The organism is Planktothrix serta PCC 8927 (genome assembly GCF_900010725.2).
Taxonomy (GTDB): Bacteria; Cyanobacteriota; Cyanobacteriia; order Cyanobacteriales; family Microcoleaceae; genus Planktothrix; species Planktothrix serta.
On record NZ_LR734869.1, the window covers coordinates 230,687 to 346,029 of the forward strand.

Annotated in this window: 113 protein-coding genes and 1 tRNA gene (2 of these 114 running past the window's edge); 44 read left to right on the forward strand and 70 right to left on the reverse strand. The window is 40.1% G+C overall.

Annotation, left to right across the window (positions count from 1 at the left end; translation table 11 throughout):
* Positions 1-853 carry the 3' portion of an RNA polymerase sigma factor, RpoD/SigA family gene (locus tag PL8927_RS11870; RefSeq protein WP_083621573.1) on the forward strand. It extends 146 nt beyond the left edge of the window, so 853 of the gene's 999 nt are visible here — the last part of the coding sequence; its start codon lies beyond the left edge, outside the window; it ends in the stop codon at positions 851-853.
* Between the two features lie 294 nt (positions 854-1,147).
* Here PL8927_RS11870 and cobO read toward each other — a convergent pair whose 3' ends face one another.
* Both cobO and PL8927_RS11880 read right to left on the reverse strand, forming a co-directional pair.
* Entirely contained in the window at positions 1,148-1,774 is a 627-nt protein-coding gene (gene cobO / locus PL8927_RS11875; protein WP_083621575.1) for a cob(I)yrinic acid a,c-diamide adenosyltransferase, read from the reverse strand.
* Between the two features lie 158 nt (positions 1,775-1,932).
* Positions 1,933-3,378: a RecQ family ATP-dependent DNA helicase gene (locus PL8927_RS11880; RefSeq protein WP_083621578.1), complete on the reverse strand. Its 1,446-nt coding sequence runs from the start codon at positions 3,376-3,378 to the stop codon at positions 1,933-1,935.
* A 179-nt stretch (positions 3,379-3,557) separates the two neighbouring features.
* Here PL8927_RS11880 and PL8927_RS11885 point away from each other — a divergent pair, with 179 nt between their 5' ends.
* A complete protein-coding gene (locus PL8927_RS11885; RefSeq protein WP_083621581.1) occupies positions 3,558-4,424 on the forward strand; it encodes an alpha/beta fold hydrolase in 867 nt (288 codons plus the stop codon).
* 23 nt (positions 4,425-4,447) lie between these two features.
* Positions 4,448-5,176, forward strand: coding sequence for a glycerophosphodiester phosphodiesterase (locus PL8927_RS11890; RefSeq protein WP_083621583.1), 729 nt, complete (start codon positions 4,448-4,450; stop codon positions 5,174-5,176).
* A gap of 10 nt (positions 5,177-5,186) precedes the next feature.
* On the opposite strand, the gene PL8927_RS11895 is transcribed toward PL8927_RS11890, so the two are convergent.
* From PL8927_RS11895 to petJ, 4 genes are all read right to left on the reverse strand, one after another.
* Entirely contained in the window at positions 5,187-5,969 is a 783-nt protein-coding gene (locus PL8927_RS11895) for a hypothetical protein (protein ID WP_083621585.1), read from the reverse strand.
* 24 nt (positions 5,970-5,993) lie between these two features.
* Positions 5,994-6,359 carry a DUF1622 domain-containing protein gene (locus PL8927_RS11900; protein WP_083621587.1) on the reverse strand — a complete coding sequence of 122 codons (366 nt, stop codon included), beginning with the start codon at positions 6,357-6,359 and terminating at the stop codon, positions 5,994-5,996.
* Positions 6,360-6,380: 21 nt separating this feature from the next.
* Positions 6,381-7,478: a heat-inducible transcriptional repressor HrcA gene (hrcA, locus tag PL8927_RS11905; protein WP_083621590.1), complete on the reverse strand. Its 1,098-nt coding sequence runs from the start codon at positions 7,476-7,478 to the stop codon at positions 6,381-6,383.
* Positions 7,479-7,901: 423 nt separating this feature from the next.
* The gene (gene petJ / locus PL8927_RS11910) at positions 7,902-8,252 is read right to left on the reverse strand and encodes a cytochrome c6 PetJ (protein ID WP_083621593.1); all 351 of its coding nucleotides are present in this window, start codon (positions 8,250-8,252) and stop codon (positions 7,902-7,904) included.
* 428 nt (positions 8,253-8,680) lie between these two features.
* On the opposite strand from petJ, the gene PL8927_RS11915 reads away from it, so the two are divergent.
* The gene (locus tag PL8927_RS11915; protein ID WP_083621595.1) at positions 8,681-8,878 is read left to right on the forward strand and encodes a hypothetical protein; all 198 of its coding nucleotides are present in this window, start codon (positions 8,681-8,683) and stop codon (positions 8,876-8,878) included.
* 70 nt (positions 8,879-8,948) lie between these two features.
* Here PL8927_RS11915 and queC read toward each other — a convergent pair whose 3' ends face one another.
* Entirely contained in the window at positions 8,949-9,629 is a 681-nt protein-coding gene (gene queC / locus PL8927_RS11920) for a 7-cyano-7-deazaguanine synthase QueC (protein ID WP_083621598.1), read from the reverse strand.
* A gap of 33 nt (positions 9,630-9,662) precedes the next feature.
* Here queC and PL8927_RS11925 point away from each other — a divergent pair, with 33 nt between their 5' ends.
* The 3 genes from PL8927_RS11925 to PL8927_RS11935 all read left to right on the forward strand — a co-directional run bounded on the left by PL8927_RS11925 (position 9,663) and on the right by PL8927_RS11935 (position 11,243).
* A complete protein-coding gene (locus PL8927_RS11925) occupies positions 9,663-9,842 on the forward strand; it encodes a hypothetical protein (protein WP_156093172.1) in 180 nt (59 codons plus the stop codon).
* A gap of 102 nt (positions 9,843-9,944) precedes the next feature.
* Positions 9,945-10,466 (forward strand): DUF4149 domain-containing protein, encoded by a 522-nt coding sequence (locus PL8927_RS11930; RefSeq protein ID WP_083621604.1) that lies wholly within the window; start codon positions 9,945-9,947, stop codon positions 10,464-10,466.
* A gap of 309 nt (positions 10,467-10,775) precedes the next feature.
* Positions 10,776-11,243, forward strand: a complete 468-nt coding sequence (locus PL8927_RS11935) for a DUF29 domain-containing protein (RefSeq protein WP_083621608.1) — start codon at positions 10,776-10,778, stop codon at positions 11,241-11,243.
* On the opposite strand, the gene PL8927_RS11940 is transcribed toward PL8927_RS11935, so the two are convergent.
* The 4 genes from PL8927_RS11940 to PL8927_RS11955 form a co-directional block, all read right to left on the reverse strand.
* A complete protein-coding gene (locus PL8927_RS11940) occupies positions 11,232-12,365 on the reverse strand; it encodes a DNA cytosine methyltransferase (protein ID WP_083621611.1) in 1,134 nt (377 codons plus the stop codon). The genes PL8927_RS11935 and PL8927_RS11940 overlap by 12 nt on opposite strands.
* 303 nt (positions 12,366-12,668) lie before the next feature.
* Entirely contained in the window at positions 12,669-13,802 is a 1,134-nt protein-coding gene (locus PL8927_RS11945; protein ID WP_083621613.1) for a beta-ketoacyl-ACP synthase, read from the reverse strand.
* Positions 13,803-13,946: 144 nt separating this feature from the next.
* The gene (locus PL8927_RS11950) at positions 13,947-14,543 is read right to left on the reverse strand and encodes a peptidylprolyl isomerase (RefSeq protein WP_407947405.1); all 597 of its coding nucleotides are present in this window, start codon (positions 14,541-14,543) and stop codon (positions 13,947-13,949) included.
* 199 nt (positions 14,544-14,742) lie between these two features.
* Positions 14,743-15,309, reverse strand: coding sequence for a photosystem I assembly protein Ycf4 (locus PL8927_RS11955; RefSeq protein WP_083621617.1), 567 nt, complete (start codon positions 15,307-15,309; stop codon positions 14,743-14,745).
* 342 nt (positions 15,310-15,651) lie between these two features.
* On the opposite strand from PL8927_RS11955, the gene psbD reads away from it, so the two are divergent.
* Positions 15,652-16,710: a photosystem II D2 protein (photosystem q(a) protein) gene (gene psbD / locus PL8927_RS11960; RefSeq protein ID WP_083621619.1), complete on the forward strand. Its 1,059-nt coding sequence runs from the start codon at positions 15,652-15,654 to the stop codon at positions 16,708-16,710.
* Positions 16,694-18,076 (forward strand): photosystem II reaction center protein CP43, encoded by a 1,383-nt coding sequence (gene psbC / locus PL8927_RS11965; RefSeq protein WP_083621621.1) that lies wholly within the window; start codon positions 16,694-16,696, stop codon positions 18,074-18,076. The genes psbD and psbC overlap by 17 nt, the downstream gene beginning before the upstream one ends.
* A gap of 98 nt (positions 18,077-18,174) precedes the next feature.
* Here the strand turns inward: psbC and PL8927_RS11970 are convergent, their stop codons facing one another.
* From PL8927_RS11970 to PL8927_RS11980, 3 genes are read right to left on the reverse strand one after another with little or no spacing between them, the layout of a single operon-like run.
* Positions 18,175-18,402, reverse strand: coding sequence for a hypothetical protein (locus tag PL8927_RS11970; RefSeq protein WP_083621623.1), 228 nt, complete (start codon positions 18,400-18,402; stop codon positions 18,175-18,177).
* A 9-nt stretch (positions 18,403-18,411) separates the two neighbouring features.
* Positions 18,412-18,819, reverse strand: a complete 408-nt coding sequence (locus PL8927_RS11975; protein ID WP_083621626.1) for a PIN domain-containing protein — start codon at positions 18,817-18,819, stop codon at positions 18,412-18,414.
* Positions 18,806-19,048, reverse strand: coding sequence for an antitoxin family protein (locus PL8927_RS11980; RefSeq protein ID WP_083621629.1), 243 nt, complete (start codon positions 19,046-19,048; stop codon positions 18,806-18,808). Before PL8927_RS11980 ends, PL8927_RS11975 begins: the two co-directional genes overlap by 14 nt.
* Positions 19,049-19,538: 490 nt before the next feature.
* Here PL8927_RS11980 and PL8927_RS28980 point away from each other — a divergent pair, with 490 nt between their 5' ends.
* Positions 19,539-19,799, forward strand: a complete 261-nt coding sequence (locus PL8927_RS28980) for a hypothetical protein (RefSeq protein WP_083621632.1) — start codon at positions 19,539-19,541, stop codon at positions 19,797-19,799.
* A 134-nt stretch (positions 19,800-19,933) separates the two neighbouring features.
* Here PL8927_RS28980 and PL8927_RS11990 read toward each other — a convergent pair whose 3' ends face one another.
* The 5 genes from PL8927_RS11990 to mnmA form a co-directional block, all read right to left on the reverse strand.
* Positions 19,934-20,269, reverse strand: a complete 336-nt coding sequence (locus tag PL8927_RS11990; protein WP_083621635.1) for a putative toxin-antitoxin system toxin component, PIN family — start codon at positions 20,267-20,269, stop codon at positions 19,934-19,936.
* Positions 20,266-20,625 (reverse strand): hypothetical protein, encoded by a 360-nt coding sequence (locus tag PL8927_RS11995; protein ID WP_083621638.1) that lies wholly within the window; start codon positions 20,623-20,625, stop codon positions 20,266-20,268. The genes PL8927_RS11990 and PL8927_RS11995 overlap by 4 nt, the downstream gene beginning before the upstream one ends.
* 93 nt (positions 20,626-20,718) lie before the next feature.
* Positions 20,719-21,387 carry a peptidoglycan-binding domain-containing protein gene (locus tag PL8927_RS12000; protein WP_083621641.1) on the reverse strand — a complete coding sequence of 223 codons (669 nt, stop codon included), beginning with the start codon at positions 21,385-21,387 and terminating at the stop codon, positions 20,719-20,721.
* A gap of 88 nt (positions 21,388-21,475) precedes the next feature.
* A complete protein-coding gene (locus tag PL8927_RS12005) occupies positions 21,476-22,756 on the reverse strand; it encodes a M16 family metallopeptidase (RefSeq protein WP_083621643.1) in 1,281 nt (426 codons plus the stop codon).
* 222 nt (positions 22,757-22,978) lie between these two features.
* On the reverse strand, positions 22,979-24,064 hold the full coding sequence (gene mnmA / locus PL8927_RS12010; protein WP_083621982.1) for a tRNA 2-thiouridine(34) synthase MnmA: 1,086 nt from the start codon (positions 24,062-24,064) through the stop codon (positions 22,979-22,981).
* 281 nt (positions 24,065-24,345) lie between these two features.
* Between mnmA and PL8927_RS12015 the strand changes: the two genes are divergently transcribed.
* The 3 genes from PL8927_RS12015 to PL8927_RS12025 are packed head-to-tail and all read left to right on the forward strand — an operon-like array spanning position 24,346 to position 27,680.
* Positions 24,346-25,314: an SPOR domain-containing protein gene (locus tag PL8927_RS12015; RefSeq protein ID WP_083621647.1), complete on the forward strand. Its 969-nt coding sequence runs from the start codon at positions 24,346-24,348 to the stop codon at positions 25,312-25,314.
* A 58-nt stretch (positions 25,315-25,372) separates the two neighbouring features.
* Positions 25,373-26,944 (forward strand): NAD(P)H-hydrate dehydratase, encoded by a 1,572-nt coding sequence (locus tag PL8927_RS12020; RefSeq protein ID WP_083621649.1) that lies wholly within the window; start codon positions 25,373-25,375, stop codon positions 26,942-26,944.
* 13 nt (positions 26,945-26,957) lie between these two features.
* A complete protein-coding gene (locus PL8927_RS12025; protein ID WP_083621652.1) occupies positions 26,958-27,680 on the forward strand; it encodes a M23 family metallopeptidase in 723 nt (240 codons plus the stop codon).
* Here the strand turns inward: PL8927_RS12025 and PL8927_RS12030 are convergent.
* Together PL8927_RS12030 and PL8927_RS12035 are read right to left on the reverse strand one after the other, a co-directional pair.
* Positions 27,677-28,099, reverse strand: a complete 423-nt coding sequence (locus PL8927_RS12030) for an NUDIX hydrolase (RefSeq protein WP_083621654.1) — start codon at positions 28,097-28,099, stop codon at positions 27,677-27,679. The genes PL8927_RS12025 and PL8927_RS12030 overlap by 4 nt on opposite strands.
* Before the next feature lie 24 nt (positions 28,100-28,123).
* Positions 28,124-28,540, reverse strand: coding sequence for a hypothetical protein (locus PL8927_RS12035; RefSeq protein WP_083621657.1), 417 nt, complete (start codon positions 28,538-28,540; stop codon positions 28,124-28,126).
* A gap of 174 nt (positions 28,541-28,714) precedes the next feature.
* On the opposite strand from PL8927_RS12035, the gene PL8927_RS12040 reads away from it, so the two are divergent.
* Together PL8927_RS12040 and folD are read left to right on the forward strand one after the other, a co-directional pair.
* Positions 28,715-29,905 carry an RNA-guided endonuclease InsQ/TnpB family protein gene (locus PL8927_RS12040; RefSeq protein WP_156093185.1) on the forward strand — a complete coding sequence of 397 codons (1,191 nt, stop codon included), beginning with the start codon at positions 28,715-28,717 and terminating at the stop codon, positions 29,903-29,905.
* 134 nt (positions 29,906-30,039) lie between these two features.
* On the forward strand, positions 30,040-30,906 hold the full coding sequence (gene folD, locus PL8927_RS12045) for a bifunctional methylenetetrahydrofolate dehydrogenase/methenyltetrahydrofolate cyclohydrolase FolD (protein ID WP_083621663.1): 867 nt from the start codon (positions 30,040-30,042) through the stop codon (positions 30,904-30,906).
* Positions 30,907-31,127: 221 nt separating this feature from the next.
* Here folD and PL8927_RS12050 read toward each other — a convergent pair whose 3' ends face one another.
* The 8 genes from PL8927_RS12050 to PL8927_RS12085 form a co-directional block, all read right to left on the reverse strand.
* Complete coding sequence (locus PL8927_RS12050; RefSeq protein WP_083621666.1) at positions 31,128-33,275, reverse strand: peptidase domain-containing ABC transporter; 2,148 nt, start codon at positions 33,273-33,275, stop codon at positions 31,128-31,130.
* Positions 33,276-33,278: 3 nt separating this feature from the next.
* On the reverse strand, positions 33,279-33,530 hold the full coding sequence (locus tag PL8927_RS12055) for a UPF0175 family protein (protein WP_083621669.1): 252 nt from the start codon (positions 33,528-33,530) through the stop codon (positions 33,279-33,281).
* A gap of 28 nt (positions 33,531-33,558) precedes the next feature.
* Positions 33,559-33,828, reverse strand: a complete 270-nt coding sequence (locus tag PL8927_RS12060) for a BrnA antitoxin family protein (protein WP_083621672.1) — start codon at positions 33,826-33,828, stop codon at positions 33,559-33,561.
* Positions 33,812-34,084 (reverse strand): BrnT family toxin, encoded by a 273-nt coding sequence (locus PL8927_RS12065; protein WP_083621674.1) that lies wholly within the window; start codon positions 34,082-34,084, stop codon positions 33,812-33,814. Before PL8927_RS12065 ends, PL8927_RS12060 begins: the two co-directional genes overlap by 17 nt.
* Before the next feature lie 252 nt (positions 34,085-34,336).
* A complete protein-coding gene (locus PL8927_RS12070; protein WP_156093173.1) occupies positions 34,337-34,486 on the reverse strand; it encodes a hypothetical protein in 150 nt (49 codons plus the stop codon).
* Between the two features lie 35 nt (positions 34,487-34,521).
* Complete coding sequence (locus tag PL8927_RS12075) at positions 34,522-34,674, reverse strand: hypothetical protein (protein ID WP_156093174.1); 153 nt, start codon at positions 34,672-34,674, stop codon at positions 34,522-34,524.
* A gap of 53 nt (positions 34,675-34,727) precedes the next feature.
* Positions 34,728-34,910 carry a hypothetical protein gene (locus PL8927_RS12080; RefSeq protein ID WP_083621677.1) on the reverse strand — a complete coding sequence of 61 codons (183 nt, stop codon included), beginning with the start codon at positions 34,908-34,910 and terminating at the stop codon, positions 34,728-34,730.
* A gap of 72 nt (positions 34,911-34,982) precedes the next feature.
* On the reverse strand, positions 34,983-35,153 hold the full coding sequence (locus PL8927_RS12085) for a hypothetical protein (RefSeq protein WP_156093175.1): 171 nt from the start codon (positions 35,151-35,153) through the stop codon (positions 34,983-34,985).
* 201 nt (positions 35,154-35,354) lie between these two features.
* Between PL8927_RS12085 and PL8927_RS12090 the strand changes: the two genes are divergently transcribed.
* The 3 genes from PL8927_RS12090 (at position 35,355) to PL8927_RS12100 (ending at position 38,557) form a co-directional block, all read left to right on the forward strand.
* On the forward strand, positions 35,355-36,821 hold the full coding sequence (locus PL8927_RS12090) for an HlyD family efflux transporter periplasmic adaptor subunit (RefSeq protein WP_083621680.1): 1,467 nt from the start codon (positions 35,355-35,357) through the stop codon (positions 36,819-36,821).
* Positions 36,822-37,128: 307 nt separating this feature from the next.
* Entirely contained in the window at positions 37,129-38,055 is a 927-nt protein-coding gene (crtE, locus tag PL8927_RS12095; RefSeq protein WP_083621683.1) for a geranylgeranyl diphosphate synthase CrtE, read from the forward strand.
* 19 nt (positions 38,056-38,074) lie between these two features.
* Complete coding sequence (locus PL8927_RS12100) at positions 38,075-38,557, forward strand: divergent PAP2 family protein (protein WP_083621686.1); 483 nt, start codon at positions 38,075-38,077, stop codon at positions 38,555-38,557.
* Positions 38,558-38,642: 85 nt separating this feature from the next.
* Here PL8927_RS12100 and PL8927_RS12105 read toward each other — a convergent pair whose 3' ends face one another.
* From PL8927_RS12105 to PL8927_RS12115, 3 genes are all read right to left on the reverse strand, one after another.
* On the reverse strand, positions 38,643-39,332 hold the full coding sequence (locus PL8927_RS12105) for a hypothetical protein (protein ID WP_083621689.1): 690 nt from the start codon (positions 39,330-39,332) through the stop codon (positions 38,643-38,645).
* A 75-nt stretch (positions 39,333-39,407) separates the two neighbouring features.
* A complete protein-coding gene (locus tag PL8927_RS12110) occupies positions 39,408-39,737 on the reverse strand; it encodes an MgPME-cyclase complex family protein (RefSeq protein WP_083621692.1) in 330 nt (109 codons plus the stop codon).
* Positions 39,738-39,777: 40 nt separating this feature from the next.
* The gene (locus PL8927_RS12115) at positions 39,778-40,497 is read right to left on the reverse strand and encodes a pyridoxine 5'-phosphate synthase (protein ID WP_083621695.1); all 720 of its coding nucleotides are present in this window, start codon (positions 40,495-40,497) and stop codon (positions 39,778-39,780) included.
* A 350-nt stretch (positions 40,498-40,847) separates the two neighbouring features.
* Here PL8927_RS12115 and PL8927_RS28025 point away from each other — a divergent pair, with 350 nt between their 5' ends.
* From PL8927_RS28025 to PL8927_RS12125, 3 genes are all read left to right on the forward strand, one after another.
* On the forward strand, positions 40,848-40,997 hold the full coding sequence (locus PL8927_RS28025) for a hypothetical protein (RefSeq protein WP_197047397.1): 150 nt from the start codon (positions 40,848-40,850) through the stop codon (positions 40,995-40,997).
* 294 nt (positions 40,998-41,291) lie between these two features.
* Positions 41,292-42,623: a ribulose bisphosphate carboxylase small subunit gene (locus PL8927_RS12120; RefSeq protein ID WP_083621697.1), complete on the forward strand. Its 1,332-nt coding sequence runs from the start codon at positions 41,292-41,294 to the stop codon at positions 42,621-42,623.
* A 244-nt stretch (positions 42,624-42,867) separates the two neighbouring features.
* Positions 42,868-44,736, forward strand: coding sequence for an alpha-amylase family glycosyl hydrolase (locus PL8927_RS12125; protein ID WP_083621699.1), 1,869 nt, complete (start codon positions 42,868-42,870; stop codon positions 44,734-44,736).
* 98 nt (positions 44,737-44,834) lie between these two features.
* Here PL8927_RS12125 and PL8927_RS12130 read toward each other — a convergent pair whose 3' ends face one another.
* Positions 44,835-46,745, reverse strand: coding sequence for an iron uptake porin (locus PL8927_RS12130; RefSeq protein WP_083621701.1), 1,911 nt, complete (start codon positions 46,743-46,745; stop codon positions 44,835-44,837).
* A gap of 915 nt (positions 46,746-47,660) precedes the next feature.
* On the reverse strand, positions 47,661-48,125 hold the full coding sequence (locus tag PL8927_RS12135; RefSeq protein WP_083621703.1) for a DUF2141 domain-containing protein: 465 nt from the start codon (positions 48,123-48,125) through the stop codon (positions 47,661-47,663).
* 60 nt (positions 48,126-48,185) lie between these two features.
* Between PL8927_RS12135 and PL8927_RS12140 the strand changes: the two genes are divergently transcribed.
* A complete protein-coding gene (locus PL8927_RS12140; RefSeq protein ID WP_156093176.1) occupies positions 48,186-48,359 on the forward strand; it encodes a hypothetical protein in 174 nt (57 codons plus the stop codon).
* Between the two features lie 75 nt (positions 48,360-48,434).
* On the opposite strand, the gene tsaE is transcribed toward PL8927_RS12140, so the two are convergent.
* Positions 48,435-48,902 carry a tRNA (adenosine(37)-N6)-threonylcarbamoyltransferase complex ATPase subunit type 1 TsaE gene (gene tsaE / locus PL8927_RS12145; protein ID WP_083621705.1) on the reverse strand — a complete coding sequence of 156 codons (468 nt, stop codon included), beginning with the start codon at positions 48,900-48,902 and terminating at the stop codon, positions 48,435-48,437.
* Positions 48,903-49,001: 99 nt separating this feature from the next.
* Entirely contained in the window at positions 49,002-50,339 is a 1,338-nt protein-coding gene (locus tag PL8927_RS12150) for a gluconeogenesis factor YvcK family protein (protein ID WP_407947402.1), read from the reverse strand.
* Between the two features lie 265 nt (positions 50,340-50,604).
* On the opposite strand from PL8927_RS12150, the gene PL8927_RS12155 reads away from it, so the two are divergent.
* Positions 50,605-51,477, forward strand: coding sequence for an ABC transporter ATP-binding protein (locus PL8927_RS12155; RefSeq protein WP_083621709.1), 873 nt, complete (start codon positions 50,605-50,607; stop codon positions 51,475-51,477).
* Positions 51,478-51,666: 189 nt separating this feature from the next.
* Here the strand turns inward: PL8927_RS12155 and PL8927_RS12160 are convergent, their stop codons facing one another.
* From PL8927_RS12160 to PL8927_RS12170, 3 genes are read right to left on the reverse strand one after another with little or no spacing between them, the layout of a single operon-like run.
* Positions 51,667-51,870, reverse strand: coding sequence for a hypothetical protein (locus PL8927_RS12160; RefSeq protein ID WP_083621711.1), 204 nt, complete (start codon positions 51,868-51,870; stop codon positions 51,667-51,669).
* Between the two features lie 50 nt (positions 51,871-51,920).
* A complete protein-coding gene (locus tag PL8927_RS12165; RefSeq protein ID WP_083621713.1) occupies positions 51,921-52,241 on the reverse strand; it encodes a DUF433 domain-containing protein in 321 nt (106 codons plus the stop codon).
* Positions 52,242-52,300: 59 nt separating this feature from the next.
* Positions 52,301-52,570 carry a DUF2281 domain-containing protein gene (locus PL8927_RS12170; protein ID WP_231505993.1) on the reverse strand — a complete coding sequence of 90 codons (270 nt, stop codon included), beginning with the start codon at positions 52,568-52,570 and terminating at the stop codon, positions 52,301-52,303.
* A 166-nt stretch (positions 52,571-52,736) separates the two neighbouring features.
* Between PL8927_RS12170 and PL8927_RS12175 the strand changes: the two genes are divergently transcribed.
* Positions 52,737-52,904 carry a hypothetical protein gene (locus PL8927_RS12175; protein ID WP_156093177.1) on the forward strand — a complete coding sequence of 56 codons (168 nt, stop codon included), beginning with the start codon at positions 52,737-52,739 and terminating at the stop codon, positions 52,902-52,904.
* 269 nt (positions 52,905-53,173) lie between these two features.
* Positions 53,174-54,649 carry a glycogen synthase GlgA gene (gene glgA / locus PL8927_RS12180; protein WP_083621715.1) on the forward strand — a complete coding sequence of 492 codons (1,476 nt, stop codon included), beginning with the start codon at positions 53,174-53,176 and terminating at the stop codon, positions 54,647-54,649.
* Positions 54,650-54,872: 223 nt separating this feature from the next.
* On the opposite strand, the gene cbiE is transcribed toward glgA, so the two are convergent.
* Positions 54,873-56,168, reverse strand: a complete 1,296-nt coding sequence (cbiE, locus tag PL8927_RS12185; RefSeq protein ID WP_331281818.1) for a precorrin-6y C5,15-methyltransferase (decarboxylating) subunit CbiE — start codon at positions 56,166-56,168, stop codon at positions 54,873-54,875.
* Positions 56,169-56,384: 216 nt separating this feature from the next.
* The gene (locus PL8927_RS12190; RefSeq protein WP_083621719.1) at positions 56,385-57,164 is read right to left on the reverse strand and encodes a DUF1868 domain-containing protein; all 780 of its coding nucleotides are present in this window, start codon (positions 57,162-57,164) and stop codon (positions 56,385-56,387) included.
* A gap of 34 nt (positions 57,165-57,198) precedes the next feature.
* Between PL8927_RS12190 and holA the strand changes: the two genes are divergently transcribed.
* The 4 genes from holA (at position 57,199) to PL8927_RS12210 (ending at position 64,594) form a co-directional block, all read left to right on the forward strand.
* Positions 57,199-58,197, forward strand: coding sequence for a DNA polymerase III subunit delta (gene holA / locus PL8927_RS12195; RefSeq protein ID WP_083621722.1), 999 nt, complete (start codon positions 57,199-57,201; stop codon positions 58,195-58,197).
* A 110-nt stretch (positions 58,198-58,307) separates the two neighbouring features.
* Positions 58,308-59,324 (forward strand): hypothetical protein, encoded by a 1,017-nt coding sequence (locus PL8927_RS12200; RefSeq protein WP_083621724.1) that lies wholly within the window; start codon positions 58,308-58,310, stop codon positions 59,322-59,324.
* Between the two features lie 341 nt (positions 59,325-59,665).
* A complete protein-coding gene (locus PL8927_RS12205; protein WP_083621727.1) occupies positions 59,666-63,727 on the forward strand; it encodes a diguanylate cyclase domain-containing protein in 4,062 nt (1,353 codons plus the stop codon).
* Positions 63,728-63,841: 114 nt separating this feature from the next.
* Positions 63,842-64,594, forward strand: a complete 753-nt coding sequence (locus PL8927_RS12210) for an HAD family hydrolase (protein WP_083621730.1) — start codon at positions 63,842-63,844, stop codon at positions 64,592-64,594.
* 25 nt (positions 64,595-64,619) lie between these two features.
* Here PL8927_RS12210 and PL8927_RS12215 read toward each other — a convergent pair whose 3' ends face one another.
* From PL8927_RS12215 to bchD, 4 genes are all read right to left on the reverse strand, one after another.
* Positions 64,620-66,383, reverse strand: coding sequence for a mechanosensitive ion channel family protein (locus tag PL8927_RS12215; RefSeq protein WP_083621733.1), 1,764 nt, complete (start codon positions 66,381-66,383; stop codon positions 64,620-64,622).
* A 306-nt stretch (positions 66,384-66,689) separates the two neighbouring features.
* A complete protein-coding gene (locus PL8927_RS12220) occupies positions 66,690-67,385 on the reverse strand; it encodes a DUF4276 family protein (RefSeq protein ID WP_083621735.1) in 696 nt (231 codons plus the stop codon).
* Positions 67,385-68,485, reverse strand: a complete 1,101-nt coding sequence (locus PL8927_RS12225) for an AAA family ATPase (RefSeq protein WP_083621737.1) — start codon at positions 68,483-68,485, stop codon at positions 67,385-67,387. The genes PL8927_RS12220 and PL8927_RS12225 overlap by 1 nt, the downstream gene beginning before the upstream one ends.
* A gap of 25 nt (positions 68,486-68,510) precedes the next feature.
* Positions 68,511-70,487, reverse strand: a complete 1,977-nt coding sequence (gene bchD, locus PL8927_RS12230; RefSeq protein WP_083621739.1) for a magnesium chelatase ATPase subunit D — start codon at positions 70,485-70,487, stop codon at positions 68,511-68,513.
* Between the two features lie 76 nt (positions 70,488-70,563).
* Between bchD and PL8927_RS12235 the strand changes: the two genes are divergently transcribed.
* Positions 70,564-71,112 (forward strand): pentapeptide repeat-containing protein, encoded by a 549-nt coding sequence (locus PL8927_RS12235; protein WP_083621740.1) that lies wholly within the window; start codon positions 70,564-70,566, stop codon positions 71,110-71,112.
* On the opposite strand, the gene PL8927_RS12240 is transcribed toward PL8927_RS12235, so the two are convergent.
* Entirely contained in the window at positions 71,113-71,331 is a 219-nt protein-coding gene (locus tag PL8927_RS12240; protein WP_083621743.1) for a hypothetical protein, read from the reverse strand.
* A gap of 891 nt (positions 71,332-72,222) precedes the next feature.
* On the opposite strand from PL8927_RS12240, the gene PL8927_RS12245 reads away from it, so the two are divergent.
* Positions 72,223-74,178 (forward strand): alpha-amylase family glycosyl hydrolase, encoded by a 1,956-nt coding sequence (locus PL8927_RS12245; RefSeq protein WP_083621746.1) that lies wholly within the window; start codon positions 72,223-72,225, stop codon positions 74,176-74,178.
* A 48-nt stretch (positions 74,179-74,226) separates the two neighbouring features.
* On the opposite strand, the gene PL8927_RS12250 is transcribed toward PL8927_RS12245, so the two are convergent.
* Positions 74,227-74,643, reverse strand: a complete 417-nt coding sequence (locus PL8927_RS12250; protein ID WP_083621748.1) for a hypothetical protein — start codon at positions 74,641-74,643, stop codon at positions 74,227-74,229.
* A gap of 277 nt (positions 74,644-74,920) precedes the next feature.
* Between PL8927_RS12250 and purS the strand changes: the two genes are divergently transcribed.
* Both purS and purQ read left to right on the forward strand, forming a co-directional pair.
* On the forward strand, positions 74,921-75,196 hold the full coding sequence (gene purS / locus PL8927_RS12255) for a phosphoribosylformylglycinamidine synthase subunit PurS (protein ID WP_083621986.1): 276 nt from the start codon (positions 74,921-74,923) through the stop codon (positions 75,194-75,196).
* An 83-nt stretch (positions 75,197-75,279) separates the two neighbouring features.
* Positions 75,280-75,957, forward strand: coding sequence for a phosphoribosylformylglycinamidine synthase subunit PurQ (gene purQ, locus PL8927_RS12260; protein ID WP_083621751.1), 678 nt, complete (start codon positions 75,280-75,282; stop codon positions 75,955-75,957).
* A 129-nt stretch (positions 75,958-76,086) separates the two neighbouring features.
* On the opposite strand, the gene PL8927_RS12265 is transcribed toward purQ, so the two are convergent.
* The 4 genes from PL8927_RS12265 to moaC all read right to left on the reverse strand — a co-directional run bounded on the left by PL8927_RS12265 (position 76,087) and on the right by moaC (position 78,051).
* Positions 76,087-76,791: a glutathione binding-like protein gene (locus PL8927_RS12265; protein WP_083621754.1), complete on the reverse strand. Its 705-nt coding sequence runs from the start codon at positions 76,789-76,791 to the stop codon at positions 76,087-76,089.
* An 83-nt stretch (positions 76,792-76,874) separates the two neighbouring features.
* A complete protein-coding gene (locus PL8927_RS12270; RefSeq protein WP_083621757.1) occupies positions 76,875-77,180 on the reverse strand; it encodes a DUF3181 family protein in 306 nt (101 codons plus the stop codon).
* Between the two features lie 51 nt (positions 77,181-77,231).
* Positions 77,232-77,486, reverse strand: coding sequence for a 2TM domain-containing protein (locus PL8927_RS12275; protein ID WP_083621760.1), 255 nt, complete (start codon positions 77,484-77,486; stop codon positions 77,232-77,234).
* Positions 77,487-77,520: 34 nt separating this feature from the next.
* Positions 77,521-78,051: a cyclic pyranopterin monophosphate synthase MoaC gene (moaC, locus tag PL8927_RS12280; protein WP_083621762.1), complete on the reverse strand. Its 531-nt coding sequence runs from the start codon at positions 78,049-78,051 to the stop codon at positions 77,521-77,523.
* 94 nt (positions 78,052-78,145) lie between these two features.
* Here moaC and PL8927_RS12285 point away from each other — a divergent pair.
* Positions 78,146-78,219, forward strand: a tRNA-Arg gene (locus PL8927_RS12285).
* A 238-nt stretch (positions 78,220-78,457) separates the two neighbouring features.
* Here PL8927_RS12285 and PL8927_RS12290 read toward each other — a convergent pair.
* The 6 genes from PL8927_RS12290 to PL8927_RS12315 form a co-directional block, all read right to left on the reverse strand.
* On the reverse strand, positions 78,458-79,942 hold the full coding sequence (locus PL8927_RS12290) for a hypothetical protein (protein WP_083621764.1): 1,485 nt from the start codon (positions 79,940-79,942) through the stop codon (positions 78,458-78,460).
* Complete coding sequence (locus tag PL8927_RS12295; protein WP_083621766.1) at positions 79,939-80,460, reverse strand: hypothetical protein; 522 nt, start codon at positions 80,458-80,460, stop codon at positions 79,939-79,941. The genes PL8927_RS12290 and PL8927_RS12295 overlap by 4 nt, the downstream gene beginning before the upstream one ends.
* Positions 80,461-80,535: 75 nt before the next feature.
* Positions 80,536-80,889: a hypothetical protein gene (locus tag PL8927_RS12300; RefSeq protein ID WP_083621768.1), complete on the reverse strand. Its 354-nt coding sequence runs from the start codon at positions 80,887-80,889 to the stop codon at positions 80,536-80,538.
* A 17-nt stretch (positions 80,890-80,906) separates the two neighbouring features.
* Positions 80,907-81,482: a hypothetical protein gene (locus tag PL8927_RS12305; RefSeq protein WP_083621771.1), complete on the reverse strand. Its 576-nt coding sequence runs from the start codon at positions 81,480-81,482 to the stop codon at positions 80,907-80,909.
* 1 nt (position 81,483) lies between these two features.
* Entirely contained in the window at positions 81,484-81,846 is a 363-nt protein-coding gene (locus PL8927_RS12310; protein WP_083621774.1) for a hypothetical protein, read from the reverse strand.
* A gap of 301 nt (positions 81,847-82,147) precedes the next feature.
* A complete protein-coding gene (locus PL8927_RS12315; RefSeq protein ID WP_083621776.1) occupies positions 82,148-84,634 on the reverse strand; it encodes an nSTAND1 domain-containing NTPase in 2,487 nt (828 codons plus the stop codon).
* Positions 84,635-84,946: 312 nt separating this feature from the next.
* On the opposite strand from PL8927_RS12315, the gene PL8927_RS12320 reads away from it, so the two are divergent.
* The gene (locus PL8927_RS12320; protein ID WP_083621777.1) at positions 84,947-85,156 is read left to right on the forward strand and encodes a 2-oxoisovalerate dehydrogenase E1 subunit beta; all 210 of its coding nucleotides are present in this window, start codon (positions 84,947-84,949) and stop codon (positions 85,154-85,156) included.
* Positions 85,157-85,346: 190 nt separating this feature from the next.
* Here PL8927_RS12320 and PL8927_RS12325 read toward each other — a convergent pair whose 3' ends face one another.
* The 3 genes from PL8927_RS12325 to PL8927_RS12335 all read right to left on the reverse strand — a co-directional run bounded on the left by PL8927_RS12325 (position 85,347) and on the right by PL8927_RS12335 (position 87,715).
* Entirely contained in the window at positions 85,347-85,583 is a 237-nt protein-coding gene (locus PL8927_RS12325; RefSeq protein ID WP_083621780.1) for a DUF433 domain-containing protein, read from the reverse strand.
* 194 nt (positions 85,584-85,777) lie between these two features.
* Positions 85,778-87,022, reverse strand: coding sequence for an MFS transporter (locus tag PL8927_RS12330; protein WP_083621783.1), 1,245 nt, complete (start codon positions 87,020-87,022; stop codon positions 85,778-85,780).
* Positions 87,023-87,034: 12 nt separating this feature from the next.
* Positions 87,035-87,715 (reverse strand): Uma2 family endonuclease, encoded by a 681-nt coding sequence (locus PL8927_RS12335; RefSeq protein WP_083621786.1) that lies wholly within the window; start codon positions 87,713-87,715, stop codon positions 87,035-87,037.
* Positions 87,716-88,039: 324 nt separating this feature from the next.
* Between PL8927_RS12335 and PL8927_RS12340 the strand changes: the two genes are divergently transcribed.
* Positions 88,040-88,822 carry an SDR family oxidoreductase gene (locus PL8927_RS12340; protein ID WP_083621789.1) on the forward strand — a complete coding sequence of 261 codons (783 nt, stop codon included), beginning with the start codon at positions 88,040-88,042 and terminating at the stop codon, positions 88,820-88,822.
* Between the two features lie 58 nt (positions 88,823-88,880).
* Positions 88,881-91,220: a glycoside hydrolase family 31 protein gene (locus tag PL8927_RS12345; RefSeq protein ID WP_083621791.1), complete on the forward strand. Its 2,340-nt coding sequence runs from the start codon at positions 88,881-88,883 to the stop codon at positions 91,218-91,220.
* Positions 91,221-91,242: 22 nt separating this feature from the next.
* On the opposite strand, the gene PL8927_RS12350 is transcribed toward PL8927_RS12345, so the two are convergent.
* Complete coding sequence (locus PL8927_RS12350) at positions 91,243-93,996, reverse strand: CBS domain-containing protein (protein WP_083621793.1); 2,754 nt, start codon at positions 93,994-93,996, stop codon at positions 91,243-91,245.
* Between the two features lie 40 nt (positions 93,997-94,036).
* On the reverse strand, positions 94,037-95,413 hold the full coding sequence (locus PL8927_RS12355) for a 16S rRNA (cytosine(967)-C(5))-methyltransferase (protein ID WP_083621795.1): 1,377 nt from the start codon (positions 95,411-95,413) through the stop codon (positions 94,037-94,039).
* Positions 95,414-95,502: 89 nt separating this feature from the next.
* On the opposite strand from PL8927_RS12355, the gene PL8927_RS12360 reads away from it, so the two are divergent.
* Together PL8927_RS12360 and PL8927_RS12365 are read left to right on the forward strand one after the other, a co-directional pair.
* The gene (locus PL8927_RS12360) at positions 95,503-96,855 is read left to right on the forward strand and encodes an adenylate/guanylate cyclase domain-containing protein (protein ID WP_083621797.1); all 1,353 of its coding nucleotides are present in this window, start codon (positions 95,503-95,505) and stop codon (positions 96,853-96,855) included.
* A gap of 146 nt (positions 96,856-97,001) precedes the next feature.
* A complete protein-coding gene (locus PL8927_RS12365; protein WP_083621799.1) occupies positions 97,002-97,520 on the forward strand; it encodes an ARC6/PARC6 family protein in 519 nt (172 codons plus the stop codon).
* Between the two features lie 334 nt (positions 97,521-97,854).
* Here PL8927_RS12365 and pdhA read toward each other — a convergent pair whose 3' ends face one another.
* A complete protein-coding gene (gene pdhA, locus PL8927_RS12370) occupies positions 97,855-98,886 on the reverse strand; it encodes a pyruvate dehydrogenase (acetyl-transferring) E1 component subunit alpha (protein ID WP_083621801.1) in 1,032 nt (343 codons plus the stop codon).
* Between the two features lie 250 nt (positions 98,887-99,136).
* Here pdhA and PL8927_RS12375 point away from each other — a divergent pair, with 250 nt between their 5' ends.
* Both PL8927_RS12375 and PL8927_RS28985 read left to right on the forward strand, forming a co-directional pair.
* Entirely contained in the window at positions 99,137-101,464 is a 2,328-nt protein-coding gene (locus tag PL8927_RS12375; RefSeq protein WP_083621803.1) for an IMS domain-containing protein, read from the forward strand.
* 371 nt (positions 101,465-101,835) lie between these two features.
* Positions 101,836-103,881: a DUF4912 domain-containing protein gene (locus PL8927_RS28985; RefSeq protein ID WP_083621805.1), complete on the forward strand. Its 2,046-nt coding sequence runs from the start codon at positions 101,836-101,838 to the stop codon at positions 103,879-103,881.
* Positions 103,882-103,960: 79 nt separating this feature from the next.
* Here PL8927_RS28985 and PL8927_RS12385 read toward each other — a convergent pair whose 3' ends face one another.
* From PL8927_RS12385 to tmk, 3 genes are read right to left on the reverse strand one after another with little or no spacing between them, the layout of a single operon-like run.
* Positions 103,961-106,204: an FUSC family protein gene (locus PL8927_RS12385; RefSeq protein WP_083621807.1), complete on the reverse strand. Its 2,244-nt coding sequence runs from the start codon at positions 106,202-106,204 to the stop codon at positions 103,961-103,963.
* A gap of 10 nt (positions 106,205-106,214) precedes the next feature.
* Positions 106,215-107,180 carry a DNA polymerase III subunit delta' gene (gene holB, locus PL8927_RS12390; protein ID WP_083621809.1) on the reverse strand — a complete coding sequence of 322 codons (966 nt, stop codon included), beginning with the start codon at positions 107,178-107,180 and terminating at the stop codon, positions 106,215-106,217.
* A 15-nt stretch (positions 107,181-107,195) separates the two neighbouring features.
* On the reverse strand, positions 107,196-107,840 hold the full coding sequence (gene tmk / locus PL8927_RS12395; protein WP_083621989.1) for a dTMP kinase: 645 nt from the start codon (positions 107,838-107,840) through the stop codon (positions 107,196-107,198).
* Between the two features lie 174 nt (positions 107,841-108,014).
* Between tmk and PL8927_RS12400 the strand changes: the two genes are divergently transcribed.
* The gene (locus PL8927_RS12400; protein WP_083621812.1) at positions 108,015-108,362 is read left to right on the forward strand and encodes a hypothetical protein; all 348 of its coding nucleotides are present in this window, start codon (positions 108,015-108,017) and stop codon (positions 108,360-108,362) included.
* A 719-nt stretch (positions 108,363-109,081) separates the two neighbouring features.
* Here the strand turns inward: PL8927_RS12400 and PL8927_RS12410 are convergent.
* The 4 genes from PL8927_RS12410 to PL8927_RS12425 form a co-directional block, all read right to left on the reverse strand.
* On the reverse strand, positions 109,082-109,660 hold the full coding sequence (locus tag PL8927_RS12410) for a PPC domain-containing protein (protein WP_156093178.1): 579 nt from the start codon (positions 109,658-109,660) through the stop codon (positions 109,082-109,084).
* A 32-nt stretch (positions 109,661-109,692) separates the two neighbouring features.
* Positions 109,693-111,183 carry a DVUA0089 family protein gene (locus PL8927_RS12415; protein ID WP_083621814.1) on the reverse strand — a complete coding sequence of 497 codons (1,491 nt, stop codon included), beginning with the start codon at positions 111,181-111,183 and terminating at the stop codon, positions 109,693-109,695.
* Positions 111,184-111,432: 249 nt separating this feature from the next.
* Positions 111,433-112,035 (reverse strand): DUF2059 domain-containing protein, encoded by a 603-nt coding sequence (locus PL8927_RS12420; protein WP_083621816.1) that lies wholly within the window; start codon positions 112,033-112,035, stop codon positions 111,433-111,435.
* 155 nt (positions 112,036-112,190) lie between these two features.
* Complete coding sequence (locus tag PL8927_RS12425; protein WP_083621818.1) at positions 112,191-112,412, reverse strand: hypothetical protein; 222 nt, start codon at positions 112,410-112,412, stop codon at positions 112,191-112,193.
* A 282-nt stretch (positions 112,413-112,694) separates the two neighbouring features.
* Between PL8927_RS12425 and rimO the strand changes: the two genes are divergently transcribed.
* Together rimO and PL8927_RS12435 are read left to right on the forward strand one after the other, a co-directional pair.
* The gene (gene rimO, locus PL8927_RS12430; RefSeq protein WP_083621820.1) at positions 112,695-114,011 is read left to right on the forward strand and encodes a 30S ribosomal protein S12 methylthiotransferase RimO; all 1,317 of its coding nucleotides are present in this window, start codon (positions 112,695-112,697) and stop codon (positions 114,009-114,011) included.
* A gap of 383 nt (positions 114,012-114,394) precedes the next feature.
* Positions 114,395-115,343: the 5' portion of a DEAD/DEAH box helicase gene (locus tag PL8927_RS12435; protein ID WP_083621823.1), read on the forward strand. It continues 470 nt past the right edge of the window; 949 of the gene's 1,419 nt are visible here — the first part of the coding sequence; it begins with the start codon at positions 114,395-114,397; the stop codon falls past the right edge of the window.

Sequence of the window (115,343 nt, forward strand, 5' to 3'; positions counted from 1 at the left end):
GGTGCAGCAAATGATGCAACAGTTGGAAGCGAAAGAAACTCTAGCCGAACAACTGGGCCGCGAACCCAGTCAGCAAGAGTTGTCTGAAGCGGTGGGAATCAGCGAAGAAGCACTTCAGGCCACCGTGACGCAAGGACGCCGCGCCAAGCAAAAAATGATTGAAGCTAACTTGCGTTTAGTGGTGTCTATTGCTAAAAAATATCAAAAACGCAATATGGAATTCTTGGATTTAATCCAAGAAGGAACCCTCGGTTTAGAACGGGGTGTAGAAAAATTTGATCCCTTGCGGGGATATAAGTTCTCAACTTATGCTTACTGGTGGATTCGTCAAGCGATTACGCGGGCGATCGCCCAAAATTCTCGCACCATTCGTCTACCGATCCATATTACCGAAAAACTCAACAAAATCAAAAAAGTTCAACGGGACTTAGTGCAGAAATTCGGACGCAACCCCACTCCAGGGGAAATTGGGGAAGCATTAGAATTAGAGCCGAGTCAAATTCGGGATTATCTGTTGGCGTCTCGTCATCCGGTGTCTTTGGATTTGCGCGTCGGGGATAATCAAGATACCGAACTCCAAGATCTCTTGGAAGATGAAAGTACCTCCGCCGATACGTTTGTGACTCAAGAGTTACTGCGTCAGGACTTGAAAGATTTACTCGCGGACTTGACCCCGCAGCAACGAGAAGTGATTACCCTGCGTTATGGCTTGGAAGATGGTCGAGAGATGTCCTTATCTAAAGTCGGTGTTCGGATGAACATCAGCCGCGAGCGGGTACGTCAACTGGAAAACCAAGCGTTAAACCATCTCCGTCGTCGTAAAGCTCAAGTTCGGGAATATTTAGCCAGTTAAATATCACGACCTCAAAAACCCGGTTTCTTGGAGAAACCGGGTTTTTAATCGCCACAATTGAAAACCACTATTTTATAGTAGGGAACAGGGAACAGGGAACACGGAACAGGGAACAGACAGGAAAAGATTTCTCTTTCTAAGCAGGTGTCAGGATGGCTCTAAGAACTCTTTTAGCTCAAGCTTGAAACCTCAAATCTCAAACCCATTCCCCGACACCCGACACCCGACACCTATTCGATATGCGCGGTTTTAGCATCAGTCTATGTCCTAACACCCCAGGCGCGACTGCTATATTTAAAATTCAATCCCTGGTTGAGCCTTTACGCCTTGTTCGCGGAATGGATGCTTAACTAGGGACATTTCTGTTACCAGGTCTGCTTGTTCAATTAAGGTTTGGGGAGCGCCTCGACCTGTTAAAATAATATGAGTATCTTGGGGTTTCTTTGCCAGTCCAGCCAGAACATCTTCAACGGATAAATAACCCAGTTTCATCGCTACATTAATTTCATCAAGTAGGATTAACTTAAACTCAGGATTTTGAATAAAAGAAAAAGCTAAATTCCACGCTTCCTTCGCTTTTTCAATATCTCGATCTCGGTCTTGGGTTTCCCAAGTAAAGCCTTCTCCTAACGCATGAAATTCTAATTGTTCAGGCCATTTACTGAAAACGGCTTTTTCTGCGGGTTCCCAAGCGCCTTTAATAAATTGAATAATAGCGACTCGATAGCCATGACCGAGGGCACGCAACACCATTCCTAATGCGGCGGTGGTTTTACCTTTTCCGTTTCCGGTATTAACAATAATTAATCCTTTGGTTTGATTACGTTCCGCCACTCGTTGATCCTGAACTTCTTTGCGGCGTTGCATTTTTAGGCGGTGTTGTTCGGAGGTGAGGGTTGATTCTGTGGTGTTGGTTTCCATTGTTTGAATTTGATGAATGGGGGTGAGGAATTCCTCTAAAAATCCTTTTTTTATGAGGAATAATAAAAATAATTATATCATTGTTTTGAAGGATTAACAAGAGGTTTTTTAAGATTTATTGAGGTGGATGTTTTAAAAGAAGATGGGCGTAGCCCATCCTAGTTAGATTTACAGCGATCGCAGTGACCGCATTTTTTGAAAGAATTATCTAAATTGAATCCGAAAGCTTGTAATAAAAATTGCCATCGACAGTGACGAGTTTTTAAGTATTGATTCATTTGTTGAATGGCTTTTGTATTTTGATCCAGAGTCGATTTAGAGGGTTTAGAGAGAATTTCATAATGGAAGGGATCGCGCCAGATTAATCGTTCTTGAGCGTGTAAAATTGAAAGGGCGATCGCACTATTTGGAAATTGTTCAGAGACGGTTTCTATATTTCCTGTTAAGGGTAGTTTCTTGATTAATTGATTGGCTAATTGATATTGTTTTTGGAGGTTTTCCTTTAAATAGTTTTGCCGTTGTTTATCTTCAGGATAGAAAAAACCTGTGGGTTCACTAATAATTGTGAGGGCGATCGCAGGTTGACCATCTCTTCCCGCACGTCCCACTTCTTGAATATATTCTGACAATAAAAAAGGAGCTTGAAAATGGGCAACCCATCGGACATTACTTTTATTAATTCCCATCCCAAAGGCACTACTACACACCACAAATTTAACCTTTTCCTGTAACCAATCTTTTTCTATTTTTCGGCGTTCATCTGAACCTAACCCCGCATGATAAGCAACAGTTGAATAGTTTTGACTTTGTAACCATTGGGCTAATTGTTCACAGTCTTTACGAGTGCGGGCATAAATTAAACCCGTTTGGTTTTTTCGAGGTTGAATAAATTGAATTAACTGTTGTTGTCTTCCCCTAGGAGTACAAACAATTTTGATATTTAATTCTAAATTAGATCGATAGGGACTGAGGAGAAATTGTTGAGGGTTTTGCAGTTTTAAAACTTGTTTAATAATATCTTGAGCATCGGGGTCGGCGGTGGCGGTAAAAGCTGCGATCGCTATTTTTGTACCCGCAGGTTTCAGATTAATTAAAGTTGAACGAATCGCCCCTAAGCGTCGATAAGCAGGGCGAAAAGTATCCCCCCATTGTACTAAACAATGGGCTTCATCTAAGATTAAGCCATTAATTTTAATATGAGGTTGAGAAATTACACTCCAAACCGGAACACTTAATAAAGTTTCGGGAGAAAGATAGAGGAGTCTTAATTGATTTTGTTCAACTAAACGTAAGGTTTGACGGCGTTGTTGGGGCATTAATTGACTATGAATTAAGGTGGCAGGAAGGTGTAGATCTTGAAGTTCCTGAACCTGATTTTCCATTAATGCCACCAGGGGCGATATTACTAAGGTTAATCCAGTTTGTAATAAGGCTGGAAGTTGAAAACAGATGGATTTTCCGCCTCCGGTTGGCATTACAATTAAAGCATCTTTTTTGTCCAACAAGCTTTTGATAATTTCCCCTTGGGGCGGTCGGAAATCATCATAACCCCAAATTTGTTTAAAGGAGGCTTTGACCTGTTGCCAGTCTGTAGATGATTGCATAATACTTTTCTGAATTTTACAAAATAAAATTAATAGAAGATTGATATAATTATCTCATGTTTTCTCAATCCTATCCTATTCTGGGGTAAGGGCGAGGGTTGGGGAGGGGTATGATTGCTAAAATCATTTATACTATCTGTATCCAGTTGATCAATTAATAATTTTCAGAGGGTGAAGTTATGACTTTTGTTAGAAAAACCTTATCATTATCTAAAGTTAATCTATCTTATTTAGAATGGAATTCTGCGGTTAAAGCTTCATCGGATACAAATATTTTATTATTACATGGGTTAGCAGATCAAGCGTTAGTCTGGAAAAAATTAGCAGAGGAATTAAGCGATCGCTATCATATTATAGCACCGGATATGCGAGGACATGGAGAAAGTAGTAAACCCGATCGCGGATATACATTTACGGAAGTGATTGAAGATTTAGAAGCGTTAATGGAGCATCTAAATTGGTCAAAAGCTCATATTTTAGGACATTCTTGGACGGGAAAAGTGGCAGCAATTTGGGCAAAGCAGAATCCTCAAAAATTTAATAGTATGATCTTAGTTGATCCCATTTTTATTATGAATTTTCCGAGTCTGTTTAAATTCATGCTTCCCCTGCTGTATCGTCAGTTAGATTGCTTAAAATTAATCGGCCCCTTTACGAGTTTTGAACAGGCAGAAAATCAAGCTAAAGAATTAGCTCAATTTTCGGGATGGAGTGATTTACAACAGGAATTGTTTCAAGCCGGAATGGAACAGAAACCCGATGGAAGTTGGGGGAGTAAATTTAGAATTCCCACCCGAAATGAAATTTTTGAACAGGTGTTAGAAGTTCCAGGGTTAACGCAAGCTATTGATATTCCCACGTTATTAATTCAACCGGAAAAAGGAGTAAATCGCCAAGACTGGCAATTACAACCTTATAAAAAGTATTTAACTCACTTAGAAATTCAGAAGATTCCGGGAAATCATTGGTCATTTCTAGTTGAACCCGATAGTTTCAATCAAACTGTTCAAGCGTTTTTAAATGCTCAAATTCAGGTAAAATTATAATTATAGAAACGGGAGGTAAAATTGTGGATTTAGAAATTATAGCTCATCGGGGTTTTTCCGTAATGGCACCCGAAAATACCTTAGTAGCGTTTACTGCTGCTTTGCAACAGGGTGCAAATTCTATTGAATGTGATTTACAAATTTCAGCCGATGGAGTTCCGGTTATTTTTCATGATGCGACACTAAATCGAATTACAGGAACATCGGGTACAATTCGTGAAAAAACGATTGCTGAGTTAAAACAATTGGATGCGGGAGCATGGTTTGGTGAACAATTTGCAGGGGAAGGAATTCCCACTTTAGAAGAGGCTGTAGCTGGGTTTAAAATGGTCAAAGATTTTCTATATTTTGATGTTAAACCTAATTCGGAATGGTCAGATCGAGAAGTGGATGATTTAGGTCAACTTTTAATTCAAGAAGACCTTTTAACTCGAAGTATTATGACTTCATTTAATGAAGGTTTTTTAGGAAAAATTAGAGAATTTTTCCCCGAAATTTCCCTCGGTTATTTTATTACCGATGTTTCTAATTTTGAACAACAACTTCAAAAAGCTGTAGCGGTAAAAAATGCGATTTTGAGTGTGTATTATCCCGTGATTTTAGAACAGCCTCAATGGGTTGAGCAGAGTCGCCAGCAAGGGGTTGATCTGGTGGTTTGGACGGTGGATAGTTTAGAGGATGTCAAACAGTTAAGAAGTGTAGGAGTGAGACGGATTATTACCAATTCTTTAATTGGAAATTTTGAAGTCTAATTAAGGATGACTAAATCCCAATTATAATTTCCCAAAGATGGGTTTTTAAGCTGTCTAAATTAATCTTAATTTGCATCTTTTTAGCCCAAGTATAAATTTCAAAACTGATTAAATCTTGAGAGGAATTAAGGGAAAGATTACCCAGTAAAGCAATCCAATGACTAGGATAGGGAATTAGAGGATTTTGATTCAAAATCAATCCAAATTCATTGATTAAAGCAAAGGCAACTCCACCAGATTGAATGATGCGGTTTGCTTCTTGAAGGGCGGATAAATCCCCAGAAAAATAAGTGTTAAGAGTGCGAACACTTTGATAACCTAAAATTTCCTTTGTCCAGCCAGAAATTTCCCAAGGTTTGGTCATTCCTGCCAAATTTTGCAAGAATTTAGGCCCATTAGGTTCGACCGGAAAAATTAAGTTTTCTGATTCTCTGAGGGTGGATAAAACCATCCAATCAACTTGAGGCATTTGGAAATTTCCTTGACTTTCTTGTAAACGAATAGAAGCAGAAATCCAACGATTACTTTGGGTATGAAATCCGCCAATTTGAAACAGATTGCGGCAGAGTTGAATATAAGCCAGAGGGTTTTTTCTAATCAGTTCAAACACAATAGCAGCAGGGCCACAAAAGGGTTGAGATCCTTGATTAATATTAAAAGGATTAACAAGACGCGATCGCATTTCAGCAATAATTTGAGTTTTATTCAGTCCTATCCAAACCCCAGGAACTTTTGAGATTTCAAACTCAGTAATTGCTTGTTCAGCAAGTTTTAATTGTTCGGGATTAACCATAAAATAACATTAAGAACTAATAGATTATTTCTCCTCTAGTTTTTTCTGAAAATTAGTTTCGCTTTCCAGTTCTTTATTCAAGAAATAATTTAAAAATGTCCGAATTACAGCAATGGCTGCTAACTGACCTAATACAAGAAAAGAGGGTGTAATCGTTGTGGAAACAATATCTGCACCTAACTGAAATTCCAAGGCTAACGCTAACCACGTTCCAAAGTGGAGACGTAATTCTATAAAGGAAAAAACTCGCTTTCGACGGAAACCCGTGATGGCAATTTTTAAGGTAGTAATTAATCCCAGAAACACACAAAAAGCCGAAATTGCTTCTAAGGTAAACCTCAGCAGATGAACAAAGGAAAATAAACTGTTTTCTAAGAGTTCTAAACCCATGATGAATCTAGGAATTAAGGATTAACTCAGTGCTTCCGAAAGATAATCGGCTGCGGCTTCAACAACGGCGATCGCATTTTCATACATCATCCGAGTTGGGCCCAATATTCCCACACTTCCGACCGGAATATTATCCCGTCGATATTGAGCCGAAACCAGAGTACATCCTTGAATTGTTTCTAAGGGATTTTCCGACCCAATGCGAACTGTAACTCGTTCTTTTTGAGATGGAGGAAAAATTAACGGCCACAATTGTTCCTGTTCTTCTTCTAATAAGTGCATCAGAGTTTTTACCTGTTGTAATTGTGAAAATTCGGGTAAATGTAAAACTTCAGCAATTCCACTAATCAAAATTCGAGTATATTCAGGGGTTTGGGTACGACAACTTAAATCGGTTAATAATTTCCGTAAAAAGTCAGAATAGCGTTGAAATTCTCGATCTAATTCACTCCAATCTAAAGCGGAAAGTTCAGAAATTGATTTTCCTCTGAGTTGAGCATTTAAAAAGTTAGAGAGGAGTTGTAATTCTTGTTCTAAAACTTCTTCATTTTCAGGTAACGGATTAACTTCCATTGTGTTAGAATTGGAAGGATGATTGGGAGAAGATAACTCGATTAAACTCGATTGGGTTTGATAGGAATCCGTCACCACCACTAACATAATTTTTCCCGGTTCTATAGAAACCAGTTGCAAATGTCGCAACCGGGTTGTAATAGTTTGGGGTAATGTAACTAATGTAATATACCCACTCAAAGTGGATAAAATTTGAGACGCACCCCGCAAAACGGCTTCTAAACTACAGTTTTTTAAATTAAGATGTTCCCTTAATAATTGCAGCGCTTCATCCGCAAAAGTTTCGGAGGGAGTGATTAATTTATCCACATAAATTCGATAGCCCGAATCAGAGGGGACTCGCCCAGAGGACGTATGGGGTTGATAGAGCAGTCCGGCTCGTTCTAACACCCCCATCCCATTGCGAATGGTCGCGGGACTGACTTTCAGGTTGTATTCTTCCACCAAGGCTTTAGAACCAACGGGTTCCGCCGTCGCAATATAGTGACGAATCGTTGCCCAGAGGATATGATGATGTCGCTCTGTTAAATGAAATTGTGTCAACATTGAGGTTTTTTATACAGATTTGACTGACGGAATGTGATAGGGAACCCGACAACTCTGAAATTTCCAGAGGCTCACGACTCGCAAGATGTTCAGCATAGTTTTGATATCCAAGATAACAGATATTCGAGTTGAACTGGAAAATTTCACTCCCCATCTGTTCTATAACATTTTTGCAGAAATTTTGCTTCCCAGTTCTACAGGCTGCTGAATTCCTGAAACCTTAATTTTTAGAAGCCACGAGCAAAAAGTCTATTAAGAATAAATAAGATTTTAAAAAGGAAATCGTTGCTCACCGGGAATTGATTCCAACGCCTAGTATTCTGATACATAAACCGGGTTTTTTGAGCATAAATTTGAGGTTATAATCCTTTTAGATAAACCAGAAACCCGGTTTGTTTGGGGTTGGGTATAAGTCCTATATTCTCAGTTCTGCCATCCTTTTTCAGACTGTTTATAAACATAGGCTGCAACGCTTTTAATCTCTTCATGCGTTAACCGATTTTTAAAGGCTGGCATTGCATTTTTTCCCTTCGTGACTTGATTGATAATGGCTCCTTGACCATCTTCTTCATATCCCTTTAAGTATTTGATCAAGGCTTCCTTTTTCAAGGTTTTATTGGCAACGACCACGTTATTTCCATTAATATGACAGGCTGCACAGGAGTTAGAAAAAATTTGAGATCCACTTAAAGCCTCTTGTGCTAATGCAGGTTTAGGAAGTTGTAGTGTTAACAATACAAAACCTAAAATAAGGACTGATAATAGTTTTTTCAATGGAATCTCCTTAAGTTAAAAACAGGGAACAGAAAGATTTTACATCTCTAATAAAAACGCTATAAGTTGAGTGAGAATAGAAAATCACACTCTTCTAATTTGTTGAACAATACCACAAAGTTCATCTTGGGGTAAAGTTTTCGCCAGAGAATAGCACTTTTTCGCTCTATTTGTCCCTTTTTACCCTATTCTTAAATTTTTAGAGTCATCATCACCTCACTCTCCGTAGGAAAATTACTCTGTTTAAACAAAAATAACCCTAGTTGATCAGTAATAATACTGAATTTAATATCCGCTTACCTTGTCGTGATCAATCTCACTGATTAACCATGAGAACGATCACATACAGAATAACACAGAAATTATTAAATAGAGTGAGGTGATCATAGATATTTAAAACACTTAGTGGATTGCCTTTCGGTATGTTTATGTCTGAACCTCTATCCTTTTCTCCCTTGAGTTTCAAGCAAATGATTGAGGAGATTTTAAGGACTCAATGTATGAGTCGGAAAGAACGATATGCACTGAGATACTGGTTATTACGCCAACTTGATGAACATGAGCAACATTTGGTTTATACTCTCCAAAGAGCGTTACATACAGGGGAAATTAAAATCATCGATTAAATCACTTAAAACTAACAGCAGGGTAGGAGTTAAAAACCCCTACTATTTTTTATGGTTTTTTGCAGTTAATTTAACAGTGACTATAGGGAATCGGGTCAGTTAATCCCAGTTCTGCAAACGCAGCTAATCGTAAACGACAGGAATCACAAACCCCGCAAGCTTTTGTATCTCCTGCATAACAAGACCAAGTAAAATTCCAGGGAACACCTAAACGATTTCCGAGTTTGATAATCTCTGTTTTTTTTAAATGAATCAATGGGGATTTAATCGTGATCGGATTTCCTTCTCGACCTTGTTGTGTTCCCAATAAAAACACCTTTTCCATCGCTTGAATATAATCCGGTCTACAATCAGGATAACCGGAATAATCTAACGCATTTACACCAATATAAACACAACGAGCTCTGATGGCTTCTGCGTAGGCTAAAGCAAAGCTTAAAAATATCGTATTTCGCGCCGGAACATAGGTAATAGGGATACTTTCAGCCATTTTTTCGGGTGATCGATTCTGGGGTAAATCCAGACGATTATCTGTTAAAGCAGAACCGCCCCATAAAGTGAGATCAAAATTCACTACTTGATGTTCTACTACTCCGGCACACTCAGCAATTTTTCGTGCAGATTCTAATTCCTTTCGATGTCGCTGTTGATAATCAAAAGAAATCGCATAACATTCGTACCCATCCGCCTTTGCTTGGTATAAAACCGTTGAGGAATCTAAACCACCTGATAACAAAATTACTGCTTTCACCAAAGTCTTTTTTCCTTGTTAATATTGTTGATTGTGTTTCAGTTAATTTTAACAAAAATTAAAGCGATCGCACAATTTTATCGAGAAGTAGCAAATATTACAACCCCGAAACCGAGTTTTTTCTCAAGAGGGGGTTTCCCAGAAACTTCGATTCAAAAATCTGATTCTACCCCATGCGAGAATAAATATTTAAACTTTTATATTATTTTGTAAACTTTTATTATACAAAATACTTCACATTCTATCCGCTAAATCTTCGCTACACTAACAAGTAAAGACAGCAATTATATCTCTATACATTAGGTAGTTATCACTATGCCAACAGTCTCTAAACTAGAAGAACATCCTACGCGCTGGCTAACGCTGGTACTCACAGCCTTAGCATTATGGATGGGCGGTAGCTTAATTCTTGACTTTGTAATTATGCCAACAATGTATGTTTCTGGCATGATGGAAGAGACAGGATTTACTTCCGCAGGAACGCTGATTTTTTCAGTGTTTAATCGTTTTGAGTTAGTTTGTGCCGCCGTTGGTTTAACCAGCTTAATTGCATTAGCAACAACCCTTCCTGAAAAATTTAGTAATCGCATTCGGACAATCACCGGATTATCCTTATTTCTGTTAGCGATTGCGATGATTTACACCTACATTCTCACGCCTCAAATGAGTGCATTAGGAATTAACCTCAACCTATTTAATGGGTTTACGAGTATTCCCGATGGCATGAACCAACTCCACTGGAGTTATTTTACCCTAGAACTGATTAAATTATCCCTTTTAGGCATAGTTTTAGGATGGTGTTATCGCAATCACAGTAAACTCGATATCACCTTCTAAATTTGTCTTCAAAATTAAAGTAGATCTAAGTCGGTTGGGTTGCGGTAACGAAACCCAACTTATTTTATTAAGATAGGAAATTTTTAAACTGTAGAAGCAACCACAAAGACACGAAGACACGAAGGAAGGTATTTTCGGGTCGGTGGTAGCACCGCTATAATTATAGGAAATCCAAATAATCGTAGGGGCGAGGCGCGCCTCGCCCCTACAAGGGAATGGAGGTATTTTTTAGGGTTAATAATTTTGATCATTATTTTGTACAATTCATTTAGACTTACTATATAAATCTAACTGATTCTAGGATATCCCATGACAACCCAACTCCCGATCACAGAATCTCAACAAACTTCTAGTTTATACGAAGAAGATTATCATTTGTGGTTAATGAATACCATTCATCAATTACAACAGGGAAAATTAGCCAAAGTTGATCTCGTTAATTTAATTGAAGAATTAGAAGCTATGGTCAGAAGTGAAAAAAAGGCTATCAGAAGTAATCTGAGAATTTTGTTAATGCACTTATTAAAATATAAGTATCAATCTGAGAAACGAACGAATAGTTGGCTCTTTACTATTCGAGAACATCGAAAAAGATTACGAGATGATTTTAAAAGTAGTCCAAGTTTAAAACGATATTTTCTTGATGTTTTTCAAGAATGTTATCAAGATGCTAGAGAATTAGCTGCTGATGAAACGGGATTATCAATCAATACTTTCCCTGTAGAATCTCCCTTTTCTCAAGAAGAAACTTTAAACCCAGACTATTTACCGGAGTGATATAAATTCACAACTTTCTTGATTTGCTAATTTCAAACGTTCTTTAAGCGGTAAGGTTTGTAAATTCTCACCCATTGCATATAAATCAAAACTCTGATATTCCCCAGTAAATAAAGGAATTAACGCTTCAACTAACGCTACAATCCCATCAGGAGGAACTGCATTTCCAATTTGGCGACGAATTTCTGTAACTGATCCTTCAAAGATAAAATCATCTGGAAAAGATTGTAACCTAGCTCGTTCTCGATTGGTTAATGCTCTGGGTTCTTGGTAATGATATCCCCAAGTTCCACCGCCACCACCTGCGATAATTGTCGTTGAAGGTTGGTTAGGATGTAAACGTCGGTAAACATGACTAATCATTCCTTTAACATAATATTCGCTATCTTTAGGAATATCAGTAAAATTTCCTCCGGGTTTAATTCGTTTTAAAATTTCAATAGTTCTCGGTTGGATTTTTTGATGTTCATTATTATCGGGAATATTTTCAACTCCTGTTAATGCTTGTGATGCGGTGCGATAAGGATACTTTCGATTTAATCCATATTCCGGTTGAGGATGAATAAAATTAAATCCGGTATCTTTTCTAATTCCGACTAATAATACCCGTTCTCGAAATTGAGGAACCCCATAATCTGCAAAATTATAAAGTTTAGGTTTTACTAAATATCCGGGTTCAATATTTTCAAAGTCAGAAATAATTCGTTGAATCGCCTTATAATTATTAGCACTTAATAACCCTTTCACGTTTTCAGCAATAAACGCTTTCGGTCTTTTCGCTTGAACAAACTTGAGAAAATAAGTATATAAATTACCTCGTTCTCCTTCTAACCCTGGACGTTTCCAAATCATTGAAAAATCTTGACACGGGAAACCCCCCGTAATTAAATCCGCATCAGGAACTTCAGCAATATTAATATTTTCAATTTGATTATGAACAATTACATCCGCAATATTCCGCCGAAAACTTTTGCAAGCATCAGCATTAGAGTCAATCGCCCAAACCACTTTAAATCCGGCTTTATGTAAAGGTAAATCCATTCCTCCACATCCCGAAAATAGAGACAGAGTTGAGGGGGTATGTTCCCATTTAACTTGAGATAATCGTTCAATTAATGACATTAATAATTACCGTCATTTTTCCTCAATTAATATCATATCACAACTCGTAGGGTGCGTAAGCAACGCGCACGCACCAAAACCCTAATAATCCGTAAAATATATAACTGCTATTTTAATTATTTTTCATTGTGGTATAAATATTAATTTTAGATTTGATCTCGGTATTATACTCGACTATTACAATTTTTATGGTTATGATTATGTGAAATACAATTTTTATGGTTATGATTATGTGAAATACAATTTTTATGGTTATGATTATGTGAAATAATCGTGCGTGCGCTTCGCTTACGCACCCTACGGTTAGGTTTTAGTAATTGCTATAATAGCATTTTGTCCTCCAAATCCAAAACTAAAACATAAAGTATTTTTAATTAAATCAGAACGAACTGAAGTAACAAAATCTAAATCAAATTCCGAGGTTTTTAAACCCACACAAGGGGGTAAAAGTTGATAATTTAATGCCATTAAACAAAACGCCACTCCTAATGCTCCTGACGCGCCTAATGTATGTCCGGTCGCCCCTTTTGTAGAACTAACAGAAACACCTTCAGGAAATAATTGTTGTATTAAATTTACTTCATGTTGATCATTTAATATTGTAGCGGTTCCATGAGTGTGAATATAATCAATTTTATCAGAAGATAAATGACTATTTTTTAAACAGGTTTTGATGGCTGCGATCGCACTTTTTCCTAACATATCTGGTTTATTACCATAACAAGCATCTGCTGTCAATCCAAATCCTAATATTTTCCCATAAATTTGAGCACTTCTTTGTAGTGCTAAAGCTTCTGATTCTAAGATTAAAATAGCCGCCCCTTCCCCTAAAACAAATCCTTCTCGATTTCGATCAAAGGGATAGCAACCTGTAGTTGCTAAAGCTCCCATTTGTTCAAATCCTGCTAAGATTAAAGGAGTAATCGGGGCTTCAACTGCACCCACCAGCACACGCTGACATTGTTCGGTTTGAATCAGTTCAAATCCCTGAGCGATCGCCCAAATTCCTGTAGAACAAGCTGCCATCGGTGATAAAATTATCCCTAGGGAACCGATTCTTTTAGCAACATTTAAAGCGATATTAAACGGTAAATAATCTACAAATTGATTAATATCTTCTATTCCCAAAGGGGAGTAAAACCCTGAAGCTAATTGTTCTAATTTTCCTTGATATCCTCGACTCGAACCTATAACAACACCACAGTCTAATAAAGGTGGGGTTAAATTAGCCATGATTAACGCATCGGCGATCGCATTTTCTAATAATTCCGTAGGATGAGAAGGAATATCTTGAATTAAAGCTAGAGGTTTTGTTAAAAGTTCACCGAAAGGTTGATGGGGGAATATTCCTGATTGACCGGATAACAATTGTTTCCAGGTTGTTTCTAAATTTCCTAATGCAGAGATTAAACCAATACCAGTAACAACAACTTGCATTCTTTGTCAAGACTCAGGCATTTTAGAGGCAAATTATCTAGGATAATAGTTAGTTAGGGCGGGTTAATTAAGGTTGTTTGAGAAATCCTATCAATTTCGGTGAACCCGCCCCTACAGGGACTTACCTCTATGTATTTACACTTCTTAATTTTTCAGGTTTTCTAACCCTTGGGTCACTTTAGCAGACTCAATGCGATCGCCTTGTTTAATTTGATCGACAACATCCATCCCATCCGTAACATAACCAAAAACGGCATAACTACCATCGAGAAAGGCTAAATCCGCCAACGCAAAATAGAATTGAGAGGAAGCGGAATCTGGGAATTGAGAACGGGCCATTGCCACTGCCCCGCGAGTGTGGGATAAAACGGGTGCTGCTTTAATGCGAGCGCTTTCCAACGTTTTACTATAAATAGGCTGTTCTGCCCCTTTGGGCTTAATTTCTAAGGGGATCATCCGTTCTTTAGAAGTAGCCGGATCAATAAATCCGCCCGTACCTAATCTAGCACTAGGAAATTTAGGATCTTTACTTTGAGGATCGCCGCCTTGAACAACGAAGGGTTGGGGGTCACGGACAACCCGATGAAAAGCCAGACCATCATAAACCCCTTTATTAACAAGATCGACAAAGTTTCCGGCGGTAATCGGGGCATTAGTCCCATCAATTTCAATCGTAATCGGCGATCCGTTGACCGTCATTACTACCGTTGCTTTTCCGTTTAATTGGGGTGAATTTGCCATAGGTTGAGTTAAAGTTGGAGAACTAGGAGGAACGGTCGGATCAGCAGAGAGATTATCTTGAGTTTGGGTTTCGGCGGAAGTTGTATTAGAACCACAGCCAGCAACGATTAACACACAAATGAGAAGTAAGGGTAAAAACCAGTGCTGTGTGTTGAATTTTTTCATCTTCAGTTTCAATTTTTTTGTGCAGTCGGATATCCTAAAGCCCTTCTAAGGGGACTTGTAAAAATTTAGCTAATTCTGCCCCTTGGTTTTCCACATCAGACAGTGGTAGAGGTTGGCCGACACGGGTTAAGGGGATTTCCCGACGGTCTTTAAGTTTGAGATACAAAGCTCGACGGGGGTTGAGACCATCTTTGATATCTACCCGAACCGATTGAACCTGATTGATGTTGCAATTGAATTCAACTTTGCGGTTTTTGCCCGGAAAACCCCATCGGAAAATATTAACTTTCCCCGTTTCCCGATTAAATTCATTGTATCCGCCGCCTAAGTCCCCCAGAATCACTAACCATAAATATAAAGCTAGTAACAAAGCTGCGGCTCCATATAGACCCATGACAATACCTTGAGGGATAAAAATCAGTTGGGTCGGATCGGCGAAGGGTAAAAGATTAACTTTCAAATAGCTAGAAATACCGGATAAGAGAAAACCGGTGCCACCAATCGTGATCACACTGGCCCACCAGTAGTTACTGAAGCGACGGGAACCCGTAACTTTCTTATAAAGGATTTGACTCGTTGTGGTCTTTGTTTGGGTACTCATGAAACTCAGAATGTGAATCTTTACAGTCAACACCTTTGCAAAAATTGTTAACTGTAATATATAGTTATGTTAACTTGCTTAACAGTCTACCGCTAAATGTCCCCCGGTTAAACGAGGGCAATAAACTGTAGGTTGAAAGCATCCGACCAATTGCTGAACAGTTTGTCCTGCAAGGGAAAGAAACTGTTTTGTCAGACCTTCGGCCGAACTCAGTTCGGATTTGTTTCTACAAAAGGTCAAACCAGTGAAACGGTCAACCCCAGCAAAAATCGGGATACCGATTGATTGCGGGGTACTTCACAAAGGATAATGTTTTAGATAACCCAAGAGGATCGTTCTGAAATGACTATAGCAGTCGAACGGCCGCAAGTTGAGAGAGGATGGTTTGACGTCCTCGATGACTGGCTAAAACGCGATCGCTTCGTCTTCGTGGGTTGGTCAGGAGTTCTGTTGTTCCCCTGTGCTTACCTAGCTCTTGGTGGCTGGTTAACCGGAACAACCTTTGTGACTTCCTGGTACACCCACGGTTTAGCAAGCTCTTATTTAGAAGGCTGTAACTTCTTAACAGCCGCCGTTAGTACCCCCGCCAACAGCTTAGGACATTCCTTGCTGTTTCTCTGGGGGCCTGAAGCTCAGTGGGACTTTACCCGTTGGTGTCAACTGGGCGGTCTGTGGACATTTGTAGCTCTACACGGTGCTTTCGCGCTGATCGGCTTTTGTCTGCGTCAGTTGGAAATTGCTCGTTTAGTGGGCATTCGTCCTTACAACGCCATTGCCTTTACTGGGCCGATTGCGGTATTTGTCAGTGTGTTTCTGATGTACCCCTTGGGTCAGTCGGGCTGGTTCTTTGGCCCTAGCTTTGGGGTGGCGGGGATCTTCCGTTTCATCCTGTTCCTGCAAGGCTTCCATAACTGGACGCTGAACCCCTTCCACATGATGGGAGTGGCTGGAATTCTGGGTGGTGCGCTGTTGTGCGCCATTCACGGAGCGACGGTAGAAAATACCCTGTTTGAAGATGGCGACAAAGCCAATACCTTCCGGGCTTTTGAACCGACTCAATCGGAAGAAACCTATTCGATGGTGACCGCCAACCGTTTTTGGTCACAAATTTTCGGGATTGCTTTTTCTAACAAACGTTGGTTACACTTCTTCATGTTATTCGTGCCTGTCACGGGTCTGTGGATGAGTTCTATCGGCATTGTTGGTTTGGCTCTAAACCTACGCGCTTATGATTTCGTCTCCCAAGAATTACGGGCAGCCGAAGATCCTGAATTTGAAACGTTCTATACCAAGAACATTCTGTTAAATGAAGGTCTGCGGGCTTGGATGGCGCCTTCGGATCAACCCCACGAAAACTTTATTTTCCCTGAGGAGGTATTACCGCGTGGTAACGCTCTCTAATACTTCTTATATCGGCGGCCGTGACCAAGATTCCACTGGATTTGCTTGGTGGGCGGGTAACGCTCGTCTGATTAATTTGTCTGGTAAATTGCTGGGCGCACACGTTGCTCACGCTGGTTTGATCGTGTTCTGGGCTGGGGCAATGACCCTATTTGAAGTGGCTCACTTCATTCCTGAAAAGCCCATGTATGAACAAGGCGCGATCCTGATCCCCCACATGGCGACCCTCGGATGGGGTGTTGGCCCTGGTGGTGAAGTGATTGATGTCTTCCCCTATTTTGTGATTGGGGTTCTGCACTTAATCTCCTCTGCGGTTCTGGGTTTAGGCGGCATCTATCACGCCGTTCGTGGGCCTGAAGTCTTAGAAGAATATTCTTCCTTCTTTGGCTACGACTGGAAAGACAAAAACCAAATGACCAATATTATCGGGTATCACCTGATTCTGTTAGGTCTGGGTGCTTTCCTGCTCGTGTTCAAAGCCATGTCCTTTGGCGGTGTCTATGACACTTGGGCACCCGGTGGTGGTGATGTTCGCATCATTACCAACCCTACCCTCAACCCAGGAGCGATCTTTGGTTATCTAACTAAAGCTCCCTTTGGTGGAGAAGGTTGGATCATCGGTGTTGACAACATGGAAGACATCATCGGTGGTCACATCTGGATTGGTCTGATCTGCATTGCTGGCGGTATCTGGCACATCCTCACCAAACCGTTTGGTTGGGCGCGTCGGGCTTTCATCTGGTCTGGAGAAGCTTATCTGTCCTACAGTTTAGGCGCTCTGTCCCTGATGGGCTTTATCGCCGCTTCTTATGTTTGGTTCAATAACACCGCTTATCCGAGCGAGTTCTACGGCCCCACAAACGCTGAATCTTCTCAGGCTCAGTCCTTTGTGTTCTTAGTCCGTGACCAAAAACTCGGTGCAAATATCGGTTCGGCTCAAGGCCCGACAGGTCTGGGTAAATACCTGATGCGTTCTCCGACGGGAGAAATCATCTTTGGTGGTGAAACCATGCGCTTCTGGGATTTCCGTGGCCCTTGGTTAGAGCCACTGCGGGGCCCCAACGGTCTTGATCTCAACAAACTGAAAAACGATATCCAACCTTGGCAAATTCGTCGCGCTTCTGAGTACATGACTCACGCTCCTAACGGTTCTATTAACTCCGTGGGCGGGATCATTACCGAAGCTCAAGGGTTTAACTATGTTAACCCCCGTGCTTGGTTGGCTGGTTTCCACTTCATCGTGGGCTTCTTCTTCTTGGTTGGTCACTTATGGCACGCAGGTCGCGCTCGTGCTGCGGTGGCTGGTTTTGAGAAAGGCATTGACCGGGAATCGGAAGCTGTACTTTCTATGCCTAGCTTAGACTAAGGTTTAACTTTGGCTCTGATTAAAGCTTAGATTGTTAATTAAACACCCTGCCTGATTTTTCAGGTGGGGTTTTTTATATCAGAAAGCGCGAGATCTATCTAAGCAGGTTGACAAAAGCGACCTGTAACTCGCTCATATTCATCTTCTAGTAACCACATTTGGCTTTCTTCGTAAGTCTCGCTAGTAAAAATAGTTTTATAGTTTTGTGCAGGATTTTGAATAGAGAATTTACCCGACTGTTCTTTAATTAACATCAAAATATAAGGGGGAGAAAGCCAAGGATCAACCCAGATTTCCGCAAACTCCCATTCTAGTTCTAAATTCATAGCAGGGGGTTATAAAATTTTGAAAGGATTGACGATTTTTAGACCATCAATAGCTGAGTACCCAAAATCCTCCGTATAGAGAGTTTGAACATTCGCTTCCAAGCAGGCTGCAACCACCATTGAATCCCAGTGAGACAAACTAAAACGACCCATTAAGTCCTCAGCACGATCAATCACAGCCCAAGTTGGCAAGGCTGTGTACCAAACCTGTTGTAAGTCTCGAATATATTGATAGGCTTGCCCTCTGTTATACCCTAGAGGCTCTAGCTTACGACTGGCAGCCAAATACTCACAGGCAACCTGCCAAATTAAAACCCCATTTGTTAGGGAAGATACCAAAGAAACCGCAATTGCTTGTTTATCAGGATCGCGCGGATCATTGACATAAATTAAAATATTTGTGTCAACGGCGTTCATGCAACATATCCCGTGTAAACCGAGGGGAATTAGAAGGAATAGGATTTTGTTGCATCCTCTCCACAAGTTGCTTTAGAAAATTCTGTCTAGTGCCAATGTCAGTGATCTGGGGTGGAATGACTTGGGGTGATTGCACAAAAAGCTCAACTTCAACCCCTTCAGGTAAGTTACAGGGGTTTTTAAGAATAAATGTGCCATTACGATAAATTGCTTTCAAAGCTTGAGGCATAATCATACTAAAGTGAATCTAGGGTCATAGCATTTCAGGGCCACTAGATTCTCATTATAGTTTAGATTTTGTTCTGCTGATTGTAATCATCCTCGACGACTTCCAAGACACCTTAACCCCCCGTCAATTCGTCGGAAACTACCTGTCAGAATATGAAAATTATGGTAAACTGTTAACCGAAATTGGCAGATCTGCCCATAATAGTTGTCTCCTCCTCCTCAGTTGGGAACAACCCATCGAAATCGCCAACCTAGAAACCGAAAACCGCTATTGTAAAACCCTACAACTTCAAGGGTTAGGTCAAGCCGCAACACAACTTCTAGCGGACAGAAAACTCACAGACCAACACAAATGGTCAGAACTCATTCAACGTTATAGCGGCAACCCCCTCTGGTTAAATATTATTGCTTCTACGATCAAAGATTTATTTAATGACAGTGTTGAGCAATTTTTATCCTATAAAACTCTATTTTTAGGAGATTTAGAACCTTTGATTAAACAACATTATCAACGGTTATCCGAATCTGAACAACTTCTGATGTTGTGGTTAGCTAACCAAGATAAAACAGTCAATATTTTGAGTAAACCTACAGAATTTTCATCTGATACCGATTTTTTAAGGGCGATACAATCTTTAAAAAAACGGGGTTTAATTCAACAAGCCAGGAACAATAAAGAATCTTGCTGGAGTCTTGAACCTGTGATTAAAGAATATATGAAAAACCAATCTTTGAGTCATAGCAAACGTTAAAGAGATTGACTGTTAGTGCGTGTGCCGCGATGGAGAACCCTACAGTATTTTATTATATAATTTCTATAGATGGATAATTAGCGTTTACTTTGTATATTTTTTCAACCTGGGAAGATTTATGATCATCGATCAAATCATGGAAGAACTCCAAGATATTCCTGAAGATAAACTGGCAGAAATTTATAACATAATTCAGGATTTTCGTTTAAGGTTAAATCCTGAAAACTCCCAACCTCTTCTACATTAATTTTAATAGTAGCTTCCTTAACAATATCTAACCATTTTTGCTTGACTGGATCACTTAATTTAAGTTTCGGACGATTTAAAACCTGGCGATACTCATGTAAAATTGCTTCTGATACAATCCAATCCCAGTCATCGCTGGCTACAATAAAATCAATTGTGTGTTCTGGTTTTCCATCGGCAATGGTAGCAGAAATTAAAACATTTGTATCAATAATAATCTTCATTCTCTGATTCTCACTGCCTCAATTTCTGCTGCAATTTCTGCTTCCGATAAAGGATTGTCCGTGTGTAATTCTTGGATTTCTCGGCACAACTCGCTGAACCTTTGCGCTAGAGCTACTTTAGCTGGATTTTCGGGTGTATTTTTCCTCAACTCCCTAATTGTTTTAAGCTTTTCTTCTAGCAAATTTTGAGCGACTTCTCCTTGTACAATAGAAATATCTATGCTTTCTTGAGTGGAATTTTTATTGACTTTTTCAATGCTAATTACATCTCCTTCTCTGCTAATTTCAACCTCATCTAAACCTGCCAAAAAATATGGGGGAATGACCAGACCATTTTCAGTGACTCTTAATCTCATTTTTTTTCTACCTTTTTTCGCTACATCTCACGCCTCACCTTACACTTCACAGTTGGTGCGTGCGCTGCGCTTACACACCCTACAATTATCCTATCAACGTAACAGAATAATCCAAGTTTCTGGCCCAACAACGCCATCGGATTTTAGTTTATATTCGGTTTGAGCGGCTTTAACAGCTAATTGGGTTTCCGGGCCAAATACCCCATCAACGCCACCTTTGAGAAATCCCTTGGCTTTCAAACGTTCTTGTAAACCCGTTACCGCTATTCCTTGCATTCCCAGACGCAGAATCGGAAAACTAGGGTTATCAGGTGTAGTAGCTGCTGTTGCTGTATCCGTAGAATTACTGACAACGGCTGGCGGACAAACCGTATTATTTGTAACTGATGTAGCGGTTGGAGTCACGGGAGGAAATAAACGGTTCCAGGTTGTACTATCCGTAATTCCATTAACCGTTAACCCGGCGGCGGTTTGAAACTGAGAAACGGCCGTTGCGGTCTGTTCCGAATAAATCCCATCAACAGCACCCTGATAATATCCTAATAATTTCAGGGTGGCTTGTAGCTCAGAAACGTCCTTTCCCTGACTCCCCATTTTCAAAACCGGACGACTGACTTCTACGGCAATTTTTACCGGGGACAGATTCGGGGTTTGAGCAATTGCTGACGGTATCAAACTTAACCCGATAACAAACCCAGACGCTATCGATAAATAACGGTGAATTGTGAACCGAAACTCGTAATTATTCTGTTGTTGTTGCATAACAATCCTCCTCCCACTCTCAATTGAGGGATTTCTGCTTCCCATTGAACCTTGAAGGTAATTGTACCAGTGCAGGGAAGCAGAAAACCTAGGACTGGGAACCCACAAAGGCTGCTGGGCCAACGACGGATAGATAAGGTTCAATAAAATAGTGGTGAGCGACTCGCAAAGCTTCCTCTGAAGTCACGGCGGAAATATTAGTCTGAAATTCCGTATCAAATTCCATCCCTAACCCTAAACATTCATACCAGCCATAGATTTGCGCCAGTTGGGAGTTAGTTTGTTTTCCTAAAGCATATTGACCCAAGAGCTTATTTTTAGCCACTTGTAACTCATCCGAGGTTAGGGGAATATTGACGAGACGTTCAACTTCGGAGCGTAACCCCTCAATCGCAATATCGGTATTTTCCGGCGCCGTTCCCATGTACACTACAAACTGAGACTGGTCGAGACGAGTGGGAAAAAAGGCCGATACATCATAGGCTAATCCCCGTTTTTCCCGCAATTCCACAAATAACCGACTGGATAACCCGTTTCCTAGATAGGTATTTAAGACTTTTAAGGCAGAATAGTCTTCATTATTGACCGAACTGGTTAAATATCCCAACATAACAACGGACTGTTGGGTTTCTTGAGGGGTAATAGAACTTTGGGGATGGGGGGTTAAGGTGGGTAAGGATAATGTCGGTAAAGGGGTTTGAGGTGCTATCCAGTCGCCAAATACCCGTTGAATTTGTTCCGCCGCCACTTCTGGGGTAATGCGTCCGGCGATGGAGATAATTAAATTATCGGGACGAAAATAGGTTTGATGGAAGTCTTGGAGGTCATCGCGGCTGAGTTGGGAAACGCTGGCTTCTGTTCCCAGGGTAGATAAAGCGTAGGGATGATGTTGATACATCTGGTGTCGCAGTTGTTCAAAGGCGACAGAAAAAGGTTGTTCCCGTTGAGAACGAATTCCTTGAATGGTGATGCGGCGTTCGAGTTCAATTTCTTCGACGGGAAAGGAGGGGGAACGTAATAATTGACCCGTTAAACTTAAAATATCTTGAAAATCGGAAGCAACGGTTTTTAGACTTAGTAAAAAATAATCCGTTGACGTGTCTGCATTTAATTTAGCTCCAACGGATTCAACTTGTTCGGCAATTTCTAGGGAGGAAAGTTGGTCTGTTCCTTTGGTTAATACTGCTGCTAACAGATGGGATAGTCCTGATTTTTCCTGGGGTTCCCATCGGCTTCCTGTTCGCAGAAACAGACGAGTTGCAATAATATCAGCAGCCGGATTTTCAGTTACAAGTAACACAATTCTGTTATCCAGAACTGTGCGATGAACATTGCGAATGGTAGGGGATGGAATTAAAGTTTGGGTCACAGTTCCTCTGTTTTCCTTTGATAGTTGGGGGTTTAGATCGGCACTATTGCATCTTTTAGCACAAATTGACCCATTATGTAATCCGTGATTGTTCGGAATTATTTTTTGATGTTGAACATCGGTATAACTTCATAACCTAAAATTCTCTGTAATATTACTGTTGTTTAGGATACACTGTTATTGTTTGTTAACTATTAACAGACAACAGTTAACAGTTAACAGTTAACAATTTATTATAATTCCCCCTCCTAAGACTAAATCTCCGTCATACCAAACAGCGGCTTGACCGGGAGTAATCCCAAAAATAGGTTCATCAAAAATCAGTTTAACGCAAGACCCGATTTTTGGATCAATTTCTTCTGCTTCTGGGGAATTAAGGGGAACAACGGTAACGGGTTGGGGTTGCGACCGATAGCGAATTTGCACTTGGGCACGAATGGGGTTATCCGGTGGAGAAATCGACACCCAATTAACTCGTTTAATTATACATTCTGTTTGCACCGCACTCTCTCTATCCCCAACAATAACTTGATTTCGACCCGCATCAATTCTAACAACATATAAAGGATTGGGGGCAGAAATTCCTAATCCTTTTCGTTGTCCAATGGTATAATGATGAATGCCTTCATGGTGTCCTAAAACTTTTCCCTCGGTATCGACAATATCGCCTTTTTTCCCTGTAATATATTTATCTAAAAAGGCTTGCATAGAACCATTGGCTTCTACTAAACATAAATCTTGGCTTTCGGGTTTATCGGCGGTTTTTAACTCATATTGATTGGCAATTTGGCGAGTTTCGGTTTTTAAGACTTCTCCCAAAGGAAATAGAGTTCCAGCGAGTAAATCTTGAGTTAAGTCGTATAAAAAATAAGATTGATCTTTATTGCCGTCTACGGCTCGTTTTAATTGATAGCGATCGCTAATTTTATCATAGTCAATTCTAGCATAATGACCCGTTGCAATTCGATCAATTCCTAACTGTTCACGGGCATAATTTAACATCGGCCCAAATTTGACAGTGCGGTTACATTGAGAACAAGGTAACGGTGTAATTCCGGCACTATATCCATCCACGAGATAGTCTACAATATAGGTTTGAAATACATCTCGACTATCGACAATATAATGAGGAATTCCTAATTGTTCACAAATAGAAGCTGCATCTACCATTCCTTCAGAACAGCATTGTCCTTTTCCCTTCATCAACCAAAGGGTTAACCCCACCACCTCATATCCTTGGTGCTGTAACAGGGCGGCGGCTGTAGAACTATCGACTCCACCGGAAAGACCGACAACAACTTTGCTCATAATCCCATCAGAATAACTTGCCAATTTCGATAAACTCACTTATAGCAGGGAACAGGGAACAGGGAACAGGGAACAGGGAACTGGAAACTGGAAACTGGAAACTGGAAACTGGAAACTGGGAGGAAAAGACTTCACCGCCCTTGGTTCTAGCCTCCCTCTCTGTCCTAAGTGCCTTGGCGGTTGCTATAACTTTAATGTTGACTGATCTGCCAGTTTTGATCAAAATTACTGGCTAACCTGCCAATATCAATCGAACCTACTCAAAACGGGAGGACGCTAAAATGTCAGTCTATTCTATTGTAATACAGAAAAAAACAAATGGGTTTACAAAATTTCTAGGGAAAATCCCTCTATTTTCTACCCTAATCCTATTGGGGGGATATGGATGGATAGCAGACCCGGTTTTAGCTGAACAACGCTATGGGGTTTATGTCAATGGTGAGAGTCCTTTATTATTAGAAGTGGTGCAACAAGTTCAACCGGGAGCGATGTTGCAACGCTATAATAATCGCAGTATTATTGATCTGGGAATTTATTTTAATCAAAGTGAAGCTCAACAACTGATTGAAGCCTTAAAACAGCAAGGAATTCAAGGGGAAATTATTAACTTTAAAACCGGAGAAGATTTTAATAATCCGGTGACAGTAAATCCAATAATTATTCCTCCTGACCAAACCGATATAAAAGTGATTACCACTTCTATTCCCTCCGGTCAAATTCCTGTGACAACGGATTTAGGATTATATCAAGTTTTTGTCAGTCCAACGACGGCTTCTTTAAATGCAGTCCGACAAACTTCTCCCAATGCAGAAACCTTAACCTATCAAGGACAATTAATCATTCAAGCGGGAAGTTTTGTTAATCTGTCTAATGCAAATCAACTCCAACAAAGGTTAGCTTTAATGGGGATTTCTTCCTCGATTATTAACAGTACAGCACAATTACAAGCGTTTTTAGCCAGTATTCCGACTGTTCCTAATCCTGTACCCAATCAACCTAATTTTAATTTAGGATTAGGGAATACTAACGGTTATTTTATCTTAATTCCCAGTCAACGAAATCAACTGGTTGCTATGGCTCAAAATATTGTGGCTTTGGGTGTTCCTTCCCAAAGTGTTCAGATGCAACAAGCGCCTTCTAATCCTTTTGTTGCTGTTGGCCCCTTTGCGAATCAACAGTTAGCTCAACAATGGGAAACTTACCTCAAAAATTCAGGATTACCTCGTGCTACTCTCTATTTTGGGAGATAATTTTGGGCGGGAAAACCCCGCCCCTACGATATTATAATAGGGCGATATTACATATTTTATGAATCCTCAACTTAGAACCGAAAAACTTCAACAAATTGTTGTCACCGCAGAACAGATGCGAAACATTGAAGACCGGATTTTTTCTGCGGGAATACCTGTTGCTGCGTTAATGGAAAAAGTCGCTGGAAAAATTAGCCAACGGCTGCAAACTTTATTCTCAGAACAACAAATCAACCGCTATCATAAAATTGGGATATTAGTAGGGCCAGGACATAATGGCGGAGATGCGTTAGTTATCGCCAGAGAACTGTATTTTTTGGGCTATTATGTTATTATTTATAGTCCCTTCTCCAAACGAAAAGAATTAACAGAAGCTCATGCTAACTATGCAGTGAGTTTAGGAATTCCGGTTTGTTCTAATATTGAGGAATTACAAACCTGTGATGTGTTAATTGATGGGTTATTTGGATTTGGTTTAGAACGTTTTATTATCGGTGAAATAGCTACTATTATCAATACAATTAACACTTGGAATAAATTTGTTGTTAGTATTGATTTACCATCGGGAATTCATACCGATACTGGAGAAATATTAGGAACAGCTATTCGAGCAGATTTTACCCTGTGTTTAGGATTATGGAAACAAGCCTTTTTACAAGAGGTCGGCTTAGATTATATTGGCATAGCTGAACTAATTGATTTTGATATTCCCTTAACAGATATTACAGCAATTTTAGGCGAATCTCCTATCCTAAATCGCATCACTCCATCAATAGCAATTCACAGTTTACCCCTACCTCGTCTTGCCAATTCTCATAAATATAAAAACGGTCATTTATTAATCATAGCAGGTTCCCAACAATATACAGGAGCCGCTATTTTAGCCGGACTGGGAGCCAGAGCAAGCGGTATCGGAATGTTATCCATTGCGGTTCCCAATTCGATTAAACCTTTGCTCAGTTCAGCATTACCAGAAGCCTTAATTATTGGCTGTCCTGAAACAGAAAATGGAGCTATTCTTAAACTCTCAGAAGAAATCGATTTAAGACGTTATCAAACCATTGCTTGTGGCCCCGGATTAACTCCAGAAGCTCACCCTATTTTAGACCGAGTTTTAACAGCCAATTGTCCGATTATTTTAGATGCAGATGCCTTAAATATTTTAGCTAAACTCAATCCATTTTTTACCCTATCTTCTCGTCAATCTCCAACAATTATTACTCCCCATTTTGGAGAGTTTAAACGTCTGTTTCCCGAATTAATAGAATTAGAAAAAAATAAAATAACTTTAGCGAAACAAGCCGCCGAATTAACCGGGGCAATTATTGTCTTAAAAGGGGCAAGAACCTGTATAGCTACCCCGAATCAAGTTTGGATTAATCCTGATAGTACCCCCGCTTTAGGTCGAGGCGGAAGTGGCGATGTTTTAACAGGATTAATAGGAGGGTTGTTACCCCCTATCATTTTAGCGGAAAAACCTGTAGAATCAATTGTTAATACTGCGGTTTGGTGGCATTCTCAAGCTGGAATTCTAGCAGCAAGAGAACGGACGGAATTAGGGGTTGATGCCTATACCTTAACCCAATATTTAATTCCCGCTTTAATACCGTTTATAAAACCAAGATCATAGGAAATAAGTCACGATGAAATTACAAGTTTTAGAACATACGGTTTTTAAACTTCATCCCGTTGCTGCTGAAGCGATTTCTTATAATGAAAAAATATGTGCTTATTGTGATACAATCTTTGAAATAGAAAGTTGTTCTGAAGCAGAAGACAACCATTTACAGGTTAATTTCTTATCTCCTAAACCCAAAAATATGATCACTTGGTTTGTTCTAGCTCATCAAGTTAGACTCTTAGAAACCGATGAAGAATTAACCGCCTCCCGTTCAGTTTCTTCCGCTTCCTTTGCTGCTTCTAATTCTGATTGGATATGGCCGATGACGGGAACCAGTATGGGGTCAAGGGCAGAATTTGGTTATGCCAGAGGCAGACTTCATGCAGGTCTTGATATTGGGGGATATACCCCTGATGAATGTTATGCAGCTAGTGATGGTGTGGTAGATTATATTAAAAATGATTGTAGTGGTGCCGAAGGTCGGGCAATTTATATTAAACGTTCTAATGGTTGGGAACACGTTTATTTTCATTTACAATCTATTCGGGTTAAAGTAGGTCAAACTATTACAAAAGGTCAATTTATAGGAGTCCGGGGAGGTTCAGGTTTTGGTTATGAAGGGTTAGAAATTGATGGCGGAGGCTATTCCATTCATCTCCATTTTGAAGTGCGTCAACCGAATGGCGAATCTGTTAATCCGCGTTCTATTTTACCCGATGATGGCAGTGTTCCAATTGTGGGTTAAATTAACTTCTGAGCCATGAAATCTAACAAAATCTTTTGATGAGGAGTTCCGATTAACCTAACCATTCCCGCTTTTTCAGAATAACATTCTCCCGCTTGAATATCTTCTGGAGTTAATAACCCCATATCCCATCCTTCATTTAAAACTAATTGACTCAAATCAACCGTTAAAGGAGCATAAAAAACTGAACGATTAACCAGAGAATCAGCATAGTGATTAAACAGAATTACATCAGAAACATGATAACCAATTTCCTCTATTAATTCTCGTTTTAAGCACAATTCCGGGGTTTCTTCTGGTTCTAAATGTCCCCCAAACAATCCCCAAACCCCCGGATGAACAATACCTGGAATATTATCTCGCAACTGAAATAAAAACTTTCCATCTCGATAAAGAATTGCCAAAGAAACTTGAATCATAATTTATTGCCTATTGCCTATTGCCTATTGCCCTTTTATTTCTGATTGACGTTCAATTTCTTTGAGATAAACCTCTCCTATATCTTTGCCTTTCATATCTTTAATTAAAATACTTTTATATTCGACTTTACCCTGAATTAATAAGTCTTGGTTGAGGGGGGGTAAGGGTTGAGTGGTAAATACCCAAATTGAACCTGTATTATCTTGGAGTTGATAAGCACCTGCACCTAAAAATGGTGCATGGCTTTCAACTTTACCTCGTAGATAAACTTTAGCACCGATTTTCTGCCTTTGTTGAAGCTGATCAATTTTAGCGGTGTTCAAATTAATCCAAGTTTCAGAGTGGGTAATACTCCCACAACTGACTAATCCGGTCACAAATAGTAATACAATACTAATGTGCAGGGTTTGGGTGAACTTCAGTGGAAATGAAAAGGTCATGGAGTCTGGAAGTGTTCGTAAAATTCTCTTCTCCAGCCTATAACCTTTTATTGAAAAAAGATTAAATTTATCAAAAATAGGCGCCAGAAGACCCGCACCATAAGGAACGTTGGTGTCGGGATGAATGGCGGGGCATTAAAAAACAATTACAGATTTTGTGTTAGAATGCAAGACATGACAGAAAAAGCCTACCGCTACCGATTCTACCCGACTTCTGAACAAGAAGACTTGTTGAGGAGAACATTGGGGTGTGTTCGACTAATCTACAACAAAGCATTAGCAGAACGAACCCAAGCTTGGTATGAACGGCAAGAACGAGTAGACTATTCTCAAACGTCTTCAAACTTAACTGCATGGAAAAAACAAGAGGAACTAGACTTTCTTAATGATGTTAGTTCAGTTCCACTTCAGCAAGGATTAAGACATCTGCAAACCGCTTTTACCAACTTCTTTGCAGGTCGGGCTAAATATCCGAACTTCAAGAAAAAACGTCATGGAGGTAGTGCAGAATTTACGTCATCTGCATTCACCTATAAAAACGGTGAAATCTATCTAGCTAAGAGTAAACAACCTTTACCGATTCGGTGGAGTCGTCAACTCCCTTCTGGATGTCAACCCTCAACTATAACAGTTAAGTTAGACCCTAGCGGTCGATGGTTTGTCTCCGTAAGAATTGATGACCCAACTGATAACAAGTTGGAGCCAACCGATAAAAATTTAGGAATAGATTTAGGAATTTCTAGTCTATTTACAACATCTGATGGAGTTAAGGTTGCCAATCCCAAACACTTTAATCAGCTACATAAAAAACTGCGACTTGCTCAAAAATCCTTGAGTCGGAAAACACCGGGATCAAAGAATAGAGAGAAAGCCAGAAAAAAAGTAGCCCGAATTCACGCCCAAATTACCGATTGCAGAAGGGATCATACTCACAAAATAACAACTCAACTCATTCGGGAAAATCAAACGATAGTTGTTGAGGATTTAGCGGTGGGGAATCTGATCAAGAATCCTAAATTAGCTAGGGCAATTAGTGATGCTAATTGGGCAGAACTTGTCCGTCAATTAACATATAAAGCTGAGTGGTACGGGCGAAAATTAATTAAAATAGACCGATGGTTTCCCAGTTCCAAACGTTGTGGAAACTGTGGACATATTTTAGATAAATTGCCATTAAATATCAGGGAATGGGATTGTCCTAATTGCGGGATGCACCATGACCGTGATATTAATGCAGCAAATAACATTTTGGCGGCAGGGCTTGCCGTTTCAGTCTGTGGAGCGACTGTAAGACCTGAGCAGAGTAAATCTGTTAAGGCGGGTGCGAAAACCCGCAAGGGACGGAAACAGAAAACCAAGTCGTGAGTCTTGGGAATCCCTCACCATAAGCTTGATCGTTGGTGTCGGGAGGATGTCAAAGGTAGAAGTGCTACACAATCCCAGCTTAACTGCTAAAAATAGAGACGATTGCAATAGAGTGAGTGACAAGACAAGGAATGATGGATAATCTATTAGACGGTAAATCTACAGCCAAAAAGATTCAAGCTGAACTGCAAGAACAAGTGCAGACGTGGCAAACTAAAGTTGGACGTTCTCCCGGTTTAGCGGTGATTATGGTGGGAGATAATCCAGCCAGTGCGGTGTATGTTCGCAATAAAGAACAAGCCTGTGCTAAAGTCGGGATTACATCTTTTGGTCAACATTTCTCCACAGAAACCAGCCAAGAAGAACTTACCGATGTTATTCATGAACTGAATCAAAATGAACAAGTGGATGGAATTTTAGTTCAGTTACCCCTTCCTGCTAATTTGGATTCTGTTGGGTTATTGTATGAAATTGATCCCAAAAAAGACGCCGATGGTCTGCATCCAGAAAATTTAGGACGGTTAGCCAGAGGTGAAAAAGGGTTAAGAAGTTGTACTCCCGCCGGAGTTATGCGATTGTTTCAGGAGTATAACATTGAGTTAAAAGGCAAACACGCGGTTGTTTTGGGTCGTAGTATTTTAGTCGGAAAACCGATGGCTTTGATGTTATTAGAAGCTGATTGTACCGTAACCATTGCTCATTCAAAAACAAAGGATTTAGCAAAAGTTACCCGTGATGCTGATATTGTAGTGGGAGCCGTTGGACGTCCGCAAATGATCACGGCAGATTTTGTTAAACCGGGTGCTATTGTTATCGATGTTGGGATTAATAAAATAACCGATGCTAACGGTAAATCTCGCCTGGTCGGAGATGTGGATTTCAACAGTGTTCAACCCATCGCCCAATATATTACCCCAGTTCCCGGCGGTATTGGCCCCATGACCGTTGCGATGTTATTACAAAATACCTTTTGGAGTTATTTGGAAACAGTAAGGAGTTGACGGTTGACGGGAAAGGGCGGGATTATCCATCAGTGTCAACTTAAGGCTAAAAGCCTTGAAATAAATTTCAGGCTCAAAGCTAAAACCCGTTAAAACGGGTTAATGAAGAAGGCTCTTAGTCATCTTTAGATGCCGATCGCTTTTAGCCCGAACTTGAGTTCAGGGCTAAGGTGGGTTAAGTTGACGGACTTTGGGGGTTATCCCGCCCCTACGACTGTTGCTTATGATTTTAAAAAATTTAAGTGTTGTCCATCAAGTTGCAAGAGATTATCTAAGCTTCCTTGTAATTTTAATTGACTTTCTTCTAAATAAATAATCTCATCTGCTCTCCTATTAACACTAGGACGATGACTAATTAAAATTGTGGTTTTCCCTTGACGATACTGTAATAACTCATCTAATAAATTTTCTTCGCTAATGGGATCTAATCCTGATGTAGATTCATCTAAAATTAAGATCGGGGGATCATTGACAATCGCTCTAGCTATGGCTAATCTTTGACGCTGACCCCCGGATAAATTAGCCCCAAATTCGCCTAAAACTGTAAAATATTTATCAGGAAGTTTATCAATAAAATTATCCGCTTGGGCAAATTGACACGCTTTGACAATTTCTTCAAAGGTAACATGAGGTGATCCAATTCTAAAATTTTCAATAATACTCCGGCTCCAAAATTGAGCTTCTTGGGGAACTAAAATCACTTGTTTTCTAATACATTCTAAACTTAAATTTTGTAAATTATAAGCCCCGACTCTAATTGTTCCTCCCTGCAATTCATATAATCCCGCTAGAAGTTTTACCAAGGTACTTTTTCCACAACCTGATTCTCCAATAATTGCTGTAACTTTCCCCCCTTTAATATTAACATTAAAATCTTTAAATAAATCTAATCTTCCCGCATGATGATATAATATATTTTCACAGTAAATTATATCATTATTTTTAAATGTTACCCATTCTTTTTGAGCGTCATTATCGGTTTCTGAAGGATAATCAATCACAGAAAAAATTCGTTGAATAATAATTCTTATTCTAACAAGTTCAGTCAGTAAACCCACTACTGTTTTAATAAACACAGTAAAATTAACACTCATACTATTAAAGGCTAAGAGTTGTCCGATGGTTAATTCTTTATTAATAACTAAGATACTCCCAAACCACAATAAAACGATTCCTCCAATACTAGAAATAATCTCAGAGAAATTAAAATTTGTTACTCCAATTTGTCCGATTTTAAATTCTAAATTGGCTAATCTGCCAAAACGAGTTTGTAAATCTTCCCAGAATTGAGGTTCGGCTGTCGTTGTTTTTAAGGTAATTGCACCTTTGAAACTTTCGATTAAAACCCCGTGAGTTTCGCCTTCTAATACCATAATATCTTTAATTTTTTTTCTTAAAGACATCAAAAAGAATAAAGATGATGTCGCACTTAATAAAGTAATAGATATGATTAATAAAGTTAATTTATAACTATAAAATAGCATTAGACTCAACGAAATAATAGCGGTAAAAGATTGAGTTAAAACTCTAACAAACGATTGAGAAATAAAGAAATTAATTTCTTGAATATCTTTTAAACGGCTCACCACTTCCCCACTGCGATGAGTTTCATAATATTGTAAGGGTAAATTTAATATTTTCCGACCAAATTCTTTAATTAATCCTAATTGTAACCGATTAGAAAATTGCATACTTAAGTTAGCTTGAATCACTTGTAATCCACTACTAACTAAGTTCATGATAATAATCGCTATGGCTAATCCTCTTAGGATTTGTTCTTCTCCTCTAATTAATACATCATCCGTTAAGATTTGAATCAGAAAGGGTGAGGTTAAGGCTAAAAGACCGAGAACAATATTAATTAATAAAACTTCAAATAAAATAAATTTATAAGGCGCAATACGCTGAAAAAATCTCCCAATTCCCTCAATTTTATCGTCAGGTTGTTGAGCAAAACGTACCGGATCAGGTTGTAATAAAAGAGTAATAAATCCTGACCAACTTTCTGATAATTCTTGACGAGTCACATAACGCATCCCCACACCGGGATCTGCAATAATATATTTTTTGCCTTTTTGTCCATATAAAACCACATAATGATAACCTTTCCAGTAAATAATTGCGGGTAAAGGTGCATCTTTCATTTGATCTAATATTTGCGGTTGCGCTCTGGTGGAACGCGCATCAAATCCTAAATTTTCTGCACCCCTTCTTAAACCTGTTAATGTTGTTCCTAATTGACCCGTACCAACGGCTTCTCTAATGCGATTAATACTAAAATTTTTGTGATAATATTTAACAATTGTAGCTAAACAAGCTGCTCCGCAATCTTCTTCGCTATGTTGCAAGACAATCGGATATTTTTGCATAAGTTAAAGATGACGAATACTTTGAACATCTTGTTCTAAATCATTTTCAGTATAGGGTAAATAAGCTTTTTCTTGCTTAAGAAATTCGTAGGTTTCCCAACGAGAAGCAAATTTGAGTATTCGTCTTACTTCAGAAGCACCAATTTGACCTTGACGGTAATAATCGGCAGTGATTAGTTCCAAAATACGCCGAGAAATATTAACAGACTGTAATTTTTCTGCTATTTCATCAGGGAGTTCAAGGGTGATTTGCATAGTGATTTTTGGGTTATAGTTTTGTAATCTACTCTATTGAACTAACAAAAGTTACAGCCCGCAGTTCTTCTTGAAAAATCCGGCGTAGTGTATCTTCATCTAAGGGGAGTTTGGCTTGATCAAGATATTGTCGTAACGCTTGATTGATCATTGTTTGATAACCTTTCCCCTCAGCGTCTCCTTTTTGTCTAAACGCTTCTAAGATATCATTATCAATATAGATGGTAATGCGAGTTTTACCTTCTTGTGGGACGATTGCACCCCGTTTAGCCTGATCAAAATCATATTCCGGTTTCATATTTACGTCTCTCCTTATGAGTAGCAGGACGGGCAGAAATTAAGCGAATGTTATCACCTCGATAAGTATAGACTACCACTAGCAAACGCCAAAGGTGATCCATCCCCATAACAATAAATCGCTGTTCACTTTGTGCTGATTGATCTTCAAAAGAAAGTGCACAAGGATCGAACAACACAGCCTCAGCATCAGAAAAACTGACTCCGTGTTTTTGTAAATTGCTTTTAGCTTTTTCGGGATTCCATTCAACTTGCATACATATATTATATGTATTCGTGAGAATTATGTCTAAATTGATTTAGGGTTTTCTGAATAATTGATCTGTGAGGGGTAAGAGTTCAGGAGTTAGGTGAAGAAGTTAGAATCGTCTCTTTTCATAAATAGCTAAAAAATAAGTTAAACTTCCGAAACTATAATATCTCGGAAGTCGTGATTTGAGTTATTAAAATTTAATCAATACTCGTATTACATTATTCCCTGCATTTTGGGTCTATCTAAATTCCAATGCTTATAAATTTAACACTCCCCTTTTGCCACCCCGGACAAATACTTCTTCTTGGGCTGTAATATCAGTAAATAAAGCATTGCTGCGAATATCTGGGCTAGGTTTTTGGGTTTTGTTTGTGGTAGTAGCGGAATTGTTTTCAGTAGCTTTCATGATTTTGACCTTTTTGTTAATTAATGAAAATTGGTTTAATATAATAGTTCTGGCGCACGGAATCGCTGTGTTCCGCCGCGTACAAAGACTTCTTCTTGGGCTGTAATATCAGTGAATAAAGCATTGCTGCGAATATTTTTGCTAATTTTATCGATGTTGTTTTTAGAATTGTTGTGATTAGTTTTCATAGTTTTACCCTCAATTTAATAATTGCTGTCAGTAGAGAAAGAAAAATTAATAGTTAGCTGAATGTCTTGCCTAACTCCATGATAATCTTGCTTAACCAGTTCGTTTCACCCCGTCCACCCCCGCCCCGGACAAATACTTCTTCTTGTGCTGTAATATCAGTAAATAAAGCATTGTTGTGAATGTCTGGGCTGGTTTTGTCGGTATTGTTTTTAGAATTTTTATGATTAGCTTTCATGGTTTTATCCTCTTGGCAAATTAGCTGATGTTTATGGATGCAATTTATGAGTTTTGAGGAGAAGCAATTTAATTAAAAGCATTTCCGGTGTACAATGCCTGGGCCTGATTCATCATATTGAGCGCCACCGCGTACAAACACTTCTTCTTGGGCTGTAATATCAGTGAATAAAGCATTGCTGCGAATATCTTTGCTGGTTTTGTCGGTTTTGTTGGTGGTAACGGAATTTTTAATGGTTTTCATGGGTGCTTTCCTATTGAGGTAGAAGTGTACTGGTTTTTGTATAATCTCAACATAACCCCTTAAAACCCCACTGTAAATTCGTAAATTTACTAGACTTTTTTTTAGGATTAATACTTTACAAAAGCTTTATATTAGGGCGAAATAGGTCAAAAAAAAGTCCGAAAGACTTGATAATAATCGAATTGAGCCATATCCGTAATTATGCTGAGAAAACCCAACCCTGATTATCTTCCCATCCATCAAGAGGATGAATTTTTGCCCCCTGTCAGTGGTTGGACAATTTTTGGGGGCTTATTTTTAGTCGGGACAGTTGCGATCGCTTTAATAATATCAGCCTTTACTCCCTTACCCGTGACGGTGAAAGCGATCGCAATGGTGCGTCCCAATGGAGAGGTAAAATTAGTACAAGCACCCACCGAGGGGACTGTTACCAAAATTGAGGTTAAAGAAAATCAAACAGTAACTCAAGGACAAGCATTAGTCACCCTAGATGCTTCTCGCTTGAACACTCGTGAAGCTCAACTTCAGGGAAATGAGCGACAAAATTTACAACAATTACAACAAATTTCAGAACAATTAAACAACTTAAATCTACAAATAGATGCAGAAACCGAAAAAATGAATCGAGCTATTTCTGGCGCACAAGCTGATTATTTGCGGATGGAAAAAGAACATCAAGAACACAGTTTAACCGTAGAAGCTCAAGTCAATGAAGCTAGAGCAAATGTGCAAATGGCAGAAGAAGACTGGCAAAAATCTAAAAGCGATCTTAAAGCCGCAGAAGCTTCTTTACGCGGCAGTGAATCAGCCTTAAAAATTGCTGAACAAAAAAGCGATCGCTATCAACAAGTTGGAGAATCTGCTTTAGGCAAAAATCGATTAGAAGAAGCTCAATTTGCCGTTGAACAACAACAGGAATTAATCGCAGAAAAGCAAGCATTATTACAAAGTCAAAAACAATCCGTCAGCCGCCAATTAAAAGCAGTAGAATCGGCAAAATCTCGGTTACAAGCTGCCTTAGCTACTGTTGATCCGAGTGATGGATTAGTGATCATGGCGCAGGAAAAAATAGCTCAGGAAAAAGCGACAGGAGAAGCTATTTTAGCTCGTTTAAGTCAAGAAAAAAGTAGTTTATTACAGCATAAAAGTGAACTAGAAAAACAATTAAGTAGTGATCAGCAAGAGTCATTACAAGTGCAAAAAGAAATTAACAAAACAATTGTTTCTGCACCGATATCAGGAGTGATTCTAAAATTAAATTTGCGAAATCCTAATCAAACTGTTCGTGTCGGGGAAGAAATAGCCCAAATTGCCCCTATTAATACTCCTCTAGTAATTAAAGCTAAGGTTTCTCCGGGGGATATTGGCAAAGTAAAAATCGGGCAAAAATCACAAATGCGGGTGAGTGCTTATCCTTACCCAGATTATGGAATTTTAGCCGGAAAAGTAATCGAGATTTCTCCTGATGCGATTATCCCCCAAAATACAGGTGTTAATTCTATTCTTCCTTATTATGAAGTCACCATTCAACCCGATAAAATTTATTTAAAAGATGATCCAAAGAATACTTTACAGCCCGGTATGGAAATTCAGGCAGATATTATTGCTAAAAATGAAACCGTGTTAACCTTTATTTTACGCAAAGCCAGATTATTAACAGATTTATAATTTCTTTGTGCCTTTGTGTCTTTGTGGTTAAATTAAAGCTTGATTCTGTTAGGATACCTGGACGGAATTCTGGACTTTGAATGATTGAAATTGGGATTTTTGATGGGCGGAGCCCATCCTACGAAGGTTTAAGCATCATTCTTGGCTTTTCTGCCTGTCTTTGTCCCCTCTTGATAAATTCATGATCACTTCTGTGTCACAAGACTCGTAAAATAGTGATGTTAAGACTTTGCTCCTGCAATTTGGGCAAAATTCAGTCCCCAGGAGTGAAATGCATGTTAACATCACCCCTATACAAAGCTGCATCATGGTATTGGCAAGCGAAATTAACTCGCCGTTGGAGAGTTCTCAGTTTGATTTATCGGCGTATCTGACCCAACGGCAGACCCTGGTAGAACAGGCTTTAGATGCGTCTCTTCCTCTAACCTACCCTGAAAAAATCTATGAGGCAATGCGTTATTCCTTGCTGGCTGGAGGAAAGCGTCTGCGACCGATTTTGTGCCTCGCCACTTGTGAGTTAGTCGGTGGGACTGTAGAGATGGCCATGCCGACCGCCTGCGCCCTAGAAATGATTCATACCATGTCCTTGATTCATGATGATCTCCCGGCGATGGATAATGATGATTATCGTCGGGGAAAACTGACCAATCATAAGGTTTATGGAGAGGATATTGCCATTTTAGCCGGGGATGGTTTATTGAGTTATGCCTTTGAATTTGTCGCCACCCAAACTCTTAATGTTCCTGCCCATCAAGTGTTACAGGTCATTGCCCGTTTAGGTCGGGCGGTGGGGGCCGCAGGCTTAGTGGGGGGACAGGTGGTAGATTTAGACTCGGAAGGATTAACGGATGTTTCCGAAGAAACCCTGACGTTTATTCATACCCATAAAACGGGGGCGTTATTAGAAGCTTGTGTGGTCTGTGGTGCGATTTTAGGCGGGGCTGACGAAACGGAAATTGAACGATTGTCTCGGTATGCGCGTAATATTGGTTTGGCGTTTCAGATTGTCGATGATATTCTCGATATTACCGCCACTCAGGAGGAGCTCGGAAAAACTGCCGGGAAAGATTTAACCGCCCAAAAAGTGACCTACCCCAGTTTATGGGGGATAGAAGAATCCAAACGTCAAGCCCAGCAGTTAATTGCAGAAGCCAAAGCGGAATTATCTCACTATGGAGATCGGGCAATTCCCCTGTTAGCGATCGCAGATTTTATCACTAATCGCACTCACTAAAGCTATTAATTTCTATTATATGCAAGATTTTTCTCAAATCCTCAATAACCAAGTGTTATGGGTTGCCCTATTAGCCTGTATTCTAGCTCAACTGTCTAAATTGGCGGTTGAGTTAGTCCAACATGGCAAAATTAATCTGCGGGTGTTAGTGACAACGGGAGGAATGCCGAGTTCCCACTCGGCTTTTGTGGGGGCCTTAGCAACGGGAGTGGGCAAAACAATGGGATGGGGAAGCCCTGATTTTGCTATTGCTGTTGTTTTTGCCTTTATTGTCATGTATGATGCGGCCGGAGTTCGTCAAGCGGCGGGAAAACAAGCTCGAATTTTAAATCAAATTATTGATGAAGTCTTTGAAGAACACAAACAGTTAAGCGAAGAACGATTAATTGAATTATTAGGTCATACCCCCTTTCAAGTCATTGTCGGTTTAGGATTAGGCATTGCTATTGGTTCGTTTGCCGAATTAAATTGGCCTTTGCATTTTATCCAAGCAGCACTGTAGAAACGTTGTCATGTAACTTTTCTAGGCATTATCACTCTTTACTGTTCCCTGTTCCCTGTTCCCTGTTCCCTGTTCCCTTTTAAAACTAAGGTTTAATCGCAGGACTAATTACTGTTACCCGATTACTATCGACTAACATTGACCAAAAGCCACGACTACTTAATTGTTTTAAGGTTGCTGTTGCTTTGTCAGAATTTGTTGTATATTCTACTAACAAATAAGGTCGTTGACCATAGGAAACTAAACCCACATCTCCGCCAATAACTGTTCGTAATTGTAAGGCTAATTCCGGTTGATTAAAATAATCCACTAACACTGCATAACCAGACCCTAAAGGTTGAGGATTATATCTCGTTGATTCTGGCTTAGAAGGGGAGGAGGGAGGGGTTTCTCGAACAACCGGGGTTAAGTTAGGACTAGGACGCGGTACCTGAGTTACCTCCTGTTTAACAACATAAGCAGGTAACTTAACTTTATCTTGCAGATACGCGGCCCAATCTTCGGCAATCAATTGATCATCAAATCCCCCCACCCGTGTTACTAAATTACTCAAATAGCGACAAACTTCACTATTGATATCATTGGGTAACGTGCGCTGCACCAATTTCTGTTCCTCTGGAGTGTTACTGACGATCAATAACAGATATTCTCCCGGTTTTGGTGCGGCACACGTTTCTTGAGCTAAACTGCTTCGGGCTGCTAGACTCCAACTGCTGATCGTTAGAAGACTAAAAACGAGTATTGTGGACAACCCTTTGACACCATTTTGACGCATAAACAGGAGGTTTACGGAATGAAGCAACAGCTTTCATTGTACTGACTCAGGGTTCAATAGTTGTACCCTTGATGTTTAAGACGCCGTTGCCAAAGATGCCAAAGCATCAGGAATACTCGCAGTCGGTGCGGGAAATTCTCCCGTGAGGACATACTCTAAACGCAATTTCAACCAAACCACCACTTGTTTATTTGTGGAAATAATAGCCACCGCAGGTTGAGGACATTTAGCTTTAATCTCAGCCATTTCCGGGGCTTCTAAAAAGGCAGGTTGCTGCACTAACCAAAAATCAAGTTCCTTTTCATTTTCCTGATAGTTGCGGGCGCGTTCGCGTAACACTTCTTCTAAGGGTTCTTCCTCAATTAAAAACTTGCGGCTGCCTAAAACGTAGTAATAAGTCTGCATGGTTAATCATTGTAAATTCTGCAATGGGACGATTTGGGGGTTAGAGTTGCCCGTAAATCGCTTGTTTCATTTCTCGAACGGCTTGATCTAAACCAACGAGAACTGCCCGACTTATTATTGTATGACCAATATTGAGTTCTTCCATCCCTTCTATTTTCGCAACGGGGTAAACATTCCAATACGTTAACCCGTGACCTGCATTTACCCGCAGTCCCGCTTCTAAGGCCAGCTTACAACCTGTCGCTAAAATATCGAGTTCTCTGGCTTGGTCTTCCCCTTTCGCCTCCGCATAGCATCCCGTATGCAGTTCAATAAATTTCGCCTTGACTTGCGCCGAGGCTGCAATTTGCTGGGGGTTGGCATCAATAAACAAACTCACGGGTATTCCAGCACCCTGTAGAGTGTTAACTACATCGCTCATCCGAGGAATTTGTCCCGCGATATCTAACCCTCCTTCGGTGGTAATTTCTTCCCGACGTTCAGGAACTAAGGTAATATAGTCGGGTTTGATGTCTAATGCGATCGCCACCATTTCATCGGTCGCCGCCATTTCTAAATTCAGATGGGTTCTTACCGTTTGTCGCAACAGTCGCACATCTCGATCTTGAATATGGCGTCGATCTTCGCGTAAATGCACGGTAATGCCATCAGCCCCCGCTAATTCAGCAATTACAGCCGCCCCAACGGGATCGGGTTCAACGGTGCGACGCGCTTGGCGAATCGTGGCAATATGATCAATATTGACTCCTAAAGTCGGCAATTGTGAGATCTCCTTGCTGTTATACCGTCTTTCACCTTGCCAAACAATTCAACTTCGGTCAAGCTCTTTGAGAAAGTTTGTAGTATAATTGAAGTTAAACTGTATTTTAAAACTTGACAAAACTAGACGGTACAGTCTATCTTAATTTTATAACAAGACTATACGGTCTAGTTAATCAACGTCAGCACCCCGCTCTGAAGAGACGGGGCTTCATGCCTCTAACTTTAGATAGCTGACCAGCCTCAGCCTAACGGCTACGTTTTCTGGATCATAATACCCACGAATGCGACGCTAGTTTGTGGCTCTATTGTTAACAATTAAACAGTTTTACGAGGGGTGAGGGTTAACTCATGGATATTATTTCTTTAGCCATAATCTTAGGTGTAATTGTAGCAACAGATGAAATTCTCAATAATCAATTGAAAGTCTCAAAACGCTTATTAGATTGGCTAGACAGGCAAGAAACCCCCGAAAAAAAGTCTAATGAACTGACCCGCTAAACCCTGATCAACCGATGGGTATGGCGGGTAATTTTCCCCTAGTAAAGTATTCACCCAGTTTCATAATTGCATTCAGGATCTTAATATTTTTATTAAATCTATTTCTCAAGATAGATGTTAATTATAGGGAATCTGGTAAAAGTTCCTGCTATTTTACAATAAAAGTATAATATTGCTGATCAGAATCTTCAGAAATTCCAATCAGTGACTAGAACAATAACAGTTAATTTTGGGTTGCTTTGGTCGTAAGATTAAAGTAGGGAACCGAATTTAAACCGTTGTGTAATCTTCAATATGTCTTATTATATTTCACCTCGCTTTCTCGATCAACTGTCTGTTCATATCACCAAAAACTTTTTGAACATTCCCGGTGTACGGGTTCCTTTAATCTTAGGAATTCACGGACGCAAGGGAGAAGGAAAAACCTTTCAATGTGAATTAGTTTTTCAGAGAATGGGATTTGAACCTGTGACAATATCCGGTGGAGAATTAGAAAGTCCTGATGCGGGAGATCCGGCGCGATTAATTCGGTTAAGGTATCGGGAAGCCTCCGAACAAGTGAAAGTTCGGGGACAAATGTGTGCCTTATTTATTAATGATTTAGATGCGGGTGCTGGACGGTTTGATTCGGGAACTCAATATACCGTGAATACGCAATTAGTTAACGCCACATTAATGAATATTGCGGATAATCCTACTAATGTACAATTACCCGGAAGTTATGATGCAACGCCTTTAAATCGGATTCCGATTATTGTCACCGGAAATGATTTTTCTACCTTGTACGCGCCCTTAATTCGGGATGGACGGATGGAAAAATTTTATTGGGAACCCACAAGAGAAGAACGCATTGGCGTGTTACAAGGAATTTTCCCAACCGATGAATTATCCCTACAAGATATTACTCAATTAGTCGATACTTTTCCTGAACAATCGATTGACTTTTTTAGTGCAGTGCGATCGCGGATTTATGATCAACAAATTCGAGATTTTATTCATAAACAGGGAGTTGAACATATTTCTAAACGGATTGTTAATAGTGCCGAAAAAGCTCCTGAATTTCAGAAACCCAATTTTAAATTACCCCCTTTAATTGAAATGGGTAAACTCATGGTCGGGGAACAAAAACGGATTCAAGATATGCGATTAGTTGAAGAATATAATCAATTTCGCACGTTTAATACTCAATTTGGTGTTTCCCCAACTCCTAAAGAAAAGAGTCAAAATCCGATTAATCCAATTCTTTCTAGTTCTCATAACCCCATTATGCCGCCCCATAGTATTAATAGTATAGGGGCAACCGTCATGGAAGGAGATGCTACGGGAAGTACATTAGTTAGTGACGGAAAACTCGTTAGTACAACATTAGGAATAGAAGTCTTAGAACAAATTGATCAGATTCTATCCAGTGGCTATCGAATTGGATTAGAATATGCCGATAAACGACGGTTTAAAACCGGATCTTGGAATAGCTGCGGGTTAAATGGGAATGAATCAGAAGGGGATATTATTCGAGGAATTGAGGTCTGTTTAACAGAACATCCCCAAGATTATATTCGCTTACTGGGAATTGACCCCATTGCTAAACGGCGAGTTGTAGAAAGGATTATTCAAAAACCACAATAGATCAAGGTATCAGGTTTTAGCTGAAAGTGGGGATTATCGTTAGTTAAAAACAGATTATCCCCCTGGGGATGTCAAGTCTTGTGAGTTCAATTTAGTATTTTGTTCTGAATGGGTAGAAAACCCCTTGAATCAAAGAAAAGAAATCACAACTTAGGGGTGAAACTCCTCTTGAGGGAATGTTCTCTAAGTTGTTATTTTCTTTTCTATCTTTTCAGCAGAATTTATTACGATCAAGGGACTCACAATGACAACACCACTGGAATTTTCAGCCCCAACAAACTTATCTGAAGTTAATTTAAACCCTCGTGGTAAAGTTCATCCTAGTCCCACTGACTGGCGCGATCAAACCTTGTATTTTCTATTACCCGATCGCTTCAGTGATGGGGAAGAATCCAAACGTCCCCTGTTTGATCGCCATCATCCCGAAGACTGGAAAACCCTAGATAAAGTAGCTTGGATGAAAGCTGGAACCAAGTTTTCAGGAGGAACATTAAAAGGCATTGAAAGTAAATTAGATTACTTAAAAGATCTCGGTGTAACCACCCTGTGGGTCGGCCCCGTTTGGAAACAACGCTGCGATTTAGAAACCTATCATGGCTATGGAATTCAAAACTTTTTAGAAATAGATCCTCGGTTTGGAACCCGTCAAGATTTAAGAGATTTAGTTGATGCGGCTCATGAACGGGGAATGTACGTTTTACTCGATATTATTTATAATCACACCGGAAATAACTGGTTTTATCAAGACGAAAACGGTCAACCCACAGATACCCGTTCCTATTGCTATTCTCCGGCTCATCCGGTTGCAGGATGGCGTTCTCAAACCGGAGACTGTATTGCTAATCCCCAGTCTATTGAAGATGGCGTTTGGCCGCAAGAATTTCAAAATTGGGAGTGGTATACCCGCGCCGGAAAAATTGAACATTGGGACGCAGACCCTTGGGAAAATGTTATGCACCCAGATGTTGAATTCCGCCGGGGTGACTTTTTTGATTTAAAAGATCTTTGCCTATCTAAAGATGAAGTTTTATCAGCAGTTATTAAGGTTTATCAATATTGGATTGCCTTAAGTGATTGTGATGGATTTCGCATTGATACCGTTAAACATTTACCTTGGGAAGCCTCCCGTAGTTTTTGTGGAGCAATTCGGGAATATACTGAATCTATTGGTAAAGAAAACTTTTTACTGTTAGGAGAAGTAACGGGGGGTGCAACAACAGCAAAAACTTACCTCGATATTTTTGGCTTAAATTTAGATGCCATTTTAGATATTGGTGAACCGCCGAAAAAATTAATGGAATTGGTTAAAGGGTTTACAAATCCTCAAGACTTTTTTAATCAATATGGTGGCGTTGATGAGTTAGGAAGTCATCGACTTGCTGGACAATATCACGTCTCAATTTTGGATGATCATGACATGGTGGGACGGGATGGTAAATATCGCGTTTCTGCTAATAATAATATTCCTGCTTGTTATGAACAAACTGCCCACACCGTCGGCGTTCAATTAACAACATTAGGAATTCCCTGTATTTATTACGGTACAGAACAAGCCTTCGACGGTAATCAAAACCGCCATGATTTCAGCTTAGAACCTGGGGCAGATTTAGCTATCACAATTGATCGTTATATTCGGGAGGTGATGTTTGGGGGCTTATTTGGGGCGTTTGAAACCAGTTCCTGTCATTTCTTCGATCCCAATCATCCCACTTATTTACGAATTGCTGCGATCGCCCGCCTCCGAGATCAAAAAAGCCCCGTTGGGTTAGCTCTCCGACGCGGACGGCAATATTTACGGGAAATTAGCGTTAATAGTCGTTCATTTTTCTGGCCTACGCCCGGTCAAGTGGTGGGTTGGTCACGGATTTTGTTTACTCAAGAAGTCGTCATGGCTTTAAATACCAATGGTGTAGAAAGCCAGAGTGCTTACATTGGAGTTGATTCCAGCCTTCATCCTGCGGGTTCTCAAATCACGGTTCTCTACAATAGTGCTTGGAACGATGATCAACTACGTCATCCTCCCACCTCCGAAACCCTAACCGTTGAACTGTATCAGAATCGAACTGCTGTTCATCTGAACTTACCCCCAGCGGGAATGGTGATTTTAGCTTAATCTCACCTCCCCACCAAAAGCTAATACTCGAAACCTGATTAAAAAACCCCAGCTTCTCAACGAAACTGGGGTTTTCAGGATATTAAATTAAAGGGGAATTAGAAGCGGAAAGTTGTCCGCAGTGTACCCACAAAAATTGTGTCGTTATTGTCATTGTGATCAGGATTGGTCACGACGTAGAAACCCGGTGTCACAGCGATGTACTCGCTGAAGGGGAAGCGATAGAAGCCTTCAATATGAATGGAGGTATCTTCGTCTTCTAAAGCACTAATATCATGACTGGTGATTTTGGGTGGCATTCCCACAATCAAACCTGCGGTATCTCCTTCGCGGAGTAAATCAGGGAACCCTAACACCGCAGCCCAGTTGATAATCGTTGCATCGGCGTTACCACCGCGTTTCTGATCAGCCCAGGTTGCACCAACCCAGCCACCGATGGAGAAACTGCGGGCGACCCTCCAGTTCATTTGGAAGCCTAGGTTTTCTGAAGTTGTGGCATTTTCACCGAAGGGTTTATTAGCCCCCCAACTGCCCGTACCGCCTGTGACGTATACGTTATCATTGCTGAAGTAACGGTGGTTGTAATCTAAAGACAAAGCTAGATTACTCATGGGTGCAAAGACTAATTGCGCCATGGCACTGTAATTGCCATTGAACATCCCTCGACCTTGACGGGCATCAGAGGCAAAAACATCATCCGCTAAATAACCAATGTTGGCTTTAAAACTGTGACTAAAGGCATATTCCACGCCCATCCCTGCACCCGCAGGGCCTTGGAAACTGGTGGGGTTGAAGCGCCCAAACCGGGAAATTGCGCCACTGGCATCATCCCCAAAGGGAGTGAGAACATCTTGAATATCATCCAAGGCTAACCCTTTTGCCCCGATCCAAACTAAACCTTTTCCTTCAGAGAAAGGGAAACGATAGGCGAGGAGATCCAAAGTCACATTACTAGGATTTCCATCAATCGCAGTCCGAGCCATTGGAGTGTTGAACAGATCGTAATCACTCAACGTTGGGATTGATTGCGCTTGTAAACGAGTTCTCAGTAAATCTTGACCCGTAAAACTGGTATCAAAGTTTAAACGCGCGCGGTAGCCTAAATAAGCTTGGGTGGGATCATCGCTATCATCGGCAAACTGACCCACAACGTTACGAGTTGCCCGATTTCCTTCACCCTCGCCCAACCAAAACACCGCTTCTCCACGCAGTTTGGTGGTGGTAGAGAATTGATTGGCTTCGAGTTCTCCGGTACGCGCTTCTAATACTGCTACCCGTCCGCGTAAGCTGGCTAACTCAGCCGCAAACTCTTCCATCAGCCGTTGCAGTTTGGCCAAGTCTTCACGGGTGACTAAATCTTTTGTAGAAGCATCAATCAGTTCATTGATCCGCTCTAAACAGGCATTTACCCCAGCCGCGAATTCAAAACGAGTTAAGGCGCGATTTCCTTTGAAGGTGCCATCAGGATATCCCGCAATACACCCATAGCGTTCTACCAAGGATTGTAGAGCTTGGAATGCCCAAGCTGTCGGTTCAACGTCAGACAGTTGGGATACGGAGGTCACTTGAGCTTGGCGTTTGTTGCCTCGACCTTCTCGTCCATATTGATTCAGTTGTTGCATCACCTCGGCATTACTGACCGCATCGGCTTGAGGTGCAGCGTCGAGATCGGCTAAAGGAATTTCACTATTAGCAGGATTAGCAGGAGTTTCGATGCCTCTACTTGGCCCAACTCCTGCATGGGGGTTCACGGGCACCTGAGCTAACTGTTGCGGTTGGGTGAGCGTCAATGTGTCCAACGGAGTGACAGAGACTTGCTCACTGATTTTTAACTCGGTTTGGGTGGGCTCCAGGGCGGTTTCTGCCTGTGGTGCTTCGGTTGCTGCGGCGATCGCAGTGGGTTGAGCCTCAGTCACGGGTAACTCGGCGAACGCTGCTATCGGAGCGACTAGACTCGCTCCTAATACGGCAGGACTGAGTAGCCATGCTTTCAGTAGTATTTTCGACACTCTATTTACTCCTCACACGGGTCTAGGTTTGTTGACACTCCCTGTGCCTAAAGGCGTGGGGATTCTTGGTTCAATGAAACCACTTAATCAAAGTACCTTTGGGCGCTTTAATCCAGAGGTGGGATTCTCCCCAAGCGTAAATTCGGATATGCCCTACCCTATTCGCATGAATGCGAGTTCTTTTTTAACTTGAAACAAATTTGTTTCAAAAAACTGATTGTCTAGTACCCACGAATCTTTTACCAACTGCTGGGGGAAACTAAAACTGTGCAGTAGAACCCTATAGATTCAATTGTCAAGGTTCAGCATTTTGCCTTTAGACAACTAGGTTTTTAGACAGGTTATTTACCTTTCTTGTCACGGTAAATGGTAGCACGATCGGATGTCAATAGACAACCCAATATAAAGCCGTCCCTTCCTACGTCAGGGTAAACTCGGAAGGACAGGGTTTTAAAGCCATTTTTCTGATAAATTTTATCAAGTCTGCCCCCATTCTACCTGAATTTTTTCCAGGCGACTTAATGGATTCAGAACTTGATGGCAGTTCTGGCAATACCCATTCAGAGAGTATCACTATTCTGTTGATAGTCAATAGTTACAGAGTTGACGGGTAGGGGCCAGGGTTACTCCCAAGGAGTGTCAACTTCAGGCTAAAAGCCTAGAAATCAATTATTGCTACGCAACGCTGCGCGAACAGGCTTCGGGGCGGGTTCAGTGGGGTTGCGGTTAATGAGCAAAGATCTTGTAGAACCCGCCCCTACAAACCCGTTAAAACGGGTTAATCAAGAATGATCTTAGTCATCTTTAGATGCCGATCGCTTTTAGCCCGAACTTGAGTTCAGGGCTAACGTGGGTTAAGTTGACACTCCTTGGGTTACTCCGCCCCTACGACGTAGGTGGACTTATTCCTAATTTCTAACCTCCTAATAAATACTGTAATTTAATATTAATATTTGTGTTCACTCCGGCTACCACAACTGCCGCCTCATTAAATTTGGGGGGCCCAGTGAAAATAGCAGGATTTTTAGAAAAACCAAATCCTTCGGTGGGAATTCCTAACGCATTCCGGTTAGCTGTTTTATCGCTATTCGCATCATGAAGAACTGCAATAGCATAACTACCCGGTTGTAAATTCTCAAAGGTCATGACAATAGGAACTTCTGTAATACTGCTACAACGTTTTTGTACAGCATCGTCTCCATTACTGGGAAAACCTTTATTACTCGCAAATAAACTCGCACAAATTTGTCCTTTTTTATTGTTTAATCCATCAATGGTAAGCGTAATTTTGCTTTGAGGTTGAGCAATAATAGGAAGCGTAATAGCATTCAAACAAAGGAAAGAAGTAAGAAAGGCTAAGGGTTTTACTGGGTGAATCATGGGATTATTTTTGCAATGGGTTAGACTGGAATTCAATACTAGAATTTCGGAGGTCAAAAAATGGAAATTCCCAAGAAACGCAAAGATCGAGAAAAGTTACTCAGAAGTTGTCAAAAACCCAATGGGCAATGGAATGTGAACTCGTTGAAAAAATTAGGGATTCCTGAACGACCTCGACGGGGGTGGGATCGAGCATTTATTCAATACGGGGAAGATTGGGATCAGTATGTTTAAATTATCCTACAACTGGATAGTTTTGTAAAGTTATTTTGCGATCGCTTACGGCGGGGTGTAGCCCATCGCATTCCGTTAATTAATGCCTAACTTAGAACCCCAGTTAAAATCATCCTGACCGACATTAAATAAAGTAGCAATCCGATCGCCTTTTTCTGTATAAATTAATTCAATTTGTAAATAACTTTCCGGTTTATAGGGTAAACGATCGGCCCATTCAATCGCAACAATTCCCGGTTCTACTTCAACTCCTTCCCAATATTGCTCTAAATTTAGATCTTCAATTTCTGAGGTTTCTAAACGGTATAAATCTAAATGATAGAGGGGAATTCTGCCCTGGGTGTATTCATTAATCAAGGTAAATGTAGGGCTTTCAATGGATTCAAAAATACCTAATCCTTCTCCTAATCCTTGGACAAAAGTTGTTTTTCCCGCTCCTAAATTTCCTTCTAATAATAGAATACTATTGGGCGGGAGCGATCGCCCTAACTTTTTTCCTAATTCACGGGTTACTTCAGGGTTGGGGAGATGGAATTGAGTCATATTTAGGGTTATAAATTTAGGAAGATTAAGCCCTGAAGGGCTTACTACATTGTAGTGAGTCCTTTAGGACTCTCTAAGCCCTGAAGGGCTTACTACGAGTTAGTTTTTGCCAAACCATCGTAACAGAACTTGGGCTAAACGATGGGGATTATGGCGTAAATATCCGGTCTTTTCATCAATATCCATAATATTACTCATGACAATTCTTCGACCTAATTGTTTAACAAGATCTCGATCTAAATTAACAGGATGAGAATCTTCTTGAGCATAACGAATTAAGGCTTGGGCTGGAGGGACTGTTCCTTGAAGTAACACCGCATCAAACAGTTGATAACCGCAGGCTTTATCAATGGCTTTAATATGATCGGAAACACTATAATTGTCCGTTTCACCCGGTTGCGTCATAATATTACAAACATAAATCCGAGGAACATTTCGAGACGCGACAGCTTCAGCAATTTCTGGAACTAATAAATTAGGAATCACACTGGTATATAAACTCCCAGGGCCAATAATAATAAAATCTGCTTCTAAAATGGCTTGTACAGCTTTTGGGAGGGCGGGAGGATTAGGGGGAATACAACCAATGGTAACAATTTTTCCCTTAGCTTCAGTAATACTAGATTCCCCATGAATGCGCCGACCATCGGCTAATTTTGCCCATAAATGCACATCTGTTAAAGTGGCGGGTAAGACTTGACCTCGAATGGCTAAAACTTTAGAACTTGCCGCGATCGCTTGTTCTAAATCCCCTTCAATTTCTGACATTGCGCTTAAGAATAAATTCCCGAAACTATGTCCGGTTAATCCATCTCCAGCAGTAAATCGATATTGAAATAATTCTGTTAATAATCGTTCTTCATCAGCTAAAGCAGCTAAACAATTGCGAATATCTCCCGGTGGTAAAACTCCCATTTCTCGACGTAACCGACCCGAAGATCCCCCATCATCTGCAACCGTAACAATCGCTGTAATATTAGCACTATATTCTTTCAATCCTCGCAATAAAGTTGATAACCCAGTTCCCCCCCCAATGGCTACAATTTTCGGCCCCCGTAATAAACGGCGATGACTCAACAAACGATCAACTAATTGTTCATCTCCGGCGGGATGAAAAGCTTCACTAATTGAATTTAGACTGCGAGTTTGACTCCAAAGAATTAACAGAATTCCCAAGGCAATCATCAACGGCCCTGAAATATAATTAGGAACAACAGTGGTAATCCATCCTAAGAAATTTTTCAGCAGTTGTAGGATGTAATAAATCGGCGTCATTCCCGTCCAGATTGCTAACCCCAAACTGGCGATTAAAACCCCTGTGGCGCTAATCGCCATCCAGCGTTTTACAAACAGTCCAGGGGATAACCATTTAAACCATTGATTAATCATCCGGGGAGAACGATAGTTAGAGAAACCCAGATAGAGCCTGAATTTCATCATCCTGCGAACGGTGTTTTTGAATGAACCAGTTGACATAAGTATATATCTCAGATTGATATGCAGGGTTTGACGACCAATTTACACTACAGTATGGGAGGCTGGCTGTAAAATAAGGGCTAGAGTTGAATCCAATAGGGTTATTTTTCTATCCTATTGTGATGATTCCCCCAAGGAAAAATCAAGGGAGTCAGGGTCATCCCCTCGTTTCTTGAACAAGTGAATGGGGTCAAAAGTACAATGATCAGAAGGGTTTGGCAAGATCATGAAAGACAGTAAAACGGGAAAAATTCATCGGATTGAAGTTGAACCCCTCGATTTGAAAGATAACTTAGTGTTATCGAAACGAGCAGAATCCTTAGAACCTTTAATTGAGTTAAAAGGAATCAGTAAGGCTTTTGGTTCACAAGTGATTTTAGATCAAGTTGATTTAACCATTTATCGAGGAGAAGCATTAGGAATTATTGGCCCTTCAGGAACAGGAAAATCAACGATTTTGCGAATTATTGCCGGACTTTTACCTCCCGATAGAGGGGAAGTTTATGTATTAGGAAAAAAACGGCAAGGATGGGTAGATGATATTACTGATCCGATTGGAATTGCAATGGTGTTTCAACAGGCGGCACTATTTGATTCTTTAACCGTAACAGAAAATATCGGATTTTTACTCTATCAACATACGAAATTACCTCCTCGAAAAATCAGAGAATTAGTCAATGAAAAATTGGAGATGGTAGGGTTGCCCAATATTGGCGATCGCTATCCCGCCGAATTATCAGGAGGAATGCGAAAACGGGTCAGTTTTGCCCGTGCTATTATGCCTAATCCTGAAAATTCTAGGGAGACTCCAGAGGTAATTTTATATGACGAACCTACCGCAGGTTTAGATCCGATTGCATCAACCGTTATTGAAGATTTAATTAGAGATTTACAACATAGTGGAAAAGGATGCAGTACCTACGGAATTGTCACGCATCAAGATAGCACGATTCGACGCACTGCGGATCGAATTGTGTTTCTCTATCAAGGTTTAGTTCAATGGCAAGGCACAATTGAAGAAGCCTACACAACCGATAGTGCTATGGTACAACAATTTTTTAGTGGGAGTATTGAAGGGCCAATTAAAGTTGCTCAATAAATATTTAAGTGGATGAGATTTGATCAAAAAATACCCCAACTAACCGGAAAAAATTATAATCAGAATTAATCCCAGGATTTATGATAATATAATTAAAGAGATCGCCAATAATTATTATTAATTTTAAAATTTTTAGGGTTACATAAATTAGGAATTAATAGAATTTTTTTCTATTGTTCTCAAATGTTCCTAAAAAAGTAAAGACAAATTAAACAAAATTGGATCAGCTTTAATTTTACTAACTAAATACCGTTGCTGTAAAGATTGTAACCCATTAATTAAGTCTATTGAGGACAAATCTAAATGTTGTCTTAACTCTTCTCTGGATACAGGTTCATCAAATTTGCTCAATTCTACAACAATTTTTTGTTCAACGGGTGATAATCTATTCAATAGCTGGTTAAAGTGCGATCGCATTACTCACATTTTCATCAAGATGAAATTTAATCTTGTTTAACATTTTCACCCTTTAATATTTTTTGAATTAAAGAGGGTTGATTTCCTTGTAATTCTTTAGCATAATCTTCTCCTGCTTCAATTTGTTGTCTAATTTCTTCTCGATGGTCATGGTAATAAGTTAAAGCTGCATAAACATCAGCTAAGGTAATACTAGGATGGTGATAAATAATTTCATCGGGTGACATTCCCATTCTTTCATGCCAAATTACGATATCTTGAACTTTAATTCGATGTCCAGCAATACGAGGTTTTCCACCACAGATTCCTGGAGTAATGTCAATATGTTGTGAGATGACTGCTTTCATATTTACTATTTTCCGAGTCACGAATTTGGTTAAACCCCCTCTATTGTAGCATTATTTCATTACATATAATCCTTGAAATGTTCTAAGGGCTCATCAAAATCAGGGGACATTGAAATCAAACCTTTTGCACTCCCGAATTTTCTTTGTACAGCAGGAGTAATATTAAATGTCTTTTTAACCTCCTTCGTTAAAGAATTAGATGGGTTGAGATCAGAATTGTCAGAAATAGTAATTTCTTGCATTAATTGTTGGAGTAACCATTGTTTATCCTCAAGGGATAATTGATTAATTTTTTCAGCAAATTCACGAACTTCTAAAGAGGGCATCATAACTCACCATAAATATTGATAATTTTTTCTATTATAACATTATTTTTAATGTCATGCTATAATAGGTTAATAGATTAATTTTTCCTGATTTTTTCTGAATTTGAACGTTAGCAATATGCTGACAGTTCCATCCCTACAATAATAGCATAATCAGAGGGTTATACCTATGGCGATCGCACAAATTGAACATCTTATTCGTTATGTCACCAATGCCGATGGCGAAACAACCGATGTTCTTGTTCCTATTGAACTTTGGCAACAACTGATGAATACAATATACTCTGCTCCTGTCAGTGGTTTAGCTTGGATTGACGAACAAGAACCAAAAGCCTAAATATCCATCGCTATCTTTTTCAATAATTATATTAAAATATTTACTCATATTTCCCCTAATTTTTTGAATATATCCTTCATCCCTTTCTTAGTGTCTTTGTGCCTTTGTGGTTCCTTCTACAGTTACTTTTAAAACCCCAACTAACCCGACCCATTCTAATCCGAATTAATCAAACCCGCAAAAAAATCATCCTTCAGGGGTTTACTAATTTAGCCAACCTGATTACTATGGGGAAGACAAAACATCACGGTTTGGAGTGAGGAAACAGGATGTACATCGTACAAATTGCCTCTGAATGCGCCCCAGTCATCAAGGCGGGAGGCTTAGGCGATGTTGTGTACGGACTCAGTAGGGAATTAGAACTGCGGGGTCATACCATTGAGATTATATTGCCTAAATACGACTGCATGAGGTATGACCAAATTTGGGGACTTCATGAAGCCTATCAAGACTTATATGTTCCCTGGTTTGATGGTGCCATTCACTGCACGGTTTTTTGTGGTTGGGTTCATGGACAGTTGTGTTTTTTTATTGAACCTCACTCCGAAGATCATTTCTTTGACCGAGGTTGTTATTATGGTTGCGTCGATGATTATCTGCGATTTGCCTTTTTTAGTAAAGCCGCATTAGAGTTTTTACTTAAATCTGGAAAACGTCCTGATATTCTCCATTGTCATGATTGGCAAACGGGTTTAGCTCCAGTTATGTTGTATGAAATGTACAAATATCAGGGTATGGAAAATATCCGAGTTTGTTATACCATTCATAATTTTAAACATCAAGGAATTGCCGGAACAAATATCCTTTGGGCTACGGGATTAAACCGAGAATCCTACTATTTTGAATATGACCGTTTACGCGATAATTTCAACCCCTTTGGCTTAAATTTTATGAAAGGGGGAATTGTTTACTCTAACTTTGTCACAACCGTCTCTCCTAACCATGCTTGGGAAGCCCATTATGGTGAATTTGGTTATGGTTTAGGACACACCCTAGAACTACATCAACATAAATTTGGTGGGGTATTAAATGGGATTGATTATAAGGTTTGGAACCCTGAAGTTGATCGATTTATTCCTGAACAATATACCCCCGAAACTTTAGAAGGAAAAGAAAAGAATAAAAAAGCTTTACGCGAACGGTTATGGTTAAGCCATGAAGATAAACCTCTTGTTTGTTATATTGGTCGCTTAGATGATCAAAAAGGGGTGCATCTGGTTCATCATGCCATTTATTATGCGCTGCATCGACAAGCTCAATTTGTGTTATTAGGTTCGGCAACGGAACCGGGTATTAACTCTTGGTTTTGGCATGAAAAGAACTTTTTAAATGATAACCCGGATTGTCATTTAGAACTAGGGTTTAATGAGGAATTATCCCATTTAATTTATGCGGCGGCGGATATTATTGTGGTTCCCAGTAATTATGAACCCTGTGGTTTAACTCAAATGATTGGGTTAAAATACGGTGCTGTTCCAGTTGTTCGAGGGGTTGGCGGGTTAGTTAATACCGTTTTTGATCGGGATTATGATCAATATCATACTCCAGAAGAACGCAATGGTTATGTTTTCAATCAAACCGATGAGCCAGCCTTAGAATCGGCAATGGATCGAGCAATTGGGTTATGGAATTATTATCCTGATGAATTTGAAAAATTGAGAATTCAAGGCATGAGTTATGACTATTCTTGGAAGCAACCGGGAACGGATTATTTAGCTATTTACGAGTTCATTCGGCACAAGTAATATTCCTTCAGAAATCGGGTTTTGATCACCGTTAAAACTCGATTTATTGATGGGTTTCTATGATAACAGGTGGTGCTGGCTTGTTTACAAGGGTCAAGCCTTGAATGTTACCACGAAGGCACAAAGACACGGAAGTTGTTGTCAACATTAACCTGTTCAATGCTATATCAATAACTGTTATAAACCCTGTGGGATCATGGTGCGTGCGCGGAGCTTACGCACCCTACGCGAATAGGCTATGGTGAGAAATCGTTAAAAGGGTGACGGGGTTGAGGGGAGAAAAACGGGTTAAATTAGCAATGGGAACGGAACGAGATAATTGTACATTTAAAATGCGGTAAGTCCAACTGTGTTCGATTCGTTTTCGTTGTTCTAACCAGTTTAAGGCTGTGTTTAAATGTTCAAGGGTTGCTAACGCTAGAACAATCACACCGCCTGGAGATAAACGAATACTACAAATCCCTAATATTTCGCTTAAATTCTTTCCACTTCCCCCAATAAAAATACGATGAGGGGAACGTAAATGATGTAAAATATCGGGTGCTTCTCCGTGAATTGAAACTACATTATTGACTTGAAATCGTTGGCGATTTTGTTCAATTAAGGTGGTTCCGGCTGCTGTTTTTTCAATCGAATAAACGGTAGAATCAGGGAAAAGCCTAGCAATTTCTATGGAAACTGAACCTGTTCCGGCTCCAATATCCCAGATCGTTTGTTTAGGTTGTAAAGCGAGTTCTCCTAATACTAAAGTCCTGACTTCTCGCTTGGTCATGAGTCCGGGGCGATCGCTATAACTTAAAAACAGTTGATCCTGAATCCCAAAAGTCGGAATTTTAGATAAATCTAAGGGTTCTATTCCTGATCGAGATTGACGTAATAAAATAACAATATTTAAGCTAGAAAATTCTTGATTTTTTAACGATTCTATATCCCAGAGTTGGACTCGTTCATCGTTTCCTCCTAAATTTTCACACACCCAAAATTGATAATAACTGGGTAAATCTAAACTATTGATTAATTGAGCGATCGCCTGGGGATTATGAATATTATCCGTTAAAATCGCAATTTTTTCTATTCCTTGTTGTAAAGCTTGAATTAATGTTTCCATCGAACGACCATGAGCACTCAGAATTTCTGCATCTTGCCAAGGTATTTTAATGCGATTAAAGGCTAATTGAATTGAGCTTACATGGGGATGAAAGGTTAATTTTTCTGGGGGAAATTCTGCGACTAATAAACGACCCAGACCAAAGAATAAAGGATCACCCGATACTAAAATCACAATATAATTATCAAGAGATTGTTTGTTTTCAATTTCCCATCGGATTAATTGTTGGCGAATTTCAATAATAGTTTCGGTTAAATCTCCTAAGACTAACCGCGATGCAGAATGTTCAGGAAAATAGCTTAAATGGCGATCGCTCCCAACTAATACTGTCGCTCCTGCAATTAAGTTAAGAACAGACTCACTCAGTCCCGATGCACCGTCTAACCCAATTCCAATAACATGAATCATTATCGAATTTCAAATTAATAATTAATGTACAATCCTAATATCCTATTTGTCCCTATTATTCAGAGGATTTACACCAAAAACCAAAGAAACCGGGTTTCTGGCTCAGATTTTACGGATGAAATCCAGATTTTTTTGAATTTCTATAAACATTGGCTCTCAAGTATGGTTTGTTATTGGTTGACAGTTAACGGTTAACCATCAACCAACAACGCTTAAGGTCTAAAATTTAAAAACAGGCCAGTCTGGTTCTCGGTAATAGCGAGTCATATCGTCAAACTTGCGGAGTTCTGCTCGGTTAACCGAAATTTCTTGAGTTGAATCTAACCATTGTTGATTGAAAGAAGAGAGAATATTACAAAAATGTCCCCGATCTAAATTTTCAGGAATTGTTCCAAAATAACCTAATGTGATGTGAGCCGTTAAATAATATTGTTGATCGACACCTAACGGAATTAAACTGGGATTTTGATAGATAGCACGCCGGAATTCAGTTGTTTTTTGATAGGACTCTTGATCACGGGGAACCAGACAAACAGAGATCGCCCTTGGCATTAACATAAAACCAAAAATTTGCCAACGAATTCCATGAGGAATAGGTGTTGACTGAAAACTTTGAAAAGATTGGGCGATCGTTTGATGTAAGTTAGAAGCAAAATTTGGATCTTGACTCGCATCTCGATAAGCTCCATCCCAGATCAAATCAGCCAAGGTAAAATGTAAGCTATCCCCAGGAATCGGAATCAAGAAATTGGGATCAAACTTTTCACTGAGTTGATGTTGACAAGTTCGGAGATTTTTATAAAATTCTCCATTATCCCCATCTTCTTCCGCCGGAGGGGTAATAATGCTATAACCCGGAAAAGGCACAGCTTGGCGTTTACCCTGGGAGTCAGGCTTAAACTTTGGGGACTCCTGAATATACTCAAGCTGAGAGTGATAAGATTCTGGCAGCGTTAATCGCGCTACCCGATTCACATAAACTTGATAAGTATCGTCCAATTTTAATCGCCTCTTTTGATAAATTTAAGTTATTATGCCTATCTACCTGTACTGGGGAGACGATGACTTTGCTTTAATGCAAGCGGTTGAACGATTGCGTGAGTCTGTCCTTGATCCCAGTTGGGCTAGTTTTAATTTTGACAGAATTCTGTCCGATCAACCAAATTCTGTAATTGCGGGACTTAATCAAGCCATGACCCCTCCTTTTGGGTTTGGTGGACGCTTCGTTTGGTTAGCGGATACTTCCCTAATGCAGCAATGTCCAACGGATGTTTATCAAGAGTTAGAACGGACACTTTCGGTGATCCCTGATACGACAACGTTACTTCTAACGGGTTCCAATAAACCTGACGGTCGCCTGAAGTCCACTACATTACTCAAAAAATATATTGACAAATCTAAAGGCGAATTGCGAGAATTTTCTCGAATTAAACCTTGGGAAACCGATAAATTAGAACATCAAGTGCGAACCCTAGCCACTGAATGCGGGGTCAAACTCACCCAGAATGGGATCACCCTATTAGCGGAGTTAGTGGGAAATGATACCCGACAACTATATAACGAATTGGAAAAACTCAAGCTGTTTACAGGAAATACTCATCAACCCTTAAGTGTTGAGCAAATTTCCTTATTGGTTCAGTCCAATACTCAAAATAGCTTAAAACTGGCCCTTTGTATTAAAGCGGGACAAACGAGCGCGGCGTTAGAGTTAATTACAGATTTACTCACCCATAATGAACCAGGACTCAAAATTGTCGCCACCTTAGTCAGTCAATTTCGCACCTGGTTATGGATTAAATTAATGATGGAAACCGGGGTCAGGGATAAACAGGAAATTGCTAAAACCGCCGAAATTGGCAACCCTAACCGCGTCTTTTTCCTGCAAAAAGAAGTACAAACTCTCACCCTCAAACAACTCCAACACAGCTTACCCCTATTACTTCAGCTAGAAGCTAATCTCAAACGAGGTGCAGAAGAACTCTCAACCCTACAAACTCATATCATTGAATTGTGTCGTCTCTTTCAAAGATAATGTTGTCTGTTGTCTGTTGTTTGTTGTCTGTTGTTTGTTAAGCTGTTCTGTGTTCCCTGGTATAGTATCATTGAAATGCTTGAACCGTTACCCCCAAAAGAGGTTTAGCTATGTCAGCACAAGACCAAAGCCGACGGGAACTTGCTAAAAGCGGTGATCCAAAAGCGATCGCAGACGCAATTAATCACTCGCTGAAAGCCAAAGGAATCAATGCCGATGTCATGCGGGATAACGGCTGTCTCCATGTGATGTTGGAGGGGGATCAAGTTCCTAACCATCAAAAAGACTTAGTGAACTTCGTCCGTAATGGGATGGATCGCCTCGGCGTTGAAACAATTTACACCATTAGAGTGTATGGACGTCAGTTTGGAGATGATTTACCCCTTTGGGAAGAAGAAATTGTTCTGAGAACCCCGCCGGAGCCCGCCGTTAATCAGATCAATAATGTCTATTTGGATGAATCTTCTGTTCCCCTTGTGGATGAGGATGAGGACGACGAGAACGAAGACGAAGACGAAGACGAGGACTACAATATTGATGACGAAATTATCGATGATGACTACATAGTCGATGAGGATGAGTACCTGCCTCCTAGGAATAATAATGTAGCGCCGCCCTACAATCCTGAAGAGGATGATGATCCCGATGATGGCATAGACGAAACCACTCGACAGGTTGAACCTGAAAAGGCAAAAAGCAAGGTTTTGCTATTTATCTTGTTAGGAGGTTTAGCCCTTGTCGCCATCTTAGCGGGATTACATTTAACTGGAATATTCCGTTTACCCTTCCTTCCGGGCGGTTCTTCCTCCTCTCCAGAGTCCGCACCTTCTGGCACGACCTCCACTCCTCCAGCGTCCGGTTCCCCTCAACCTGCTGCATCTCCAGCCGCTAGTTCTGATCCGTTTAAAGATGGGGTAAGAACTGCCACCAATGCAGCAAACTTAGCACAAACAGCTAAAACAAAAGCGGAATGGACAAAAGTAGCCGCGACATGGGGACAAGCGAGTGCATTGATGAAGAAAGTTCCTCAATCTCATCCGCAATTTGCAATTGCTCAAGATAGAGTCGTTCTGTACGCAACAAATCAAAAGGTGACACAACAAAAAGCTGCTGCTGCTCCCAATTAAAATACAGTTCAACGGTCAACTGTTAACTGTATTTTAATTCAGAATAAAATTAAAATCTCTGCTTAAACTCAACTGGATAAATCGGTTGATGGGGTTGGGTGATGCGTTTTTTCAACGCCGATATGATTAGCCCCTGGAATCCGAGCCTCTGTGATCCAGGGACAAAGTGGCCATAAAGCTTGATCCGTGTATCGTTTAACCCTTGAACAATTATAAATTTTTGAGCAGCAATTGTAAATTTTTGATAAAGCGGATACCCCTTTTCATCAAGTTTTAAATGAAATCGATCCCAGGGAAGGTGATGTAGTTAATAATACGGATATTAGTCTTTTGCTATTATCATGCTCTTTGGTCGTCTATTGGCATCTAAAACTGGCTTAGAGCAAGCCCTAAATCAAATTATGGCAATTACGCAACAAATTCACCAACCGCTTGAGTTCGGTGAAATTTTAGACGTGACAGTCACAGGAATTAGGGAAATATTGAGGTGCGATCGGGCTGTGATCTATCGTTTTTTACCAGAGGGCGATGGTGTCGTAGCAGAAGAATCCGTCAGTCCCGAATCCACTCCGATTATCGGACAACTGATTTACGATCCCTGTTTTCAAGCCAAATGGGTTGACCTCTATCGTCAAGGACGGATTAGTTCGATCGAAGATGTAGAGACTAAGCTTCTTGAACCTTGTTACAAACAACTTTTACAACGATTACAAATCTCTGCCAATCTGGTTGTCCCGATTTTACTCCCCACACCTCCATCAAATCAAGCGCCCCCAACCTTACCTGAGCTTTGGGGTTTAGTTATTGTCCATCAATGCCGCAGTCCCCGAAAATGGCAAACCCTAGAAATTCAATTTCTGCAACAAGTCGCTCTACAATTGGCAATTGCGATTCAATACAGACAACTAAATCAACCCCCACAAGAATTTTATCAACAGAAGCAACAAATCACAGAACAACAAACCCAAAGGTGCGAATGTTCCCATCCCGTTAATAATGGATATCTGACAGAATACTCTATTGATTCTGTATCAATAGCAGATTTAAAAGGATGGGATCGACTTCAAACCCCAATCTGGATTTTTGATATTGAGAATTTACAAATGTGGTGGGCAAATAATGCCGCCCTTCATATCTGGAATGCTCCTAATCGAGAGGAATTACTTCAACGAAATTTTAAGGATATTTCCGAAGCAACTCGCATTCGTTTAAACGCTTATTTACAACAATTTCAACACCAAGAAACCATTACCGAAACCTGGACATTTTACCCCGAAGGTCAACCGATTTCAGTTCGTTGTACTTGTTCTGGAATTTTGATTGAAACGGGTAGAATGGCGATGTTAGTAGAAGGAATTACAGAGGTAGCCCATCAAAACACCCCTGAAATTCTGCGATCAATAGAAGTCCTCCATCATACGACGGTGATGATTTCTTTATACACCCTGGATGGGGTTCCCTTAATGCAAAATCCCGCCGCCATGCGTTGTTATGGGGATACCCTATATCCAAATCTGGCTGAGGATAATGTCTTTGTCCGCCACTTTGTTGATCCTAATATTGGAGAAACTGCCATCGTTACCGCCCAATCTGGGGCAGTTTTTAGCATTGAAACTCAAGTTTATACTTTAGATGGGATTCGTTGCCATTGGTTAGATGTGCGTTGTACCCGTGATCCGGTAACGGGTCATCCCATGTTACTTGTGAATGAAAAAGATATTACCCAACAACAAGCTGCTATAATTGAACGTCAGGGTGTCGAACAAGAATTACGCTGGAAAGAAGCGTTATTACGCTCAATGACAGATACATCTAACTTGGCTTTTTTTGTTGTTGATAATCGCACGGATAATATTCTCTATTTTAATCATCGTTTTTGTGAAATTTGGGGAATTGAACACTTAGAAAGTCAGATGTTAGAAGGGGTTTTAAAAAATAATGATATTATTCCCGATTGTATTCCTTTAATTGCTGATGTTCCGGCTTTCGCTGAGTCTTGTAAACCTTTACAAAATGAAGAAAATCGAGCGATTATTGAAGATGAAATCGCCTTCAATGATAGCCGCACGATTCGCCGTTTTTCCAGTCAAATTCGAGATAATAGCGATCGCTATTTTGGACGATTATATATTTTTGAGGATATTAGCGATCGCATTGCGGCTCAAAAAGCTTTAAAAATTAGTGAAGACCGTTGGCAATATGCCTTAGAAGGTAATGGAGATGGGGTATGGGATTGGCAACCTCAAACCAATCAAGTATTTTTCTCCCGACGGTGGAAAGAAATGTTGGGATTTGCAGAAAATGAAATTGGCAATACCTTAGAAGAATGGAAAAACCGGGTTCATCCTGATGATATTGAGATGGTTTTTCGCAATATTAAACAACATTTTCAAGGAGAAACAAAACAATACATCACTGAACATCAAGTTTTATGCAAAGACGGAACTTATAAATGGATTCTGGATCGGGGTCAAGTTCTCAGCCGGAGCCCGGAAGGTCTTCCCCTCCGCATGATTGGAACCCATACCGATATTACAGAACGTAAAGCGATGGAGGAAACCCTGCGAGAACGGGACACCCGCCTATCCTTAGCCTTAGAAGCATCTCGCATGGGAACCTGGGACTGGAATATTCTGACGAACGAGATTCTCTACTCCGATCAATTGCGACTCATGTTTGGCTTGTCTGGCCCTTATGATCGCAGCTATCAAGCCTTTTTAGACATTGTACATCCAGAGGATCGAGAGTTGGTGAATCAGTCTGTGCGTTGTGCGTTGTCAGAAACCACACATTATAATGTCGAGTTTCGGGTTATTTTGCTGGAAGGGGCCGTTCATTGGGTCAGTAACAAAGGACAGGTTTACTATAACGAATCCGGCCAAGCCATCCGTATGATCGGCGTAGCGATGGATATTACGGCTCAGAAACAGGCGGAAATTAACCTGCGGGAAAGCGAAGAACGCTATCGGTCTGTGATTGCAGCCATGTGTGAAGGTATTGTACTCCAGCAAGCTGACGGTCAGATCGCCGCCTGTAATCAAAGTGCAGAACGGATTTTAGGGTTAAGTTCTGATCAGATGAGGGGCCGCACTTCTATTGACCCACGCTGGAGGGCGATTCAAAATGATGGTTCGGATTTCCCTGGAGAAAACCATCCCGCTATGGTGACGTTACGCACCGGAAAACCGCAATATAACGTGATTATGGGAGTTCATAAACCCGATGGAGATTTGACTTGGATTTCGATTAATTCCCAACCTTTATTTCATCCCGATCAGCCTCAACCCTATGCTGTTGTTACCTCTTTTTCAGATATTACGGTTCGTAAACAAGCTGAAGAAAGTTTGAAACAACAGGCTGAACGGGAACGGATGATTTATGGTATCACCCAACGGATTCGTCAGTCTTTGGATTTAGATGAAATTCTACAAACGACCGTCGCCGAAGTTCGTCAGTTCTTACAAACAGATCGGGTGATCATTTATCGGTTTAATCCAGATTGGAGTGGAGTGGTGGTTAAGGAGTCTGTGAGTGCGGGGACAAAATCAATTTTGAATCGGGAAATTACAGATAGCTATTTTGTGGAAAATCAAGGAAAATCCTATGAGCAAAATACAATTAAAGTGACTCCCGATATCTATACCCCAGAGATTAGCGCTTGTCATTTGGAGTTATTAGAAAAGTTACAAGTTCGAGCAAAATTAGTGGTTCCGATTTTACAAACTCAGGGTTTATGGGGGTTATTAGTTGCCCATCATTGCAGTGAGCCGAGGGAATGGCATCCCTTAGAAAGTGAACTTTTGAAGCAATTGGCGACTCAATTAGCGATCGCCATTCAGCAATCGGAACTGCATCACCAATTGCAACTGGCTAACCAACAATTACAAAACTTAGCGATGGTGGATAAACTCACCCAAATTGCCAACCGTCGTTGTTTTGATGATATTTTAAATCAAGAATGGTATCGTTTAATCCGAGAACAACGTCCCCTTTCTTTACTGCTTGGTGATATTGATTATTTTAAACAATATAATGATACCTACGGACATTCTCAAGGAGATATCTGTTTACAACAGGTGGCTCAAGCTTTGCAAAAAGGGGTTCAACGTTCTACTGATTTAGTTGCCCGTTATGGGGGGGAAGAATTTGTTATAATTTTACCCTATACGGATCAAGAAGGTGCTTTGCAAGTGGCTGATAAAATTCAAGAAGTCCTTCAACAGTTTAACCTGCCTCATCGCGCTTCTGCTGTTGCTGACCGGGTAACAATAAGTATTGGCATTTGTACCCTGATTCCCACTTTAAAACGGGTTCCTTTGGATTTAATTAATGCCGCAGATGAAGCACTTTATCAAGCCAAAACCCAAGGACGAAATCGAGCCGTTAGTAGTATTATAGATTAATCTAGTTATTGATCTCTTAATTAATTCTATTCACATCCCGTAGGGTGCGTAAGCCTAGCGCACGCACCAACTCTTTTAACAAAAATAACCAGAAAAAACATCATATTTAAAATTATGAAAAAACTACAAGCTTTAATTTTTGATGTCGATGGAACCTTAGCGGATACCGAACGAGATGGTCATCGGATAGCCTTTAATCAAGCATTTTCTGAGGTAGGTATTCCTTGGAATTGGTCAATTGATTTATATGGTCAATTATTAGCCATTGGCGGCGGAAAAGAGCGAATTCGTTATTATATTGAACAATATGAACCAGATTTTTTATTAACGGAAAATTTAGATAATTTAATTGCAGATTTGCATCAGTTAAAAAATCAATATTATCGAAAATTATTAGATCAAGGTTTAATTCCCTTGCGTCCTGGGGTACAACGGTTAATTCAAGAAGCAAGAGAAAAGGAAATCAGGTTAGCGATCGCAACAACCAGCGCCTTACCGAATGTTTTAGCCTTATTAGAAAATACAGCCATTCATCCTGACTGGTTTGAAATAATTGCGGCTGGGGATATTGTACCCGCTAAAAAACCCGCTCCAGATATTTATTTTTATGTATTAGAAAAATTAGGATTAAATTCGTCGGATTGTTTAGTATTTGAAGACTCCCATCATGGATTTTTAGCCTCTAAACAAGTTGAATTAAAAACAATAATTACTGTCAACGATTATACCAAAAATCAAGACTTTACCGAAGCTTTATTAGTTATTAATCATCTAGGTGAACCCGATCAACCGTTTACAGTATTAGCGGGGGATATTCCTGAAAAAGGTTATTTAGATTTAGCCTTAATTCAGGAATTTCAGGATTAAATTCAAAGGATATTAATCCCTGAGTTTAGTGATTAATAATTTGCCGACTCAGCAATTGAGAAACTTCTGGGAGAAATACAGTTTGTTCAAATTTACCAAATTTAATTCCTTGTTGATCAAAAGCGAGTTTTAATCGACGACGATATTCACAAGCGATTTTCCACTGGGCACCAGGACTGGTTTTAATTCGGATTTCTAATTCAACTCCCGTATCGAGAAGATCACTCACACCACTTGACATAACGGGGGTTAAAATTGACTTTTTCCAGTCGGGCTCCTGGGACATTTGCTCAATTACTTTTTTCATCACATCTAATGCTAAATCAACATTTGACTGATAAGTAATAGTTGTTTTAAAATCAATTCTTGCCCATTCTTTCGTTTGATTATGGACAATATTAATGCTTCCATTCGTAAGTGTTGTTAACCGTCCTTCTTTCCCTCGAACTTGAGTAATGCGTAAGTTCATATATTCTACATAGCCAGATGTTTCACCCACGGTAATATAATCTCCTACAGCATACTGATCTTCTAACAGAATAAAAATTCCATTCAAGACATCTCGAATCAAATTTTGAGACCCAAAGGAAAGAGCTATCCCAATAATCCCAACACCCGCCACAACTGGAGCAATAGGAATTTCTAGACTATCTAAAGCGACAATCAAACCTAGAATAATCCAGATAACTTTGCTAACTCCTTTTAAAACAACACTATAAGTTACAAAGCGTAATTCTTGTCGATTAAGCTCCATAGGGTTAAGGTTATAGTGATCTTGAATTGATTGTAAGAAAGCATCAATTGTTAAGGTACTGATGCGAATTGCAAACATCACAAACAGGAAAATGATTAACAGAAAAAATGGATCGTGACTCAACCAAATAGAAAATAATCGAGTCTGAGGAAAAAATTGAGTCATTTTCCAGACAGCCAACACCCAAATCAAAAGTTGAACCAGTTTTAAAACAAGACGTTGATATTGATTTTTACTGAGTTTTTTATCCCAACGTTTCTGTTGTTCAGTAGCTTCATGAATTTGCACCTGATTATTGAGATCAGTCGGGTCACTATGGGGGCTATTTTCTGCTAAATTAAATTCCGGTTTTTGCTGCGTGAGAATCAATTTTTGTTGAGATAACCGTTTTTGAAGTAGATAAACTCCAAAACTCAATAGACTGGAGAGTAAAATTACACCCAATACCCATAAACTCGCTTGATATAAATAGGCAGGTTGGCGTTGTTCATAGCCTTTTAGTAACGCTTTCTTGATCAGGATTGTTAATTTTTTAGCCCAGATATCAAGGGAATAACCATTGAATTCCGCATCAATCGGCGTAACGGTCATAATTGCTCGTTCTCGAAGTTCATCCTGATCGGAGGCAAAAATGACGAAGTTTTCTTTTTCTTTTTTTACCGTTAGGGTCAATGTATTGGGTTCAAAACCTTTAGCAAATAATCCACCATACAGTTGATTATTTAAAATTGCATCTAACTCATTTTCAATCAATTTTGCTCGTTGTTTAATGGAAATATTGTCCCCTTTTTTATCAATTTCAAGGGGAATATTGGATGCCACTCGAAACAGTTCCTCTCCATCAATCTGTACGGGTGCAGAAATCATATTTCCCACCCGAATTACGGAAGTTACCGGGTTAATATCACTGGGTAAGGCTTCTCCTGCTAGAGTTTGGGGGATACTCGCATTCAAGCTGACTGCGAATAGAGCAATTGTCAATGCTAATATCAGTTGATGGAAGTGACGAAGGCGCAATACAAAGGTTCTGGACATAGGTACAATCGATGAAAAATTCGGAATCTGGGTTAGTTCATGTTCAACCAATGATTATAACTTTTACGAGACAGAATCAAAATAAAGTTGATTGAGTCGCTAAAATAACTTGAACTTCGGGAGAAATACTCTGAATTGATCCCGCACTAATATTAATTTCATAATGATCATGACCATGACAACGAACGAAATCACTGCAACCCGAACATTCAAGAGAGCTTAAAGAAATAGAAATAGAGATTTAAGACCAGTCCAAAATTCATCACAATTTCTATTTTCTAGTAATAATAGTGTTTAAAATCAATGTTATTCGGGTTGAGATAAATTTTCTAATCGTTCTATCCATTGATTAAAATGAGGACATTTTTGCCTAATAGTTTCTAAACCAATTTTTTGAGCCATTAAAGGTGCAACAGACACTTTTGCACCTTCATAACTAGGAATAGCTTGAATAATTCGTTTAGAAGGAGCCGTTTGTTGTCTACCATTTATGAGTTCTGGAGATTCAAAAGATTGACAGAGGGAAACTAATTTTTTAACTTCTGATTGATAGTCTGGAAATCGTTCCTCAAGTTTAATGGGATCAGATAAAATCAGAGCTTCAAATTCATGTAATTGAATATAAGGAATAAAACGACTATCGTTGATATCTTCAAAGATATCGTCAAATAAAGCATTTTCTAAGTATTGAACTTTTTGGTAAGGATCAGATATTTTCTGTGCTTCCTCAAATCCAGGAAAATTATTAGGTAAAGCATATAAATCACACATTGTTGTAAATCTAGCTTCAGGATGTTTATCCTGTTTTAACCAGAGAATAATATCTTTTTTTATTTTTTGATAACTGGGTAAACCGCCTCGAACAACTTCGGTTCGTGTTCGTTTCGTTGTAATACAATGGACATCAGTGCTAATATTAAAATAGCCTAAATGCTCTGTTAAAATGGTATTGACAAATTTCTCTTCTGTTGGGCCTTCAGCAATAATATGTAAGCGGATCATCACTTGGGTCTTCCTCCCAAAACATTTTTATTCCAAAGTTCCGATAAAGAATATTCCTTTAACCAATCTTCTAAAGGTTCAGGATCGAGACGCTTGAACTCAGAAGCACGTTGTTTCCGGTCAACAATAATAATATCTTCCGGTGCAAAACAATCAATTAAAAAAGTTGATTGAGTCGCTAAAATCACTTGAACTTCGTGAGAAATACTCTGAATTAATCCCGCAATAATATTAATTGCATAGGGATGTAAACCTAATTCGGGTTCATCTAAGATTAAAACATCCGGTAAATCAGATATTGGTTGTAACAAGAGGGTGACTAATGCCATTGTTCTTAACGTTCCATCGGAAATTTGATGAGAACTAAAAATAATATCGGTATTTTTTTCTGTCCATTGTAAAATAACACTATTATTAATCGGTTCCAAAACAAAATCATCAAAAAAGGGAGTAATTTGAGTTAAAGTATCGACAATAATTCGATAATGTTTGAATTCAGTTTCCTTTAATCTCAACAAAACCGAGGCTAAATTGGCTCCATCTTCCCGCAGATAACGATTATTTTCAATAATACATCTTTGCCGAATTCGAGCCGTGTCAGAGGTATTATGAAATTGATAAACTTTACAATTTTGGAGTAAAGAAAATAAGATTCTAGCTGTTGGATTTCCTTGATTAAAAAGATCAATAATCTTGGCTTCTTTATGACCAGAATCCAAAGAAATCCAATCAGCTACTGAACCAAAAATAGAACGATAAAATCTGTACTTTTCCTCTGCAAAAATTAATGTATCTGATGCCGCATGAAACAATCTGAAATAGTAATCATTTTGACCTGAATCTGTTTCAAAATTAAGTTCTGCTTCCACTTTAGGTGTGATTTCAACCCCATCAAACAGTAAGGAATTAGCTCCCCCAGATTGACCGATAAAAAATTGCAATTTTCCTTGAGATTGTATCATCCACGACAATAACTTAAAAAACGAAATCAGGTTAGATTTTCCAGCCCCATTAGCCCCAATCAAAATATTAATTTTATTGAGTTCTAATTCTAGGGATTGAATTGATTTGTAACCTTTAACTTTGATTTTTTTTAGCATAATCAAGATTATCTAATTTTAGGGTTTAGGAACCGATCGCATCTCTTAAAGCATTTTGGGTCATCGCCGCGATCGCTTGATCCGTAGCTTTAGGAAGGTGATAATATTTCCCTCCGGCTGTTTTTGCTAACTCCTTAGCGAACCCCGTAGAAATGAATTTGCTCTCGGTATCAATCACTAACAATTGCATCTTTAACCCGCGAATTTTTGCAGCAATTTCTAATATTTCTTGCTTAATATCCGGCTTTTCTCCTTCAATTTGGGGCTCTCCCAAAGACCGAGATAAAGAAATATTTCCCCGTCCGTCGGTAATGGCCACAATCACCACTTGACCAATATCCCCCGACTGTTTAGCATTCACCCCCACTCTCACCGCCTGAGTTAACCCATGCGCTAAAGGCGACCCACCCCCACAGGGTAAGCGTTCCAGCCGTTTTCGAGCCGCAGCAATGGAACGAGTGGGCGGTAATAACACCTCCGCCTGTTCCCCTCGGAAGGGAATTAAGGACACCTGATCCCGGCTTTGGTAAGCTTCCGTTAACAGTTGTAACACCGCCCCTTTTGCCGACTGCATCCGGTTCAGAGCCATTGAACCCGACGCATCTACTACAAACACCACTAACGCCCCAGATTTGCGGGCCAACCGTTTCGCCCGAATATCCCCTTGTTCCACAATCACTTTTCGCCCCGGTTCCCGCAACCGTCGGGCTTGTTGATAGGGAGCCGCCGCCCGTAACGTGGCATCAACGGCAATTCTTTGGACTTTCCCCTTGGGTAAAACGGGCTTAATGTACCGCCCCCTGTCATCGGAAAAAATCACGCTGCGGCTGCCAGATTTCCCTTGACGGTTCGCCATTTGGGTAAAATACAAGACGCTATCATCAAGGATTACCCCTTCTGGGTCAAAAATAAACTCTTCAGGGATAGTCGCCTCCTCTTCTTCGGGCTGGTCTTCCTCGTCGTCCTCGTCCTCGTCTTCTTCCTCCTCCTGATCTTCTGGCGACTGATCTTGAGGCGGTGGGGGTGGAGGCGGTTGCTGTTGTTGTTCTTCGGGAGGAGGAACAATTTTGGCGCGGGGAACAATAACTAATTCTACCGCCCGACGTAAATCATCGGCGTTGACGGTGGTACGTCCTTCCAAGGCGGCGGAGGCTTTAGCGACTCGCACCGCAAACAATTCTGAGCGATGACCCTGAACACCGCCCCGCACAGCTTCTTGAACTAAATATAAGATTTGATCAGGGGTAATCACCACATCTTTTAACCATTCTCTGGCTAAAATAATCTGGGTTTTCAGATCATCTAATTCTTGATTATATTGAGTTAAGAAATCTTGGGGCGATCGCGCATAATCCATCACTTGATCCACCGCTTGCACCCGTTCATCTAAACTCAGAACCCCATCGGCGGATAAAGCGATCGCAATTCTATCTAATAAATGATCTCGTAATGACCCTTCTTCCGGGTTAAATGTAGCGATAAATAAAGGTTTACAGGGATGTTCAAAACTAATCCCTTCCCGTTCAATTAAATTCCGTCCTTCTGTAAGAACTGTTAATAATAAATTGGCAATATTATCATCGAGCAAATTAATTTCATCCACATATAAAACCCCTCGGTTTGCTGTGGCTAAAAGTCCGGGTTGAAATACCGTTTGACCCTGTTTAACCGACTGTTCTAAATCCACTGAACCGACTAATCGATCTTCGGTAATTCCTAACGGAATTTGCACAAAGGCTGTGGGGACAATTTCGGTGGGTTGGGTTTCGTTAACGGGTTCAGCGTTAGCAATTGATCCTTTAACAATTTCTATCGGGGGTAACAAAGCGTGTAATGCCCGCGCCATCACCGATTTAGCCGTTCCCCGTCTTCCAGCGATGACCACACCACCCAATTCAGGGTCAACCGCCGTCAGTAACAGGGCCAGCTTAATGGCACCTTGTCCAATAACCGCAGTTAGGGGAAAGGAGGTGATCGTAGGGGCGCTAACGGGCGCAGACATAACTTTAGCAATGATAGAACAATATCTTACAATAGCAAAAAATGGTACTTTTGTTAATCAGTTTCTCTAAAAACTTATGAAATTTCAAAATTTTAGATTATTTCCACATCTGCAAAACTCTCCTAAATCTGCTGTTTTGAATTGCCGATGGTTGCTTCTGGTTATTGTGGGTTTAATGGGTTTGGGAGTCAGTATTCCGGTATTAGCAGAAAGAAAAAGTGATGTCGAAAGATTAATTAGTACGAATGAATGTCAGCAATGCAATTTGAGTGAAGCGAATTTAGCAGAAGCGAAGTTAGAAGGGGCTGATTTATTGGGGGCTAATTTACAAAAAGCTAACTTGAGAGGGGCTAATTTAAAAGGTGCAGATTTAAGTTCAGCGAATTTAATTGAAGCGGATTTATCAGGAGCAGATTTAAGAGATACAAAATTCCATAGCACAACCTTAAGAAAGGCTAATTTAAAGGGTGCTGATTTATCGTGGTCTGATCTGTATCAAGCATTTTTAGAAGAAGCTCAATTTAATGATGCTAATTTATTAAATGCGAACCTCAATAATGCTAAATTACAAGGAACTAATTTTTGTGGGGCGACGATGCCCGATGGACAAAAAGGGGGATGTTAATTATCTTAAACTAGAGAGATCATCAACAATTTTAATTTTTCCGCGATAGACGGCTCTGAGTAATCGATCAATGCAGCGTCTCTCTTCCTCCGAAAGAGATTCATCTAAAATCGCTGCCATCAGTCCATAACGATCCCCAAGGGTTAAATAACCTGTGGTGTTCGCTTGGGCAAATAAATCACTGAGAGCAGATTGTAAAAGTTGAACTTTAGGGATCATGAAAATTCAATCTGAACTCGATAGTTTAATCTTTACGGATTTTTGATAAAATTGAAGTGATTTTACAGAAGCTTTAAGAGTGATTCCTCAGCGTAAAATTTGTGATAGAAATAACTAATAATCTGTGATATCGGTAAAATAAAGTTGTGATCTCTAATAAAAATTTTTGTGATCAAAATCACAATTTAATTCTGGTTCCAGAAACTATTGTTTCTTTGTTTAAATTAAAATCAGATAAAATATTGTAATTATTCAATTCATCCCCCGTAGGGTGCGTAAGCGACAGCGCACGCACCAATATTTTATTAAATGCGATCGCCCTTTTAATAATCACAACTCTTATTGATATTATGATATTCAGCGATCGCTGTCTTCGGTGCGTGCGCTGTCGCTTACGCACCCTACAGATGGGGAAATTAGAAGTTAAAATAGCGCACGCACCAATATTTTATTAAATGCGATCGCCCTTTTAATAATCACAACTCTTATTGATATTATAATATTCAGCGATCGCTGTCTTCGGTGCGTGCGCTGTCGCTTACGCACCCTACAGATGGGGAAATTAGAAGTTAAAATAGCACACGCACCAATATTTTATTAAATGTGATCGCCCTTTTAATAATCACAACTCTTATTGATATTATGATATTCAGCGATCGCTGTCTTCGGTGCGTGCGCTGTCGCTTACACACCCTACAGATGGGGAAATTAGAAGTTAAAATAGACGCAGGTGCGAATCAAATTTTTTAATAAAAATCAAAGGATTAGTATGATTCTGCCTCAATCAATCAATTCTTCTTTCTTTTGACAGATGTTGAATCTGCTGGAATTGAATAATACTGAGGAGAAGGTGCAAACCCAACCATTAAATTTTTCTCCTATAGTATCCCCATGTCAAATACAGTCTTTCCGCCCCAAGCCACATCCCCTAAAGAAGAAGTTTCTAGCCTTGAAGCTCAAGGTGAAATTCAGGAACTTGTTCAAGACCATAAGGCCGAATTTGATCTTGATTTAGAGTTTATTTATACCCGTGATATTGAATTTCGTCAAGAAACCATTTATTTTATTGTTGTGGATCGATTTTATGATGGTGATCCCAATAATAGCGAAGGGCCTAATCCTGAACTTTATGATTCTGAACAACAAGATTGGGGGAAATATTGGGGGGGTGATTTACAAGGAGTTATTGATAAACTTGATTATTTAAAAAACTTAGGAGTAACGGCACTTTGGTTAACCCCTTTATTTGAACAAATTGAAGATTTATTCTGTGAATCTGCGGCAGTTCATGGCTATTGGACAAGTGATTTTAAACGCTTGAATCCCCGTTTTATTGGTAAAGATGAAAACCCCTCGCTAAACGAAACCCAAGACACCCGCAACACAACTTTTGATCTTTTAATAGAAGAAGTTCACAGTCGCAATATGAAGTTGATTTTAGATATTGTGTGCAATCATAGTAACCCCGATATTAGTGGAAAAAAAGGGATATTATATGATGATGGGGTAAAAATTGCTGATTTTAATAATGATGAGAAGAACTGGTATCACCATTATGGAGAAGTAACAAATTGGGAAGATGAATGGCAAGTGATGAACTGTGAATTATCAGGATTAGCTACTTTTAATGAAAATAATATTGAATACCGAAATTATATCAAATCTGCCATTAAACAATGGTTAGATCGCGGAGTTGATGCTTTACGGGTGGATACTGTTAAACATATGCCGATTTGGTTTTGGCAGGAGTTTAACGCGGATATTAAAACCTATAGGCCTGATGTTTTTATCTTTGGTGAGTGGATTTATTCTAGTCCAGAACAGGATGATTCTGTGGAATTTGCCAATGAGTCTGGAATGTCAATTTTAGACTTTGGATTATGTGTTGCTATTCGACGAGCATTAGGAGCATTTGAAGAAGCAGGATTTCACTTAATTCAAGATGTTTTAAATTTGGATTATCGCTATTATAGTTCAACAGAATTGATCACGTTTATTGATAACCATGATATGCACCGATTCCAAACTTTAAATCCTGATCCTGAAATTTTGCGAATGGCGATCACTTTAATTATGACCTCTCGTGGCATTCCTTGTATTTATTATGGCACAGAACAATTCCTTCATAATGATACCAATGGAGATGATAATCCCTATGGAAATAATGATCCCTATAACCGTCCGATGATGGAAAATTGGGATACAGATTCTCCTCTCTATCGAGAAGTTCGATTATTATCCGGTTTACGGCGCTTAAATCCGGCTGCATCGTTAGGAAGTCAGTGGCAAAAATATATTACTCCTGATGTCTATTGTTATGTGCGTCGCTATCGAGATAGTATTGTATTTGTAGCCATGAATCGAGGGGAAACGGTAACTCTTGAAGAAGTCGAAACCGAGTTAAATGATGGCGAACATACTGATGTAATGTCTAAGTATAAATATGAAGTCAAAGACGGGAAAATTTATAACCTAGAATTAGCCTCTAAACAGGTGATTGTTCTTTCTAAAGTGGGTGAACGGGTTAAAGCACAAACGATTGTTCGGGTTCAATTAAACGGGATTCAAACTCAACCCGGAGAACGAGTTGTGATTATTGGGGATTGTCCTGAATTGGGAAATTGGGATATTGCCCAAGCTTACCCCTTAGAATATATTAATACCAACACTTGGTTTGGGGAAATTCCCTTTAATGAAAGTGCCGGAAAACTGATTAATTATAAATATGCTATTTGGCGAGAAGGAACATCCCCTCTCCGCGAAAATTTAGTCTCTCGTCGTTGGGTAATTGCCAATGAAGGCATTGTTAAATGGCGTGATCTTTGGGCATCAGGACGAGAATCATAAATGGGTTGACTGTTGACCGTTGACCGTTGACCGTTGGCTGTTAAATCACTATTTTTTATCCGTAATTAATAGCCGATAAGGGTTTTGATTTTGTTGACGATCGCCCACATAAATGTTATAATTACCTTGGGTTCCATAACCAGAATATTGCAAAATACCACTGTTAGCAGAACCCTCTGGTAATACACAATAACGTCCGCTAGGGCCATCAATTAATAAGGTGGGTGAGCCAGAGGTTGTTACCATCACTCGCCAATAGGGTAAATCCTCGGTAATTTCAACAACGTGATTCGGGGTTTGAGCAATAAACCCACAATCTTGACTATTTACAGGCCCTCCAGAGGTTCCTGATAAGGACAGAGAACCACCGGGAGCAATTTGTTGCCGATCAGCCCAAGCACTGGGAGCTAAGGCTAAAATCAGGCTGAAAACACATCCCGCAAGGGTTAAACGGCGTAATCTCATTTTTAAGTTTCTCCTAGAGTCAGTAAATCCTATTCAAACCATACTGACAGTAAAATAGACTTACAGGTTCATTTTTCAGTTTGAAGCGATACTATGCGAGTCCCAATTCTTCTGATAAATAAACCTCTTGTTCTGTTAAAGCAAAAGCAAGTCTGTCTATTAATTAATATTTCCATCCCTTTCCTTAATTGATTCAAGACGGGATTGACCCTTAGATGTGATCAAGTCTCCTAACTTGAGGGATAATAAAGATTATGCCGTTAAAGTAGGGATTGTTGTGACCCATCACTATCAAGCTCGAATTTATATTACCCTCCGTCCTTCTGTTCTTGATCCTCAAGGCGTGGCGGTCAAATCTGGGATTCAACATTTGGGATATGACAATGTTGAACAGGTGCGGATCGGTAAATATATTGAAATGACGCTTTCTGCAACGGATGAAACGGAAGCGAGAACCCAACTTGACCGAATTTGCGATCAATTGTTGGCAAATCCTGTGATTGAAATTTATCGATTTGATCTGATGGAAGTTTCTGCCGTTGCTAATCGATAATTCAATCAGGAGGTTGATCAAAGAAGATTAGTTCTCTCTTTGATCAACTTGTTTCTATTCGTAACTCACTACATGAATTAACTATGAAATTTGGGGTTATTGTTTTTCCGGGTTCTAATTGTGATCGAGATGTGGCTTGGGTAACTCAAGGATTATTAGGACAACCCACCCGCATGATTTGGCATGAAGATACGGATTTATCTGATATTGATGTGGTAGTAATTCCGGGGGGTTTTAGTTACGGGGATTATTTGCGTTGTGGTGCGATCGCGCGTTTTTCTCCCGTCATGCGTTCAACAATTGAACACGCGAATCAAGGAAAATTAGTGTTGGGAATTTGTAACGGCTTTCAAGTGTTAACAGAAGCGGGATTATTACCCGGTGCGTTAGTCAGAAATCGGGATTTACATTTTATTTGTGAATCGGTTCCTTTGACGGTAATTAATAATAATATTCCCTGGACTGCTGAATATCAAACCGGGGAAGTCATTACTTTACCTATTGCTCACGGAGAAGGCTGTTATTATGCGGATGAAAACACCTTAGTAGAGTTAGAAGAAAATCACCAAGTCTTATTCCGGTATGGCAGTAATAAAACTCCAAAACTCGAAGAAAATCCTAACGGTTCTTTGCATAATATTGCTGGAATTTGTAACCGTCAAGGCAACGTTTTAGGGATGATGCCTCACCCAGAACGTGCCTCTGATCCAATGTTAGGAAATACCGACGGAATTAAGTTGTTTAAAACCTTATTGCGTTAGGAAATGGTTTGACCTCTCCCTACCCTCTCCTAAAAGGAGAGGGAAAAGGAGGACAATAATTCTTAATTCCCTATTGTCTATTTTCTTTTCCCCCCTGTTCCCTGTTCCCTGTTCCCTGTTCCCTATTCCCTATTCCCTATTTTGAAGCGTTTTTTCACTTTGACCAAAGAGGATTTTTTTCGCTTCATCAGTCATCTTTGCACCAGAAGAATAGGATTTTCCTTTCTCGTAAGCACGCATGACCGCCGGACGAGAATGAATTCGCTCAAACCAAGCTTTTAAATGGGGGAAATCCTCTAAATTTTGCTGTTGTTGTTCAAAGGGAACAATCCAAGGATAACAAGCCATATCTGCAATAGAGTATTCTCCCGCAATGTATTCTTGTCCTTCTAATTGACGATTCAAAACCCCATATAAACGATTAGTTTCTTTCACATAACGGTCAATCGCATAGGGAAGTTTTTCCGGTGCATATTGTAGAAAATGATGGTTTTGTCCCGCCATTGGCCCTAGTCCTCCCACTTGCCAAAATAGCCATTCTAAAACGGTTTTGCGATCGCGCCAATTTTGAGGAAGAAACTGTCCGGTTTTTTCAGCTAAATAGATTAAAATTGCGCCTGATTCAAAGATAGATAAAGGTTCTCCGCCATCAACGGGATGAAAATCAATAATGGCAGGCATTCGATTATTGGGAGCAATTTTGAGAAATTCCGGTTTGAACTGATCACCTGCGCCAATATTCACCGGAATGATTTGATATTCTAATCCAGTTTCTTCTAAAAATATGGGGATTTTGTGACCGTTAGGGGTAGGCCAGTAGTAAAGTTCAATCATAATGATTCACGCTGAGAATGATTGCAGATGACTTGAGCTTGACTCTGGAATTTGAGGGAGGCGTGAACGCCTCACTACAAAGTTTACAATTCTTCTTGGAAGTCTTTTAAAATTCTTACCAGTTCTTGAATTCCCGAATTAGGAATTAAATTCACAAGGGAGGTAGTTTGTTTTCCTCCTCCTAAATTAACATAAACTTTTTGCAACACTTGTTGAACTTCATTTTCCGTAAAGTCTCCCTGATTTAAAAGCGGATAAAGTTGTTCAGCTAATTGAGTATGCAAATGAGCTTCGGCTAAATACAGATGCCATTTAGCGACATCAATATAGACATTTTCTCCAATTTCAGACGCTAACTTTTCAATGTTTCTTGTATCTAAAACAGACATAATTAAGCTCCTAAATAATCAAGGGTTAACGGTTAGCCGTTAACCGGAATGTTATCGATTTGAAGTTACAGGAGAATAGTCGGCGATCGCAAAAATATAAATCCCATGAAGGGCGATCGCTAACAACCAAACAACCGTAAATCCAGTTAACCAAGACCAATCAGCCGATTGCAAATTATGGAAAAACCATAAACCCGAATTAATCGCCGCAAAAATAGCAACATGGATGGCAAAATTCATCCGATCATCTAAACGACGATAATCAGGATCTTTGCGGTCGGGCTTACGCGGCCAACGAGGAGGCATAGACAGTCAATTCCCAAGCTTTTTCTATTCTATTTTAGGCGGAACTGGGGTTGAATTCTTCTATCTGGTGGTGGTAATCTCCCGATTTTCCCCCCGTTTTACTCAGCAGCCGAATTGACTCAATCACAATCGACTTTTCTAAGGCTTTCGCCATGTCATACAAAGTCAACGCCGCCACAGAAACAGCCGTTAACGCTTCCATTTCAACCCCAGTTTCGGCTTTGGTGATCACTTCCGCCTGAATTTGATAGCCTGGTAATTCGGGGTCGGGCCAAATTTGAACATCAATTTTACTTAAGGGTAAGGGATGACACAGGGGAATTAACTGGGCTGTTTGTTTGGCCGCCATGATTCCGGCGAGTTTCGCTGTCCCTAAAACATCCCCTTTGGGGGCGTTTCCGGCTTCGATGGCGGCAAAGGTGGTGCTTAACATTCGCACTTGTCCCCCAGCGATCGCCTGACGACGAGTGGCCACCTTCTCCGACACATCCACCATCCGGGCTTCCCCCGTTTCATCCAGGTGGGTGAGGCGATCAGAAGAATTTTCAGAAAAATTGCTTGCCATTTGGGAAAAATGTGTTAATATAAGAAAGCGGTGAAGAAAACACCCTCGTTCAACAGTGTATATTGTTCCTGGGGTTGTTGTTCTGAACTGGCAAGGGCTTGTAGCTCAGTGGACTAGAGCACGTGGCTACGGACCACGGTGTCGGGGGTTCGAATCCCTCCTAGCCCGTTTATTCAATCTTTTAATATAGGGACGAGATCATCTCGCCCCTATATTTCTGTTTGTAGGCTTTAGCTGACTCCTAATATTAGAAGATGACATAAACCCGGTTTTGGAGTGTCCCAAAGAGTGATCGCATTTGTAATTTTTCCGCCCCTACAAGTTTAATTGAATGGAGGGGCGAGTTTGTTATAATTTTTGTTGATAATAATTAATCTGATCTGCTTCTAAATAAGTGCTTAATAGCTTATCTCTTCTTACCATGATTCCCTAATCCTAGCAACCAGATAACTAACCCCGTTAACCCCGCCACTGTCAAGCCTATGATCAGGCTCAAAACCAGTGAAATAGAGGGCATTAACCCATATTCTGGAATTGTCAAACTCCTCAAAACTTGCCCTAAATTTTGCTCTACAAGGGTTTTTGCTTCCTCTGATTTGATAATAGTAACAGGTGCAACAACATTGGGGAATTGTCCAGAAATTGAAGCCGTTACAGAAGCCGCAGCTAAACCCGCACCGACAATACCCAGTGTATTTTGAAATGTGCGATCGCTCTTTGCTTCTCTGACTTCCAAGTTAACTCGAATTAAGTTGACTGCAACTTCTAGCATTTTTACCCCTGCACTCAGATTTTCGTAGTCTTTACTAACTTGTTTTAAGTATTTATTTCGAGCGTAGGAATGAAACTGCTTTAAGCATTGTACTTCATATTCTTGGTTTTTTTCAAACACCTTTGCAACTAATTTTTTAAGCTGTTGGCGGTAGTTATCCAGATTAACTTCAATTGTACTTCTCTGAAATTCTAAATAACTGAGATTGATGGCATAATCAGAAAATAGATTGTCAGCCTCATTGACTTTTTGACTAAGTTGGCTCAAATTATACCCTTCATATTCTTGAGTTTTAAACTCTTTGACGTAACTTTGAACCTTTTTAAATGCAGTGTCTAACTCTCGTTTAAGCAGCCGACTTCGTACATAAGCCCAAAGAATTTTATGGCGATGGCAAAACAATTGCATCCAGTGATCAATTAATTCTGCTGCATTTTCTACTGCTGTTAAATTTGGATATAATATAATAATTACATGAGGATTCTCTTGCTGTAAATTGTAGGGTGCTTTTTGAGGAGTATTGTTTAAATTATCGGGGTTCCATTCAAAGAATCTTCCCCCTAATAACTTTCCCTCACCTTGGGGTTTTTCTTGACAATCTAGTTCTTTTCCTACTAGCAAATTGTAACATTTTTGAGCAAGATTTTTAACATCATCTGATCCCATTTTAATATCTAAATCTGAAGGGAGTGTACCACTAATTAACCAAGTTTGCCCTAAGCTACCCCCTTGATTTTTGAGAACCTGATCAACTATAATTTTTTGAAGTGTTGTTATTTCTTGAATAGAAGTATTAGAAGTGCGATCGCTCACCGAACAGTCAACCATCAGCGCATAAGTATCACTCAGTTGTACTGGATAGTAATAGCCTTTATATTCAGACGGAAGGTTGAGTGGTTCTGTAAATTTGTATTCCTCTGTTAATAACTCTACAAATTCTGTTTCCCACTCCATTTTTTCAGGCGGGGAAGACGCTTTAATCTTTTTTTGTAAGGAGGGAGGCAATTTATCTAAAAATACTTGATCGTTCTTTTTCAAAGTATCCGAATCCTGCCCTAGTCCCTGACGCAAATCGTAGAGATAGAGGTCAATTGTGGGGTAAATCAGATCATCTGTCATATTAGAGGAGGTAATGTTGGTGGTTGAGTATCTGAATCAGCAGAAAATTGTGATAACTTTTCTAATAGACGCTGAAACAAACTTTTGCTAACTTCCGGCGGATTATCGCTTTTGAGGATAGGAACAACAATATCATTAATAATCGTGTGACTTGGAGAGCGCTGTGATTTTTTAGGTAATTCGCCTCGGATTTCTCTTTGGCTGGATTTATTACCCGCCTGGAGTCTTTTTAACACTTCTTCTGAAGTTGGCAAGTAATCTAAATTTTCACTATTTTCTGTTGCTAGAAAACGAATTAATGCTGTTTGATACTTGGTAAAACTTTCATTTAATTTTGGGTTTGATTGGATTACAGACATTAACTTAGCGTGGGTTTTGTCTCCCATTTCAGGATTGAGTTGAAGCTGTTCTCCTATTGTAAAAAGTTCCTCTTGCTTGTCAGAGTTCAGGGTGACACCTGGATCTCTAATTGCCAGAAGCAAGGCCAGGAGAGTAGGGAGAGCAGGTGGTTGACTCATGCTTGGGGTAAAGTAAGTTAGAATTGCTCTTAATTATAGTAGAATCAGACGCGATCGCGTTCTTGTTATTATTTATCATTGTTTTACAAAAGCCGATATCCGAAATGTAGCCGCTTTAAGTTCGGCTTCGACAAGGGTTTCTAATTCTGCTTGTTGTTGGGAAGAAAGGGTTTCTCCGCGATCGCGTGCTACACGCCACAAATTCATTAATTCCGATAATTGTTTTTGTTGTTCGGCAGTAAACAATTCATCGGGGTTAAAGCTTTGAATAATCAGTAAGGCGCTGAAGTTTGTTTCGCCTAACAAAGTAGTCAAACTATCTAAAGCTTGACCCGCAGTTGTGCCAACAGACTGTTGATCTCCGGCAATAGCGCGATAAGATTTCTCACCGTTGGTATTAAATACAGGCACGATCGCAACTGTAGTCATATCTGGTTCAAAGTTAGTTAATTATTAATTATAACCTTTCTTTTACCATCCCTAACTAACTCTCCATTTAAAATATTCAAACAAGTTGGACTTTCATCCATAAAATTGAGATATAATTTTTCTCCTTCAATAGTAGTCTGAGTAATAATATCTTTGCCGTACCTCCAGAGTTCTTTACCTGATTCAGTGATAGCAGTTACATCGACTTCTTGAACAATTAACACAAGTCCCTGATTTTTGAGGGGTAAGAAATAATAAAAGAGAGAATTTAATGGGATTCTAAAAGATATTTCTCGATTTTTCACGTTTACTCCTACTACTTCCTGATTGTAGCCGAACATAATAATATCTAACTCTGGATTTATTAATAAATTCGGTTTTAACCCATGCCCTTCTGAACAAATGCCAATGCCAAAATAATGCAGTCCTGATGTTTGGGGACGCACAATAGCCGCATAAAATTTCTGTTCATAATCATCTTCTTCATTAAGTAATATGCTTCCTAAATCGCATTGACTTAAAGAGTAAATCAACTCTTTTTTTGTTAAAAATTCTTGTAATTCTATAACGTTTGTAGTGAAAGTAATAAACATTTTAGTTGTCTCCAGATTTGAGAAAAATTGTGATAAGTTTGTTATTTTGCCAAACTGTCTCCATTCTAAGAGCACCTCTTTTTCCGATCAAGAGAGAATCTTTGACAATTCGACCATCTGGTTGAGTTCTAATGATGTTGGTCGAGTCATAGAAGGCAGTTTCGATATGGCGTACTATGTAATCCCGGTTTTCTATTGTATCATAAATTCCAATAGATTCTAGGAGTCGGAGCATTTCTCTGCTTCTGAGAATGTTATTTCGATTACCAGTTGCTTGTCCAAAAAGATAGGAAAGTTTTTGAACAATTTTAGCTTGACGATGGGCTTGACGGATATCGGTAATAATAAAAGCGAGAACAATCAATGTTAGATCGGCAAGCAGAATATCTAGTTGAAATTTTGCTTTGAGTGTTGTTATAGTTATCTCTCCATCGTTATGTATTTCTGACTTAGTTTAGATTATAGGGCGATCGCGTTAGGAGAAGCACAAAAAAGCGCGATCAATCTTCCTTGTTATTCAGTGCTGCTCGGAGGTGGAGGTGAGGCGGGAAACTTGAGATTTTGGGAAAAAGGCTAAAATAATATGATTTTGATGAATCCATTTTTCTATAAAACTTTTGTTTTCTCTCTCCATGATAAGGCAATATTGGGCAGGATAGATATCTTTACAATTTATTTGTTCGCCGAGATATTTTCATAAATCTTATAATCATCCAACTTAAAGTTACCATAGCCATACCAATAATTAGACTTACTATTAGTGTAAAAATAACTGAATTAATATGAATGGGTGCTACTAACCCATTAAAGGCTAATATAACAGGCTGCACTGCTCCGATTAAAGCTGGAGCTATAGTAGCTATAGTAGGAATCAAGCCAGCCAAACTAGCACCTAGGGTAATTATTAAAGTAATTATTTGCCCTCTTTCATCAGACCGGTTTTTCTCTGCGGTTTTTTGTTGTTCTGCAACTCGACGTTGAAATACAAGTCTGCTAATTTGAATAAATTCTTGAGCCAAATAGGACAGTGGAACACTCCCACAATGTTTTTCTGCTGCTATCAACTTTTGCCCTGGCAGTAAAAAATATAAATCCTCTGTCTTCCCGTTACTTTCCCACTCTGCCGCCGCTTGCTCAATATTCCGCTTGAGTTTAATTGCCTTTCTCTCCGCATTTACCCACTCACGCAACTTATCCCAATGTCGAATCAACGCTTCATGGGCAATATCAACCACTGACACTCCATTTTCATCACTGGTAACAATTAACCGGGCTTTTTCATCATTTAAAATCCCTATCACCTCCTCAACCTGATCCTCTGAATATTCCCCCCTTCCCAAAGTTTCTACTAATTGATATTTCGTAACTTGGCGACGAGTATCCTCTGCATCTTCTCCTAACTGCGTTAACTCGATAAAAATCCACTTGGCTATCTCCTTTTGCGCTGTCGATAAGTTCTGAAAAACTTTATTAGCTTGTTCTTCTAGCGTTCCCTTTAAACCACCCAATTCGTTATAAGAATTAAGAGTAAGCTGATTAGGTAATCCTGGTTTTCCTTGTTGCCATTGTTGATGCCACTGCTGCCAGAGTGCTGTGAGAGAAAATTGCAATAGTGGCAAACTACCCGCAGAGTCTTTCACATCTACAATCATCTGAGTAACTAACCGACGTTTTACTTCTAAACCTACTTGCTTTGCTGGTTCACAAATCGCCTCATCTAACTCCTCAAAAGTCATCGGTGTAACTGTTACCAAATGCTCTTGAATCTTTTTTGCAAGTCCGGCATATTCCTGTTCGACACACTTACCCAAGAAATCTGCCCGCATGGTAATAACAACACAAAGTTTATTTTCAGTGCTATCTAAGGCTTTTAATAAACACTCAAAAAACTGTTGACGTTCTGCCTCTTGTTTCGCAGTTCCTTGACACAGAGTAAACGCTTCTTCAAATTGGTCGATAACTAAAAATACCCGTTCTGCTTCAACATCTGCTACAAACTCTTGTAGTGCGATAGCCCCATTTTGATTGAGTGCATCTTTAAGCCAACGTAAGGCAGTTTTATTGCCTTCGGCAAAGGCTTCTGCTAAACTTTGCAGTGGATATTCTCCGGGTCGAATCACGGGCAAGATTTTCCATTGTTGGCTCTGTAAAAGTCGCTGTCCTAATTTTAATTGATAAAGCAATCCCGCCCTCACAACAGAAGATTTACCACTTCCCGAAGGGCCGAGAACTGCTAGAAAATTCCCGGTTCTTACTTTTTCAATTAACTCGCCAGTTAATGCCGTGCGACCATAAAAATACTTAGGATCAGTCTCGTTAAAATCAAACGCTTGCAAACCTTTGTAGGGACAAATATCAGGTTGTCGCGTACTAACTGTTTCTTCCTTATCAATTTTTACTCCCTGAATGAGTTGAATTGCTCCGCCAGAATTGTTAAAAACTGGACGCTGGGGAAAGTTTCGCCAGTATTCATTAGTTTGTATTTGTTGGTTAACAAAATCTGCTAAAAAAAGGTTGTTTATCCACTTACCAACTTGACGCTGCTGTGGATCGAGTCCTTGTAAAAGAATGCTAGTCAGTAGACCGTGTTCACCAGTTGCGTAAGCAGTTTCCGAAGCACTACAGGCAGCAATAAAACAGCGATCGCGCACCTTGCCTGCATTTCCTGGATCGGCTTTATTTAAAACGTCGATAAATTGGCCACCATGACAACAATCCAGCCAGATAATCTGCTGTTTAACATCACTTTCTAGTAAAATATCTCGCAGTGAATTTAAAGCCAAACCATATAATTCTTGCTCAGGATTAGTATCACTGGTAGCTAAAAATCCTTCTTTTAAACCTCTCGGTTTTCGCAAACCGTGTCCAGCAAAAAACAGCAAGGCTGTATCAGGGCAATCTTTTTCTCCTATGCCAAACAGTTGGAGAATTTCTTCTTCTAATACCTTGATGTCAACTTCTTCTTCTCCATAACCCGGTTTAGGATTGACCTGAAATTTCTCATTCGCAACACAGACAGGCAACCGACGCACCCTAAAACCCCCATAAGTTTCGAGAAGATGGGCGATCGCCTCCGCATCAAAAGCCGGTCTTTTCAAATTTTCCAGATCAGGATATCGGTTAATGCCGACTACCAACGCCTGTCGGTTCATGTATGATTAAAGCTACTCAGGCTGAAAGATTTTGATATCAAGTATACCCTAAACCATCCCTGAATAAAATAATCAACCTTAAGTGCCAGATTTGAGAGGAGAAACCGGGTTTCTGTGAAAGATTGTCGGTTGGAAAACAATAAATTTACGCAGAAACCCAGTTTCTAGGTTGCTTGTGGGTTGTCGAGAATTATCGAGTCGAGTTAGTTTGATTAATTGCTAAATTTCAATCGTTTAATCGTTGTTTTTGATGCCTTGAGTGATAGAATTAAGGAAACTGCGATTATCTTGTACCTAAAGGTTATTTAAGCCATGACGGAAATTATTTTCCTAGTAGAATCTGATGTTGAAGGGGGGTATATTGCCCAAGCATTAGGGGAATCAATTATTACCCAAGCTGATGATTTAGAAAGCTTAAAACAAGAAATAAAAGATGCTGTTCACTGTCATTTTATTGATGAAACATTACGTCCTAAGATCATCCGACTGGATATTGTTCAGGAAGCGGTTGGGAAACAATAAATTTATGCAGAAACCCGGTTTCTAGGTCGCTTGTGGGTTGTCGAGAGTTTGGGTAAAATAGCAGTAGAAATTGATACTTTTAAAGGAGAAAGAAATCTAATACTATTGATGTACAATAATTGCATCTCGACTTATTTCGATCAGTGAGTGCTGACTAAACAATTCAACCAATGAGCATCTATAAGAAACTTCATATAGCAATTTTATAAATACTTTTCACCTGAGTTAACCGACTTGCAAATAGCAAAGCGGCTAAAATATCATCCCGTTCCAAATCATCATAATCTGCTAAAATTTCCTCCATACTCATCCCCGAACTTAGTAACTCTAAAATAAACTCAACCGGATAACGTAACCCTCGAATGCAAGGTTTTCCATGACAGATATTTAGATCTAGAGTAATTCGCTGCAAAAGTGATTGATTCATAGTGAGTATTTATTAACAGGTTGTCAGCCATTTAATCATGTTTATTATTATATTATAGTCAGGATGCGATCGCCCAAAATTACAAGCACACCGAGAAACCGGGTTTCTGCGATCGCTTTTCCTGTATAACAAAAAGATAGCAGAAGAAACCCGGTTTCTGAGTTTCTATAAACACACCGAGAAACCGGAGTTTTTTAATTTAAACTATAAACATCCTTGGCTTGACCGATCGCAAATTTAAGAGAAAGGGGAACCGTTTTACTAGAAAATCCCGCAAAACTGATCACAGCAATTAATGCTAAAACTGCATCTAAAGCAAAGATAGTTGGATAACCCCATTGTTCTGCAATACTGCCAAAAATGGGGCCAGCAAGGGCAATTCCGACATCAAATCCTGTTAAACAAAGGGAGAAAAATTGACCCCGTTCTTCCGGTAGACAGCGATCTGTAATTAACGTGATCATCATTGGAATAACGATTCCTGCTCCCATTCCTTCTAGGGCTGCGGCGAATAAAATAATGTTACTTTTCGTCGTTTGAGATAACAGTAACATCGCTAAAAAATAACAGATTAACCCCCCCGTAATAAATAAACCTCGACCATAACGATCAGACGCTCGACCTGTGGGAACTCGTACTAAAAAACTAGCGATCGCGGCGGTACTATAAAATAATCCAGAGTTAAAATTCAACCCAGATTCTTTCACGGATAAGGGTAAAAATGTGACTAAAGTTCCAAATATTAAACCCACCATTAACATCACAAATGCGGGAACCCGAAGGGGAGGACTCCACAACATTTTGAAATACCATAACCCTTTTTGTCGCCAAGAGGTTGAGGACGGAATTGCAGTGGGTTGATCCCGTTGTGGCTCCCGAACTTGGCAAATTCCCAGAAATGCTAAAAACGCAAACCCTGCACTGGATAAAAAGATGGGGTCATAGCCAAAAGCCATTTGCAGAGAACCCCCCACCGCAGGGCCAATAGCCATGCCAATTGGGGCGACTAAACTCATATATCCGATGACTTCCCCCCGTCTCTCCACCGGGGCAATATCGGCGACTAAGGCACTATAACCGATGGTGAATGCCGCCACACTAATGCCATGAAATGCCCGCAGACAGAGCATTAATAGAATCGATTTCGCCCACAAATATCCCCAAGGAGCGATCATCGCCACCACTGTTCCAATTAATAATACTAATTTGCGACTTTTGCGATCGGCTAAGGGGCCAAACCAAAATCGAGCAGGTAATAAACCTAAAGCAAAAGCCCCCATCACCCAGCCAATTTGTTGTTTTGTTCCGCCGAGAAATTCAACATATAAAGGGAGTGTTGGTAATAGTGCCGTTATACTTGTCCAAAAACATAAACCTGCGATAAATAAACTTAGCAAACTCCGTTGACACTTCGGATCAAAACTGCGAAAAGCGTTCAAAATACCCCTTCCTTAATAACGTTCAATATTGGCAATTTCTTGATTAAACCAAAGGGCTGCCATACCATTATCCATCTGAGTTAATTGTTCTAAAGTTTGCTCTAAAAGGATCATCGGCAAACCCGAAAGAGCCACAGAATATTCAATTTCTTCATATTTTCCATTTTCTCCTAAACCAAAGGCAATCACTTGTTTTCCTTTAACGTTTGTTACCCAATATTCAGGAATTCCTAACGTTGCATAAAGTTGTTTTTTCTCATCTAAATCAGTCGCTAAAGTTGTATCAGCAACTTCTCCGACTAAATCAGGAACTCGCCAACGATTTAAGTCAATCCGACGAGGTTCGCCAGCTTGCCAACGGGGTGAGTTTTCACCAATATATAAAACCCGATCAGGAGCCGAGGCGCGAGAGTTCGCTTTTTCGAGTTGACAGCGACCCAAAGAACTAAAACTAGCAACAGGAAACCGAGCAAACCAAAAAGCAAATAGCATCGTGAATAAATCGCTAATACTGGCGTGATTAATTCCTTCTGAACCCATTTCAATTAATAAATATCCGTCTTGATAAAAGACTTTAACTCGTTCTAAATTCGGATGATCTCGATAGACTAAATAATCATCCCATGTTGCCTTCTGCCATTTAGAAATTGCAGAATTCAGTGAAGGGGCTGTTACCGAGGATAGACTGATCATAGAAATAAAAGATGTAAAAAAGCTAGAATCAGATACGGGATCGGGGTAGTAGGGGGAATTAAAATAACTTTGATATTAATGATAACACATTCTTGATTTTTTTTGCTTGGGTGTTGGGGATTTAGGACAATTAAATTTAGATGCTTAATAGCTTATCCTCCTTAATTATCCTTCTTAGTGTCTTCGTGCCTTTGTGGTTCCTTCAAAAACCCCCCATCCCTCAAATTTATTGTAAAAAAATGAGATTCTTTCTTAAGATAGACGTAAAAACTTGAGAAAACACGCAATATTTAGACTATAGGATAATTAAATAGGGGTTAATCCATGTTATTAAAAGATAAAGTTGCTGTGATTACTGGAGCGGGTTCAGGAATTGGTCAAGCCACGGCATTATTATTAGCAAAAGAAGGGGCAAAAGTGGCAACCCTTGATCGCACACCCGAAAAAGGTCAAAAAACCGTTGATCAAATTAAACAAGCGGGGGGAGAAGCAATGACAACTAAGGCAGATATTTCTTACCCTGAACAGGTACAACAATCAATGGATAAAATAGCCAAAACTTGGGGAAAAATTGATATTGTTTTTGCGAATGCTGGCATTAATGGCGTTTGGGCACCTTTAGAGGAACTTTCCCCGGAGGAATGGAAAACGACAATTTCTATTAATTTAGATGGAACCTTTTATACCTTAAAATATGCTTTACCTTATTTAAAAAAACAAGGCGGAAGTGTTGTAATTACATCTTCTGTAAATGGCACTCGAATGTTTAGTAATAGTGGCGCATCGGCTTATGCTTCAACGAAAGCGGCTCAAGTTGCTTTTGCTAAAATGACCGCATTAGAATTAGCGAAATATAAAATTAGAGTGAATGTGATTTGTCCGGGGGCAATTACAACGGAAATCGATCATAATACTCAACGAGAATACTTAGAAAAAGCTCAAGAACCCGTTGAATTTCCTGAAGGTAAAATTCCCTTAACCGATGGTAAACCAGGAACCTCTAAACAAGTAGCCCAACTGGTTTTATTTTTAGTGTCTGATGCTTCTAGTCATATCACCGGAACTGAAGTTTGGATCGATGGCGGACAATCTTTATTACAAGGATAAGGATTTTTAGGATAGAATTAATTAAACGCTATTTTTTTAATCCCTACTATTTTAGATTATGCCTCAATATTTTGGACAATTACACACCCTAGACCCCAGTTGGTCACAAATTGAAGCCGTTAAAACGGTAGAAGTGGGCGATCGCCATCTACTGTTTAATTGTGGCAATGCTGATGTTAAAATTAGTCTATTAGCCGATAATTTAATTCGAGTCCGCTATTCCCCATCGGGTGATTTTCTTCCCCGTCGGTCTTGGGCTGTTACTGTAGAGGATCAAGATTGGCAACCCGTTCAATTTCAAACTCACGAAACCGAAACAACGACAGAAATTATTACCGAAAAAATTAAGATTATTATTCAACATAACCCTTGCCGGATTCAATGTTATGATCTGCAAAATAATCCCTTTGCCATAGATGGAGAATTAGGCTTTGCTTGGCGACAAGGATTAACAGCAGTTTGGAAAAAAATTGAACCCGAAGAACATTTTTATGGGTTTGGAGAACGGACAGGATTTTTAGATAAACTTGGGGAAATTAAAACCAATTGGACAGTTGATTCTTTAGATTATGATGCTTTAACGGATGCCATGTATCAGGCTATTCCTGTATTTATGGCGTTACGTCCTGAGTTAAGTTATGGCATTTTTTTAAATAGTACCTATTGGAGTCGCTTTGATATTGGGGTTGAACAACCGGGAATTTGGCGAATGGAAACCCAAGCCCCAGAATTAGATTATTATATTATTTATGGCCCCGAACCTGCCCAAATTCTTAATACTTATACCCAACTCACCGGACGAATGCCCTTACCGCCGCGTTGGGCTTTAGGCTATCATCAATGTCGGTGGAGTTATGAATCAGAAATTGTTGTTCAAGAAATAGCAAAAGAATTTAGAAACCGCAAAATTCCCTGTGATGTGATTCATTTAGATATTGATTATATGCAGGGATATCGAGTGTTTACCTGGAATGAAAAACGGTTTCCAGAACCTAAAAAATTAATTCAAAATTTATCTGAAAATGGCTTTAAAGCCGTTACAATTATTGATCCAGGGGTTAAATATGAACCCGAAGGAAATTATGCTATTTTTGATCAAGGATTAGAACAGGATTATTTTGTTAGAAAACCGAACGGTCAATTGTTTCATGGTTATGTTTGGCCGGATAAAGCGGTTTTTCCTGATTTTTTAAATCTTAAAGTACAAAAATGGTGGGGAGAATGCCATCAAACTTTAACAGATATGGGGATTTCCGGTATTTGGAATGATATGAATGAACCCGCCTTAGATGACCGTCCCTTTGGCGATAAAGGAACTAAAATTACCTTTCCTTTAGATAGTTTACAGGGCCCTCCAGAAGAACGAGCAACCCACGCCGAAACCCATAATTTATATGGGTTAATGATGTCAAAATCTAGCGCCGAAGCGTTATTAAAATTGCGACCAAAAGAGCGATCTTTTGTATTAACTCGGTCAGGATATGCAGGAATTCAACGCTGGTCATCGGTGTGGATGGGGGATAATCATTCGATTTGGGAACATTTAGAAACTTCTCTCCCAATGTTATGCAATATGGGGTTATCCGGTGTCGCATTTGTAGGTTGTGATATTGGAGGTTTTGCGGGGAATGCAACAGCAGAATTATTCGCCCGATGGATGCAATTGGGAATATTATATCCGTTGATGCGAGGTCATTCTGCGTTATCAACAGCCCAACATGAACCTTGGGTATTTGGAGAACGAGTTGAATGCATTTGTCGAGACTATTTAGAATTACGCTATCGTCTTTTACCCTATCTTTATACGTTATTTTGGGAAGCTACACAAACGGGTTCACCAATTCTTCGCCCTCTATTTTATCACTATCCTAATGATAGCAAAACCTATAGTTTATCTGATCAAGTTTTACTGGGTTCGGCAATTTTAGCAGCCCCGATTTATCGTCCCGGTGTTGAATGTCGGGCTGTATATTTACCCAAAGGAATTTGGTATGATTGGTGGACGAAAGAACCTTATTCTGGATCACAATATATTTTAGCAGAAGCACCTTTAGAACGGATGCCATTATATGTAAAAGCCGGGTCAATAATTCCCTTACAACCGGTGATGCAATATGTTGATGAAAAACCGATTGATAGTTTAACCTTTAAGGTATTTCCAGGGACTGGAGAGGGGATTTTATATGAAGATGATGGTCATTCTTTTGAGTATATTCAGGGTATTTATTCAACAACAAAATATCAAGTTTCTCAAGAAAATCAAGCATTAATTATTGAAATTGAACCCCGTCAAGGACAATGGACTCCTCCTGACCGGGAGATTATTATTGATGTTGTGGGAGTCGGAGAACAGCGTTTTCAAGATGACGGTCAGGGGAAAATATTAAGATTCAGTTGATAAGAATCAACAGCACCGATTTTTATTTTAAGGGGTAATGGCGTTGTAAAAAAGCTTCAGCAGAAGCGCGATCGCACACTTCCCCATCTAATGTAACCGTCAATAAATCATCTAACATTTGTTTAAATTGACGACCTGGTTTATATCCCATTGTTTTTAAATCATTGCCATTTAACGGAGGTTTAATCTGTTGTAATTGAGTTAAATATTGCCAAATTCGCTGTCTTATGGGTCGTGGAGATTGAACCGCCATTAAAATTAACATCGGTAAATCATAACGCTTAAATAGCCAGAAAAACTGACTATTTTTTTCAGATGTTAATAACGTTTCAAACACATAATTTTTAGCTAATTCTAAATGATTTAATCGTTCAATACTATCAATAGTTAACTGTAGGTTATGAGCCACTTTTTCTCGATATTCGGGTAATAAATAAGCAATTAATACCTCTAATCTAACTTCCCAATGGGTTAAGGTTCGTTGCGGATCAAACCGTTGTAAACACCGATCAACAGAACGCACTTGTCGCCATAATTGCGGACTTAATTCTAACGTAGGATGAATACAACGCAACGCTTTTAAATCTCCTAATAGTTGCAATGATCGTTTCCAATAGGGAGACTGTAAAATATATTTTAACTCACTTTTTAAGCGAGTTTCTAAAGCCGGAATTCGGCGATTTTGATCAAAGGATTTATTACTTTCTTCTCGTTGTTTTTCATAAATTCCACTACTAACCGCATAACAAATATAGTCTTTAGTGTGAGATTCAATTTCAAACCCTAAGCGCACCGCAAACCGCACGGCGCGATAAATTCGAGTTGGATCTTCAATAAAACTATTGGCGTGTAAAACCCGAATTTTTCGAGTTTCTAAATCCGAAATCCCTCCAAAAAAGTCTAATAATTCCCCAACCTGGGGAGACGTTAACCGCAAGGCTAAAGCATTAATTGTAAAATCCCGTCGATATAAATCTTGACGAATTGAACTCGCCTCGACTTCAGGATTTGCCGCCGGATAGGGATAAAATTCTGTTCTAGCGGTAGCAATATCAATCCAAAGTGAGTCTAAAATCGGATCATTATGCCATAATAAAGCTGCTGTTTTAAATTGACCATGAACGTCTAACCGTGAGGCTGGATAATGTTTCTGTAAGTCCTGTGCTAATTCCACCGCCGGAGAAATAGTTGATAAAATATCTCCCTCAAAATTGGGATTTCCATAGCATCCATCCACCACAATATCAATATCACTCAATAATACAGTTTTTTCGGGTTCTGCTAATAGTAAATCCCGCACCGCACCCCCCACTAAATAAACCTGCCATCCGCGTTTTTCTGCTAAAAAGGATAGGCGATTTAGTAAGGTTAACAAGGGAGTTGCTAATCGTTCTTCTAATAGTTCTTCTAAGGTGGAACAAGTAAACCCCGGAATACAGCCTTTTAAGGGTGATTTTTGCGGACGTTGTTGTTGATGAAGTAACCTTAAAACATCAGTTCTGGTCACAATTCCCACTAAATTTTTGTGTTCTAAAACAGGTAAGCGTCCAATGTCAAAAGTCACCATTAAGGATTCAATTTCGGGTAAGGTTGTTTCTGGGGTAATGGTTTTTAATTGGGGGGTCATATACCCCTTAACGGGTGCATGACTAAAGCCATGATGTAGGGCTATATCTAAATCTCGACGGGAGATAATTCCTACTAATTGATCCTGTTCATCGACGACAGAAAGACCGGAATGACCATAGCGTAATAAAATTCGATGGGCTTCTTCTACAGAGGTTTCAGGACGAATGGTTCTCACCGGAGAAGACATTAATTCTTTGGCGGTTGGAGGGTGAGGAATTTGGGCTTTTAATTGTTCAACCAGTTGATCTAAAATTTCTGAAAAATTGCCTTCTTTAAGAACAACTGAAGCCGCACGAGTATGTCCGCCCCCGCCATAGGGTTTAAACAGTTCATTGAGGTTGGTTTTTTCAATCCGAGAACGTCCAATAATACTTAACCGTTCTCCTCCTTTGATAGCATATTGATTTCCTAATAGTAAAGCATCACTTTCTGTTAAATCAATTAATTCTGAAGCCACACTCGATAAACCGGGTACATATTCATCGGTTTTTAATAATATCCAAGCTACGGTATAACCTCTAATGGTTGATTTTTGGAGTTGTTCTAAGGCGAGGGTTAATAAGTCTTGTAATTTCGGCGGTAAACCGGGTTCTACATATTCTGCAATCACGGGTAAATTTGCCCCTTGCTGCATTAACCACGCTAAGGCAATGGCATCTCTAGCGGTAGAATGGGGGAAGGTTAATGAACCTGTATCTAAATGAATTCCTAACGCCATTACCGTCGCTTCTGCTGTGCTTAAAAGCAGTTGTTGGGGTTGATTTCTTAATAGTTCTACAATTAATGTTGTGGTTGCACCAACGGCTTGAATAAAAGTTTCTGTAGCGGGAATATCGGATTTTACATCAGGATGGTGATCATAAATTCTAATCGCCGATAAGTTGGGTAAGCGAAACCATTCGGCACTTTTTCCTAAGCGATCGCAATTTTGAGTATCAACAACACTAATTGAATGAATTTTATTAGGATTAACAGATCGGCGTTCAATTAAAGGAAATTCATCTCGATATAATGCTAAAAAATCTCTCACCGATGGATGACTTCCTCCCGATAATACGATGCGACTTCCGGGGTAAATTCGAGTCAGTCCCACCGCCGCCCCCAAGGCGTCAAAATCAGCCGTAATATGACATAAAATTAAGTGCATAAAATCAGGAATGGGGTGTTGGGTGTCCGGTGAATTTTAATTAAGTTAACTCTTTGATTAATTTTACCATAAAAAATCCATCCATATTCTGTCTATGGGGCCAGATTTTAATCCAGCCTTCTGGCTCAGGAGAAAGGGTAAAATTCGCAGGAGGAGGTTGAATTTTCCAGTTTGAATGCTGAGTTAAAAAGGTTTGAATTACGCTTTCATTTTCTTGAGGATGGAGAGTACAGGTAGAATAAACTAAACAACCTCCTGGTTTAACCCAAGTTTGAGTAATTTCTAATAGTTCAGCTTGAAGTTGAGACAGATCTTGAATATTTTTAGGATCATGTCGCCAGCGTCCATCAGCCCGCCGATGTAACGTTCCTAAACCCGAACAGGGCGCATCTAATAAAACCCGATCAGCACTTTCAAAATAGCCCTGTAATTTCCGAATATCTTCGTGTTGAGGATCGATACAATTGAGTTGTAATCGTGTTAGGTTTTGCTGAACTTTTTTTAATCGAGATTTAATCGAATCAAAGGCTAAAATTTTCCCTTGATCCTGGATTAATTCAGCAATATGAGTGGTTTTTCCTCCCGGCGCCGCACAAGCATCAATAATTGTTTCTCCCGGTTGCGGATCTAATAAATAACTCACCCATTGAGCACTACTATCTTGAATTGACCACCATCCTTGATCATAACCGGGTAATTTTTGAATTGCACCTATACTTCCCATTAACCTTAATCCTAGAGGAAGTCCAGAAATTCGATTAACAGAAATCCCCCTATTTTGTAATTCAGATTCTACTGTTTCTAAAGTGGTTTGTAAGGGATTAATTCTTAAATCAATAGACGGAGATTGATTAAACCAAGTACAAAGCTGTTCTGTTTCTTCTAATCCTAAACTCTCTAACCAAAATTGAATCAGCCAGTCAGGAAAACTATAGAGAATTCCTAATTTTTCTATGGGATTTTTGGGTAACTCAAAGGGAGTAAAAATAGAGTTAATAGAATCAGGAATTTCTACAAGACAATTTCCCTGTTCTCGAATATAATGTCTTAATATCCCATTTACAAAACCGCTAAAGTGCGTTAAGTCATTTTGTTTAACTAATTCCACACTGGTATCGACCGCAGCCGAATTGGGAATCTGATTTAGATAGCAAACTTGATAAAAACCGAGATGTAGTATAGTACGAATATCCGGGTGCTGTTGATGGGATTTTTTAGGGGCTAAGTAATCGATTAAGGTATCGAGCGATCGCCTCCTACGAACACAACCATAGACTAATTCGGTGGTTAAGCGTCGGTTAATATCCGATAAATCAGATTGACGAAGCCATTGATCTAAAGCCACATCAGCCAGTCCACCCCGTCGGTTAATGTCTCGGAGAGCTAAAAATGCAACTTGGCGCGGATTATTATTCACAGTTATTTTAACACTCAATTAACGTAATTGGACAATAATTTATCCCAGATAGATTGTATTGAACTTATAGCTGAAACCCCAAATAAATCATGACTACAACTGACTCAAGACTATCAGAAATTGGTGCTTTTCTACAAACAAATCTGAAGAAATTTTCTTCAAATTTAGCCCTTTCTAAGGCGCAGACCTATGACGATTGGCGAAAGCATTTTATGCACCAACGTTTAAGTTTAGGCTTTACCTTAGCTCTTATTTCCTATTTTACCTTTACTGTCTCAGAAGTTAACAATTTTTTCTTTAACCGGGATCATTTTCACCCTTCATGGGTAGCCACACAAGTTGTTGTTGAATTGGGTTTAATTATCGGTTTAGTTATCCTACGAACCCCCATCGGAATCAAATATCCGGGGTGGATGTTTCTTTTATTTTCTTGGCTGGTAACAATTACCCCCCAAATTCGAGAAAGCTTAGGAGGAATGGCGCGCGCTTCTATTATTGAATGGCCGTTAATGTTCTTTTCTCAAGCTACATTAATTCCGGTTTATTGGCCGTTACATTTAATTTCTCAATTAGGGGTTTTTATCTATTATCAGGGAAGTCAAACTTTATTCAATTTAAAAGTTGTACTTCCCGCCGAGTGGATGACGGCTGATTTCCTATTTCTTTATCTATTTTGGATTTGTTTAATTTGCAATCTTTCGGTGTATTTATATGATCGGTTAGCGCGATCAGAATTTAACTCTCGTCAAGCCTTAGAAAAAGCTTATGAGCAAGTTAAAGAAGAACAGGAACGCTCAGAAAGTTTACTCTTAAATATTTTACCCCATTCCATTGCCCAACGGTTAAAACTGCAACCGAGTACCATTGCAGATAGTTTCACCGATGCGGGAGTTTTATTTGCTGATATTGTCGGTTTTACCGAACTTTCAGGACGGTTTGATCCTCCACAATTAGTTAATTTACTCAATCAAATCTTTTCAGAATTTGATCATTTAGCCGAATTACATGGGTTAGAAAAAATTAAAACCATTGGAGATGCTTATATGGTGGTTTCGGGTTTACCCATTCCCCATGATGATTATGCAGATGCGATCGCAAATATGGCTTTAGATATGCAACGAACTCTGAAAGAATTTAATCTAAAAACCCAACAAAACTTTCATATTAGAATTGGGATTGCTACGGGCCCAGTTGTTGCTGGAGTGATTGGAATTAAGAAATTTATTTATGATTTATGGGGAGATACTGTTAATATTGCAAGTCGTATGGAATCCCATGGAATTGCAGATGAAATTCAAGTTACAGAAACTACCTATTTAGTCTTAAAACAAAGCTATTTATTTGAAAAAAGAGGTTTAATTAAAGTGAAAGGAAAAGGAGAAATGACTACCTATTTATTAAAGGGAAAACAAACCCAAGGAGTTCCTGTCACCACTGGTTAACGGTTGGGTAGATAAACTTATCGAGAACAAAAACTCAGGATTAGGATTAGAATTTCCGAAAAACAGGTCTTGACTGTTGGGGTTATTCTTAGAGACAATCAGAATTAAGAATATTAATCTGGTTAAAACAGAATAGACTAAAACCTATGAAAGCAACACTATTAGCCTTAACTCTAATCTTGTCCTTGAGTATGGGTCAAATTGTTCAAGCTAAAACTTTAACAGAAAATGAACCCTTAAGTTTACAAGACTCACCAACGGTAACTGAAATCGCTCAAAATACCGAATCAATAACCATTGGAAAAGCAGCAGATCTAGTAACAGAATGGTTGAATGCAAAATCGAGGATTTTCGCCCCGCCTTTTGACCGTGAGCTTCTTGGAGACTTAACTACGGGGACATTATATATTGATACCTTAAAAGCGATTAATTTTTTAATTGAAAATAATGCCTATTATCAATATGGAGTCCAAAAAATTGAATCCATAGAACGATTTGCTGCATCGGGAAATAAAGCTACAATAGAAGTTAAAGTTACCGAAGATACAACTTTATACACCCAGGGTAAAGTGACGGAAAGTAGCTTTAATACAATATTAGTGCGTTATAATTTAGAAAAGTGGGATGGACTTTGGAAAATTGCTAACTCTCAAGTTCTGAATTAAAGTCTTAAAAAATTAGGTGTTAAAGGATGTATTTGTTGGATACAGATATTTTAATTGCAGCTTGTGCGCTTGGAAAGAATGCAATACTATAGCAGTCCTAAATAGGGAGTAATATTTTATTGTAGGGGTTTGGTTTCCAAACCCAGAGATAAAGAGGGTTTGGAGGGACATCACCCCTACAGAATTTTTTCACAAATCCTACAAGGAGAAACAGATTGGAAAGAAGGACATTAAATCTCCCCTGAAGAAACCGGGTTTCTTATTGTTATCTCGGTAAAAACAACAAAATTTATGTTAAGAAACCCGGTTTCTGTGTTCGGTGATTTACAGTTTATTAATCGTCGGCATAAATATAACGGTAAAGCTCTTTCGGATCAGGTTCAGGGCTACTTTGGGCAAATTCTACCGCATCATCAATCGTAGCTTGAACTTGCTGATCAATTGCTTTCAATTCCTCCTGGGTTGCTAAATTATATTCCGTTAAATGAGCCGCAAATTTTTTAATCGGATCACGAGCAAACCAAAATTCCTTCTCCTCTTTGTCGCGTAATTCATCGGGATCAGCCAAAGAATGCCCTCGAAAACGATAGGTTAAAGCTTCCACTAAGGTTGGGCCTTCCCCAGCACGAGCGCGAGCAACGGCCTTTTTAGCCACTTCTCGAACAGCCAAAACATCCATCCCATCGACTTCATAACCGGGCATTCCAAAAGCAGGGCCTTTTTTGTAGATTTCGGGGTCAGAAGTTGCCCGTTCATGGGCCATCCCGATGGCCCATTTGTTATTTTCGACCACATAAATAATGGGCAGATTCCATAATGTTGCCATATTCAAACATTCATAGAATTGGCCGTTATTGCAAGCGCCATCTCCAAAGAAACACATCGTTACTTGATCCGCATTCGGATCATTCATCGCTTCCCGACGGTATTTCGTTTGAAAAGCTGCACCCGTAGCCACCGGAATTCCTTCAGCAACAAAGGCAAACCCCCCTAATAAATTATGGGGAGAGGAGAACAAGTGCATCGAGCCGCCCCGACCCTTAGAACAGCCTGTGGCCTTGCCAAACAATTCGGCCATGACTTGACGAGGGGGAACCCCGGCACTCAAAGCATGAACGTGATCCCGATAGGTACTACAAACATAATCTTCATCTCGGCGACCAGCGCGGATCATCCCCGTTGCTACGGCTTCTTGACCGTTGTAGAGGTGGACAAAACCGAACATTTTGCCCCGATAATACATCTCGGCGCATTTATCTTCAAACAACCGCCCTAAAACCATATCTTCATACAGCATTAACCCTTCATCACGGGTTACAGCCGTTGCATCCGCCTCAAACGTCGGTAACGTGCGTTCCTGTACCATTGTTTCCAATTACCTTGACCAATTTGAAATTATATTTTACAGGTTGAGGGTTGGCTGTTGACGGTTGACCGTTAGCTGTTAGCTGTTAGTAAGAAGTATTCGGAAGTCTGTACCCAATTGAGTCTCCATGAGCTATTCACTTCTGGCGTTGCCTAAATTGGTTTAAGCAATCCCCGCACTTTTAGGACGGGGTTAGTGAATCCCTGCTAATATAGCTACTATCAGTTTCTCACCGTTGGGGAAGTGGCTCGTGCGTATTCCACTCGATTATTACCGAATATTAGGCTTACCGATTCAAGCAACTCCAGAACAACTCAAGCAAGCGCACCGCGATCGCACTTTGCAACTTCCGAGACGGGAGTATTCTGATTTGGCGATCACTGCACGCAAGCAATTGATTGATGAGGCGTATGCAGTTTTATCGGATGCCGATCAACGTCAAGCTTATGATATGGGGTTTCTAGCCAAAACCTACGAACCCGAATCAGAAGTTAAAACTCCCGCTTTTGGCAAACGTGTCACCAGCGAGGCCACTGCTTTAGAAGCTCTCATCGACTCTCATACACCGAGTATTGAGATCGAAGATAAACAATTTGTGGGCGCGTTATTACTGCTCCATGAATTAGGAGAATATGAATTAGTGGTGAAATTATGTCACCCCTATCTTAGTAATGGCAGTATTGGTCTAAAAGATGGCCGTTTCGGTGATCCGGCTCTGATAGTTCCTGATATTATTTTGACCGTTACCTCAGCTTATTTAGAACTCGGTCGAGAGCAGTGGCAACAAGGACAATATGAAAACGCCGCCTCTTCCCTAGAGGCTGGACAAAATCTATTATTACGAGAAAGCTTGTTTGCCAGTTTGAGAGGTGAAATGCAAACGGATCTCTACAAACTCCGTCCCTATCGGATTTTAGAATTACTCCAACTTCCCCTAGAAAAAGCCGCAGAACGTCGCAAAGGATTGCAACTCCTGCGAGAAATGCTCCATGAACGCGGCGGTATTGACGGCCAAGGGGAGGATCAATCCGGTTTAGGCATAGAGGACTTTCTGCGATTTGTGCAGCAACTCCGGCGCTACATAACCACCACTGAACAACAAGCGTTGTTTGAAGCCGAAGCTCGTCGTCCTTCTGCTGTTGCGACCTATTTAGCGGTTTATGCCTTAATTGCTCAAGGATTTGCCGAAGCTCAACCCGCATTAATTCGTAAAGCCAAATTAATGTTGATGCAGTTGGGGCGGCGTCAAGATGTACATTTAGAAAAAGCCGTTTGTGCCTTATTGTTAGGACAAACCGAAGAAGCCAGTCGCTCCTTAGAATTAAGTCAGGAACGGGAACCCATTGCCTTTATCCGAGAAAATTCCCAAAATTCTCCCGACTTGTTACCTGGATTATGTCTCTACGCCGAAAGTTGGTTACAAGATGAGGTGTTTCCCCATTTTCGGGATTTGCTAGATAAATCAGTTTCCTTGAAAGATTATTTCGCTGATCCCCATGTCCAAGCTTATCTGGAAGCCCTGCCCAATGAAACGGGAAATCCTTCCAATGAGTGGGTTGTGGTTCAACCTCGCCGTCCGGCGAGCGCCCCAACTTCCTCCTCCCAGTCCCCAACCCCAAAATCCAGTTCAACGGCCACAAATATTCAACTGACCCAGACCTCCTCAGACCCTCCCTCGATGACACTGACTGCCCAAAATCCAGAGGTATCGGGTTCTGGAATTAAAGAATTAGTTACCCCTATACCCTCCTCCCCCCCGCCTGCGAGTGTTCGGACGTCTGTAGAAACGGGTTCTACCTCAACCTCGTTACAAGGAAGCCGTAAAAGTCCTGAATCTTCCCGTCGCAGTCCCGCCTCCTCCGGGGAAACTCGACCTCCTAGCGTTGAACCCACGCCATCGGCTAATATCCCCCCAACTTCCGCACAGACAAACGCTTCTCCCCCTGCTAATAGCAGTAGTCTCCGTCGTATTCAACGAAAAAATGAGGCGAGTAAATGGGGGCGGTTGTTAATTCTCGGCCTGGGAGGATTAATCGGGGTTTGGATACTGTGGTTTTTACTTTCCCGAACCTTTGGAGCCTTAGCCGATGTTTTGGGATGGTCTGGGCCAACGTTGAAAGGGGAGCAGGCAATGGTGCAGTTAAACCAGCCACCGTTGCCCATTCCTGAAGCTAAACCCGTGACCGCCGAGCCAGAGAAAATTACGCCTGAAGTGGCTGAAACCAAACTCAATCAATGGTTATCGGCGAAATCCGTAGCGATGGGGCCTGACCATCAAGTCGAAGCCTTACAACAAATTTTAGTTGATCCGGCTCTAGCTCGTTGGGTAGGGATGGCAGAAACGATGAAACAAGATGGTTCCCATCGCACCTATAAACACAGCCTCAAAGTCACTGAGGTACAGATGGATCAAGCTAATCCTAATCAAGCCGTAGCCTATGCGGATGTTCAGGAACAGGTTACATCCTATAGTCAGGGTAAACTCCAAAACTCTGAAGATGCCTCTTTACAACTCCAATATCGCTTTATTCGTAAGGATGGCGAATGGCGGATAGAAGATTGGCAAGTCATTCGCTAATGTACCAGGGAACAGGGAACAGGGAACAGGGAACAGGAAGGAAGAAGAAGAAAAAGTTTAACAGTTTAGGTTTCAGCATCAGTGTTTGTCAAACATCGTTTTGGCGACTGCTATATCTCTAATTTCTGCTCCATTTTTCCCTCTTTGATCCCAAAGAGGATTTTTTTTACTGCAAATGTCAGGATTTCATGACATCATGATCCCCAAAACCCTTAAAACTGTGTATATTTACTCATCAATAACTTAATTTACCCCTTGACCAAATCAGATATTTTCTGCAAGATGGTCATAAATCAAGCGATCCCCATGATCCCGAAGAATTTCTACAGAGTTATCAGTCTGCTGTTTAAGCCAATGGAGATCACTCTTTTATGCCAAAGGAACGTCCACCTTTAGAAGATATGAACTTGCGGCAACTCCGCAGGGTAGCAAGTGAATATCGCATTTCTCGCTATAGCCGAATGCGTAAATCTCAGCTTTTAGAAGCTGTTCAGGAAATCGACAGTCAGAAATTTGGAACCCCTAATCCATCACGCGCATTGGAGGCACAAGAAGAAGTGAAAGTCGCAAAGTTTTCCCTAGTCGGTCAAAACTATCAGATCAGTGATTCCTTATCCTCTGTGGATGAGGGTTTAGCCGATTTACCGGTCGGATATGGTGAAAGTCAGATCGTGATGATGCCCAGAGATCCCGAATGGGCCTATGCTTACTGGGACGTTTCTAACGAACAGAAAGAAATGCTTCGGCGTCAAGGCGGACAACAACTGGCCCTGCGGATCTCTGACGTTACTGATATTGATTTGGACTATCAAAGTCCCCACAGTATTCAAGAATATCCTTGTGATGAATTAGCGCGAGAATGGTATTTACCTATTCCTGTCAGCGATCGCGACTATGTAGTTGAAATTGGTTATCGCTGTGTTGATGGCCGTTGGTTAGGATTAGCCCGTTCTGCGACGACTCGGATTCCTCCAGTTTATCCCGCAGAATGGATTGATGATCAATTTATTACGGTTTCCTGGGAAGAAGAATTACAGGGGAAAACCTTCTATGAATTCCCCGTCCCCAGCAAAACTTATGTTCTTGCAGGTGTTCACGATGACCTGTTTGGGTTATCCAAGCAAGCAGAAGCGAAACGCATCGCAGGTTCTCTGTTTGGTTCCATGCACCAAGTCGTCAAACCCCAAGAGACGGTCAGTTCCTTTATCTTCCCCTCCGGCGTGGGAATGTGGGCGTCGGTCGTTGGCGAAACCATGTCCGGTGTTGGCATTACTCAAAGCTTATCCGGTGTGGGAATGTCCGGTGTCGGGATGAGTATGTCCGGTGTTGGACAAATCATGTCCGGTGTCGGTATGTCCGGTGTTGGACAAATCATGTCCGGTGTCGGTATGTCCGGTATTGGTATGGGTTACACCCAGTCCGGTATTGGTCAAACCATGTCCGGTGTCGGACAAATTATGTCTGGTGTCGGTATTGGACAAACCATGTCTGGCATCGGAATGTCTGGTGTCGGTATGGGTATCGGTCAAACCATGTCCGGTGTCGGTATGTCCGGTATTGGTATCGGTGAAATCATGTCCGGTGTGGGATTAGGTTACACCACTTCCGGTGTGGGAATGTCTGGCGTTGGTATCGGTATCGGTCAAACGATGTCCGGTGTGGGAATGTCCGGCGTCGGTATGGGTTACACCCAGTCCGGTGTTGGTTATACTCAGTCCGGTGTTGGTTATACTCAATCTGGCGTTGGACAAACGATGTCCGGTGTGGGAATGTCCGGTGTCGGTATGGGTTACACCCAGTCCGGTGTTGGTTATACTCAGTCCGGTGTTGGTTATACTCAGTCCGGTGTTGGACAAATAATGTCTGGCGTTGGTATCGGTCAAACTATGTCTGGTGTCGGTATGTCCGGCGTTGGTATGGGTTACACCCAGTCCGGTGTTGGCTATACCCAGTCTGGTGTTGGTTACACTCAGTCCGGTGTCGGTTACACTCAGTCTGGTGTTGGCTATACCCAATCTGGTGTCGGACAAACTCAATCTGGTGTCGGCATGAGTATGTCCGGTGCAGGATTAGGCTATACAATGTCCGGTATGGGAATGTCCGGTATTGGCATGGGCTCCTCAATGCCACCAATACGTCCTCGTGAGTTCTGGTTAGTGGCTGATGCTGAACTCATTATCTATGGTGCGACCGAACCCGATGCTAACTTAACTATTGGCGGACGTCCGATTAAACTCAACCCCGATGGTACATTCCGGTTACAGATGTCCTTCCAAGACGGTTTACTTGATTTCCCTATTTTCGCCGTTGCTGCGGATGGAGAACAAACTCGTTCTGTTCACCTCAAGTTTGTCCGTGAAACCCCTGAACGTCATACGAATACAAAAGAAGAAGCAGTACCCGAATGGCTGCACTAATTTTTTGAAATCCAAACGTTAACAACTTAATAGTTTAGAATGATACACCCCTCGACCCGATTTGAGGGGTGTACATTTATTAAGATGACGTCAAACGAATAGCCGTTGAATCAATAGAATTGATGGAATTGAGCATTTGATTAAGTTCAATCCCTAAAATTGTATAATCTTTTAAAAATTGACGGGTAGGGGTATCGTTTTGATCCGTCGCAAACTCTTCTAAGCGAGTCACTTGTAAGGTTTGTAAATGGGTTTGTATAGATTGAATGGCGGGATCAAAATCGGGTAAAGCCGGAGGTAAAGTTTCTGTTAAAATCGCATTAACTAATGACGGAAAAAATTGATTCACTCCGTCAACAAAAGTCGCTAACTCAGGATGGGGTTCAGTCCCGGTAAAATGTTCCAATTGTGCTAATAGAACACTCACAGAACGGCTAAACTGATGTAAATAAATTAATAAGGTCATTTTCGGTTCAATATCCGCAGCAGAAGTATAGGGATCATGACTTAACTGTTGTAAAGCAGCTTGAGCATTAAAATAGGCTAAACGGGTTTTTTGTCGTTGTTTGATAATCACGTTTAAATTATAGGGGGTTGTTCCTAAATAAACCGATAAAACGGTATTAAAATAATCATGAGAAGCTGTAATTGTCTTGACTAATTTAGCTGATAACTGTTCTTTTTCATTAGATCGAAATAACACAAACGCACCGACAAAAGCTAAGGCTGCACCCACACAAGTACAGAGTAAACGAACCATCGCAATTTCCCAATTTCCCCCTTGTCTACTCATTTCTAATCCAATGGCAAAGATAGAAATAAAAAATACAGCTAAACCATAATGAAAGGGAACTAAAGAAAATCCTAAAATCATCGAACCTAAATTAATACTTTCTAAAATCATTGAATTAGGAATAATTATCCAAAGAATCGGTGTAATAATTGCTCCTAAAATTGTTCCGAACATTCGATGAAAAAACCGTTGAAACGTTCCACCAAAATTAGGTTGTAAAACCACTAAAATAGTAATCGTTAACCAATTTCCCTGCGGAATTTCTGCTATACTATAAATAGCCACCCCGATAGTTGTCATCATTCCTAAGCGTAACCCATGACGAAAAAAGCTAGAGTCAAAGGTAAAGTTATCTCGCAAGGGATCAAACCCAGAGGTAATTTTAAATCCTGATAGGGTTTCAGTTTCTTCAGAAATAATTTTATTTTTTTGCGGACGACTAATCGATTGATTATTTTTAACTTGGGTTACGGTTATCGCTGTACAATCTAATTGGCGAATAATCGTTTCTAAAGTGGAAACAATTCGTTCTATAACGACTAATGCGGGATAATCTTCAGCATGATCAGCAATTGTTTTTTGTTGAAGTTCTTTTTGTTGTGCGATCGCAATCACAATCCGTTTTAAAGAAGAACTATCTACAGAAACAGATTGATTTCCCAAAAGTTTAACTAAATTTTGACAAAATAGGGCAATTTTTTCTAACGCATCATCAACTAAAATACAGACAGTGACAAATTGGGAATCATGCTGATGCAGTTGGACTAATTCTGTTAAATTAACAATAGATGTAATTAAATTATCTGCATCCTGAATTAAAATAATAGCCGCTTCCCCTAACCTGGTATTTCCTAATCTTAATTTCCGGTCTAATGTCCAAGCTTGACGTGCATTCTGTAAAGTTTCTCGAAGTTGACTCACCCGTTTTAATTCGTCGGTTTCAGATCGGTTTAGAGCTTGATTAATATATTTTGATATTCCTTGATAACATTGAGTAATTGATTTTTTCAGAGGAAGATGAGGATTTAACGGCCAAATTCCTAAACATAATATCATTGTCCACCCCCCAGCCAGAAGACAAATCATTCCTCTTTGACTGGCAATTTCCCAACCTCCAGACGGTAAATTCAGGGTAAATAAAGTAAACAGTCCAATTACAATTCCAGAGAGAACCCCAGGATGTCCATATAAAGCAATATACCCCGCTAAAAATAAGCTAAAAAATGTTAATATTAGTTTAAAAAATAGAAAATGTGAAACGAGAGTTGCTAAGACAACTAATCCCGTAGAGATTAAAACCGTAAATAATAGAGAAATTGCCCTTGTAGAATAAAAACCTCCCGCATCACTGAGGAGAAAAAATAAGCTAGAAATTCCGACAGACAAACCAATATTAGGATTAGCAGTTAATTGTCCTACTACCAGAGAAACCCCTAATGTAATGGCAATTCTTAATCCTCTTGCCAGTTTAATATTACCACTGGGTTTTAGGAGAAAACTAAAGTGTTTATTGACAAAAATTGCAGTCATAAAATAACCGTTATAAAAATTTACTCATTAACGTACATTCCCAAGTCAATCGCGGTTGCACATAATTTAATAAATATTGTCGGGTTTTTTCTAACTGTTTTAAAAACCGATCATCAATAATTCCCGTTTTTTGTTGATTTTGCCAATCACAATGTTGTAAATAATCTACTAACCATAATTGAGCTTCACTATCCAAAGTTTGACTAATTTCCTTCGCTAACTCTAAGGCTGACCTTAAGTTAGGCGGAGGTTGTTTAACTTTATTTAACAATTCTACAGGAATTGTTTGTAATTGTTGCATCAGAGCGATCGCTTGTCCCGGACTTCCTTGCGCCATTGCTAAAATTTCAGCATGGGATAAAATATCGGTATAATTCTGCTGTTGTAAAACCTGCTTCATCCCTGCATCTGTTAACCGATAAAACGGAATTTTTGCACAGCGAGAAACCAGCGTTGGTAATAAAGCATCAATTCCCGGCGCAATTAAAATAATTGTAGCTTTTCCCGGCTCTTCTAAGGTTTTTAATAACCCATTAGCGGCAGATTCTGCCATTGATTCCGCGTGTTCAACGACCACTATTAACCGAGAAGCTTCTAAGGGAGGACGACTCAAAAATTGACTAATTTCTCGAATTTGTTCAATCCGAATTTGAGGGGGTGCTTTGCGTTTAACTCCGGCTTCTGCGGCTTCTTTTGCAGATAATCTTTTTCCCTGATGTAAATAAGTCGGCTCTACCCATAAAATATCCGGGTGATTTTTCTGTTGAATTCGAGAGTGAATCTGTTTTTGATTCACCTGTTTTATAGAGTTTTGACAAAATAAAAATTCTATAAAACAATTAGCCGTTAACGTCCGACCAATGCCATCAACTCCCGCAAATAAATAAGCCGGAGCAATCCGATTTTGAGCAACGACTTGGGTTAACAATTCAATAGCAGGCTGTTGTTCAATTAATCGATCAAAAAAAGCATTCATGTTATTTTAATAAACTTAAAGAATTAATCCCCATTCTATTAATTTTTGACTTAAAATCAATTGAATCTTTTCCGTAACTCGATCAATATTTAACGTTCCATCAATCTTTATAATTCGCTCTGGGTTAGCTTCAGCTAATCGTTGAAACCCCTGTTGTACACGCTGATGAAATGCTAAATTCGCTTGTTCCATGCGATCAATTTTACCTCTGGCGCGAGTTCTGGCGAGTCCAATTTCCACATCCACATCTAACCATAAGGTTAAATCACTTTCTAAACCTTGGGTAGCAATCTGATTCAATTGTTCAATTAAACTGAGATCTAAACCTCGACCATAACCTTGATAAGCGATGGTCGAGTCGGTATAGCGATCGCATAAAATAATCGTTCCCTGGTATAATAACGGTTTAAGAAATCCCTCAATATGTTGAGCGCGATCGGCAGCATACATCAATAATTCTGCGCGATCTTGAATCGGTTCTTCTTCCTGATATTCTAATAATAAACGTCTCAATTCCTGGCCTAAGAGAGTTCCCCCTGGTTCACGGGTCATGACCACAGGTGCATCCGTCAGACTTTGTAACCAAACCTGGACACGCTGCATCTGAGTTGTTTTTCCCCCACCTTCAACGCCTTCAAAAACAATTAATTTTCCCCGCATCTGCTGACCTTCTCCCCCAGAAATCAATAATGATCGTCTTGCCATTCAAAACGTTCTCTAAATATGATAAGGTCTGGAATAGACCATGATCGTTTCAATGGTTTAATCAATGAGGTTAAGTTTATCCTCAATTTTGTTAAATCGAAATTGCCTGTCGCACCTCTGGAGTTTTCTATGGCCCGCTACACTGGATTTTTTATTGTTAATGTCGGGATCGAAGATCTACGACCGATGATGATTGAGATCCTAGAATCCTGTAATTTAGAGATCACTTATCAAACCCCCAGTTCAATTATTGCACGGGAGGCTTTAGGCCAAGTAACGGTGCATGAATTAGTGATTGCGGAAGTGGTTTTTGATACCGCAACTTCCAGTATCAATGAAACAAAAATGACCGTTTATATTAAAAATGAAGCCTTAGCTCTACAAAGTGTCAATCACTGTCGCGGAATCTTTGAACAAGTGAGTCAATTAATTATTGATAATCGTCAGTGGGTGCTTTTAGAAAGTATTGCGTTATAAGAGACTCACCTGAACACGTCCAAAGCGTGTCAACTTTAAGGCTAAAAGTAGGCCGAAAAACCAAAAGTTCGTTGATTTTTTTAAGCGTCCTAGATCCCCCCTAACCCCCCNTGGTTATACTCAATCTGGCGTTGGACAAACGATGTCCGGTGTGGGTATGTCCGGTGTCGGTATGGGTTACACCCAGTCCGGTGTTGGTTACACCCAGTCCGGTGTTGGACAAATAATGTCTGGCGTTGGTATCGGTCAAACGATGTCCGGTGTGGGAATGTCTGGTGTCGGTATGGGTTACACCCAGTCCGGTGTTGGTTATACCCAGTCTGGTGTTGGACAAATAATGTCTGGCGTTGGTATCGGTCAAACGATGTCCGGTGTGGGAATGTCCGGCGTCGGTATGGGTTACACCCAGTCCGGTGTTGGTTATACCCAGTCTGGTATTGGACAAATAATGTCTGGCGTTGGTATCGGTCAAACGATGTCCGGTGTGGGAATGTCTGGTGTCGGTATGGGTTACACCCAGTNGGATGCGTGACCTCCATCCGTGTCAACTTAATCTACGTTAGCCCTGAACTAAAGTTCGGGCTAAAAGCTGAAGTCATCTAAAGATGACTAAGATCATTCTTGATTAACCCGTTTTAACGGGTTTGAGCTTTTAGCCTGAAATTTATTTCAAGGCTTTTAGCGTAATTGTTGACACTAATGGAACACGTCTCTAAATTTTACTTAACTTTAAGCAAATATTTCCCTTTTCCTTTACTATCATAAGCGTTAACAATTACGCGGTAAGTTCCCGTTTTGGGTAATGTGACAGTAATTTGAGAATTGGAATTATTTTGATCAATATCATCATGTTCTTGGAGTAATTCATTATCGGGGGTAAACACAGCCAGATAAGTATCAAACTCAGAACTTTCTAAGGAAATGGTAATTTGTTGACCTTGGGTTCCGTCAAAGGTATATTCATCATACAAACTTTGATCAGAAGACAAAACCTGATCTCCATCTTTTAGTTCCCCTTTCTCGTCCAGCAATATTGAACTGGGTGCAGGTGGTGAAGCTTCTGGAGAGGGTTCAGGAGTTGGTGTTGGTGTTGGAGTTTCGGCGGGTGCAGGTGTTTCTTCAACCTCTGGTACAGGACTCACAGAAGGTTGGGGAGTCGGTGTTTCTTGAGCGACAGCTTGTTCGAGTTTCAACCCGTTTAATAAACTAGAATCAGAAACTTTCAAGACATCCAGCAGTGGGGTTTGAGCCAAAATCAATACCCCCATTGTTGTTGTCCAAATTAACATTTTTTGCATAAATAACCTCAATTGATTAGATAATTCCTTCGTTAACGAACGGTTAACAAATACTGACCGCGACCCGTTTTATCATAAGCATTGACAACTACCCGATACCGACCTGTGACGGGTAAAGTCACCCGAATAGCTGCATTTTTATCTGAGCGACTCGCATCATCATTTTCAGCAATTAATTCTCCCTTGGGGTCAAATAACGCTAAGTAAGGATCAAAATCCCGACTTTCTAAACGAATCCAGATAGACTGACCCTGTTGTCCATCAAAAGTATATTCATCATACAAGCTACCATCGGATGACAAAACCGAATCTTTATTTTCTAATACCCCTTCTTGATTTAAAATTAAACCTTTTGTGGGATCATTGGGTGAGAATGCTGTTGCTTTCAACTTCAAACGATAAGATCCTGACTCTCCCGCTTCATAGGAATTGACTAATAAAATATAAGTGCCATCCGTTGGTAAAGTAATACTAATTTTCGCATCTTTTTCTCCCCCACTATCATCATCTTGAGCCAATTCACTCCCATCTTCTGTTAACAAAATTAAATAGGAATCAACCTCTTTACTATTCATTTCAATCGTGACTTGTTGACCCGCTTTTCCCGTAAAGGCATAAACATGATAAAAGCTATTATCAACAGGTAGAACTTTATCCCCCTGTTTGAGAATATCTGAAATTTCCGGGCCGTTTAATTCAATCCGTTTAGCATTTTCCATTTCAAAAACCGGGGTTTCTGGCGGCGGAGTTCGAGGCGCACGTCCCTCTCTTACCGCTTGCAAAAACGGAGGAACTTTATCAACAGAAATTGCAAAACCAATGCCAATATTTCCCCCTCCCTGACCCCGTGTAAAAATCGCTGTATTCACCCCAATTAATTCCCCCGCACTATTCAGTAAAGGGCCGCCGGAGTTACCAGGATTAATCGCCGCATCGGTTTGAATCAAATTCCGCTCTTTATCCAGGCGGCTAACAATTCCCACCGTTAAGGTGTTTTGGAATTGACCAAAAGGATTTCCAATAGCAAAGGCTCGTTGACCGACTTTCACCGAATTGGGACTAGCAATGGGAATAGTCGGTAAGTTTCTACCATTGCGAATTTTCAACACCGCTAAATCGAGTCCATCTTCACCAAAAGCCATCACATCCGCTTCTAATTTACGACCATCGGCTAAAGTGACAGTTACAGTTCCTCCGGCGGACACAACATGAGCATTCGTTAATACTAAACCATCGGGACTAATAATCGCGCCACTGCCATTAGTTTTTTCCGTGTCAATAGAAACAACAGCCGGACTCGCCTTTTCATAAACTTTAATATTGGTTTCTTCTTCCGTTGCTTCTTGAGCCAAAATCAGGCGAGAATCAAGACCCTGATTAGAGATTAAATCGGGAGAGGAGATAGAAGATTGAGATAAAATTGAAAGGGTTTTAGATAGACTGGCGTTGGCAACCGGGACATTAATTAAGGCTCCAACAGTGAACAGTCCAACTGTTGCAAATTGCAAAAATAGGGAATTCATAGGTCTTTGTAGCTGGCTATTCCGCCTAAGTGTACTTGATAGAAATGCGCCTTTTCTCTCCCGAAGCAAGCGGGGTTTAAATCTGTATCCAATTACAAGTTAACCTCAAGAGAACTTGGGTTAATCGGTTTTTTTCCTCACACTGCGGATAATTTTAATATAGCTTTAAGTTATCGGCTGAGGGTAGATGTAGCACTGGGCTAAACACTCTTATTAATTCTCCAGTCCGAGGTTTGAATCGGGAATTTGTTATTTAGAATTAAAACGCTCTATTTCCTGTTCAAATATTTCTTTAAAAATTTGAATGGCTTGAGGTTGAATAATTTGGGAGACTCGTTGCATCGATTCTACCAGTAACTCTGGCATAACAGTAATCGTTTTTTTACCCGTTGGGGTATTATAGAAATCAATCATTGCTTGCAAATCTGCTTCGGTAAAATATTTATCATAAAGGGGATAATAAACCGTTTCCATAATTTTATTAAAATCAAGCTGTTCCATTAATCGCTGATTATATTGGGTAACAATTCGATTCATATCTTGATTGATTTCATTGATCATTTCTGCTTTTTTTGCTTCCGAAATCCCCGATGTTTCAGGAATAATCGATTGTAAAATCCCATTAATCTCTTGTTGCATTTGTACAGACGTAATTTGGCTGACATTGCGAAACATTTTTTCGCCTCCTGTCAGTTCAATTAATTCCTTGATGAGTTGACGTTTTTCTTCAGAAACAGGTTGTTGAGATAATTGTAAACGGGGTTCGGGAACAGATTGCGCTTTCACAGGTGCGGGGAAACTTACCCCTAAATATAAAACGGTTCCCAGTAATAAAATTTGCTTTAAGAACACACCAAACCTCCTAATTTTTGCGATAATATTGCCAAAATGCGATCGCTCGTTAAATTTCTATCTCTCTATCTTAGCAAAAATAATCAAAAACCTCCTGCATTCCGTTGAAGCGAAGGAACGCAGTGATTGATATCATCACCGAGGAAGAATATATTTTAATAGGGACAAAGAGAACACTGTTCCACACAGGTTCCCGAATTATTAGTATGGATTCTCAGATCATATAACCGATCAACGGCTTGATTAATTAAATGCTGCGCCGTGGCATCTTCCGAGGCATCTTGTGCGGAATCTAGGAGATGAATAATATCGGTAATCTTTTGGAACGCTGCGGTTTTATCTTGATGTAATTGATAAGGACAGAATAGACAACGCATAATCACGCCTAACTCATGAATCTATCTTGAGAGCTAGAGTGTTTCTATGTCATCCATCCATAGAAGTAATTAATACTCCTCATGTAAGAATTATCCTAACCTAAGTGGATTGCGGGATATTTCTTAAAGCTTTGGAGTTAATCTCTCTAGGGGTGCGTGCGCTGCGCTTACACACCCTACGAATTATAATAATATAATAAAAATCACAGTTTGAGTAAAATAGTAAAATATCTGGTACAATACAAGGTTCGTTGTGTAATCTTTATACAGAATTTTATTAGAATGGCAACTCAGCCAACGATTGCGATCTCTCACCTCGGTTGCGAAAAAAATCGCATTGATACCGAACATATCCTCGGTTTACTGGTACAAGCCGGCTATCAAGTCGATTCTAACGAAGAATTAGCCGATTATGTGATTGTCAATACCTGTAGTTTTATTGAAGCGGCTAGGGAAGAATCCGTTCGCACCCTGGTAGAATTAGCCGATGCCAAGAAAAAAATTGTGATCACAGGCTGTATGGCGCAGCACTTCCAAGAACAACTGTTAGATGAACTCCCCGAAGCCGTTGCGGTGGTGGGAACCGGAGATTATCATAAAATTGTCGATGTGATCAAACGGGTCGAACAGGGAGAACGGGTTAAGGAAATTTCCGCCGAACCCACCTATATTGCCGATGAAACCGTTCCTCGTTATCGTACCACTAGCGAGGGGGTTGCCTATTTGCGAGTTGCAGAAGGCTGTGACTATCGCTGCGCCTTTTGTATTATTCCCCACTTGCGCGGAAACCAGCGATCGCGTACTATAGAATCAATTATTACTGAAGCCCAGCAATTAGCCGATCAAGGGGTTCAGGAAATAATACTCATTTCCCAAATTACCACCAACTACGGACTCGATCTGTACGGTGAACCCAAACTGGCAGAATTATTAAGGGCATTAGGAAAAGTTGATATTCCCTGGATACGGATGCACTATGCCTATCCAACGGGGTTAACCCCAAAAGTAATTGCAGCAATTCAAGACACCCCTAACGTTTTACCTTATTTAGATTTACCGCTACAACATTCCCATCCCGATGTGTTACGGGCGATGAACCGTCCTTGGCAAGGACGAGTCAACGATCAGATTATTGAAAAACTGAAAACCGCCATCCCGGATGCGGTACTTCGTACCACTTTTATAGTCGGTTTTCCTGGGGAAACTGAGGAACACTTTGAACACCTGCGCGAATTTGTGCAATGTCACCAATTCGATCATGTGGGCGTGTTTACTTTCTCTCCCGAAGCAGGAACTCCCGCTTATGAATTACCAAATCAACTCCCGCAAGCGGTCATGGATGCCCGTCGGGATGCCTTGATGCAGGTACAACAACCCATTTCCCTGAAACAAAATCAAAAGTCGATCGGAAACGTTGTAGACGTTCTAATTGAACAACAAAACCCCCAAACGGGAGAACTGATCGGTCGTTCTTCCCGTTTCGCCCCCGAAGTAGACGGCTTAGTTTATATTGAAGGCGATGCCCGTTTGGGTTCACTGATCAAAGTCCAAATCACCGACGCTGATATTTATGATCTCTATGGGTACGTCTTAGAGTAGGTTTTGGGTTGATCGTTAGCCGTCAGCAGTTAGCCGTCAACAGCCAACCATCAACCCATTTAAGGAAATCGCGGCAAATTTTAAGAAATTTGTTGTTATGTTTCTGAATATTAAGCGTTATCCTAGAGAGAGATGGTCTATTAAAGGGTCTGATTGACTAAGCAACCTTAAAAGGTTGTGACTAAGAGTGACTTCAGGAACTTTGAAGACCTTGGAAGATAATTAGGTTCCAAGATGCCCCTGAGACAGCGTAACTCAACTTTTGTAGAGAGCTACGTCAAGCGTTATAGCAAAACCAATAAACCTCTGCATCGTAGTAAAATTGTCTCGACTGAATAGGGTAGTGGAAGGAACCGGGCTAAAACACATAGACAGGAGAATTAATGAGTCCATCTTTTGCAAGCTTAGGAATTTCCGAAGAACGAGCGAGTTATCTGGAAACAATAGGCTTTTCTGAACCTACCGCCATTCAGGTCGAAGCAATTCCCCATATATTGGCTGGACGTGACGTGGTGGGACTGGCTCAAACCGGGACGGGCAAAACAGCCGCCTTCTCATTGCCCATTCTGGAGCAATTAGACACCAGTGCCAAAGGCGTACAAGCGTTAATCCTGACCCCAACTCGTGAGTTGGCCATGCAAGTTAAAGAAGCGATTCGGAAAATGACCGATGATCGCAGCTTGTATGTGTTAACCGTTTATGGCGGTCAGTCGATTGATCGACAAATTCAACGGTTACAACAGGGCGTTCAGATTGTCGTTGGCACACCTGGACGGATTTTAGATTTACTCAACCGGGGTAATCTAAAATTTGATCGGATTAAGTGGTTAGTATTGGATGAAGCCGATGAAATGTTAAGCATGGGCTTTATTCAAGATGTAGAGAAAATTCTGGAATCCGTTGCTGAAGATCGGCAAACGGCATTTTTCTCCGCCACAATGGAGCCTTCGATTTGGAAACTGGTGAAGAAATTCCTCAAAAATCCAGTCACCATTAAAGCCGAAAACCCCAAAGCTACCCCCAAACGGATTGAACAACGTGCTTATATGGCTCCCCGGGGCTGGACAAAAGCACGGGCGTTGCAACCGATTTTAGAATTAGAAGATCCAGAATCGGCGATTATTTTTGTTCGCACCAAACAAGCGGCTGCGGAGTTAACCACTTTCCTGCAAGGGGCGGGTCATAGTGTCGATGAATATCATGGCAACTTGAACCAAACCCAACGGGAACGACTGCTGCAACGCTTCCGCCGTCGTCAAGTCCGGTGGATCGTAGCGACCGATATTGCGGCACGGGGATTAGATGTAGATCATCTCACCCACGTGATTAACT

Excerpts from the sequence above, each read along its gene's own strand:
- cobO (WP_083621575.1), bottom strand. The coding sequence starts at position 1,774 with ATGGAAACCAACACCACAGAATCAACCCTCACCTCCGAACAACACCGC.
- PL8927_RS11880 (WP_083621578.1), bottom strand. The coding sequence starts at position 3,378 with ATGCAATCATCTACAGACTGGCAACAGGTCAAAGCCTCCTTTAAACAA.
- PL8927_RS11885 (WP_083621581.1), top strand. The coding sequence starts at position 3,558 with ATGACTTTTGTTAGAAAAACCTTATCATTATCTAAAGTTAATCTATCT.
- PL8927_RS11895 (WP_083621585.1), bottom strand. The coding sequence starts at position 5,969 with ATGGTTAATCCCGAACAATTAAAACTTGCTGAACAAGCAATTACTGAG.
- PL8927_RS11900 (WP_083621587.1), bottom strand. The coding sequence starts at position 6,359 with ATGGGTTTAGAACTCTTAGAAAACAGTTTATTTTCCTTTGTTCATCTG.
- hrcA (WP_083621590.1), bottom strand. The coding sequence starts at position 7,478 with ATGTTGACACAATTTCATTTAACAGAGCGACATCATCATATCCTCTGG.
- PL8927_RS11915 (WP_083621595.1), top strand. The coding sequence starts at position 8,681 with ATGTCTGAACCTCTATCCTTTTCTCCCTTGAGTTTCAAGCAAATGATT.
- PL8927_RS11930 (WP_083621604.1), top strand. The coding sequence starts at position 9,945 with ATGCCAACAGTCTCTAAACTAGAAGAACATCCTACGCGCTGGCTAACG.
- PL8927_RS11935 (WP_083621608.1), top strand. The coding sequence starts at position 10,776 with ATGACAACCCAACTCCCGATCACAGAATCTCAACAAACTTCTAGTTTA.
- PL8927_RS11940 (WP_083621611.1), bottom strand. The coding sequence starts at position 12,365 with ATGTCATTAATTGAACGATTATCTCAAGTTAAATGGGAACATACCCCC.
- PL8927_RS11945 (WP_083621613.1), bottom strand. The coding sequence starts at position 13,802 with ATGCAAGTTGTTGTTACTGGTATTGGTTTAATCTCTGCATTAGGAAAT.
- PL8927_RS11950 (WP_407947405.1), bottom strand. The coding sequence starts at position 14,543 with ATGGCAAATTCACCCCAATTAAACGGAAAAGCAACGGTAGTAATGACG.
- PL8927_RS11955 (WP_083621617.1), bottom strand. The coding sequence starts at position 15,309 with ATGAGTACCCAAACAAAGACCACAACGAGTCAAATCCTTTATAAGAAA.
- psbD (WP_083621619.1), top strand. The coding sequence starts at position 15,652 with ATGACTATAGCAGTCGAACGGCCGCAAGTTGAGAGAGGATGGTTTGAC.
- PL8927_RS11970 (WP_083621623.1), bottom strand. The coding sequence starts at position 18,402 with ATGAATTTAGAACTAGAATGGGAGTTTGCGGAAATCTGGGTTGATCCT.
- PL8927_RS11975 (WP_083621626.1), bottom strand. The coding sequence starts at position 18,819 with ATGAACGCCGTTGACACAAATATTTTAATTTATGTCAATGATCCGCGC.
- PL8927_RS11980 (WP_083621629.1), bottom strand. The coding sequence starts at position 19,048 with ATGCCTCAAGCTTTGAAAGCAATTTATCGTAATGGCACATTTATTCTT.
- PL8927_RS11990 (WP_083621635.1), bottom strand. The coding sequence starts at position 20,269 with ATGAAGATTATTATTGATACAAATGTTTTAATTTCTGCTACCATTGCC.
- PL8927_RS11995 (WP_083621638.1), bottom strand. The coding sequence starts at position 20,625 with ATGAGATTAAGAGTCACTGAAAATGGTCTGGTCATTCCCCCATATTTT.
- PL8927_RS12000 (WP_083621641.1), bottom strand. The coding sequence starts at position 21,387 with ATGCAACAACAACAGAATAATTACGAGTTTCGGTTCACAATTCACCGT.
- mnmA (WP_083621982.1), bottom strand. The coding sequence starts at position 24,064 with ATGAGCAAAGTTGTTGTCGGTCTTTCCGGTGGAGTCGATAGTTCTACA.
- PL8927_RS12015 (WP_083621647.1), top strand. The coding sequence starts at position 24,346 with ATGTCAGTCTATTCTATTGTAATACAGAAAAAAACAAATGGGTTTACA.
- PL8927_RS12020 (WP_083621649.1), top strand. The coding sequence starts at position 25,373 with ATGAATCCTCAACTTAGAACCGAAAAACTTCAACAAATTGTTGTCACC.
- PL8927_RS12025 (WP_083621652.1), top strand. The coding sequence starts at position 26,958 with ATGAAATTACAAGTTTTAGAACATACGGTTTTTAAACTTCATCCCGTT.
- PL8927_RS12030 (WP_083621654.1), bottom strand. The coding sequence starts at position 28,099 with ATGATTCAAGTTTCTTTGGCAATTCTTTATCGAGATGGAAAGTTTTTA.
- PL8927_RS12035 (WP_083621657.1), bottom strand. The coding sequence starts at position 28,540 with ATGACCTTTTCATTTCCACTGAAGTTCACCCAAACCCTGCACATTAGT.
- PL8927_RS12040 (WP_156093185.1), top strand. The coding sequence starts at position 28,715 with ATGACAGAAAAAGCCTACCGCTACCGATTCTACCCGACTTCTGAACAA.
- folD (WP_083621663.1), top strand. The coding sequence starts at position 30,040 with ATGGATAATCTATTAGACGGTAAATCTACAGCCAAAAAGATTCAAGCT.
- PL8927_RS12050 (WP_083621666.1), bottom strand. The coding sequence starts at position 33,275 with ATGCAAAAATATCCGATTGTCTTGCAACATAGCGAAGAAGATTGCGGA.
- PL8927_RS12055 (WP_083621669.1), bottom strand. The coding sequence starts at position 33,530 with ATGCAAATCACCCTTGAACTCCCTGATGAAATAGCAGAAAAATTACAG.
- PL8927_RS12060 (WP_083621672.1), bottom strand. The coding sequence starts at position 33,828 with ATGAAACCGGAATATGATTTTGATCAGGCTAAACGGGGTGCAATCGTC.
- PL8927_RS12065 (WP_083621674.1), bottom strand. The coding sequence starts at position 34,084 with ATGCAAGTTGAATGGAATCCCGAAAAAGCTAAAAGCAATTTACAAAAA.
- PL8927_RS12070 (WP_156093173.1), bottom strand. The coding sequence starts at position 34,486 with ATGAAAGCTACTGAAAACAATTCCGCTACTACCACAAACAAAACCCAA.
- PL8927_RS12075 (WP_156093174.1), bottom strand. The coding sequence starts at position 34,674 with ATGAAAACTAATCACAACAATTCTAAAAACAACATCGATAAAATTAGC.
- PL8927_RS12080 (WP_083621677.1), bottom strand. The coding sequence starts at position 34,910 with ATGAAAGCTAATCATAAAAATTCTAAAAACAATACCGACAAAACCAGC.
- PL8927_RS12085 (WP_156093175.1), bottom strand. The coding sequence starts at position 35,153 with ATGAAAACCATTAAAAATTCCGTTACCACCAACAAAACCGACAAAACC.
- PL8927_RS12090 (WP_083621680.1), top strand. The coding sequence starts at position 35,355 with ATGCTGAGAAAACCCAACCCTGATTATCTTCCCATCCATCAAGAGGAT.
- crtE (WP_083621683.1), top strand. The coding sequence starts at position 37,129 with ATGGTATTGGCAAGCGAAATTAACTCGCCGTTGGAGAGTTCTCAGTTT.
- PL8927_RS12100 (WP_083621686.1), top strand. The coding sequence starts at position 38,075 with ATGCAAGATTTTTCTCAAATCCTCAATAACCAAGTGTTATGGGTTGCC.
- PL8927_RS12105 (WP_083621689.1), bottom strand. The coding sequence starts at position 39,332 with ATGCGTCAAAATGGTGTCAAAGGGTTGTCCACAATACTCGTTTTTAGT.
- PL8927_RS12110 (WP_083621692.1), bottom strand. The coding sequence starts at position 39,737 with ATGCAGACTTATTACTACGTTTTAGGCAGCCGCAAGTTTTTAATTGAG.
- PL8927_RS28025 (WP_197047397.1), top strand. The coding sequence starts at position 40,848 with ATGGATATTATTTCTTTAGCCATAATCTTAGGTGTAATTGTAGCAACA.
- PL8927_RS12120 (WP_083621697.1), top strand. The coding sequence starts at position 41,292 with ATGTCTTATTATATTTCACCTCGCTTTCTCGATCAACTGTCTGTTCAT.
- PL8927_RS12125 (WP_083621699.1), top strand. The coding sequence starts at position 42,868 with ATGACAACACCACTGGAATTTTCAGCCCCAACAAACTTATCTGAAGTT.
- PL8927_RS12135 (WP_083621703.1), bottom strand. The coding sequence starts at position 48,125 with ATGATTCACCCAGTAAAACCCTTAGCCTTTCTTACTTCTTTCCTTTGT.
- PL8927_RS12140 (WP_156093176.1), top strand. The coding sequence starts at position 48,186 with ATGGAAATTCCCAAGAAACGCAAAGATCGAGAAAAGTTACTCAGAAGT.
- tsaE (WP_083621705.1), bottom strand. The coding sequence starts at position 48,902 with ATGACTCAATTCCATCTCCCCAACCCTGAAGTAACCCGTGAATTAGGA.
- PL8927_RS12150 (WP_407947402.1), bottom strand. The coding sequence starts at position 50,339 with ATGAAATTCAGGCTCTATCTGGGTTTCTCTAACTATCGTTCTCCCCGG.
- PL8927_RS12155 (WP_083621709.1), top strand. The coding sequence starts at position 50,605 with ATGAAAGACAGTAAAACGGGAAAAATTCATCGGATTGAAGTTGAACCC.
- PL8927_RS12165 (WP_083621713.1), bottom strand. The coding sequence starts at position 52,241 with ATGAAAGCAGTCATCTCACAACATATTGACATTACTCCAGGAATCTGT.
- PL8927_RS12170 (WP_231505993.1), bottom strand. The coding sequence starts at position 52,570 with ATGATGCCCTCTTTAGAAGTTCGTGAATTTGCTGAAAAAATTAATCAA.
- PL8927_RS12175 (WP_156093177.1), top strand. The coding sequence starts at position 52,737 with ATGGCGATCGCACAAATTGAACATCTTATTCGTTATGTCACCAATGCC.
- glgA (WP_083621715.1), top strand. The coding sequence starts at position 53,174 with ATGTACATCGTACAAATTGCCTCTGAATGCGCCCCAGTCATCAAGGCG.
- holA (WP_083621722.1), top strand. The coding sequence starts at position 57,199 with ATGCCTATCTACCTGTACTGGGGAGACGATGACTTTGCTTTAATGCAA.
- PL8927_RS12200 (WP_083621724.1), top strand. The coding sequence starts at position 58,308 with ATGTCAGCACAAGACCAAAGCCGACGGGAACTTGCTAAAAGCGGTGAT.
- PL8927_RS12205 (WP_083621727.1), top strand. The coding sequence starts at position 59,666 with ATGCTCTTTGGTCGTCTATTGGCATCTAAAACTGGCTTAGAGCAAGCC.
- PL8927_RS12210 (WP_083621730.1), top strand. The coding sequence starts at position 63,842 with ATGAAAAAACTACAAGCTTTAATTTTTGATGTCGATGGAACCTTAGCG.
- PL8927_RS12215 (WP_083621733.1), bottom strand. The coding sequence starts at position 66,383 with ATGTCCAGAACCTTTGTATTGCGCCTTCGTCACTTCCATCAACTGATA.
- PL8927_RS12220 (WP_083621735.1), bottom strand. The coding sequence starts at position 67,385 with ATGATCCGCTTACATATTATTGCTGAAGGCCCAACAGAAGAGAAATTT.
- PL8927_RS12225 (WP_083621737.1), bottom strand. The coding sequence starts at position 68,485 with ATGCTAAAAAAAATCAAAGTTAAAGGTTACAAATCAATTCAATCCCTA.
- bchD (WP_083621739.1), bottom strand. The coding sequence starts at position 70,487 with ATGTCTGCGCCCGTTAGCGCCCCTACGATCACCTCCTTTCCCCTAACT.
- PL8927_RS12235 (WP_083621740.1), top strand. The coding sequence starts at position 70,564 with ATGAAATTTCAAAATTTTAGATTATTTCCACATCTGCAAAACTCTCCT.
- PL8927_RS12240 (WP_083621743.1), bottom strand. The coding sequence starts at position 71,331 with ATGATCCCTAAAGTTCAACTTTTACAATCTGCTCTCAGTGATTTATTT.
- PL8927_RS12245 (WP_083621746.1), top strand. The coding sequence starts at position 72,223 with ATGTCAAATACAGTCTTTCCGCCCCAAGCCACATCCCCTAAAGAAGAA.
- PL8927_RS12250 (WP_083621748.1), bottom strand. The coding sequence starts at position 74,643 with ATGAGATTACGCCGTTTAACCCTTGCGGGATGTGTTTTCAGCCTGATT.
- purQ (WP_083621751.1), top strand. The coding sequence starts at position 75,280 with ATGAAATTTGGGGTTATTGTTTTTCCGGGTTCTAATTGTGATCGAGAT.
- PL8927_RS12265 (WP_083621754.1), bottom strand. The coding sequence starts at position 76,791 with ATGATTGAACTTTACTACTGGCCTACCCCTAACGGTCACAAAATCCCC.
- PL8927_RS12270 (WP_083621757.1), bottom strand. The coding sequence starts at position 77,180 with ATGTCTGTTTTAGATACAAGAAACATTGAAAAGTTAGCGTCTGAAATT.
- PL8927_RS12275 (WP_083621760.1), bottom strand. The coding sequence starts at position 77,486 with ATGCCTCCTCGTTGGCCGCGTAAGCCCGACCGCAAAGATCCTGATTAT.
- moaC (WP_083621762.1), bottom strand. The coding sequence starts at position 78,051 with ATGGCAAGCAATTTTTCTGAAAATTCTTCTGATCGCCTCACCCACCTG.
- PL8927_RS12290 (WP_083621764.1), bottom strand. The coding sequence starts at position 79,942 with ATGACAGATGATCTGATTTACCCCACAATTGACCTCTATCTCTACGAT.
- PL8927_RS12295 (WP_083621766.1), bottom strand. The coding sequence starts at position 80,460 with ATGAGTCAACCACCTGCTCTCCCTACTCTCCTGGCCTTGCTTCTGGCA.
- PL8927_RS12300 (WP_083621768.1), bottom strand. The coding sequence starts at position 80,889 with ATGACTACAGTTGCGATCGTGCCTGTATTTAATACCAACGGTGAGAAA.
- PL8927_RS12305 (WP_083621771.1), bottom strand. The coding sequence starts at position 81,482 with ATGTTTATTACTTTCACTACAAACGTTATAGAATTACAAGAATTTTTA.
- PL8927_RS12315 (WP_083621776.1), bottom strand. The coding sequence starts at position 84,634 with ATGAACCGACAGGCGTTGGTAGTCGGCATTAACCGATATCCTGATCTG.
- PL8927_RS12320 (WP_083621777.1), top strand. The coding sequence starts at position 84,947 with ATGACGGAAATTATTTTCCTAGTAGAATCTGATGTTGAAGGGGGGTAT.
- PL8927_RS12325 (WP_083621780.1), bottom strand. The coding sequence starts at position 85,583 with ATGAATCAATCACTTTTGCAGCGAATTACTCTAGATCTAAATATCTGT.
- PL8927_RS12335 (WP_083621786.1), bottom strand. The coding sequence starts at position 87,715 with ATGATCAGTCTATCCTCGGTAACAGCCCCTTCACTGAATTCTGCAATT.
- PL8927_RS12340 (WP_083621789.1), top strand. The coding sequence starts at position 88,040 with ATGTTATTAAAAGATAAAGTTGCTGTGATTACTGGAGCGGGTTCAGGA.
- PL8927_RS12345 (WP_083621791.1), top strand. The coding sequence starts at position 88,881 with ATGCCTCAATATTTTGGACAATTACACACCCTAGACCCCAGTTGGTCA.
- PL8927_RS12350 (WP_083621793.1), bottom strand. The coding sequence starts at position 93,996 with ATGCACTTAATTTTATGTCATATTACGGCTGATTTTGACGCCTTGGGG.
- PL8927_RS12360 (WP_083621797.1), top strand. The coding sequence starts at position 95,503 with ATGACTACAACTGACTCAAGACTATCAGAAATTGGTGCTTTTCTACAA.
- PL8927_RS12365 (WP_083621799.1), top strand. The coding sequence starts at position 97,002 with ATGAAAGCAACACTATTAGCCTTAACTCTAATCTTGTCCTTGAGTATG.
- pdhA (WP_083621801.1), bottom strand. The coding sequence starts at position 98,886 with ATGGTACAGGAACGCACGTTACCGACGTTTGAGGCGGATGCAACGGCT.
- PL8927_RS28985 (WP_083621805.1), top strand. The coding sequence starts at position 101,836 with ATGCCAAAGGAACGTCCACCTTTAGAAGATATGAACTTGCGGCAACTC.
- PL8927_RS12385 (WP_083621807.1), bottom strand. The coding sequence starts at position 106,204 with ATGACTGCAATTTTTGTCAATAAACACTTTAGTTTTCTCCTAAAACCC.
- holB (WP_083621809.1), bottom strand. The coding sequence starts at position 107,180 with ATGAATGCTTTTTTTGATCGATTAATTGAACAACAGCCTGCTATTGAA.
- tmk (WP_083621989.1), bottom strand. The coding sequence starts at position 107,840 with ATGCGGGGAAAATTAATTGTTTTTGAAGGCGTTGAAGGTGGGGGAAAA.
- PL8927_RS12400 (WP_083621812.1), top strand. The coding sequence starts at position 108,015 with ATGGCCCGCTACACTGGATTTTTTATTGTTAATGTCGGGATCGAAGAT.
- PL8927_RS12410 (WP_156093178.1), bottom strand. The coding sequence starts at position 109,660 with ATGCAAAAAATGTTAATTTGGACAACAACAATGGGGGTATTGATTTTG.
- PL8927_RS12415 (WP_083621814.1), bottom strand. The coding sequence starts at position 111,183 with ATGAATTCCCTATTTTTGCAATTTGCAACAGTTGGACTGTTCACTGTT.
- PL8927_RS12425 (WP_083621818.1), bottom strand. The coding sequence starts at position 112,412 with ATGCGTTGTCTATTCTGTCCTTATCAATTACATCAAGATAAAACCGCA.
- rimO (WP_083621820.1), top strand. The coding sequence starts at position 112,695 with ATGGCAACTCAGCCAACGATTGCGATCTCTCACCTCGGTTGCGAAAAA.